This window comes from Pseudomonas sp. 91RF (genome assembly GCF_003576265.1).
Classification (GTDB): Bacteria; Pseudomonadota; Gammaproteobacteria; order Pseudomonadales; family Pseudomonadaceae; genus Aquipseudomonas; species Aquipseudomonas kribbensis.
In genome coordinates, this window is the sequence record NZ_QWFC01000023.1 from 168,584 (window position 1) to 283,926 (window position 115,343).

Annotated in this window: 96 protein-coding genes, 1 tRNA gene and 1 pseudogene (2 of these 98 running past the window's edge); 43 read left to right on the forward strand and 55 right to left on the reverse strand. The window is 60.9% G+C overall.

Going from position 1 to position 115,343, the window contains the following annotated elements; genetic code table 11:
- From DXT77_RS10635 to DXT77_RS10655, 5 genes are all read left to right on the forward strand, one after another.
- Positions 1 to 137, forward strand: the 3' portion of a protein-coding gene (locus DXT77_RS10635; protein ID WP_119427592.1) for an electron transfer flavoprotein subunit alpha/FixB family protein. 1,084 nt of this gene lie to the left of the window's left edge; only the last 137 of its 1,221 coding nucleotides appear in the window; its start codon lies off the left edge, out of view; the stop codon is at positions 135 to 137.
- A 9-nt stretch (positions 138 to 146) separates the two neighbouring features.
- A complete protein-coding gene (locus DXT77_RS10640; RefSeq protein ID WP_119427593.1) occupies positions 147 to 917 on the forward strand; it encodes an electron transfer flavoprotein subunit beta in 771 nt (256 codons plus the stop codon).
- A gap of 984 nt (positions 918 to 1,901) precedes the next feature.
- A complete protein-coding gene (locus DXT77_RS10645) occupies positions 1,902 to 5,354 on the forward strand; it encodes a GMC family oxidoreductase N-terminal domain-containing protein (protein WP_119427594.1) in 3,453 nt (1,150 codons plus the stop codon).
- A 140-nt stretch (positions 5,355 to 5,494) separates the two neighbouring features.
- A complete protein-coding gene (locus DXT77_RS10650) occupies positions 5,495 to 7,363 on the forward strand; it encodes a hypothetical protein (RefSeq protein WP_119427595.1) in 1,869 nt (622 codons plus the stop codon).
- 25 nt (positions 7,364 to 7,388) lie between these two features.
- Positions 7,389 to 8,633 (forward strand): metallophosphoesterase, encoded by a 1,245-nt coding sequence (locus tag DXT77_RS10655; protein ID WP_119427596.1) that lies wholly within the window; start codon positions 7,389 to 7,391, stop codon positions 8,631 to 8,633.
- A gap of 106 nt (positions 8,634 to 8,739) precedes the next feature.
- Here the strand turns inward: DXT77_RS10655 and gbcA are convergent, their stop codons facing one another.
- Positions 8,740 to 10,032, reverse strand: a complete 1,293-nt coding sequence (gene gbcA / locus DXT77_RS10660; RefSeq protein WP_119427597.1) for a glycine-betaine demethylase subunit GbcA — start codon at positions 10,030 to 10,032, stop codon at positions 8,740 to 8,742.
- Between the two features lie 280 nt (positions 10,033 to 10,312).
- On the opposite strand from gbcA, the gene gbcB reads away from it, so the two are divergent.
- Positions 10,313 to 11,413, forward strand: a complete 1,101-nt coding sequence (gene gbcB / locus DXT77_RS10670; protein ID WP_119427598.1) for a glycine-betaine demethylase subunit GbcB — start codon at positions 10,313 to 10,315, stop codon at positions 11,411 to 11,413.
- A gap of 67 nt (positions 11,414 to 11,480) precedes the next feature.
- On the opposite strand, the gene DXT77_RS10675 is transcribed toward gbcB, so the two are convergent.
- Positions 11,481 to 11,867, reverse strand: a complete 387-nt coding sequence (locus DXT77_RS10675; protein ID WP_119427599.1) for a hypothetical protein — start codon at positions 11,865 to 11,867, stop codon at positions 11,481 to 11,483.
- The gene (locus DXT77_RS10680) at positions 11,864 to 12,820 is read right to left on the reverse strand and encodes a hypothetical protein (RefSeq protein WP_256662933.1); all 957 of its coding nucleotides are present in this window, start codon (positions 12,818 to 12,820) and stop codon (positions 11,864 to 11,866) included. The genes DXT77_RS10675 and DXT77_RS10680 overlap by 4 nt, the downstream gene beginning before the upstream one ends.
- Positions 12,821 to 13,050: 230 nt before the next feature.
- Here DXT77_RS10680 and DXT77_RS30085 point away from each other — a divergent pair, with 230 nt between their 5' ends.
- A complete protein-coding gene (locus DXT77_RS30085) occupies positions 13,051 to 13,305 on the forward strand; it encodes a hypothetical protein (RefSeq protein ID WP_256662934.1) in 255 nt (84 codons plus the stop codon).
- 2 nt (positions 13,306 to 13,307) lie between these two features.
- On the opposite strand, the pseudogene DXT77_RS10685 reads toward DXT77_RS30085, so the two are convergent.
- The 3 genes and pseudogenes from DXT77_RS10685 to DXT77_RS10695 all read right to left on the reverse strand — a co-directional run bounded on the left by DXT77_RS10685 (position 13,308) and on the right by DXT77_RS10695 (position 15,961).
- Positions 13,308 to 13,794, reverse strand: a pseudogene (locus DXT77_RS10685) (Hcp family type VI secretion system effector).
- A 90-nt stretch (positions 13,795 to 13,884) separates the two neighbouring features.
- Positions 13,885 to 14,709, reverse strand: coding sequence for an NAD(P)-dependent oxidoreductase (locus DXT77_RS10690; protein WP_119427600.1), 825 nt, complete (start codon positions 14,707 to 14,709; stop codon positions 13,885 to 13,887).
- Between the two features lie 211 nt (positions 14,710 to 14,920).
- Entirely contained in the window at positions 14,921 to 15,961 is a 1,041-nt protein-coding gene (locus tag DXT77_RS10695) for a low specificity L-threonine aldolase (protein ID WP_114885981.1), read from the reverse strand.
- 128 nt (positions 15,962 to 16,089) lie between these two features.
- On the opposite strand from DXT77_RS10695, the gene DXT77_RS10700 reads away from it, so the two are divergent.
- From DXT77_RS10700 to fdhA, 8 genes are all read left to right on the forward strand, one after another.
- Complete coding sequence (locus DXT77_RS10700; RefSeq protein ID WP_119427601.1) at positions 16,090 to 16,800, forward strand: TraX family protein; 711 nt, start codon at positions 16,090 to 16,092, stop codon at positions 16,798 to 16,800.
- 159 nt (positions 16,801 to 16,959) lie between these two features.
- Positions 16,960 to 18,213, forward strand: a complete 1,254-nt coding sequence (glyA, locus tag DXT77_RS10705; RefSeq protein ID WP_114885977.1) for a serine hydroxymethyltransferase — start codon at positions 16,960 to 16,962, stop codon at positions 18,211 to 18,213.
- A 20-nt stretch (positions 18,214 to 18,233) separates the two neighbouring features.
- Entirely contained in the window at positions 18,234 to 19,484 is a 1,251-nt protein-coding gene (locus DXT77_RS10710; protein WP_085688558.1) for a sarcosine oxidase subunit beta, read from the forward strand.
- Positions 19,485 to 19,498: 14 nt separating this feature from the next.
- Positions 19,499 to 19,828 carry a sarcosine oxidase subunit delta gene (locus tag DXT77_RS10715; RefSeq protein WP_085709160.1) on the forward strand — a complete coding sequence of 110 codons (330 nt, stop codon included), beginning with the start codon at positions 19,499 to 19,501 and terminating at the stop codon, positions 19,826 to 19,828.
- Positions 19,825 to 22,842, forward strand: a complete 3,018-nt coding sequence (locus DXT77_RS10720; RefSeq protein WP_119427602.1) for a sarcosine oxidase subunit alpha — start codon at positions 19,825 to 19,827, stop codon at positions 22,840 to 22,842. Before DXT77_RS10715 ends, DXT77_RS10720 begins: the two co-directional genes overlap by 4 nt.
- A gap of 55 nt (positions 22,843 to 22,897) precedes the next feature.
- Entirely contained in the window at positions 22,898 to 23,530 is a 633-nt protein-coding gene (locus tag DXT77_RS10725) for a sarcosine oxidase subunit gamma (protein WP_096817792.1), read from the forward strand.
- Positions 23,531 to 23,580: 50 nt separating this feature from the next.
- Positions 23,581 to 24,438: a formyltetrahydrofolate deformylase gene (purU, locus tag DXT77_RS10730; protein ID WP_007959808.1), complete on the forward strand. Its 858-nt coding sequence runs from the start codon at positions 23,581 to 23,583 to the stop codon at positions 24,436 to 24,438.
- A gap of 202 nt (positions 24,439 to 24,640) precedes the next feature.
- A complete protein-coding gene (gene fdhA, locus DXT77_RS10735) occupies positions 24,641 to 25,840 on the forward strand; it encodes a formaldehyde dehydrogenase, glutathione-independent (RefSeq protein WP_011336270.1) in 1,200 nt (399 codons plus the stop codon).
- 79 nt (positions 25,841 to 25,919) lie between these two features.
- On the opposite strand, the gene DXT77_RS10740 is transcribed toward fdhA, so the two are convergent.
- From DXT77_RS10740 to DXT77_RS10750, 3 genes are all read right to left on the reverse strand, one after another.
- Entirely contained in the window at positions 25,920 to 26,306 is a 387-nt protein-coding gene (locus DXT77_RS10740; protein WP_119427603.1) for a hypothetical protein, read from the reverse strand.
- Positions 26,307 to 26,465: 159 nt separating this feature from the next.
- Entirely contained in the window at positions 26,466 to 27,140 is a 675-nt protein-coding gene (locus DXT77_RS10745; protein ID WP_119427604.1) for an anti-sigma factor domain-containing protein, read from the reverse strand.
- Positions 27,137 to 27,763, reverse strand: coding sequence for an RNA polymerase sigma factor (locus DXT77_RS10750; protein WP_119427670.1), 627 nt, complete (start codon positions 27,761 to 27,763; stop codon positions 27,137 to 27,139). The genes DXT77_RS10745 and DXT77_RS10750 overlap by 4 nt, the downstream gene beginning before the upstream one ends.
- Positions 27,764 to 27,912: 149 nt before the next feature.
- On the opposite strand from DXT77_RS10750, the gene DXT77_RS10755 reads away from it, so the two are divergent.
- Positions 27,913 to 28,464 (forward strand): DUF2780 domain-containing protein, encoded by a 552-nt coding sequence (locus DXT77_RS10755; protein WP_119427605.1) that lies wholly within the window; start codon positions 27,913 to 27,915, stop codon positions 28,462 to 28,464.
- Position 28,465: 1 nt separating this feature from the next.
- On the opposite strand, the gene DXT77_RS10760 is transcribed toward DXT77_RS10755, so the two are convergent.
- The gene (locus tag DXT77_RS10760; protein WP_119427606.1) at positions 28,466 to 29,353 is read right to left on the reverse strand and encodes an acyltransferase; all 888 of its coding nucleotides are present in this window, start codon (positions 29,351 to 29,353) and stop codon (positions 28,466 to 28,468) included.
- Between the two features lie 173 nt (positions 29,354 to 29,526).
- Here DXT77_RS10760 and DXT77_RS10765 point away from each other — a divergent pair, with 173 nt between their 5' ends.
- The 3 genes from DXT77_RS10765 to creC all read left to right on the forward strand — a co-directional run bounded on the left by DXT77_RS10765 (position 29,527) and on the right by creC (position 32,197).
- Positions 29,527 to 30,030, forward strand: coding sequence for an ATP-dependent zinc protease (locus DXT77_RS10765; protein ID WP_119427607.1), 504 nt, complete (start codon positions 29,527 to 29,529; stop codon positions 30,028 to 30,030).
- Positions 30,031 to 30,098: 68 nt separating this feature from the next.
- Positions 30,099 to 30,779, forward strand: coding sequence for a two-component system response regulator CreB (creB, locus tag DXT77_RS10770; protein ID WP_119427608.1), 681 nt, complete (start codon positions 30,099 to 30,101; stop codon positions 30,777 to 30,779).
- Positions 30,779 to 32,197, forward strand: coding sequence for a two-component system sensor histidine kinase CreC (creC, locus tag DXT77_RS10775; protein WP_119427609.1), 1,419 nt, complete (start codon positions 30,779 to 30,781; stop codon positions 32,195 to 32,197). The genes creB and creC overlap by 1 nt, the downstream gene beginning before the upstream one ends.
- Before the next feature lie 24 nt (positions 32,198 to 32,221).
- Here the strand turns inward: creC and DXT77_RS10780 are convergent, their stop codons facing one another.
- Entirely contained in the window at positions 32,222 to 33,232 is a 1,011-nt protein-coding gene (locus DXT77_RS10780; RefSeq protein ID WP_119427610.1) for an acyltransferase, read from the reverse strand.
- 166 nt (positions 33,233 to 33,398) lie between these two features.
- Here DXT77_RS10780 and creD point away from each other — a divergent pair, with 166 nt between their 5' ends.
- Positions 33,399 to 34,769, forward strand: coding sequence for a cell envelope integrity protein CreD (creD, locus tag DXT77_RS10785; RefSeq protein ID WP_119427611.1), 1,371 nt, complete (start codon positions 33,399 to 33,401; stop codon positions 34,767 to 34,769).
- A gap of 87 nt (positions 34,770 to 34,856) precedes the next feature.
- Here creD and DXT77_RS10790 read toward each other — a convergent pair whose 3' ends face one another.
- The 8 genes from DXT77_RS10790 to DXT77_RS10825 all read right to left on the reverse strand — a co-directional run bounded on the left by DXT77_RS10790 (position 34,857) and on the right by DXT77_RS10825 (position 43,769).
- Complete coding sequence (locus DXT77_RS10790) at positions 34,857 to 35,486, reverse strand: glutathione S-transferase (protein ID WP_085709173.1); 630 nt, start codon at positions 35,484 to 35,486, stop codon at positions 34,857 to 34,859.
- A 66-nt stretch (positions 35,487 to 35,552) separates the two neighbouring features.
- Positions 35,553 to 35,732, reverse strand: coding sequence for a hypothetical protein (locus tag DXT77_RS10795; RefSeq protein ID WP_119427612.1), 180 nt, complete (start codon positions 35,730 to 35,732; stop codon positions 35,553 to 35,555).
- Positions 35,729 to 36,859 carry a PepSY domain-containing protein gene (locus DXT77_RS10800; RefSeq protein WP_119427671.1) on the reverse strand — a complete coding sequence of 377 codons (1,131 nt, stop codon included), beginning with the start codon at positions 36,857 to 36,859 and terminating at the stop codon, positions 35,729 to 35,731. The genes DXT77_RS10795 and DXT77_RS10800 overlap by 4 nt, the downstream gene beginning before the upstream one ends.
- Positions 36,860 to 36,933: 74 nt before the next feature.
- Positions 36,934 to 39,360, reverse strand: coding sequence for a TonB-dependent siderophore receptor (locus tag DXT77_RS10805; RefSeq protein WP_119427613.1), 2,427 nt, complete (start codon positions 39,358 to 39,360; stop codon positions 36,934 to 36,936).
- Between the two features lie 166 nt (positions 39,361 to 39,526).
- Positions 39,527 to 40,498 (reverse strand): FecR family protein, encoded by a 972-nt coding sequence (locus tag DXT77_RS10810; protein WP_119427614.1) that lies wholly within the window; start codon positions 40,496 to 40,498, stop codon positions 39,527 to 39,529.
- Positions 40,495 to 41,013 (reverse strand): RNA polymerase sigma factor, encoded by a 519-nt coding sequence (locus tag DXT77_RS10815; RefSeq protein WP_085731669.1) that lies wholly within the window; start codon positions 41,011 to 41,013, stop codon positions 40,495 to 40,497. The genes DXT77_RS10810 and DXT77_RS10815 overlap by 4 nt, the downstream gene beginning before the upstream one ends.
- 111 nt (positions 41,014 to 41,124) lie before the next feature.
- Positions 41,125 to 41,832 carry a PolC-type DNA polymerase III gene (locus DXT77_RS10820; RefSeq protein WP_119427615.1) on the reverse strand — a complete coding sequence of 236 codons (708 nt, stop codon included), beginning with the start codon at positions 41,830 to 41,832 and terminating at the stop codon, positions 41,125 to 41,127.
- On the reverse strand, positions 41,829 to 43,769 hold the full coding sequence (locus DXT77_RS10825) for a putative nucleotidyltransferase substrate binding domain-containing protein (protein WP_119427616.1): 1,941 nt from the start codon (positions 43,767 to 43,769) through the stop codon (positions 41,829 to 41,831). The genes DXT77_RS10820 and DXT77_RS10825 overlap by 4 nt, the downstream gene beginning before the upstream one ends.
- A gap of 253 nt (positions 43,770 to 44,022) precedes the next feature.
- Between DXT77_RS10825 and DXT77_RS10830 the strand changes: the two genes are divergently transcribed.
- Positions 44,023 to 44,487 carry a response regulator gene (locus tag DXT77_RS10830; protein ID WP_119427617.1) on the forward strand — a complete coding sequence of 155 codons (465 nt, stop codon included), beginning with the start codon at positions 44,023 to 44,025 and terminating at the stop codon, positions 44,485 to 44,487.
- Positions 44,488 to 44,551: 64 nt separating this feature from the next.
- Here the strand turns inward: DXT77_RS10830 and DXT77_RS10835 are convergent, their stop codons facing one another.
- Positions 44,552 to 46,729, reverse strand: coding sequence for a malate synthase G (locus DXT77_RS10835; RefSeq protein WP_085709182.1), 2,178 nt, complete (start codon positions 46,727 to 46,729; stop codon positions 44,552 to 44,554).
- Between the two features lie 476 nt (positions 46,730 to 47,205).
- Between DXT77_RS10835 and DXT77_RS10840 the strand changes: the two genes are divergently transcribed.
- Positions 47,206 to 47,724 (forward strand): glycine cleavage system protein R, encoded by a 519-nt coding sequence (locus DXT77_RS10840; protein WP_119427618.1) that lies wholly within the window; start codon positions 47,206 to 47,208, stop codon positions 47,722 to 47,724.
- A gap of 223 nt (positions 47,725 to 47,947) precedes the next feature.
- Here the strand turns inward: DXT77_RS10840 and rarD are convergent, their stop codons facing one another.
- The 5 genes from rarD to DXT77_RS10865 form a co-directional block, all read right to left on the reverse strand.
- Positions 47,948 to 48,835: an EamA family transporter RarD gene (rarD, locus tag DXT77_RS10845; RefSeq protein ID WP_114885944.1), complete on the reverse strand. Its 888-nt coding sequence runs from the start codon at positions 48,833 to 48,835 to the stop codon at positions 47,948 to 47,950.
- A 192-nt stretch (positions 48,836 to 49,027) separates the two neighbouring features.
- A complete protein-coding gene (locus tag DXT77_RS10850; protein WP_119427619.1) occupies positions 49,028 to 50,002 on the reverse strand; it encodes a serine/threonine protein kinase in 975 nt (324 codons plus the stop codon).
- Between the two features lie 116 nt (positions 50,003 to 50,118).
- Positions 50,119 to 52,020: a PhoX family phosphatase gene (locus DXT77_RS10855; protein ID WP_119427620.1), complete on the reverse strand. Its 1,902-nt coding sequence runs from the start codon at positions 52,018 to 52,020 to the stop codon at positions 50,119 to 50,121.
- A 72-nt stretch (positions 52,021 to 52,092) separates the two neighbouring features.
- On the reverse strand, positions 52,093 to 52,857 hold the full coding sequence (locus DXT77_RS10860; protein ID WP_119427621.1) for a TOBE domain-containing protein: 765 nt from the start codon (positions 52,855 to 52,857) through the stop codon (positions 52,093 to 52,095).
- Between the two features lie 58 nt (positions 52,858 to 52,915).
- On the reverse strand, positions 52,916 to 53,656 hold the full coding sequence (locus DXT77_RS10865; protein ID WP_119427622.1) for a ComF family protein: 741 nt from the start codon (positions 53,654 to 53,656) through the stop codon (positions 52,916 to 52,918).
- A 91-nt stretch (positions 53,657 to 53,747) separates the two neighbouring features.
- On the opposite strand from DXT77_RS10865, the gene bioB reads away from it, so the two are divergent.
- The 11 genes from bioB (at position 53,748) to DXT77_RS10920 (ending at position 68,555) form a co-directional block, all read left to right on the forward strand.
- On the forward strand, positions 53,748 to 54,803 hold the full coding sequence (gene bioB, locus DXT77_RS10870) for a biotin synthase BioB (protein ID WP_007959840.1): 1,056 nt from the start codon (positions 53,748 to 53,750) through the stop codon (positions 54,801 to 54,803).
- Positions 54,804 to 54,963: 160 nt separating this feature from the next.
- Complete coding sequence (bioF, locus tag DXT77_RS10875) at positions 54,964 to 56,142, forward strand: 8-amino-7-oxononanoate synthase (RefSeq protein ID WP_119427623.1); 1,179 nt, start codon at positions 54,964 to 54,966, stop codon at positions 56,140 to 56,142.
- Complete coding sequence (locus DXT77_RS10880) at positions 56,135 to 56,866, forward strand: alpha/beta fold hydrolase (RefSeq protein ID WP_119427624.1); 732 nt, start codon at positions 56,135 to 56,137, stop codon at positions 56,864 to 56,866. Before bioF ends, DXT77_RS10880 begins: the two co-directional genes overlap by 8 nt.
- Positions 56,859 to 57,671, forward strand: a complete 813-nt coding sequence (gene bioC / locus DXT77_RS10885; protein WP_119427625.1) for a malonyl-ACP O-methyltransferase BioC — start codon at positions 56,859 to 56,861, stop codon at positions 57,669 to 57,671. Before DXT77_RS10880 ends, bioC begins: the two co-directional genes overlap by 8 nt.
- A complete protein-coding gene (gene bioD, locus DXT77_RS10890; RefSeq protein ID WP_119427626.1) occupies positions 57,668 to 58,348 on the forward strand; it encodes a dethiobiotin synthase in 681 nt (226 codons plus the stop codon). The genes bioC and bioD overlap by 4 nt, the downstream gene beginning before the upstream one ends.
- A gap of 106 nt (positions 58,349 to 58,454) precedes the next feature.
- Positions 58,455 to 58,751 (forward strand): pyrroloquinoline quinone biosynthesis protein PqqE, encoded by a 297-nt coding sequence (locus DXT77_RS10895; protein ID WP_085709192.1) that lies wholly within the window; start codon positions 58,455 to 58,457, stop codon positions 58,749 to 58,751.
- 275 nt (positions 58,752 to 59,026) lie between these two features.
- Positions 59,027 to 60,832, forward strand: coding sequence for a phenylacyl-CoA dehydrogenase (locus DXT77_RS10900; RefSeq protein WP_085709193.1), 1,806 nt, complete (start codon positions 59,027 to 59,029; stop codon positions 60,830 to 60,832).
- 260 nt (positions 60,833 to 61,092) lie between these two features.
- Positions 61,093 to 63,207, forward strand: a complete 2,115-nt coding sequence (locus DXT77_RS10905) for a cytochrome-c peroxidase (protein WP_119427627.1) — start codon at positions 61,093 to 61,095, stop codon at positions 63,205 to 63,207.
- A gap of 208 nt (positions 63,208 to 63,415) precedes the next feature.
- Positions 63,416 to 64,705, forward strand: a complete 1,290-nt coding sequence (locus tag DXT77_RS10910; protein WP_114885924.1) for a GGDEF domain-containing protein — start codon at positions 63,416 to 63,418, stop codon at positions 64,703 to 64,705.
- 90 nt (positions 64,706 to 64,795) lie between these two features.
- Positions 64,796 to 66,592: an acyl-CoA dehydrogenase C-terminal domain-containing protein gene (locus DXT77_RS10915; protein WP_119427628.1), complete on the forward strand. Its 1,797-nt coding sequence runs from the start codon at positions 64,796 to 64,798 to the stop codon at positions 66,590 to 66,592.
- 184 nt (positions 66,593 to 66,776) lie between these two features.
- Positions 66,777 to 68,555 carry an acyl-CoA dehydrogenase C-terminal domain-containing protein gene (locus DXT77_RS10920; protein WP_119427629.1) on the forward strand — a complete coding sequence of 593 codons (1,779 nt, stop codon included), beginning with the start codon at positions 66,777 to 66,779 and terminating at the stop codon, positions 68,553 to 68,555.
- 228 nt (positions 68,556 to 68,783) lie between these two features.
- On the opposite strand, the gene DXT77_RS10925 is transcribed toward DXT77_RS10920, so the two are convergent.
- Positions 68,784 to 69,713 carry a LysR family transcriptional regulator gene (locus DXT77_RS10925; RefSeq protein ID WP_085709198.1) on the reverse strand — a complete coding sequence of 310 codons (930 nt, stop codon included), beginning with the start codon at positions 69,711 to 69,713 and terminating at the stop codon, positions 68,784 to 68,786.
- A gap of 169 nt (positions 69,714 to 69,882) precedes the next feature.
- Between DXT77_RS10925 and DXT77_RS10930 the strand changes: the two genes are divergently transcribed.
- Together DXT77_RS10930 and DXT77_RS10935 are read left to right on the forward strand one after the other, a co-directional pair.
- Positions 69,883 to 71,166, forward strand: coding sequence for an aspartate aminotransferase family protein (locus DXT77_RS10930; protein WP_119427630.1), 1,284 nt, complete (start codon positions 69,883 to 69,885; stop codon positions 71,164 to 71,166).
- A 206-nt stretch (positions 71,167 to 71,372) separates the two neighbouring features.
- On the forward strand, positions 71,373 to 71,531 hold the full coding sequence (locus tag DXT77_RS10935) for a YqaE/Pmp3 family membrane protein (RefSeq protein WP_065259115.1): 159 nt from the start codon (positions 71,373 to 71,375) through the stop codon (positions 71,529 to 71,531).
- A 3-nt stretch (positions 71,532 to 71,534) separates the two neighbouring features.
- On the opposite strand, the gene DXT77_RS10940 is transcribed toward DXT77_RS10935, so the two are convergent.
- The 16 genes from DXT77_RS10940 to rpsU all read right to left on the reverse strand — a co-directional run bounded on the left by DXT77_RS10940 (position 71,535) and on the right by rpsU (position 91,907).
- The gene (locus tag DXT77_RS10940) at positions 71,535 to 73,343 is read right to left on the reverse strand and encodes a S9 family peptidase (protein WP_119427631.1); all 1,809 of its coding nucleotides are present in this window, start codon (positions 73,341 to 73,343) and stop codon (positions 71,535 to 71,537) included.
- A complete protein-coding gene (gene pqqE, locus DXT77_RS10945) occupies positions 73,309 to 74,481 on the reverse strand; it encodes a pyrroloquinoline quinone biosynthesis protein PqqE (RefSeq protein WP_119427632.1) in 1,173 nt (390 codons plus the stop codon). The genes DXT77_RS10940 and pqqE overlap by 35 nt, the downstream gene beginning before the upstream one ends.
- Positions 74,453 to 74,728: a pyrroloquinoline quinone biosynthesis peptide chaperone PqqD gene (pqqD, locus tag DXT77_RS10950; RefSeq protein WP_085609083.1), complete on the reverse strand. Its 276-nt coding sequence runs from the start codon at positions 74,726 to 74,728 to the stop codon at positions 74,453 to 74,455. The genes pqqE and pqqD overlap by 29 nt, the downstream gene beginning before the upstream one ends.
- Positions 74,725 to 75,477 (reverse strand): pyrroloquinoline-quinone synthase PqqC, encoded by a 753-nt coding sequence (gene pqqC, locus DXT77_RS10955; RefSeq protein ID WP_011336228.1) that lies wholly within the window; start codon positions 75,475 to 75,477, stop codon positions 74,725 to 74,727. The genes pqqD and pqqC overlap by 4 nt, the downstream gene beginning before the upstream one ends.
- Positions 75,478 to 75,498: 21 nt before the next feature.
- Entirely contained in the window at positions 75,499 to 76,410 is a 912-nt protein-coding gene (gene pqqB, locus DXT77_RS10960; RefSeq protein ID WP_119427633.1) for a pyrroloquinoline quinone biosynthesis protein PqqB, read from the reverse strand.
- Positions 76,411 to 76,491: 81 nt separating this feature from the next.
- Complete coding sequence (gene pqqA, locus DXT77_RS10965; RefSeq protein ID WP_003444522.1) at positions 76,492 to 76,566, reverse strand: pyrroloquinoline quinone precursor peptide PqqA; 75 nt, start codon at positions 76,564 to 76,566, stop codon at positions 76,492 to 76,494.
- 159 nt (positions 76,567 to 76,725) lie between these two features.
- On the reverse strand, positions 76,726 to 79,152 hold the full coding sequence (gene pqqF / locus DXT77_RS10970) for a pyrroloquinoline quinone biosynthesis protein PqqF (protein WP_119427634.1): 2,427 nt from the start codon (positions 79,150 to 79,152) through the stop codon (positions 76,726 to 76,728).
- A 38-nt stretch (positions 79,153 to 79,190) separates the two neighbouring features.
- Entirely contained in the window at positions 79,191 to 79,985 is a 795-nt protein-coding gene (locus DXT77_RS10975) for a carbon-nitrogen hydrolase family protein (protein ID WP_119427635.1), read from the reverse strand.
- Between the two features lie 12 nt (positions 79,986 to 79,997).
- Positions 79,998 to 81,680 carry an NAD(P)/FAD-dependent oxidoreductase gene (locus DXT77_RS10980; protein WP_085709206.1) on the reverse strand — a complete coding sequence of 561 codons (1,683 nt, stop codon included), beginning with the start codon at positions 81,678 to 81,680 and terminating at the stop codon, positions 79,998 to 80,000.
- A 146-nt stretch (positions 81,681 to 81,826) separates the two neighbouring features.
- Positions 81,827 to 82,288: an Lrp/AsnC family transcriptional regulator gene (locus tag DXT77_RS10985; protein WP_119427636.1), complete on the reverse strand. Its 462-nt coding sequence runs from the start codon at positions 82,286 to 82,288 to the stop codon at positions 81,827 to 81,829.
- A gap of 308 nt (positions 82,289 to 82,596) precedes the next feature.
- Positions 82,597 to 83,157 carry a PBECR2 nuclease fold domain-containing protein gene (locus DXT77_RS10990; RefSeq protein WP_119427637.1) on the reverse strand — a complete coding sequence of 187 codons (561 nt, stop codon included), beginning with the start codon at positions 83,155 to 83,157 and terminating at the stop codon, positions 82,597 to 82,599.
- A 203-nt stretch (positions 83,158 to 83,360) separates the two neighbouring features.
- Positions 83,361 to 83,437, reverse strand: a tRNA-Ile gene (locus tag DXT77_RS10995).
- A gap of 15 nt (positions 83,438 to 83,452) precedes the next feature.
- Positions 83,453 to 87,199, reverse strand: a complete 3,747-nt coding sequence (locus DXT77_RS11000) for a bifunctional diguanylate cyclase/phosphodiesterase (RefSeq protein WP_119427638.1) — start codon at positions 87,197 to 87,199, stop codon at positions 83,453 to 83,455.
- Between the two features lie 126 nt (positions 87,200 to 87,325).
- Positions 87,326 to 89,173: an RNA polymerase sigma factor RpoD gene (gene rpoD / locus DXT77_RS11005; protein WP_085709208.1), complete on the reverse strand. Its 1,848-nt coding sequence runs from the start codon at positions 89,171 to 89,173 to the stop codon at positions 87,326 to 87,328.
- A 67-nt stretch (positions 89,174 to 89,240) separates the two neighbouring features.
- Positions 89,241 to 91,208 (reverse strand): DNA primase, encoded by a 1,968-nt coding sequence (gene dnaG / locus DXT77_RS11010; RefSeq protein WP_119427639.1) that lies wholly within the window; start codon positions 91,206 to 91,208, stop codon positions 89,241 to 89,243.
- A gap of 483 nt (positions 91,209 to 91,691) precedes the next feature.
- Positions 91,692 to 91,907 (reverse strand): 30S ribosomal protein S21, encoded by a 216-nt coding sequence (gene rpsU, locus DXT77_RS11015; RefSeq protein ID WP_002551877.1) that lies wholly within the window; start codon positions 91,905 to 91,907, stop codon positions 91,692 to 91,694.
- Positions 91,908 to 92,106: 199 nt separating this feature from the next.
- Between rpsU and tsaD the strand changes: the two genes are divergently transcribed.
- Positions 92,107 to 93,132: a tRNA (adenosine(37)-N6)-threonylcarbamoyltransferase complex transferase subunit TsaD gene (gene tsaD, locus DXT77_RS11020; RefSeq protein ID WP_039768071.1), complete on the forward strand. Its 1,026-nt coding sequence runs from the start codon at positions 92,107 to 92,109 to the stop codon at positions 93,130 to 93,132.
- A 23-nt stretch (positions 93,133 to 93,155) separates the two neighbouring features.
- Here the strand turns inward: tsaD and plsY are convergent, their stop codons facing one another.
- On the reverse strand, positions 93,156 to 93,725 hold the full coding sequence (gene plsY / locus DXT77_RS11025; protein WP_085709211.1) for a glycerol-3-phosphate 1-O-acyltransferase PlsY: 570 nt from the start codon (positions 93,723 to 93,725) through the stop codon (positions 93,156 to 93,158).
- A gap of 74 nt (positions 93,726 to 93,799) precedes the next feature.
- Between plsY and folB the strand changes: the two genes are divergently transcribed.
- Entirely contained in the window at positions 93,800 to 94,156 is a 357-nt protein-coding gene (gene folB, locus DXT77_RS11030; RefSeq protein ID WP_016772885.1) for a dihydroneopterin aldolase, read from the forward strand.
- Entirely contained in the window at positions 94,147 to 94,668 is a 522-nt protein-coding gene (folK, locus tag DXT77_RS11035; RefSeq protein ID WP_119427640.1) for a 2-amino-4-hydroxy-6-hydroxymethyldihydropteridine diphosphokinase, read from the forward strand. Before folB ends, folK begins: the two co-directional genes overlap by 10 nt.
- A gap of 41 nt (positions 94,669 to 94,709) precedes the next feature.
- Here the strand turns inward: folK and DXT77_RS11040 are convergent, their stop codons facing one another.
- From DXT77_RS11040 to DXT77_RS11090, 11 genes are all read right to left on the reverse strand, one after another.
- On the reverse strand, positions 94,710 to 95,939 hold the full coding sequence (locus DXT77_RS11040; RefSeq protein WP_119427641.1) for a multifunctional CCA addition/repair protein: 1,230 nt from the start codon (positions 95,937 to 95,939) through the stop codon (positions 94,710 to 94,712).
- Positions 95,940 to 96,002: 63 nt separating this feature from the next.
- The gene (locus DXT77_RS11045; RefSeq protein ID WP_114885894.1) at positions 96,003 to 97,565 is read right to left on the reverse strand and encodes a SpoVR family protein; all 1,563 of its coding nucleotides are present in this window, start codon (positions 97,563 to 97,565) and stop codon (positions 96,003 to 96,005) included.
- Positions 97,562 to 98,833, reverse strand: a complete 1,272-nt coding sequence (locus tag DXT77_RS11050; RefSeq protein ID WP_085709216.1) for a YeaH/YhbH family protein — start codon at positions 98,831 to 98,833, stop codon at positions 97,562 to 97,564. Before DXT77_RS11050 ends, DXT77_RS11045 begins: the two co-directional genes overlap by 4 nt.
- Positions 98,834 to 99,037: 204 nt before the next feature.
- A complete protein-coding gene (locus DXT77_RS11055; protein WP_011336211.1) occupies positions 99,038 to 100,960 on the reverse strand; it encodes a PrkA family serine protein kinase in 1,923 nt (640 codons plus the stop codon).
- A gap of 297 nt (positions 100,961 to 101,257) precedes the next feature.
- Entirely contained in the window at positions 101,258 to 101,587 is a 330-nt protein-coding gene (gene glpE, locus DXT77_RS11060; protein WP_007959911.1) for a thiosulfate sulfurtransferase GlpE, read from the reverse strand.
- Positions 101,588 to 101,620: 33 nt separating this feature from the next.
- Positions 101,621 to 102,502: a symmetrical bis(5'-nucleosyl)-tetraphosphatase gene (locus DXT77_RS11065; protein WP_119427642.1), complete on the reverse strand. Its 882-nt coding sequence runs from the start codon at positions 102,500 to 102,502 to the stop codon at positions 101,621 to 101,623.
- On the reverse strand, positions 102,502 to 102,882 hold the full coding sequence (gene apaG / locus DXT77_RS11070; protein ID WP_085709218.1) for a Co2+/Mg2+ efflux protein ApaG: 381 nt from the start codon (positions 102,880 to 102,882) through the stop codon (positions 102,502 to 102,504). The genes DXT77_RS11065 and apaG overlap by 1 nt, the downstream gene beginning before the upstream one ends.
- A 113-nt stretch (positions 102,883 to 102,995) precedes the next feature.
- A complete protein-coding gene (gene rsmA, locus DXT77_RS11075) occupies positions 102,996 to 103,814 on the reverse strand; it encodes a 16S rRNA (adenine(1518)-N(6)/adenine(1519)-N(6))-dimethyltransferase RsmA (protein ID WP_119427643.1) in 819 nt (272 codons plus the stop codon).
- A complete protein-coding gene (pdxA, locus tag DXT77_RS11080; RefSeq protein ID WP_119427644.1) occupies positions 103,811 to 104,800 on the reverse strand; it encodes a 4-hydroxythreonine-4-phosphate dehydrogenase PdxA in 990 nt (329 codons plus the stop codon). Before pdxA ends, rsmA begins: the two co-directional genes overlap by 4 nt.
- Entirely contained in the window at positions 104,797 to 106,113 is a 1,317-nt protein-coding gene (surA, locus tag DXT77_RS11085; protein WP_139831842.1) for a peptidylprolyl isomerase SurA, read from the reverse strand. Before surA ends, pdxA begins: the two co-directional genes overlap by 4 nt.
- On the reverse strand, positions 106,094 to 108,892 hold the full coding sequence (locus tag DXT77_RS11090; RefSeq protein WP_119427645.1) for an LPS-assembly protein LptD: 2,799 nt from the start codon (positions 108,890 to 108,892) through the stop codon (positions 106,094 to 106,096). Before DXT77_RS11090 ends, surA begins: the two co-directional genes overlap by 20 nt.
- A gap of 130 nt (positions 108,893 to 109,022) precedes the next feature.
- Here DXT77_RS11090 and DXT77_RS11095 point away from each other — a divergent pair, with 130 nt between their 5' ends.
- Genes DXT77_RS11095 through DXT77_RS11105 form a run of 3 tightly spaced genes read left to right on the forward strand, consistent with a single transcriptional unit; the run spans position 109,023 to position 111,479 of the window.
- Positions 109,023 to 110,042, forward strand: a complete 1,020-nt coding sequence (locus DXT77_RS11095; RefSeq protein ID WP_119427646.1) for an aminoglycoside phosphotransferase family protein — start codon at positions 109,023 to 109,025, stop codon at positions 110,040 to 110,042.
- Positions 110,039 to 110,710, forward strand: coding sequence for an N-acetylmuramate alpha-1-phosphate uridylyltransferase MurU (murU, locus tag DXT77_RS11100; protein ID WP_119427647.1), 672 nt, complete (start codon positions 110,039 to 110,041; stop codon positions 110,708 to 110,710). The genes DXT77_RS11095 and murU overlap by 4 nt, the downstream gene beginning before the upstream one ends.
- A 1-nt stretch (position 110,711) precedes the next feature.
- Positions 110,712 to 111,479 (forward strand): DnaJ domain-containing protein, encoded by a 768-nt coding sequence (locus DXT77_RS11105; RefSeq protein WP_119427648.1) that lies wholly within the window; start codon positions 110,712 to 110,714, stop codon positions 111,477 to 111,479.
- Positions 111,480 to 111,528: 49 nt separating this feature from the next.
- Here DXT77_RS11105 and DXT77_RS11110 read toward each other — a convergent pair whose 3' ends face one another.
- Entirely contained in the window at positions 111,529 to 112,518 is a 990-nt protein-coding gene (locus DXT77_RS11110) for an alpha/beta hydrolase family protein (protein WP_119427649.1), read from the reverse strand.
- 73 nt (positions 112,519 to 112,591) lie between these two features.
- Between DXT77_RS11110 and DXT77_RS11115 the strand changes: the two genes are divergently transcribed.
- On the forward strand, positions 112,592 to 114,991 hold the full coding sequence (locus DXT77_RS11115) for a PAS domain S-box protein (RefSeq protein ID WP_119427650.1): 2,400 nt from the start codon (positions 112,592 to 112,594) through the stop codon (positions 114,989 to 114,991).
- Positions 114,992 to 115,343, forward strand: the 5' portion of a protein-coding gene (locus DXT77_RS11120) for a response regulator transcription factor (protein WP_119427651.1). It continues 278 nt past the right edge of the window; the window shows 352 of its 630 coding nt (coding positions 1-352); its start codon is at positions 114,992 to 114,994; the stop codon falls past the right edge of the window.

Sequence of the window (115,343 nt, forward strand, 5' to 3'; positions counted from 1 at the left end):
CGATCAACCTCGACCCGGGCTGCGACATGATCAAGCGTGCCGACCTGTCGGTGATCGGCGAAAGCGCGGAAATTCTCCAGGCCTTGATCGCGGCGGTAGAGGCTTACCGCAACGAAGCCAAGCGCGATGCGGCTTAAGGAACGGTTATGAGCACAAAGATCATCAGTCTGGTTTCAATCGGCGCCCACCCGACCTCGGGCCGCCCGCGTCGTGCCGAACAGGATGCACGGGCGGTGGAGCTTGGTCTGCAACTGGCTGGGGATAACCTGCAAGTGCTGCATGCAGGGGACATTGGCGAACCTGCGCTGCGCGCCTATCTGGGCATGGGGCTGGAGCAGATGCATGTGCTGGAACAACCGGCCGGTGCGGATGCGTTGCCGGCGTTGACCGACTATTTGCGTGATGCCGGCGCTCAGGTCGTGTTGACCGGCAGCCAGGCGGAAACCGGTGAAGGGTCGGGGATGCTGCCGTTCCTGCTGGCCGAAGGGCTGGGCTGGCCATTGGTCGTCGGTTTGGCCCAGGTCGAGTCGATCAGTGACGGCTCGGCGCTGGTGCTGCAAGCGTTGCCTCGTGGTCAGCGCCGCCGGCTGAAGGTGCGCCTGCCGTTCCTGGCGACTGTGGATAACGCGGCGCCCAAGCCTCGGCAAAGCGCTTACGGCCCGGCGCGGCGTGGCGTTCTTCAGGCTAAAGACGTGGAAGTGGTGGATGACGAATTGCTCGCGGTGGCGACCCTGCAACCGGCCAAACCCCGGCCGAAACGGTTGAAGGTGATCAAGGCCAAGAGTGGGGCGGACCGGATGAAGGCGGCTACGGCGAAGGCCAGTGGGGGTGGGGGGCAGGTGCTCAAGGGCGTGACGGCGCAGGCTGGTGCTGAAGCTATTCTCAAGCTGCTGATTGAAGAAGGTGTTGTCCGCTGAAAACCTTTGCTGACCCTCTCCCTTCGGAGAGGGCGGTTTACCCACAATCCCTGTTGGCGGATCTGTGGATAACGTGTTCACCCATCCCTGAGCCCCACGCCAATCAAGCCATCCAGCCCTCAGATCAAAAAACGATCAGCCTAACTTGCGGTTTTTTCGGGCTTTTTCCCCAGGATAGCTCCCCGACTTGCCCCCAATCTCTGTTGGCGCTTCTGTGGATAAGATGTTCGCTATCCTCCAAGAGCCATATAAACCGTGGCTTGTAAAGATTTGATCAAAAAACGATCAATTCAGCCTTTTAACCCCACCAACCCGACGCAAACCCCGATTTATCAACGCTTCCAACGCTTTTCCACAGCACCCGCGAAGTTACCCCCGAACTCTGTTGGCGCTTCTGTGGATAAGGTGTTCGCCATCCTCTGAAAGCCACGTAATCCGTTGTCTGTAGTGATTTGATCAAAAAACAGTCAATCGCTAACGGAATCGCTGCTTCTGAATAAGTCACGGTTTTTCTTCACAAAACCCCGATTATTTTCCAAGGTCATCCACAGTTGTCCCCATTTGCTGTGGGTGGCTGTGTGGATAACTTGTTCGCCAAACCCTGCAAGCCCCGCCGGCTATAGTCCAAACGGCAATTGATCACATTTCATACAGTTCTAAGAGCGTGCCTTGACTTCAAACCGGCCGCTGTCTTCACTCCAATGGCACAAGGACCGCCGTCACTTATCCACATCTGGTTCAGGGAGAACGCGTGATGGATACCCAGCCACATCGCTCACCCCTCAATCCTCGCTTGCTGTCAGCCCCGAAGCCGCGCACGCGCACCTTGCGTCGTGCCGCCAATCAGCATGCCCGTCTATAGCGCCTGAATCCTGCCACACCGCTGTACTGCCGCCTGGCCTGCCCGGGGGCCAGGTGCCCGTTCGCCCATCGATTGCAGGCAACCGCAGAGTTGCCCCATCTGCCTGAGAGAGGAACCACCTCATGACACGGATCGCAACGCCCATCAGCGACATCAAGGAACACTACGACGTGATCGTCATCGGCTCCGGGTACGGCGGCGGCATTGCCGCGTCGCGCCTGTCCCGGGCCGGCAAGAAGGTGTGCCTGCTGGAGCGCGGTCGGGAAATCCAGCCCGGCGAATACCCCAACACCATGATCGCTGCGACTGAAGAGTTGCAGGTGCACGATCCGGACGGCCACATCGGCTCGCGCACCGGGTTGTTCGATCTGCACGTCAACGCACAGCAGAACGTGGTGGTCGGCTGTGGCCTCGGTGGCACGTCGCTGATCAATGCCAACGTTTCGCTGGAACCGACAGCCGATGTGTTCAAGGATCCACGCTGGCCGTTGGCGGTGCGCGAGGACCAGGATGGCTTGCTCAAGGCGGGTTACGAAAAAGCCCGGGAGATGCTCAAGCCCAACCCTTATCCGAACAGCGCACCAAACCTGCCCAAGCTCGATGCCAACAAAAAGTCCGCGGACTTCCTCAAGCAAGGCGCGAACTTTTACAAGCCGCCGATCAACGTGACCTTCGACAAGCTGCCGAACAACCTCAACCACGTCGGCGTCGAGCAACTGCCGTGCAACCACTGCGGCGACTGCGTTTCGGGCTGTAACAACAAGGCCAAGAACACCACGCTGATGAACTATCTGCCGGACGCCACCAATCACGGTGCGGAGATTTTCTGCCAGGCACAGGTACGGCATCTGGAGCGTGATGGCAATGGCTGGATCGTGCACTTCCAGTACCTCGACAGTGGCCGCGAGAAGTTCGACGCGCCAACGCTGTTCGTGAAGGCCGACATTGTCGTGGTGTCTGCCGGCACCTTGGGCTCCACGGAAATTCTGCTGCGCTCGCGGGACAAGGGCCTGGCGATGTCCGGGCAGCTCGGCGAGAACATGAGCGGCAACGGCGACATCCTCGGCTTCGGTCATAACTGCGAACAGACCATCAACGGCATCGGTTTCGGCACGCACTCGGCCAAGGAGATGAAACCGGTCGGCCCGTGCATCACGTCGATCATCGACATGCGCAAGGAGGGTGATCGCAGCAGTCGCATGGTCATCGAGGAGGGCTCGATTCCCGGTGCCCTCGGGCGGCCGATGGTGCCGGCGATGGCCGGGTTCGCCGAGATGATCGGGGTGCCCACCGACGACAGCTTCAGCGGCAAAGTGAAATACAAGGAGCGCGAAGCCGAAAGCTTCCTGCGCGGCCCGTACTACGGCGCGCTGCACAATATGCAGACCTATCTGATCATGAGCCACGACAGCGGCCAGGGGCGCATGGTCCTCGACAGCAAGGATCAACTGCGCATCGACTGGCCGGGCGTCGGTGAGCAGGAAAACTTCAAGATCGGAAACGAACGCCTGCACCAGAGCACCAAGGCCTTGGGCGGGATCTGGGTCGAGAACCCGATCTGGACCAAATTGCTCAAACACAGCATCGTCTCGGTGCATCCGCTGGGCGGTTGCGTGATGGGTGAAGACGCCGCGCAAGGCGTGGTCAACCACAAGGGCCAGGTGTTCAGCGGCGCCAGTGGCACCGATGTCTACGCCAACCTGTACGTGACCGACGGTGCGGTGATTCCGACGTCATTGGCGGTCAACCCGCTGCTGACCATCTCCGCCGTCAGCGAGCGCAACATGGGCCTGCTGGCCGCCGACCGGGGCTGGAAAATCGATTACACATTGCCCTCGGCACCGCGCAAACAACCGGTGCCACCGACCCTCGGCGTGCAGTTCACCGAGACCATGAAGGGCTATTTCTCCCGGGCTTTTACCGCTGCGCAGAGTACGGATCTGAAGGTTTACGAGGCGGCGGCCAAACGCGGCGAAGCGGACAATTCGCCGATCGACTTCACCCTGACCATCACCGCCAACGACCTCAACCGGATGATCAAGGAACCGGAGCACGCCGCAACCATCGTCGGCACCGTGATCGCCCCGGTCCTGTCGCCGCAGCCGCTGACTGCCAGCAACGGCGTGTTCAACCTGTTCGAGCAATTCGAGCAGCAGGTCGACACTCGCCACATGAAATACGACATGAAACTGACCGCCGAGGACGGCAACGACTATTTCTTCAGCGCCTTCAAAACCGTGCCGGAAGACAACGGCGTGCTGAACATCTGGCATGACACCAGCACCCTCTACGTCACGCTGTATCGCGGCCCGGACAAGTCCGGCGAAGTGATCGGCTCGGGTGTGATGCACATCAAGCCGGCAGACTTCGCCAAGCAGATGACCACCATGAAAGTGCTCAATGCGCGCAACGAGCGTGAGCGCATTGAAGGGCTGGCACGGTTCGGCAAGTTCTTCGCCGGGATCCTCTGGGAGAGTTACGGCGGGGTGTTTGCCGGCGACAAATACTTCAACCCCGATGCACCGCCGCGCTTGAAACGGCCGCTGGATGCGCCGACACCGGATGTGCATTTCTTCTCCACCGAGGACGGTGTGGAACTGCGCCTGAGCCGCTATCAGGCCGGCAGCAAAGGCCCGGTGATGCTGGTGCACGGGTTGGGTGTGGGCTCGAACATCTTTTCCACCGACACCATCCAGACCAACCTGCTGGAGTTCCTCTGCAAGCATGACTACGACGTGTGGCTGCTGGATTTCCGCGTGAGCATCCTGCTGCCGGCGAGCAAGAAGGAGTGGAACGGCGAGCAGATTGCCCAGTACGACTTCAAGGCTGCCATCGGGCAGATCCAGCAGCAGACCGGCGCGAAGGACGTGCAGTGCGTGGTGCATTGCTACGGCGCGACGACCTTCTTCATGTCGTTGCTCGCCGGTTTGCAGGGCGTGCGTTCGGTGGTCTGCTCGCAGATCGCCGCCGACACGGTGGTCGCGACGGCGACGGGGCTGAAGGCCGGTCTGCACTTGCCGGGGATGCTCGACGCGATCGGCATCAAATCCATGACCGCCTACGCCGACAGCAAGGAAAACTGGTTCAACCGGCTGTACGACAAGGCCCTCAACGGCTACGCGCGGATCGAAGCCCAGGGCTATTGCACCAACCCGGTGTGCCACCGCGTCACCTTCATGTACGCCTCGCTGTACCGCCATGACACCCTCAACGAGACACTGCACGACAACCTGCACGAGTTGTTCGGCGAGTCGAACATCGAGACCTTCGAGCACCTGGCACTGATCGTGCGCAAAGGGCATCTGGTGGACTTCAAGGGCAACGATGTGTACATGCCGCACTTCGACCGGCTGACCATGCCGATCTGTTTCATCAGTGGCGCGGAAAACCAGTGCTACTTGCCGGAGAGTACGCTCAAGACCTATCAGCGGGTTTGCGAGAAGCACGGGCCGGAGCGTTATAGCCGGCATGTTGTGCCGGGTTACGGCCACATCGATTGCATGTTCGGCAAGAACGCGGTGGTCGATGTGTATCCGGTCATCCTTGAACACCTGGAGAAGACGGCTCTCGGTTGACTTGCAACCGGGTCGACTGCAATCGCGAGCAGGCTCGTTCCCACGTTGAAATGCGGTGCGCATTTGTGGGAGCTGGTCTGCCAGCGATGGCGGGGTATCAGGCACTAGACCTCTCCTGTCTGCACAAGGAAATGGATGACATGGACAGCTACATCCGCTGGTTTCAACGTTTCATCTGGCTCGGCATAGCGATGAACATGGTGTTCGCGATCCCGGCGCTGTTTGCGCCGGGGTTGCTGACATCGGTGGTCGGCCTGCCGCCGCAACTCTCCGACCCGTGGCTGGAAAACGCCGGGATGCTGCTGGTGGGCATCAGCGTGTTCTACATGCCGTCGGGCTTCAACGCGCCGCGCTATGTGGTGCATTCCTGGTTGTGTGTGCTGACGCGGCTGATCGCCGTGGCGTTCTGGATCTACCTGATCGACACCAGCAGCCAGGGCTCGGTGTTCGTGCCGATGCTGATGGGCGACCTGAGCTTTTTCCTGATCCTCGGCATCCTGCTGTACCTCGGCACCACCCCTGAAAACCGACCACTGGCCTTGCTCTGTGATGGCTGGCGCGAATGGCGGGCGGCGTGGGCGCGGCATTGGCAGAACCACGGGTTCAAGGTCGGCACGCTGGTGGTGGTCGCGCTGCTGGCGTTCATCGGTTACCAGACCTGGTATCAGATGCTGCGGGTGGTGCCGGAGCAGGAATACGCCTCCGACGAAGATCACTACAAATACGCCGCCATTGGCCTCGGCATCGAAGCGCGGATTCCGTATTACCTGTTCTCCGTGCTGCCGCAGATGTGCCCCGAGAAGATGCCGAAACCCGGCGGCTGGGAGGTTTTCGGTTTCCTGTTCGAGAACGGCAAGGACCTGCCGATCGGCATGGCCAAGCGGCAGATCGGTTACCCGACCGTCGAGCCGAACTGTGCGTTGTGCCACACCGGTTCCTACCGGGCGAATGCCAGCGACGTTGCGGTCAATGTGCCGAGCGCACCGGCCAACACCCTGCAACTGCAGGCTTTCCAGTGGTTCGCCTACGATTGCGCCAGCGACCCGAAATTCACTACCGACGCGGTGATGGCGGCGATCAACAGCAAGTTTCAGCTCGGTTTCTTCGAGCGGCTCTACAACCGTTACCTGATCATCCCGATGGCCAAGACCGCGCTACTCAAACAGAAGCAGGCCTACGCCTGGCAGAAGTTGCGTCCGCTGCAGGGGCCGGGGCGTACCGACACTTTCAACCCGACGAAAATGGTGGTGTTCGGCTTCCCGGATGACTCGACCATCGGCACCGTCGACCTGCCGCAAGTGTGGAACCAGAAACCCCGGGAATCGATGTACCTGCACTGGGACGGCAATAACAACAAGATCCACGAGCGCAACTACGCCGCCGCGATGGCCGTGGGTGCAACGCCGGAATCGGTGCTGCCGCCGAGTTTCAATCGCGTGACCAACTGGCTGCTCGGACACAAGGCACCCGCGTGGCCGTGGGCGCTGGATCAGGCCAAAGTCGCCCAGGGCAAACCGATCTGGGAAGCCAATTGCGCCGGTTGCCACGACTTCGGTCGCGCCGACACCGGGCAGGTCACCACCAACATCGACCAGCTCGGCACCGATCCGCATCGCCTCGACTCGTTCACCACCGGGCTGGTGGCGGCGTTCCACACCTTCAAGAAGCCGCCGTTCGATTTCGGTGCCTACCGCAAGACCCAGAGCTACAGCAACACGCCCACCGACGGCATCTGGCTGCGCGCGCCTTATCTGCACAACGGCTCGGTGCCGACGCTTTGGGACTTGCTGCAACCGCTGGAAAAACGTCCGCAGGTGTTCATCACCGGCTCCGATGTCTACGACCCGGTCAACGTCGGCTTCGTGACCAGCGGCGCCCAAGCGAAAGCCTCGGCGGACTTCAAGTACGACACGCGCCTGGAGGGCAATCACAACAGCGGTCACCTGTATGGCACGACACTGTCGGACGACGACAAACGTGCACTGATCGAATTCATGAAAACCCTGTGAACCCCTACGGATAGAGGATTACGCCATGTCAGCGGTCGGTCATCTGAAGCATGAATACGACAAGGTCAAAGTACGCTTGCACGGTTTGCTTACGCGCATCGAAATGGCCTGGATGAAGCTCATCAGTGAACTGGAGCCCGAGGAGTTCCAGGCCATCATCAAGCTGCTCCAGCGCGGTCACGATCAGGCGCAGTACGTGCTCAAGCACGGAGAGTTGCCGGATGACGAGCCGGCCGTGCCGTGGGAGTTGTCCCACGGCCTGTCGATCCTGCGCATCGGCAATGCAACGCCGTTGCCGCAGTCCCCTGATCAACTGCAAACCAAAGTGCTCAAGGACGGCACGCTGCTCGGCTGCCGCAAGTGGGAACTGCTGGATCTGCTGTGGAGCGAGGCGCTGCTCAAATGGATCGAAAACCTGCGTCACCACGCGACCTTCGGCACCGACCCGGCACTGGTGACCATGGAGCGCGAAGTGACGTTGGCGATTGCCGGCGACTGGGGCACCGGGCCGTTCAACAGTCATGCACCGGCGGTGTCGGTGGCCAACCAGATGCAACTGGCCAATGCCGACTTCACCATTCACCTGGGGGATGTCTACTACGCGGGCACCCATTCCCAGGAGGACACCGACATGTCCGGCTGGCCGATGGGCACCCACGGCTCGTTCACCCTCAATTCCAACCACGAGATGTACAGCGGTGCGCACGGTTACTTCAAGGAACTGGCCGCGCGTTTTCCGGGGCAGCAGGGCACCAGCTACTTTGCCCTGATCAACGACGACTGGCTGATTGTCGGGCTGGACACGGCCTATGCCTCGGACGTGATGAACCTGTACATGGACGGCACGCTGAACGAACCGCAAATCGCCTGGATGAAGGGCTTGCCCAAACGCAAGAAACTGATGGTGCTCAGTCATCATCAGGGCTTCGATATCACCGGGCACAACAAGACTGCGCTGTATCAACCGGTGTGCGATGCGCTGGGACGTGAGCCGGATTACTGGTATTGGGGGCATCTGCACAACGGCATCGTCTATGCGACCCAGGGCGGTCTGCATGCACGCTGCGCCGGGCACGGAGCGATTCCCTATGGCACCACCAGCGAGCTGAACGGGCATTCACGGATACTGTTTTCCGAAACGCAGGATGCGAAGGATCCGGACTATCCGCTGCGGGTGTTGAACGGGTACGCGAAAATCAGGTTGGTGGGGGAGGAGATTTTCGAAGAGTTTATTGGCGAGGATGGCAGTGTGAGGTGGTCATCCAAGTGATGCGATGACAGCGATGACGCCATCGCCAGCAGGCTGGCTCCCACACTGGATCTCTGGTGAACAGATATCTCCTGTGGGAGCCAGCCTGCTGGCGATGCTTTTGCTTTTATCCTTGGACCGGCACCCCTTTGAGGTACGGCGCAGGCTCGGCCCCGAGGTTGCTCAGCATGCGCTCGCTATACCAGTCGACGAAGTTGACCACGCCGAACTCATAAGTCTTGGAGTACGGCCCCGGCTGATACGCGGTGGAGTTGATCCCGCGCTGGTTTTCTTCGGCCAGGCGACGGTCCTGATCGTTGGTCGCGTCCCACACTTTGCGCATGCGCTCGACGTCGTAATCCACGCCTTCCACGGCATCCTTGTGCACGATCCACTTGGTGGTGACCATGGTTTCCTGGGCGCTGATCGGCCACACGGTGAACACGATGATGTGGTCGCCCATGCAGTGGTTCCACGAGTGCGGCAGGTGCAGGATGCGCATCGAGCCCAGGTCCGGGTTCTTGATCCGGCCCATCAGTTTGGCGCAGCCCTGTTTGCCGTCCATGGTCATCGACACGGTGCCCTTGAGCAGCGGCATGCGCACGATGCGGTTGCGCAGGCCGAAACTGGCATGGGCGTAAGGGATCTTTTCGGCTTCCCACGCGGCAGCAGAGGCGGCGACATGATCCTTGAACGCCTGGTCGGCGCGCGGGTCGGTGACGTCGTCCCACTCCAGCAGGGTTTTCAGCAATTCCGGGTGCGAACCGTTGCAGTGGTAGCACTCGCGGTTGTTTTCCAGCACCAGTTTCCAGTTGGCCTTTTCCATCAAGGTGGTTTGCACCGCCACCTTGGTGTTTTCCATGTCATACGGTTCCATGTAGTGGTTCAGGGTCGACAGGAAGTCATCGATGGCCGGCGGGTTCTCCGCCAGGCTGATGAAGATGTAGCCGCCGGCGGTCTTCACGTTCACCGGCTTGAGGCCGTACTGCTTCATGTCGAAGTCGGCGCCCATTTCGGTGCCGGCGAACAGCAGGCGACCGTCCAGCTCATACGTCCACTGGTGGTAGTGGCAGACCAGCTTGGCGACCTTGCCCTTGTCGCTGGTGCACAGGCGTGAGCCTCGGTGGCGGCAGACGTTGTGGAACGCATGCACCACGCCTTCGGCGCCACGGATGACGATGATCGGGTTCTTGCCGATCTGCAGGGTGATGTAGTTGCCCTTGGCCGGGATCTCGCAGGTCATGCCGGCGATCAGCCACTCTTTCTGGAAGATCTCCTGCATGTCGATATCGAACAGGCGCTCGTCACTGTAGAACGGTTGCGGCAGCGAATAGGTGCGCTCGCGTTCCTGCAGCATTTGTGCGGTGGCCTTGCGTGCGGGTTCCAGCGTGTCGCCCAGGCTGAGTTTTGCGGTGTCCATCGATGAATTCCTCAAGGCCATCTGCGTGGCCGCGAAAGTGGCTGATCAGGGTTGCAGCGCAAGGTGTAAAGAATCTGTTTGTGTTGGGGCGAGTGTGGGGCCGGCGCTGCCCGGAACCTTATCCATGGGCGACATGGTGCAATCTGTTCCCGACGCGCAACCCCCGGTGGTTGGGGGCTGGTCGCGATAAGTATGTGAATGTCGCGGATAGGTAAACGGGCCGTTCGCGCTATACGCAGAATCGCCACATGAAGGCCGACAGTCGGCCGTGGAGAACAGCATGTCGAACAGCTTCCTGAATCCGGTCACCACCCAGACCTGGGCCAATGGCCGACACATCGTCCGTTGCGTCAAAGTCATCCAGGAAACCTGGGACGTGCGCACCTTCTGTTTCATGGCCGACCAGCCGATCCTGTTCTTCTTCAAGCCCGGGCAGTTCGTGACCCTGGAGCTGGAAATCGAAGGCCAGCCGATCATGCGTTCGTACACCATTTCCAGCTCGCCGTCGGTGCCGTACAGCTTTTCGGTGACCATCAAGCGCGTGCCTGGGGGCAAGGTGTCCAACTGGCTGCACGACACGCTGCACGAAGGTCAGGAGCTGGCGGTACACGGCCCGGTCGGGCTGTTCAATGCTATCGACTTCCCGAGCCCGAAAGTGCTGTACCTCAGCGGCGGCGTCGGCATTACGCCATGCATGTCCATGGCGCGCTGGTTCTACGACACCAACGGTAACGTCGACATGACATTCATCCACAGCGCCCGCTCGCCCAAAGACATCATTTACCACCGCGAGCTGGAACACATGGCGTCGCGGATCGACAACTTCAGTCTGCACCTGATCTGCGAAAAACACGGGCTGGGCGAGCCGTGGGCCGGTTATCGCGGCTACCTGAATCACAAGATGCTGGAACTGATGGTGCCGGACTTCCTCGAGCGCGAAGTCTTCTGCTGCGGCCCGACGCCGTACATGACGGCGGTCAAGCGCCTGCTGGAAAACGCCGGCTACGACATGAAGCGCTATCACGAGGAGTCCTTCGGCGCCACGCCGCCGGAAGCCCGCGCCGACGCAGTGGAACAGGCCGAACAGGCCGCCGAAGCACCGGAAATCCCGGCGGCGGATCTGCACCTGGTGGAGTTCACCTCATCGGACAAGAGCATCCGCGTGGCACCGGGCGAGACCGTGCATGCGGCGGCGGCCAAGGTCGGCCTGATGATCCCGAAAGCCTGTGGCATGGGGATCTGCGGGACGTGCAAGGTGCTCAAGCTCGGCGGCGAGGTGGAGATGGACCACAACGGCGGGATCACCGAGGACGACGAGGCGGAGGGGTACATTCTTTCTTGCTGCAGCGTGCCGAAGGGGGATGTTCGTATCGAATATTGAATTCAGTTTGCAGGCTTGGGGGCGATCTCTCGTAGGGGAGATCGTATGAAGTCATTAGTTGCTGTTTTTAAATAACTTCTAATGCGGCGAGAAGTCCAAAGAACAAAAAAGTTAAGCCGGTAATTCTCTGATATTTATATAGTGTAAGTAGCGTGCGTTTGAAGTCTGGCGGAAAATTTTTAATATCTTTTGCGCTCAGTTTTCCTTGATAAAGGTAGATTTCTGGACGTTTCAGGAAGCTGAAAATTTCCCCCATCATGTAGATCCGCCCCCGCACGCCTCCATGCCATAGCATCATAAGGCCTCCGGCGATCGAACTGTTTTGAAGGCTGTTCATTATTAGTTCTATTTTTGTTTTTGCGATATATAGAACGATGCAGTTAATTATTATGAGTGCGGCGAAGTTTATGATGTTTAGAATGATAAAAGCATCTCTTGCAGTTTCATAACTCATCGGGTTTTCTCGTAAATCAATTCACCGGCGATTTCGCCGCCTTTTTCGCCCATATAGCCGACCGTAAAGGATCCGGCTCCCGCAACCACGATCCCGCACAGTGCCCCACCGATTCCTGCACTGGTTACCCCGAGTGCTACGCAAATGGTGGAGGCCGTGCTTGCACCTACAACAGAACCGACAGCTCCACCCAGAAAACTTCCGGTTTCGGTGAATTTAATCTTTTCGCACGCCTCGGCGTTCTCGTTCGTACAGACATCCTGAACCTTCATTACCGAGGCTCCGCCACCCACGGCCGTACCAATCCATCCGCCATATTTTACGTATTGCGAGGCTTTCACCACGCCTTGAATGTGAGTGGCGTATCCGGGTGCCTGGCCGATGCCGCCAGCCTTCCTCCAGCGGTGCACCAGGTGCGGATGCTCGATCCCTAGAGCGATCTTGAGGTTTGGGTGATCAGGGAGGCCAATGACTTTCTTCGTCAGTCCGGTGAGTTGTCCGTCCAGCCGTTGAAGTAATTCGGCGCGCCGCTTTTTGAATGCCTTTGAGTTCAGGCTGCCATTGGTCTCGATAGTGCTGATATGTAATGCCTCAATGTCTTTCAAAGCGGCTTTTATGCCATCCAGATGATTAGCTGCCATGGCAGTCCCAACCCCAATAACTTTCGAGCCATCTGAAAGCGTCCTTCTGATGACCTCATAGTGCTGCGCAAAAAAGTCCGCCTCTTCCAGCGTCAACGGCGCCAGCGCCATGCTGACGATGTGCGCGGTTTCCATCAGCAGTGATTCTTCATAGGTGCATTGCTGATTGTCCGGATCGCTCAGGACAATCAACGATCCTGCTTTCACCACGTCTTCCAGCGGATTGAGGCTTTTGAATTTGGCGATGACATTCGGGTTGGGCGACGGAAACAGTTGCGCCTGCAGTTTCTCGGCGGACAGACTTTTCGGCACGATGTAGAACCCTGGCTCCTCCGGTGCCGGCAATTCCTGGGGCCAGTGTTCGCGGGGGAAAATCGCAAGTCGTTGACCGGATGCGCAGAAGAGAGCGGCGCTGAGTTCAGGTGCGTCACTCTCAGATTCTGCTGGCGAACGGCCCGCAGTAAACGTTGTGGATCGGGATTCGCTGCAGCCTGTGGAAGCATCGACAAGCGTGGTGTCCTGGCCGCGCCGGTGAGCGTGCCGTGTCTGTTTTGCTGCAGGGCCCGGGACTGGTTCAACAGGTTTCGTTGTTCCTGCGCAAGCGCATTGATCCCTTGCTGCGGCGTCAGGCGTCCGTCCGCTACCTCCTCGGTAATTCGCTTGGCGAAGTACGCGACTTGTTGATGGAATTGCACACGTGCAATGCCATATGCCAGATGACGGTTTCCGATGGTCAGTGCCTGTCCAAGCAGGTTGCCGGCGGCGTCCTGTACTTCGCACAGATCATGCTGCCGTGAACTCAACCCGCTTCGCCCCACGAGGTATAGCCAGTGGTGCCTGCAATGTGGTGTACCCAACTGATGCCGCGGTAACGAATGGCCAGTTGTTCTTGAGGCTGGGCATCGTTTTGCAGAATGACATGGGGCACATCCTGCGACAGTTCAGCGAGGACCGCCCCGTCGAGGGTGATCGAATAGTATTTTTTCCTGCTGCCCCTGGGGTGATGTGCGGTAGAGACTGATCGTGCAGTCCAGTTCTTCGCTGTTCGAATGCGCCTGAGCCAGCAATGGGGAAGATTTGTCGACCGCTTTGGTGATGATGACCGGCCGGTGGACGGGTTTGCCGAGATTGGCGTCGCGGCGAATTTCATGGCTCAGAGCGAACACCATGATTTCATCGGTATGGGCCGTCTGGTATTTGTTGCCGACCGATTCCGGCGTCGAGCATCCGGCTGAAATAAGGCCCTGGATCTTGCCGGTGATGGTCATGTAGGCAGGGTTCGCCATAGTCTGCACTCCTCGAAAATGGAGTCGGCAGTCTATGGCGAGGTTTGTTTGAGTTATGTAGGACCTGGCGTAGGTCGTTTCTGAAAATGTTCAGTCGATAAACAGGTCAGGCATCAGTTTCGCGTTGCTGTCCGGTTCAAACCGATAGTGTTCGAATTCACTCACACCGTTCTCCCGCAAAATCTCCTCATCGATCAACAACCGCCCGGTAATCCGCCGCCCGCTGCTGCCCAGAATCACATGTGCCGCATCCGCCATGATCTGCGGCGTGCGCGCATGCTTGAACGACTCCCGGTTGCCCAACTGAAATTCGATGGCGGCAGTGGCGATCATGGTTTGCGGCCACAGCGAATTCACACTGATCCCGTAATTGGCGAACTCCTCGCTCATCCCGACGGTCAGCATGCTCATGCCGTACTTGGTCACGGTGTAGGGGCTGTATTGCGCGAACCATTTGCTGGCCATATTCAGCGGCGGCGACAGGTTGAGAATGTGCCCGGCGGACTTCTTCAGATAGGGCAGGGCTGCCTGGCTGCAGAGCAACACCGCGCGGGTGTTGATCTGGTGCATCAGGTCGAAACGCTTGAGTTCGATGTGCTGCACACCGGTCAACTTGATCGCCCCGGCATTGTTCACCAGCGCATCGATCCCGCCGAAGTGTTCGTTGGCCTGCGCCAGTGCCTGGCGCACGGCCTCTTCCTCGCGCACATCGAGCTGCAGGGCCAAAGCCTTGCCGCCAGCCGCTTCGACTTCCGCCGCGACGCTGTGAATGGTGCCGGGCAACTTGGCGTGGGGTTCGGCGCTCTTGGCCGCGATCACGATATTAGCCCCGTCCCGCGCAGCCCGCAGCGCAATCTCGCGCCCGATGCCACGGCTGGCGCCAGTGATGAACAAGGTTTTGCCTTTTAGCGACATGCGCAAGCTCCTGCTTATTGTTATGTGAGCGATGGCTCGACAGACAATGTAGACCAAGTCTTCAGGTGCAAACGATGAGGGGCGATCGGGTGAGCTTTTGTGGGAGCGAGCCTGCTCGCGATGGCGGAGTGTCAGCTTGCATCCATGTTGGATGTGCTGGCCTCATCGCGAGCAGGCTCGCTCCCACAGGGGAGCTGTGCAAGCCGGGACTTTAGTGGGACATGACTTCGCGGATGTCGCGGGCCAGCTCGCGTACGCGCTCTTCTTCGGTGTCCCACGAGCACATGAAGCGCGCACCACCCTTGCCGATGAAGGTGTAGAAGCGCCAGCCGCGAGCGGTCAGCGCGGCGATGGCCGGTTCCGAGAGTTGCAGGAACACGCCGTTGGCCTGCACCGGGAACATCAGTTCCACGCCCGGGATGTCGCTGACCAGTTCTGCCAAAAGTTGCGCGCAGTGGTTGGCGTGGCGGGCGTATTTGAGCCAGGCGTCGTTTTCCAGGATGCCGACCCACGGGGCCGACAGGAAGCGCATCTTCGAGGCCAGTTGCCCCGCCTGTTTGCAGCGGTAGTCGAAGTCTTCGGCCAGTTTATGGTTGAAGAACAGGATCGCTTCACCCACCGCCATGCCGTTTTTCGTGCCGCCGAAGCACAGCACGTCGACGCCGGCCTTCCAGGTCAGGTCCGCCGGCGAGCAGCCGAGGAACGCGCAGGCGTTGGAGAACCGCGCGCCGTCCATGTGCAGGTTCAGGCCCAGTTCCTTGCAGGTGTCGCTGATGGCGCGGACTTCTTCCGGGGTGTAGACGCTGCCGACTTCGGTGGCCTGGGTCAGGGTCACCACGCGTGGTTTCGGGTAGTGGATATCCTGGCGCTTGAGCGCGACTTCGCGGATCGAGGCCGGGGTGATCTTGCCGTTTTCAGTACCGGCGATCAGCAGTTTCGAACCGTTGGAGAAGAACTCCGGTGCGCCGCATTCGTCGGTTTCGACGTGGGCGGTTTCCGAGCAGATCACGCTGTGGTAACTCTGGCACAGCGACGACAGGGCCAGGGAGTTGGCGGCGGTGCCGTTGAAGGCGAAGAACACTTCGCAGTCGGTCTCGAACAGCTTGCGGAAATAATCGGAGGCGCGTGCTGTCCACTCATCGTCGCCGTAGGCGCGCTGGTGGCCGTGGTTGGCCTGTTCCATGGCAGCCCAGGCTTCGGGGCAGATACCGGAGTAGTTGTCGCTGGCGAATTGTTGGCTCTTGTCGGTCATGGCCGGCTTCCGTGATCGAGGCGCTTGTGGCGCTTCGTGGGGTCAATGATGGTGCGCACTGTACCGAAGATCATCCGGGGAGCACACGGGATGTCGCTGTCAGAACTTTACAAGGATGCGAGCCGATTATGCACCTGAGCCGGCGCGACGGCGCACTCGATCTGCTCAAGTGGCTGGCGCTGCTGAGCATGCTGCTCGATCACCTGCGATATGTCGGGATCAGCGCCGATTGGCTGTATGTACCGGGGCGGCTGGCGTTCCCGTGGTTCTGTCTGGCGATGGCGGCGAACCTGGCGCGGGACGGCGCGCGCAAGACCGAATGGCGTTATCTTGGCTGGTTGCTGTTGTTCAGTCTGTTCAGCGAGATTCCCTACCGTTTGTACGTTCCCGATCCCGACACCTTGAACGTGATGCCCACGCTGGCGCCGGGATTGCTGGTGGCGCGGGGCTGGCAGGATCAGGCATTGGTTTCGCGATTGCTGGCTGCCGGCGCCTTGCTGGTGGCCGCGTTGTTCCCGGAGCGACTGATGTTCGGTCTGTTCGGCGTCCTGCTGCCGCTGGCGATGTTGCTGGTGTTTCGCAAACCCTGGTATTTCAGCCTGCTGCCGGGGCTGGTGTGTCTGGCGGCGAATCAGTGGCAGGTGCTCTTCGAATCCGCGCAGTTCGGCAACCGCGTGGCGGTCCTCGGCATTGCGACCTGCCTGATCGCGCCACTGTCCGGAATGTTCCTGTTGCGACACGCCACTTACCTCCATGCGTCACCCCTGCGGCGCTGGGCGTATGCGCTCTATCCCGCGCATTTCCTCGTTCTTCTGGCCTTGCGCCAGCTGCTTGTTTGAGTCCGTCGCTGTCGCCATGTCGTAAACGCACCTTTGCGTGGCGTCCGTAGGCATTTGACCTCCCTGCGCCGGCCATACCATCGGCATCAAAGGGCACTGCCATCATTGCCAGTGCCTTACCGAGACGAATGGCGCACAGATGCCGCTGGGAGAGACGCGATGTTCAGCAAGCAAGACCGGATCCAGGGTTACGACGATGCACTGCTGGCGGCGATGAATGCCGAGGAGCAACGTCAGGAAGATCACATCGAGCTGATCGCGTCGGAGAACTACACCAGCAAGCGCGTCATGGAAGCGCAAGGCAGCGGCCTGACCAACAAGTACGCCGAAGGTTATCCGGGCAAGCGCTACTACGGTGGCTGCGAGCACGTCGACAAGGTTGAAGCGCTGGCCATCGAACGCGCCAAGCAACTGTTCGGCGCCGATTACGCCAACGTCCAGCCGCACTCCGGTTCTTCGGCCAACAGCGCGGTGTACCTGGCACTGATCCAGGCCGGAGACACCATTCTCGGCATGAGCCTGGCCCACGGCGGTCACCTGACCCACGGCGCCAAGGTGTCGTCCTCGGGCAAGCTGTACAACGCCGTGCAGTACGGCATCGACACCAAGACCGGCCTGATCGATTACGACGAAGTCGAGCGTCTGGCCGTCGAGCACAAACCGAAAATGATCGTCGCCGGTTTCTCGGCCTACTCGAAGACCCTCGACTTCCCGCGCTTCCGTCAGATCGCCGACAAGGTTGGCGCGCTGCTGTTCGTCGACATGGCCCACGTTGCCGGTCTGGTAGCTGCCGGTCTGTACCCGAACCCGCTGCCGTACGCCGATGTGGTCACCACCACGACTCACAAGACCCTGCGCGGTCCCCGTGGCGGCCTGATCCTGGCCAAGGCCAACGAAGAGATCGAGAAGAAGCTCAACGCGGCGGTATTCCCCGGCGCCCAGGGCGGCCCGCTGATGCACGTCATCGCCGGTAAAGCCGTGTGCTTCAAGGAAGCGCTGGAGCCTGGCTTCAAGGCCTATCAGCAACAAGTGATCGACAACGCCCAGGCGATGGCGAGCGTCTTTATCAAACGTGGCTACGATGTAGTGTCCGGCGGCACCGACAACCACTTGTTCCTGGTCAGCCTGATCCGTCAGGGCCTCACCGGTAAAGACGCGGACGCCGCCCTCGGTCGCGCCCACATCACCGTCAACAAGAACGCCGTACCGAACGACCCGCAGTCGCCGTTCGTCACCTCCGGCCTGCGCATCGGCACCCCGGCGGTGACCACCCGCGGCTTCAAGGTGGCGCAGTGCGTGACGCTGGCCGGCTGGATCTGCGACATCCTCGACAACCTCGGCGATGCCGATGTCGAGGCCAACGTCGCCCAGCAGGTTGCGGCCCTGTGCGCAGACTTCCCGGTTTATCGCTGAGCGTTCTGGAGTAAATGACTATGCAACGCTATTCGGGCTTCGGCCTCTTCAAGCACTCCCTCAGCCACCACGAAAACTGGCAGCGCATGTGGCGCACGCCGACCCCGAAAAAGGTCTACGACGTGGTCATCGTCGGCGGCGGCGGGCACGGTCTGGCGACTGCCTACTACCTGGCCAAGGAACACGGCATCACCAACGTGGCCGTGGTCGAGAAGGGCTGGCTGGGCGGCGGCAACACGGCGCGCAACACCACCATCGTTCGCTCCAACTACCTGTGGGACGAGTCGGCGCACCTGTACGAACACGCGATGAAACTGTGGGAAGGCCTGTCTCAGGACCTGAACTACAACGTGATGTTCTCCCAGCGCGGCGTCTACAACCTGTGCCACACCTTGCAGGACATCCGTGATTCCGAGCGTCGGGTCAGCGCCAACCGCCTCAACGGCGTTGACGGCGAACTGCTCAACGCCAAGCAAGTCGCGGACGAGATCCCGTACCTCGACTGCTCGAAAAACACCCGCTACCCGGTGATGGGCGCAACCGTCCAGCGTCGCGGCGGCGTGGCCCGTCACGATGCCGTGGCGTGGGGCTTTGCCCGTGCCGCCGACGCCCTCGGTGTTGACCTGATCCAGCAGACCGAAGTGATCGGTTTCCGCAAGGAAAACGGCGTGTGCATCGGCGTTGAAACCAACAAGGGTTTCATCGGAGCCAAGCGCGTCGGTGTGGTCACCGCCGGTAACTCCGGACACATGGCCAAACTCGCCGGTTTCCGTCTGCCGATCGAATCCCACCCGCTGCAGGCGCTGGTATCCGAGCCGATCAAGCCGATCATCGACAGCGTGATCATGTCCAACGCCGTGCACGGTTACATCAGCCAGTCCGACAAGGGCGACCTGGTGATCGGCGCCGGTATCGACGGCTACAACGGCTACGGCCAGCGCGGTTCGTACCCGGTGATCGAGCACACCATTCAGGCCATCGTCGAGATGTTCCCGGTGCTGTCGCGGGTACGCATGAACCGTCAGTGGGGCGGCATCGTCGACACTACGCCGGACGCCTGCCCGATCATTTCGAAAACACCGGTACCGAACATGTTCTTCAACTGCGGTTGGGGCACCGGCGGCTTCAAGGCCACGCCGGGCTCGGGCAATGTGTTTGCCGCGAGTCTGGCCAAGGGTGAAATGCACCCGCTGGCCGCACCTTTCTCCATCGACCGTTTCCACAGCGGTGCGTTGATCGACGAACACGGCGCTGCGGCTGTCGCCCACTAACAGGAGAAATTCCCATGTTGCATATCTTCTGTCCTCACTGCGGCGAACTGCGCTCCGAAGAGGAATTTCATGCATCCGGCCAGGCGCACATTCCGCGTCCGCTGGATCCGAACAGCTGCACCGACGAGGAGTGGGGCGACTACATGTTCTTCCGCGACAACCCGCGTGGTCTGCACCACGAGTTGTGGGATCACGTCGCCGGTTGCCGCCAGTACTTCAACGTCACCCGCGACACCGTGACCTACGAGATTCTCGAAACCTACAAGATCGGCACCAAGCCGCAATTCACCGACAAGGCTGACCCTGCGAAAACAGCCACGCCGGCGCTGGGAGAGAAGGTATGAGCCAGACCAATCGCCTGTCCAACGGTGGACGGATCGACCGCAACAAAGTGCTGAGCTTCACCTTCAACGGTCAGAGCTACAAAGGCTTCGAGGGCGATTCGCTGGCCTCGGCGCTGATCGCCAACGGCGTCGACATCATCGGCCGCAGCTTCAAGTACTCGCGCCCTCGCGGCATCTTCGCCGCCGGTGCCGAAGAGCCGAACGCGGTGCTGCAGATCGGTGCCACCGAAGCCACCCAGATTCCTAACGTGCGCGCCACGCAACAGGCGCTGTATCAGGGCCTGGTCGCCACCAGCACCAACGGCTGGCCGAGCGTCAACAACGACATGATGGGGATTCTCGGCAAGGTCGGCGGCAAGCTGATGCCGCCGGGCTTCTACTACAAAACCTTCATGTACCCGCAATCGTTCTGGATGACTTACGAGAAGTACATTCGTAAGGCTGCAGGTCTGGGTCGCTCGCCGACCGAAGTCGATCCGGACACCTACGACTACATGAACCAGCACTGCGACGTGCTGATCGTCGGCGCCGGCCCTGCCGGTCTGGCCGCTGCCCTGGCCGCTGCGCGCAGCGGTGCCCGGGTGATCATCGCCGATGAACAGGAAGAGTTCGGCGGTAGCCTGCTCGACTCCCGCGAGAGCCTCGACGGCAAGCCTGCCGTGGAGTGGGTCGCCAGTGTGGTGGCCGAACTGAAAAATACCCCGGACGTGCTGCTGTTGCCGCGCGCCACGGTCAACGGTTACCACGACCACAACTTCCTGACCATTCACGAACGCCTCACCGATCACCTCGGCGACCGCGCGCCGATCGGCCAGGTGCGTCAGCGCATCCACCGTGTCCGCGCCAAGCGTGTGGTACTGGCGACCGGCGCTCACGAGCGTCCGCTGGTCTACGGCAACAACGATGTGCCGGGCAACATGCTGGCCGGTGCGGTGTCGACTTACGTGCGCCGTTACGGCGTGGCGCCGGGCAAGAAGCTGGTGCTGACCACCAACAACGATCACGCCTATCGCGTAGCGCTGGACTGGCTCGACGCCAGCCTGCAAGTGGTGGCCATCGCTGATGCCCGCAGCAATCCGCGTGGCGCATTGGTTGAAGAAGCGCGCGCCAAAGGCATTCGTATCCTCACCGGCAGCGCCGTGATCGAGGCCCGTGGCAGCAAGCGTGTGACCGCTGCCCGCGTGGCCGCCATCGATGTGAAAGGCCATGCCGTGACCAGTCCCGGCGAATGGCTGGACTGCGACGTGATCGCCAGCTCCGGCGGTTACAGCCCGGTGGTGCACCTGGCTTCGCACCTGGGCGGCAAGCCGATCTGGCGCGAAGACATCCTCGGTTTCGTACCGGGCGAAGCACCGCAGAAACGCGTGTGCGTCGGTGGCATCAACGGCGTCTACGGTCTCGGCGATTCCTTGGCCGACGGTTTTGAAGGCGGCGTGCGCGCCGCAGCCGAAGCCGGTTTCCAGACCGTCGAAGGCGTGTTGCCGAAAGCCCTGAGCCGCCACGAAGAACCGACGCTGGCGCTGTTCCAGGTGCCGCACGAGAAGGGCACTTCCCGGGCGCCGAAACAATTCGTCGACCTGCAGAACGACGTCACCGCCGCCGCCATCGAACTGGCGACCCGCGAAGGTTTCGAGTCGGTCGAGCACGTCAAACGCTACACCGCACTGGGCTTCGGCACCGATCAGGGCAAGCTCGGCAACGTCAACGGTCTGGCCATCGCCGCCCGTTCGCTGAACGTGACCATCCCGCAGATGGGCACCACGATGTTCCGTCCGAACTACACGCCGGTGACGTTTGGCGCAGTAGCCGGCCGTCACTGTGGGCACATCTTCGAACCTGTGCGTTACACCGCACTGCATCAATGGCACCTGAAAAACGGCGCCGAGTTCGAAGACGTCGGCCAGTGGAAACGTCCGTGGTACTTCCCGAAAAACGGCGAAGACATGCACGCCGCGGTCAAACGCGAGTGCAAGGCTGTGCGCGACAGCGTCGGTCTGCTGGACGCTTCGACCCTGGGCAAGATCGACATCCAGGGCCCGGACGCCCGTGAGTTCCTCAACCGCGTGTACACCAACGCCTGGACCAAGCTCGACGTGGGCAAGGCCCGTTACGGCCTGATGTGCAAGGAAGACGGCATGGTCTTCGACGACGGTGTGACGGCGTGTCTGGCCGACAACCATTTCGTCATGACCACCACCACCGGCGGCGCGGCTCGCGTACTGCAGTGGCTGGAGCTGTACCACCAGACCGAATGGCCAGAGATGAAGGTGTACTTCACCTCCGTCACCGACCACTGGGCGACCATGACCCTGTCCGGCCCGAACAGCCGCAAGCTGCTCAGCGCCGTGACCGACATCGATCTGGCCAACGAAGCGTTCCCGTTCATGACCTGGAAAGAAGGTCTGGTCGGCGGTGTGCCGGCGCGGGTGTTCCGTATCTCGTTCACCGGCGAGCTGTCGTACGAAGTCAACGTCCAGGCCGACTACGCGATGGGTGTGCTGGAAAAAATCGTCGAGGCCGGCAAGCAGTACAACCTGACCCCGTACGGCACTGAAACCATGCACGTCCTGCGGGCCGAGAAGGGCTTCATCATCGTCGGCCAGGACACCGACGGCTCGATGACCCCGGACGACCTGAACATGGGCTGGTGCGTCGGTCGCACCAAAACGTTCTCGTGGATCGGCCAGCGCGGCATGAACCGTGAAGACTGCGTGCGTGACCAGCGTAAACAGCTGGTGGGCCTGAAGCCGATCGATCCGAACGTCTGGCTGCCGGAAGGCGCGCAACTGGTGTTCAACACCAAGCAGACGATCCCGATGACCATGGTCGGCCACGTGACCTCCAGCTACGCGCACAACTCCCTCGGCTATTCGTTTGCCATGGGCGTGGTGAAGGGCGGTCTGAAGCGTCTGGGCGAGCGGGTGTTTGCACCGCTGGCGGATGGCAGCGTGATCGAGGCGGAAATCGTTTCTTCGGTGTTCTTCGATCCGAAAGGCGATCGCCAGAACATCTAATTGAGCGCTCCCGCGCCTGGCGCGGGAGCGGCACAGAATTCAGGAAGGGTGCTTTATGACCGCAGCCAATGTTTACCAACAACGCCCGACCACCGGGGCCAAGGCCGAGTCGTCGCTGCATCACGCCGACCTCGCCAGCCTGGTCGGCAAGGGCCGCAAAAGCGCCGGTGTCACCGTGCGCGAGAAGAAACTTCTTGGCCATCTGACCATTCGTGGCGACGGCCACGATGCCGCGTTCGCCGCCGGTGTGCACAAGGCCCTGGGCATCGAGTTGCCGGGCGCTCTGAGCGTGATCGTCAAAGGTGAAACCAGCCTGCAATGGATGGGCCCGGACGAGTGGCTGCTGATCGTGCCGAGCGGCGAAGAGTTCGCTGCCGAGCAGAAATTGCGCGAGGCGCTGGGCGATCTGCACATCGCGATCGTCAATGTTAGCGGCGGCCAGCAGGTGCTCGAACTGAGCGGCCCGAACGTGCGTCAGGTGCTGATGAAATCCACCAGCTACGACGTGCATCCGAACAACTTCCCGGTCGGCAAGGCTGTGGGCACGGTGTTCGCCAAGTCGCAGCTGATGATTCGCCACACCGCCGAAGACACCTGGGAACTGCTGATCCGTCGCAGCTTCTCGGATTACTGGTGGTTGTGGTTGCAGGATGCGTCCGCCGAATACGGCCTTAGCGTTCAGGCGTAATGATCGTTCCCACGCTGTGCGTGGGGAACGAGTAGAGGAGTAAAACAACAATGAGCCGCGCCCCGGATACATGGATTCTGACCGCCGACTGCCCCAGCGTTCTCGGCACCGTGGACGCGGTGACGCGTTTTCTGTTCGAGCAGGGCTGCTACGTCACCGAGCACCACTCGTTCGACGACCGGCTCTCGGGCCGTTTTTTCATTCGTGTGGAATTCCGTCAGCCCGACGGTTTTGACGAACAATCCTTCCGCGCCGGCCTCGCCGAACGCGGTCAGGCGTTCGGCATGATCTTCGAGCTGACCGCGCCGAACTACCGGCCGAAAGTGGTGATCATGGTCTCCAAGGCCGATCACTGCCTCAACGACTTACTCTACCGCCAGCGCATCGGCCAGTTGTCGATGGACGTGGCGGCGGTGGTGTCCAACCACCCGGACCTCAAGCCGCTGGCCGACTGGCACCAGATTCCCTACTACCATTTCCCCCTCGACCCCAACGACAAACCGGCCCAGGAGCGGCAGGTGTGGCAGGTGATCGAGGAGGCCGGCGCCGAACTGGTGATCCTCGCCCGCTACATGCAGGTGTTGTCGCCGGAGTTGTGCCGCAAGCTCGATGGCAAGGCGATCAACATTCATCACTCGCTGCTGCCGGGCTTCAAGGGCGCCAAGCCGTATCACCAGGCCTACAACAAGGGCGTAAAACTGGTGGGCGCGACCGCGCACTACATCAACAACGACCTCGACGAGGGGCCGATCATCGCCCAGGGCGTCGAGGCGGTGGATCACAGTCATTACCCCGAAGACCTGATTGCCAAGGGCCGCGACATTGAAGGCCTGACCCTGGCCCGGGCCGTGGGGTATCACATTGAGCGGCGGGTGTTCCTGAACGCCAACCGCACCGTCGTTCTCTAGATCGCTATCGCTAGCAGGCTAGCTCCCACTGGGTTTTGTGCTGATCACAGATCTCAGTGACACCAGAAATCAACTGTGGGAGCCAGCCTGCTGGCGATGAGGCCATAACAGGCAACACAAGAATCAGCATCTGTACCCGAGCACTTAACGCGCTGCCTGCCTGGGCGGCGCGGTTCCATAAAAACAACAGCGAGGTGAAAGCATGTCTGGCAATCGTGGTGTGGTGTATCTCGGCGCTGGCAAGGTCGAAGTACAGAAAATCGACTATCCGAAAATGCAGGATCCGCGCGGCAGGAAGATCGAGCACGGTGTCATCCTGCGTGTGGTTTCAACCAACATTTGCGGCTCCGACCAGCACATGGTGCGCGGCCGTACCACGGCCCAGGTCGGTCTGGTGCTGGGGCACGAGATCACCGGTGAAGTGATCGAGAAGGGCAGTGACGTCGAAAGCCTGAAAATCGGCGACCTGGTGTCCGTTCCGTTCAACGTGGCTTGCGGGCGCTGCCGTTCCTGCAAGGAGCAACACACCGGCGTCTGCCTGACCGTCAACCCGGCTCGCGCCGGCGGTGCCTACGGTTACGTCGACATGGGCGACTGGACCGGCGGCCAGGCCGAATACGTGCTGGTGCCGTACGCCGACTTCAACCTGCTGAAACTGCCGGACCGCGACAAGGCCATGGAGAAAATCCGTGACCTGACCTGTCTTTCCGACATCCTGCCGACCGGTTACCACGGCGCCGTTACTGCTGGCGTCGGTCCGGGCAGCACCGTTTACATCGCGGGCGCCGGCCCGGTCGGTCTGGCGGCTGCCGCTTCGGCCCGTCTGCTCGGCGCGGCGGTGGTGATCGTCGGCGACGTCAACACCATCCGCCTGGCCCACGCCAAGGCTCAGGGTTTTGAAATCGTCGACCTGTCGAAAGATACCCCGCTGCACGAACAGATCGCCGCGCTGCTGGGCGAACCTGAAGTGGATTGCGCGGTGGACTGCGTGGGCTTCGAAGCTCGCGGCCATGGTCACGACGGCGTCAAATCCGAAGCCCCGGCCACCGTGCTGAACTCGCTGATGGGCGTGGTGCGCGTCGCCGGCAAGATCGGTATCCCGGGCCTGTACGTGACTGAAGATCCGGGCGCTGTCGATGCCGCCGCGAAAATGGGCAGCCTGAGCATTCGCTTCGGCCTAGGCTGGGCGAAATCCCACAGCTTCCACACCGGCCAGACTCCGGTGATGAAGTACAACCGCCAGCTGATGCAGGCGATCATGTGGGACCGCATCAACATCGCCGAAGTGGTGGGCGTGCAGGTCATCAGCCTCGACCAGGCGCCGGAAGGTTACGGCGAGTTCGATGCGGGCGTGCCGAAGAAGTTTGTGATTGATCCGCACAAGTTGTTCAGTGCGGCGTAAGTTGTGACCACGAAAAAGGGCGGCCGGTCAGGTCGCCCTTTTTCGTGAAATTGTCTTGTGCTGTCATCGAAACGTTCGACTAGTTGAAAGCGCACTTTTGAACGTCACCGTCCTTCGTTGCGCAATCATCGTTTTTCCAGTCCGGTCCGGTCAGATTGATCGGCGATCCTTTTTTCAAGACCAGTGAGGCGCCAATTTCCGATCCTTTGCTTTCGTATTGGCAGATGACTCTGGCCGCATTGGTAGTCGTTTCTTTTGCTCGTGCGGCTGTGAAGGGGAGTGCCTGGACATCGCTTTCACTGGCGCTGCCGGGATCAACATCAACTTCAACCGTGCCATAGGGGCTCGTTGCTTCGAATTTACCGTCACTCAGTTTTTTGAATGACGTGGCCTCCAGGCAATTTGCATAGACAGTGCTGCTGAGTGTCAGGGCGATGACTGAACCGGCAATCAGATATTTGAGCATGGGACGTACTCCGCTACAGGGTTGGAGGACACATGTTCAGATACTGTCGTTTTTGAAAGTACTGTCAGATCTGACAGTCAATAAGCCTGTTTTGGAATAAAGGATGCGTTGGCAATTACTCTTGAGGCAGAGAGCGTCCTTGTCCGCTCCCGATCTCATTCATAGCGCCGCCAACGCCCCTTGATAAAGAACCGGCCCCGTCGGCTGTCCGGTCGGCGACCCACCCTTCGGTTCAAGACTGACCGCCAGCGCAATCGGTTTGCCGATCAGCGCCTTCTGTGCCTCACTCAGTTCAACCTTGCCTTTGCCGCCCGCCGGGATCACACCGAGCGAAATCGGCTTGCCATCGGCCGGAATCGCCCACAATTCCAGACTGCGCTGAGGATCGACGGCCGCCAATGTCAGCGGCTCGACTTGCAGGTAATCATCATGGGCCTCGACCTTCAGCGCCGGTTGCGCGTCGGCGCTCAGCAGCGTGGCGCGGTAGCGGGCGTCGTCGTGGGTGTACAGCGAGCCGAGGAACACCAGCACCATGATGGAGGCCAGTGCTGCTGTCACCCGCAGCCAGTTCCAGAACGGACGTTTCTCGGGCACATGCAGTTCTTGCGGTTCGATACGTGCAGTAACGCCGTGCCACACGCGCTCCGGCACCGGAACCTCCGGCAGTGTTTCGGTGAGGCTGGCGAGGCTTTCCTGCCAGTGCGCCAGTTCGGCACGCAGGGCCGCGTCTTCCAGCAGCAATTGCTCGAAACGCCGACGGGCCGGCGCAGCCATCAGGCCGATAGCGTAATCGGCGGCGAGGGCGCGGCGCAGGGCAGGGGTCTGGTAGTTCATGATTCAAGGCACCGGCGCAGGCGTTCCATGCCACGGCGAATCCATGACTTGACCGAACCCAGCGGCGCCGCCAGATGCTCGGCCAGTTCCGAGCAGGACAAGCCCTGAAAGTAGGCCACGGTGATCGACCGGCGCTGCATGCCTTCGAGGGTTTCCAGGCAGCGGTTCAGGGCTGTGGCTTCGCGGGCGCTGTTCAACAGGTCATGGGCCGAGGGGTTTTCATCCACCAGGGCTTCCTGCTCGAAATCAGTCAAAGGCCGGTCGCGGTGCTTGCGCAACTGGTCGATGGCCAGATGGCGGGTGATGTTGATCATCCAGGTCATCGGTGCCGACAGGTGCGATTCGTAGCGCGAGGCGTTGTTCCAGATCCGCACGAAGCTTTCCTGCAACACTTCTTCGGCCAGATCCGGGCGCCCCATGAAGCGCAGGGCCACGCCGTGCAGGCGCGGGCCCACGCTGCGGTACAGCGTTTCGAAGGCACGGCGGTCGCCCAGTGAACACTGGGCCAGCAATTGCCGGAGCTGATCGGTGTCGGCGAGGGTGATGACGAGTCTCCAGACAGGGCGGGCGCTGGTTTCAGGTAGTTCACAGGCTAGTTCAGCGACAGCGCTCGTGCCATTCATCATGAGGTATCCGGCGTTTCACGTTTCATATACGCGGCCGGGTTCAGAATGGATGCGCTACGCTCGGAACATGTCGGTGGATACTCGGTCAAACCGGCAGTTTTACTCTTCGTCGACGAAGGGTTTTCACGCCACAAGAGGATGTCTGAATGAAGATTTCACGCGGTTTTGCCCTGGCATCGCTCCTGACCCTGGCGGCCGGACCGGTGTTTGCCGGTTTCAGCCTGAACGACGTTGCCGGTGCGGTATCGGGCATGCAGGGCGGTGACAAGGCTGCGGCAGCGGCGCCAACCTCGGAAACCGCCGGGCTGTTGAGTGCACTGAGCGCGCTGAATGTCACGCCGCAGCAAGCGGTCGGCGGTACCAGTGCCATGCTGGGGCTGGCGAAGAACAAACTCAGCAACACGGACTATTCGCAGTTGGCAAAGGACGTGCCGGGGATCGACAAACTCTCCGGTGGTGGCGGCAATCTGGCGGCGTTGAGCGGTCTGCTCGGCTCCTCGGGTAAATCCGCCGGGCTGGAAAATGCCTTGGGTAACGTCAAGGACACCAATGATCTGAACAATGCCTTCGGTGCGTTGGGCATGGACAGCGGCATGGTCGGCCAGTTTGCCCCGATCCTGCTGCAATATCTCGGTCAGCAGGGTGTCGGCGGCTCGTTGCTGCAAAGTCTGGGCAGCATCTGGGGCAGCGGCAGCTGATTCAGCCGCGCTCGCCGCGCAGTTCGGCGATGCGCTGGTCTTTCTCGGTCCAGAGCTGGTTGACCCAGCTCTGGACCTTCTCGCGAAACACCGGATCGTTTTCGTAGTCGCCCTGCCACAGCGCCGGGTCGAGTTCACGAGTCCGGATATCGATGATCACCCGCGGTACGTTGCCGCTGATCAGGTCCCAGAACCCCGGAATCTTCGGTTGTGGATAAACCACGGTCACATCGAGAATCGCATCAAGCTGTTCACCCATCGCCGCCAGTACAAACGCCACGCCGCCGGCCTTGGGCTTGAGCAAATGGCTGAACGGTGATTGTTGCTGCGTGCTCTTGGCCGTGGTGTAGCGGGTGCCTTCCAGATAATTCACCACCGTCACCGGCTGGCGCTTGAACAGCTCGCAGGCGGCTTTGGTGATTTCCAGATCCTTGCCCGCCAGTTCCGGGTGTTTCGCCAGGAACGCCTTGGTGTAGCGTTTCATGAACGGGTAATCCAGTGCCCACCAGGCCAGGCCGAGGAACGGTACCCAGATCAGTTCTTTCTTGAGGAAGAACTTGAAGAACGGCGTGCGCCGGTTGAGGGTCTGGATCAGCGCCGGGATATCGACCCAGGACTGATGGTTGCTGATCACCAGATACGACGTGTCGCCACGCAGATCATCGCCGCCACGGATGTCCCATTGTGTCGGGATGCACAGGCGGAAGATCAGTTTGTCGATCTCCGCCCAGGTCTCGGCGATCCACATCACCGCCCACGAGGCGTAATCGCGAAAGCGTCCCGGCAGGATCAGCTTGAGCAGGGCGAACACCATCAGCGGGCCGAACAGCACCAGGGTGTTGAGCAACAGCAGCAGGGTGACGAGACAGCCGGTGAGCAGGCGGCGCATAAGCAACTCTTGAAAGCGGATGGGCGCGCCATGATAAGTGGCTTCGGGCGACAGGCCAAATCATGGGTTACGAATGTTTCACCTTTGGCGCGTTAGCCTTGCGGGAACGATCAAGCGAACAGCGGTCTAAAATCTCGCGTCAGACGCCCCCATTTCCCAAGGAAGCCCATTACGTGAAATCCCTCCTTGCATTGCTTTCCCTCGTTGCCCTGCCGGTGCTGGCCGCCGAGCCGACCCTGTACGGGCGCTACGAATACATCGCGCTGCCGGAAATCGGCGGGCAGGTGCTCAAGGCGAAAATGGACACCGGTGCGCTGACCGCCTCGCTGTCGGCCAAGGACATCGAGACCTTCACCCGCGACGGTGAAGACTGGGTGCGTTTCCGCCTCGCCACCAAGGACGCCAGCAACAAGGTGTTCGAACACAAGATCGCGCGCATCAGCAAGATCAAGAGCCGCTCGGATGAAGAAGACGAGGGTGAAAGCACCGAAGTGGCCAAGCGTCCGGTGGTCGATCTGGAGCTGTGCCTGGGCAACGTCAAGCGTACCGTCGAGGTCAACCTGACCGACCGCAGCCACTTCAACTACCCGTTGCTGATCGGTGCCAAGGCCTTGCGTGAGTTCGGTGCAGCGGTAAACCCGGCGCGGCGTTTCACTGCCGACAAGCCGGACTGCTAAGTGGTCTCATTGACGTAACGTCAGGCTTGGGGCACCGTTCGCGCACTCATTCCACAGGCTCGGACGCCATGCCTCATATCCTGATTGTCGAAGACGAAGCGGCGATTGCCGACACGCTGATTTTTGCCTTGCAGGGCGAGGGCTTCACCACGACCTGGCTGAGCCTCGGCGCGCAAGCGCTGGAGCATCAGCGCCAGACACCGGCCGACCTGATCATCCTCGACATCGGCCTGCCGGATATCAGCGGCTTCGAAACCTGCAAGCAACTGCGCCGGTTCAGCGAAGTGCCGGTGCTGTTCCTCAGTGCCCGGGATGCCGAGATCGACCGGGTGGTGGGCCTGGAAATCGGCGCCGACGATTACGTGGTCAAGCCGTTCAGCCCAAGGGAAGTGGCGGCGCGGGTCCGGGCGATTCTCAAGCGCGTGGCGCCGCGTCCGCCGGCCGAAGCCTGGTCGGGGGTATTTCGCATCGATCCCGAGCGTGTGCAGATCAGCTATCGCGGCCAGGCATTGAGCTTGACCCGTCACGAATTCCGTTTGCTGCAATGCCTGCTTGAACAACCCGAGCGGGTGTTCAGCCGCGAGCAACTGCTCGATGCGCTGGGTGTGGCAGCCGATGCCGGCTACGAGCGCAGCATCGACAGCCACATCAAGAGTGTGCGCGCCAAGCTGCGCCTGATTCGCGCCGAGGCCGAACCGATCCAGACCCATCGCGGCCTCGGTTACAGCTACAGCCCGGGGCACAGCTGATGTCACTGGGGTTGCGGATTTTCCTGGTGTATGTGCTGTTTATCGGCTTTACCGGTTATTTCGTGCTCAACACCGTGATGGAAGAAATCCGCCCCGGCGTGCGGCAGTCCACCGAGGAAACCCTGGTCGACACGGCCAACCTGATGGCGGAAATCCTCAAGGACGATTTCAAGACCGGCACCCTCAGCCAGAATCGTTGGCCGAAACTGCTCCGGGCCTACGGCGAACGCCAGCCGAAAGCGACGATCTGGGGCCTGCCGAAAAACCAGGTCAACCACCGAATCTACGTCACCGATGCCAAGGGCATCGTGGTGCTGGATTCCAGTGGTCTGGCGGTCGGTCAGGACTACTCGCGCTGGAACGACGTCTACCTGACCCTGCGCGGCGAATACGGCGCGCGCTCCAGCCGCAGTGACCCGAATGACCCGAATTCCTCGGTGATGCACGTCGGCGCGCCGATCCGCGATGATGGCCAGATCATCGGCGTGGTCACCGTGGCCAAACCCAACAGCTCGCTGCAACCCTATGTTGACCGCACCGAGCGCCGCTTGCTGGCTTATGGCGCCGGGCTGATCATACTGGGTCTGCTGTTCGGTGCGCTGTTGTCATGGTGGCTGAGCCGGGCACTGCACCGGTTGACCCGTTATGCCGAGGCCGTGAGCGAAGGGCGCCGGGTGGAAGTGCCGCATTATCGCGGTGGCGAACTGGAACAACTGGCGAGCGCCGTGGAACAGATGCGCACCCAGCTTGAAGGCAAGGCCTACGTCGAACGTTACGTCCACACCTTGACCCATGAACTGAAGAGCCCGCTGGCGGCGATTCGCGGTGCTGCCGAGTTGCTGCAGAGCGAAATGCCATTGGCGCAACGCCAGCGTTTCGTCGGCAACATCGACAGCGAAAGTGCGCGTATGCAGCAGTTGATCGAACGGTTGCTCGATCTGGCCCAGGTGGAGCAGCGTCAGGCGCTTGAAGAGCGCGTCACCGTGCCGCTTGCAGCGCTGGTCGATGAAGTGTTGCAGGCACAGGCCGCACGTATTGAAGGTAAACAGCTGCGGATCGAGTGCACCATCGCGGCCGACCTGTCGCTGACCGGCGAGCCGTTCCTGCTGCGTCAGGCCCTGGGCAATCTGCTGGAGAACGCCCTGGATTTCACGCCGCAACGGGGGCTGCTGCGATTTGAAGCGGAGCGGATTGGCGAACAGGTCGAGTTCCGATTGTTCAACGAAGCCGAGCCGATTCCCGATTACGCGCTGGTGCGTCTGACCGAGCGGTTTTACTCATTGCCGCGCCCGGACAGTGGTCGTAAAAGCACCGGGCTTGGGCTCAATTTCGTCGAAGAAGTGGTCAAGTTGCACGGTGGTTCTCTGCGCATCGACAACCTGGAAGGTGGCGTACAGGTGCAATTGCACCTGCCGTGAGCACACGAGTGACCTGCCTTCTGCTCAGGACGGCGTCATCACCTGATTGATTCGGGCCTTGCTTCGACGGTGCACCCACTGCAGCGCTGGTCGTTCAATCCAGATCCATGAGGCAGCGGCCAACACGATCACGATCAGCGTCGACACGATCATGGACGGCACGAACGCCAGTGACGTCTTGTTGATCACCAACTGCTGTACCGGAAACGCATACAGATAGATGCCGTAAGACAGATCGAACCGGCCCCGGATAGTGTGATCGACGTACAGCAGACCCAGGCTCAATGTGGCCAGGCAAATGCACAGCGTGACGACCACCCCGGACAGCGACGTTCCCGCCGCCAGCGGAATCAGGCCCAGACAGGTCGCCAGGGTGATGACCAATCGGTGCCTGGCACCCAGATGCTGCCTGTAGAAAGCCACCAGCGACCCGGCAAAGAAAGCGATACCGGCACAGCCATACAACGCCAGTTTCTGCGTCAGTGCCGTGACCGGTGCATTACCCAGCACATAGGTCGCAATACAAAACGTCACGAGCAACGCAGCGGCCGTCGCGGCCCGGCGGAACAGGCCCAGCGCGACCGCTACCAGCAGATAAAAGGCGAATTCGATTTTCAGCGTCCACAGGCTGCCGTTGAAAGATTCGCTGAAGATAAAGGCTTCAGTGATTTCTTCGATGTTCGCCCGGCCGAACAGTGAAATGCGCAGGAAGTCGATCAGGGCGGCGGAGTCCGTCACATAACCCTCGGCGAACACCGCGCCGGCCACAAAAGTCATCATGAAGGCGCAGACGATCAGTGCCGGGAAAATCCGTGCGATGCGCTTGCTCAGGTAGTCGGTGAAGCTGTTGGCATTGAGGAAGCTGAGGGTGATCAGCAGGCCGGAAATCGAGAAGAAGGCGATGACCGCGATCCCGCCCAGCGAGTTGTAGCCGGCAATTCCCGGACCTTCCGAACCCGTGAGGGCGAAGTGATGGCTGACCAGCACCAATAGCGCGGCAACGTGCCTGATCAAATCGAATGAGTTGTTTCGCAATCCAATAGTCCTTTATTCCTGCCTTGTCCGCTGGTGGCGGGCAAGTTTGCTCGTTGCTCCTGGAAGACAGCTTTTTACAGGTATTTCCACGTAAAGCCCACACAACCTCCATAACAAAACCACACAGCACTTCCAGACTCGCCTCATTCAAACAAGGGGCGTGGCCATGAACAAAAACCTGACATTCAAACTGGGGGCGATTGCCCTGCTGATCCTGCTGTTACTGGTGCCACTGCTGATGATCGACGGCATCATCGACGATCGCCAGCAACGACGCGACGGTGTACTCGAAGACATCGCCCGCAGTTCAAGCTACAGCCAGCAGATCAGCGGGCCGGTGATGGTGGTGCCGTATCGCAAAGTGATACGCACCTGGAAGACCCGGGAAAAAAACGGCGAGCAATATCTGGAGCTCAGCGAAGAACGGGGTCGCCTGTACTTCCTGCCGGAGCGCTTCGAACTCGACGGCCAGGTGCAGACCGAGCTGCGTGCCCGGGGCATTTACGAGGCGCGGCTGTTCCATGCGGAAAACCGCATCAGCGGGCATTTCTCGCTGCCGGCGCAGTTGGGAATTACCGAGGACTTCACCGATTACCACTTCGATGCACCGTTTCTGGCGATCGGTATCAGCGACATTCGCGGGATCGAAAATGCCCTGAAACTGGAACTCGGTTCGCAACGCCTGGACTTCGTGCCCGGCACGCAAGTGGGCTGGCTTGGCGAAGGTGTTCGGGCGACGCTGCCGGCACTCGATACAACTCAGGCCACGGAACTGGCCTTCGGTTTCGATCTGCGTTTGCAGGGCACCGGCTCGTTGCAGGTGCTGCCGGTGGGCAAGACCAGCCGCGTGAATCTTTCCGCCAACTGGCCGCACCCAAGCTTCATCGGCAACTTCCTGCCGGCCAAACGAGAAGTCACCGATCAGGGCTTCACCGCCGATTGGCAGACCTCGTTTTTCTCCACCAACCTGCAAGAGGCCATGAACCGCTGCGCTTCGGGTAACGATTGCGAGGCGTTCAATGGGCGCAGTTTCGGGGTGAGTTTCATCGATCCGGTAGATCAGTACCTGAAGAGTGACCGGGCGATCAAATATGCGCTGTTGTTCATTGTCCTGACGTTCGCCGGTTTCTTCCTGTTCGAAGTGTTGAAAAGCCTGGCGGTGCACCCGGTGCAATACGCGTTGGTGGGGGTGGCGCTGGCGTTCTTCTACCTGTTGTTGCTGTCGCTGTCGGAACACATCGGGTTTGCCCTGGCGTATCTGCTGTCGGCCAGTGGTTGTGTGCTGTTGATCGGTTTTTATGTCTGCCATGTGTTGCGCAGTGTGCGTCACGGCCTGAGTTTTTCCGCGGGGCTGGCGGCGTTGTATGGCCTGCTCTTTGGCTTGCTGAGCGCCGAGGATTACGCGCTGCTGATGGGCTCGCTGTTGCTGTTCGGCCTGCTGGGTGTGTTCATGGTGCTGACCCGTAACCTGGACTGGTATGGCGTCGGGCAGAAACCGGCCAAGCCGCTGGAATTTGATCTCGGAGCGGTGCAATGAGCCGGTTCGTGGGGTTGCGTGAGGAACAGCGGGAGGCGGAGGTGTTGATGACGCTGATCTTTGCGTCACTGCCTCCCGCTCCGAGCTTCAAACCTTTGGCATGGTCGCAATCATCGACGGACGCTGGCTCACTTCAAAGAACCAGTTGGCCAGTTGCGGGTTGGCTTCACGCCAGCCCAGATCCGGGAAGCGCAGATCCAGATAACCCAAGGCGCAGGCCACGCTGATCGCGGCGACGTCGAAATGGCTGGTCAGTTCGGCGATGGCGTCGTGTTCCAGCAGCGCCAGGGTGCGGCGGATCTTGTCGCGCTGGGCCTCGAGCCACTCGTCCCAGTGCTTCTCCGGGGCGCGCAGCACTTGTTCGTAACGCACCATTACCGAGGCGTCCATGATCCCGTCGGCCATCGAGGCCAGGGTCAGGCGCCGCCAGCGGGCCGAGCCGTCGCGAGGGATCAGCGGGTTGCCGACGTGCTGGTGGTCGAGGTAATCGAGGATCACCCGGCTGTCATGGATGACGTTGCCGTCGGCCAGGCGCAGGGCCGGGATCTTGCCCAGCGGGTTGTCTTCGTTCAGCGCAGCGTTCGGACTGACCGGTGTCAGGACGCAGTCCTGCAGGGCGACGCGATCCTGCTGGCCGGTCTCGTGCAGCAGCACCATGACTTTGCGCACGAACGGGGACAGGGTGTTGTGGAACAGGGTCATGCTGGGAGCGGACATCGGCAGGGTCTCGGTCAAGGGCAATGAACGGGCAGCATAGCGCGTTGCCCGTCAGGCTCAAGCCAATCAGCGCTGTTGCAACAGACCGCGCAAGGCGAGGGCGGCCGGCACACCCAGACCGATCCAGCTCAAGCCATCCCAGATCCCGTCGCCCAGCAGTGCGGCAAACAGCCCCGCCGCACTGAGCAACGCGATCACCAGCGGTGTGCTGAAGACTTTCCAGAAGTTCGACTGACGCGGTTTCATGTCGAAGCCTCCGTTGTTTCCAGTACCGGCTTCGCCGCTTTACGTCGCACCACCCACAAGTACACGCCGCTGCCGAGGACGATGATGGTCAGCACGTCCAGCGTGGCCCAGAGGATTTTCATCGGCATGCCGCCGTAGTCGCCAAAGTGCAGCGGCTGCGACATGCCCATGGCGTCCATGTACCACGGCCGTTCAGCGACTGCCGTGACCTGCAGGGTGCTGGCGTCGATCAGCACTGGCGTCAGCAAGTGCGAAGTCAGGTGGGTGCCGCCCTTCATGAACACCGAGTAATGGTGCTCGCTGGAAAACCGCGTGCCGGGAAAGGCGATGAAGTCCGGTTTCATCCCCGGTGCGACTTCGCCGGCGATATCCAGCAGGCGGGTGGCCGGGGCGAGATGAGTCAGTGGCGGCGCATCGCGGTAGGGCGCGATCATGGCGTTGAGCGAATCGTTTCGCCAGGCCGCGATGATCAGATCGGCACAGGCGCTGATCACTCCGGTGACACCCACCACCAGCGCCCAGGTCAGGGTCACCACGCCGATCAGGTTGTGCAGGTCGAGCCAGCGCAGGCGGGTGGATTTGTCCCGGCGCACGGTGCCGAAGTCCAGGCGACGCATGAACGGCAGGTACAACACCGTTCCGGACACGATGGCGACCACGAACAACACGCCCATGAACGCCAGCAGCAACTTGCCCGGCAGACCGGCAAACATGTCGACGTGCAGGCGCAGGATGAACAGCATCAGGCCGCCATTGGCCGACGGTGTTTCCAGGGCTTCGCCGGTGCGCGCGTCGAGCATGAAGGTGTGCGAGGAGTTCGGCTCGGTGCCGGCGGTCTTCGCCATGATCGTCAGCACGGTGTTCGGCTCGTCGTCTTCGAAGCCGAAGTACTGCACGACTTCACCGGGGCGATGGGCCTCGGCGGCTTGCACCAGTTGCGCCAGATTCAGGTGCGGCGTGTCGGCCGGCATCTCGCGCACTACCGGAGCGTCACCGAGCAGATGCTCGATTTCGTGATGAAAGATCAGCGGCAGACCGGTCAGGGCCAGCAGCAGCAAAAACACGGTGCAGATCAGGCTGGTCCAGGTGTGAACGAACGACCAGCGACGGATTGTTTTACTTTTCATTTCATGACCTTCAAAAACACCAAAGCCGTCCACGAGGGACGGCCTGGTTGCAGGGCCTGTTTCAGCTCAAGCCATTACCACTTGTAGGTGGCGCTGGCGACGACGCTGCGCTGGTCGCCGTAGTAGCAGTAGAAGCTGTCGCAGGTGGAAATGTAGTCCTTGTCGAACAGGTTGGTGGCGTTGAGGGCCAGCGATGCACCCTTCAAGCTGTTGTCCAGGCGACCGAGGTCGTAATGCACGCTGGCATCGAACACGGTGTAGGCGTCAGCCTTGCCCAGCCAGGTGTTGGCCTTGTCGCCGTAGGTGTTACCGGTGTAGCGCACACCGCCGCCGATACCGAAGCCGTCCAGCACGCCGCTGTGCCAGGTGTAGTCGGTCCACAGCGAGGCTTGCTGGTTCGGCATCAGTTGCAGGCGGTTGCCCTTGTCGACGCCGTTCTGCACTTCGGACTTGGCCAGGGTGTAGGCGGCGATGACTTTCAGGTTGTCGGTGACGTCGGAGGTGGCCTCCAGCTCCAGGCCTTTGACTTTCACTTCACCGGTCTGGCTGGTGATCGATACGCCGTTGACGAAGGAGCTTACCGAGACGTTCTTCTGGGTCAGGTCATACACGGCGGCGGACAGCAGGGTCTTGCTGCCGGGCGGCTGGTATTTGATGCCCAATTCCCACTGCTTGCCTTCGGTCGGCTTGAGCGATTCCGTGGAGGAGGCGTCCGCACCACTGGTGGGCTGGAAGGATTCGGCGTAGGAAATGTACGGCACGAAACCCGAGTCAAACACGTAGCTCAGTGCCGCGTTGCCGCTGAAGGCCTTGTCACGGTCGGTGTTGGTCGCGTCGGCCTTGTTGATGAACTTCGTACCGGTGTGCACCCAGTCTTCACGACCGCCGAGGGTCAGGCGCCATTGGTCGAGGGCCATCTGATCCTGCACGTACAGGCCGGTCTGGTTGGTCTTCTGCTCATAGTCGTAGAAGGCGGTGGAGCGCGCCGGACGCACGATCGGCTGACCGTAGATCGGGTTGAGCACGTTGGTGGTCAGGCCGTCACCGAAGATCGAGGTGTAGTTGTTGTTGCTGCGCTGGTGATCCAGACCCAGCAGCAGGGTGTGGCGGATGTCACCGGTGGCAAAGTCGGCCTGGAAGTTGTTGTCCACGGCGAACTGGCTGATGTCCTCATTGACACTGGTGCTGGTGCGGCCGACGTTGCCGGCGTTGTCCACCTGAGTGTACGGGTACGAGCCCGGGGTCAGGCTCTGGAACGATAGCTCCGACTTGGTGTAGCGCAGATTCTGCTTGAACTGCCACACATCGTTCAGGCGATGTTCGAAGGCGTAACCGAGCGCGTAGTAGGTGCGGTCGTAGTATTCCCAGTCCGGATCGCCGAGGTTCTTGTGATGGGAAACCTTGCCGAACGGCATGTCGATCTTGGTGCCCTGCACCGGCAGGAACTGGCTGGTGATGCCGGTATCGTCGCGGGTGAACTGGGTCAGCAGGGTGAATCTGGTGTCGTCGTCGATGTTCCAGGTCAGGCTCGGCGCGATGTTGTAGCGCTTGTTGTCGACGTGATCGACCTGCGTGCCGCTGTCACGAACCACGCCGCTGAGACCGTAGAGGAACTGTCCGGCGTCGTCGATCTTGCCGGTGCTGGAGAAGTTGATCTGACGGTGGTTGTCGCTGCCGTACTGCAACTGGATTTCGCTGCTCTGCACATCGCTCGGGCGACGGCTGACCATGTCCAGCAAGCCGCCCGGCGGGGTCTGGCCGTAAACCGACGAGGCCGGCCCGCGCAGCAGGGCGAGGCGGTCGAGGTTCCAGGTTTCCTGTTTCGGGTTGGCGTACACGCCTTTTGGCAGCGGCAGGCCATCGAGGAACTGGGTCGGTTCGAAGCCACGCACGCGCAGCCAGTCGGCGCGGGTGTCGCTGCCGTAGCTGCTGGCGGTGATACCCGGCATGTAGCGCACGGCGTCATCGAGGCTGTGCACGCTGCGGTCGTCCATCTGCTGGCGGGTGGCGACGGAGATAGAGCGCGGCGCTTCGACCAGTGCGGTGTCGGTCTTGGTGCCAGCGGCGGTGCGGGTGGCGGTGTAGCCTTCGACCGGGCCCCAGGCGCTTTCAGTGTTTTCCACACCGATCACCGAAGTTTCCGGCAGGGCCATCACACCTTCAGGCACGGCGACCAGGGTGTAAGTGCCGGTGCTGCTCTGCTCCAGTTGCAGGCCGGTGCCACGCAGGGCAGCGCTCAGTGCACCTGCCGCGTCATATTGGCCGTTGACCGGCGCCGAGGTTTTGCCGGCTGCCAGCGACGGATTCAGCGACAGCGTGAGGCCGCCCTGGCTGGCAATCTGGTTCAGGGTGGTGGACAGCGGCGCGGCCGGCAGGTTGTAGGCGCGTACGCTCGACGCCTGTTCAGCGGCGATCAACTGGCTGCTGGCCAGCGGGGTGCAGAGGGCAATGGCGACCGCCAGCAAACTGGGGCGCAACAAGGTGTCTAGCGAACGGGACATACGGCGGCTCCTGAATGGAAATATTTCTCAATTGCCTGTGTGCCGGACGAGATTCGAAAAGTGATAGGGCTGGATGAAAATAATTTCGATTAACGGACGGCATGGCGGCTGAAGTCAGCTGAAAGTCCGTTTTCATTAGGGGAAGGCGAGCAGGCAACGCGCTGTGTCAGGGCTTCGGATCAGCCTTGGCCACAGTGACCCACCACGGCGTGTGCTGCTCGATCTGCACCGGCAGGGTCGGGAGCAGGGCGCTCAATGCTTTGTCGGTATCGTGCAGCGGGAAGCTGCCGGTAATGCGCAGGTCAGCGACTTCCGGCGCAATGCCCAGATGACCGCGACGATAGCGGCCAAGCTCATGCACCAGGTCTTCCAGACGGGCGTTGTCCACCACCAGCATGCCGCGGGTCCAGGCATCGGCGCCGGGGTTGAGCGCCACCACCGCATCCAGACCGTTATTGCGGATCAGCACTTGCTGGCCTTCACGCAGGATCTGTTCCTGCGGATCGGATTGCGGGTGTGCCGCGACCGCCGATTGCAATACGCTCAGGCGCGTGCCCTGTTCTTCGCGCTTGACCAGAAACCGTGTACCCAGCGCACGCATGCGGCCTTCGCGGGTTTCGACGATGAACGGTCGTGCATCGCCATGACCGGTCTCGATGAGGATTTCGCCTTCCTGCAACACCACCAGGCGCTGTTTTTCATCGAACCGCACATCCATGGCGCTGTGGGTGTTGAGATTGACCACGGTGCCGTCTGCCAGCCGCACGGTGCGTTGTTCACCGGTAGCGGTGCGCTGGTCGGCGAGCCAGTAATCCAGCGGCAGATAGTGTTCTGCGGCAAACAGCGAAAGGCCGATCACCGCGACAACACTGGCCAGACCACTGCCAAGCTTGCGCACACGCCGGCGAATGCCTTCGCGCGATTGCAGCAGCGCGGCGCGGGCCGGACCGCTGGCCACGCTGAAACGCTGGTCGAGCATGCCCAGCTGGCGCCAGGCCCGGGCGTGTTCTTCGTTGGCGGCGTGCCATTTGGCGAACTCTTCGCGCTCCAGTGGCGTGCTCGAATCGAGGGTCAATTGCCAGGCAATTGCCGCGTCCAGCACATGGGCCGGCACCGGTCTGGAACTGGCGGGGTTCATGTCGGCTCACCGTACAGGGCGATGTAGCACTGGCGGATACCCTGGGCCAGATACTGGCGCACGCGCGGCACTGACACGCCGAGCTTGTCGGCGATCTCGGCATGGGTCAGGCCATCGAGACGGTTATAGAGGAAAGCGGCGCGGGCCTTGGTCGACAACTGGCCGAGCAGGCGGTCGATGGCCTTGAGGTCTTCGAGTATCAGTTGCTGCTCTTCAACCGATGGCTGCTCGCCTTCGGGGATCAGCATCAGTTCGGCGAGATAGGCCTGCTCCAGTGCGGCACGACGGAAGTAGTCGAACAGCAGGCCTTTGGCGATCGCCACCAGAAAGGCCCGGGGCTCGCGGGGCGTCAGCAGTTCCTCGCGACCGAGCAGGCGCACGAAGGTGTCCTGGCTCAGGTCTTCGGCGCGCTGCGGACAAGCCACGTTGCGCCGCAGCCAGGCCAGCAGCCAGCCGCGATGGTCGCGATACAACGCACCGACGAGCTCACTGTGAGGGCTTTGGGCTGACGACACGAAGGCACCGACTGGGAAATGTTAACCAACGAGAATTGTTCGCGATTGTGGCAGAGGTGGGAATGGTTAGCAATTGGCCACCGGTCGGGTTGTCGGGCGACAACCCGGGGGTCAGAACGAGTGCGTCTGCTGACGGCGCTTCCACTGGCTCAGGCGTTGCTGCAGATTCAATGGGCTGTGAATCTGTTGTTGTCGTGCCCGGCTGAACAGAATCAACGCCAGCTCCGCCGTGGCCAGTGCGTCGGCGCTGGCGTGATGACGCTCGAACACTTCGAGCTTGAACCAGTTGATCCACTCATCCAGACCCGCCTCGCGAATGTGCGCCTGCGGGCAAACCAGCGGTGCAATGTCGGCGACATCGAGAAACACCTGCTGCAACTTGTGGCCCAGATGTTCCTTCACCGCCCGGCCCAACATGTGTTGATCGAACGGCGCGTGGAATGCCAGCACCGGACTGTCGCCAATAAACTCCAGCAGTTCGAGCAATGCTTCGGCTGGCTCGCTACCGGCGGCAATCGCATTCGGCCCCAAGCCATGGATCAACACGCTGGGGCCGAGTTTGAGTTCACGACATTGCAGCGTGCGCTCGAACTGCTGGCTGAAATCGATGGCGCCGTCCTCGATCACCACCGCGCCAATCGACAGCACCCGATCCTTGTTCAGGTTGAGCCCGGTGGTTTCCAGATCCAGCACGACCCAGCGCTGTTCACGCAGGCTGCACTCGCTCAGTTCGAGGACCGCGGGCAGTTGCGCCAGGCGTTGTCGCAAATCGTCCGGCAGAACGGGGCTGGCCGGACGCAGCCAGGAGAACAGGCTCATAGCTGATACCGCAGGGTCAGGCTGCTTTGCAGGCGTTGGGCCTGGCGCAGGGATTCACGCAGGATGCGCCGGTCCAGATGATTGAGGCTGTCCGGATCGACCCGGTTGGAGTACGGCAGGTTTTCCCGGGTCTGCAGTTGATGCTGCTGCATGCGCGTCTGCTGGATGAAGTGGTAGGCCTCTTCGTACGCGGCGCCATCCAGCCGCTCGATGACTTCTTTATCCACAAGCTGGCGGAAGCGTTCGAGGGTGTTGTTGGCGTCGATCCCATTGGCCAGTGCCAGCAGGCGTGCGCCATCGACAAACGGCGTCAGGCCCTGGATCTTCAGATCCAGCGTGGCTTTCTCGCCGTTCTTTTTCGTCAGCACAAATTCACGGAAACGTCCCACTGGCGGACGGTTGCGCAGGGCGTTCTCGGCCATCATGCGCTGGAACAACCGATTGTCGCCGACCTGATCAAGAATCCCCCGGCGCAATTGCTCACAGCCCTGCTCGTCGCCCCAGACCACCCGCAGATCGAAATAGATGCTGGAGCCCAGCAGGTTCTCCGGCGTTGCCTCGCGGATGAACGCGGCAAAGCGCCGGGCCCATTCTGCACGGGACAAACACAGCTGCGGATTGCCGGCCATGACGTTGCCCTTGCACAGGGTGAAGCCGCATTGCGCCAGGCTGTTATTGATCTGCTGGGCGATGGGCAGCAACTTGCCGCGAATCTCCGCCGCATGGGCCGCATCCCGGGCCTCGAACAGAATGCCGTTGTCCTGATCGGTGTGCAGGGTCTGCTCGCGTCGGCCTTCGCTGCCGAAACACAGCCAACTGAACGGCACACCGGGGTCGCCTTTCTCGGCGAGGGTCAGCTCGATCACCCGGCACACGGTGTGATCGTTGAGCAGGGTGATGATGTGAGTGATCTGTGTCGAAGAGGCACCGTGAGCGAGCATGCGCTCCACCAGCTGGCCGATCTCGCCGCGCAGGGTCACCAGTTGTTCAACCCGCTGGGCGCTGCGGATGGTCCGCGCCAGGTGCACCAGATCGACCCGCTGCAGCGAAAACAGATCGCGCTCTGAAACCACGCCACACAATCGCTGATCCTTGACCAGGCAGACGTGGGCGATATGCCGTTCGGTCATGGCGATTGCCGCGTCGAAGGCGCTGTGATCCGGCGACAGATAGAACGGCGAGGGCGTCATGTGGCGTTCAATGGGTTCGTTGAAATCGCCGACACCCTCCGCCACCACATGCCGAAGGTCACGCAGGGTGAAAATCCCCAGCGGTGCCTTGTGTTCATCCACCGCGACGATGCTGCCGACCTGTTGTTCGTGCATCAGCTTCACCGCTTCGCGCAGTGGGGTGGAGGGGCTGCAGGTGACTGGATGGCGCATGGCCAATTCGCCGAGGCGGGTGTTCAGCGAATACTGGGTGCCGAGGGTTTCCACGGCTTTCTGCTGGACCTGCTGGTTGACCTGGTCGAGCAGGCTGCTCACCCCGCGCAGGGCGAAATCGCGGAAAGTATTGGAGAGGGCGAACAGCTTGATGAACGCCGGTTTGTTTAGTTGCAGGCAGAAGGTTTCTTCGCCGGCGAGGTGTTCGGTGCGGGTCGCCCGCTCGCCGAGCAGCGCGGCGAGGGGAAAACACTCGCCGGTGGTGATTTCAAACGTGGTTTCGGTGCCGCCCTTGGCCGTATGCGGACGCTCGCCGACCACCCGGCCCTGCTTGACGATATAGAAGTGTTCGACCGGCCCGTCGGCGGGCTTGATGATGCTTTCGCCCTGACCGTAAAAACGCAGTTGGCATTGTTCCACCAGATAGGCGAGGTGGGCGTGTTCCATCTGATTGAAAGGGGGGAAGCGCTGAAGGAATTGCAATGTGCCCTGAATGTTCTGCAACACCGCGGTTTTCCCTGCCTGGGTGAAGGCGTCCGCTTTACTCATAACCATTACCGCAGTCTTTTTCGAATTGTTGTTATCGGATCGTTGCAGCCATGGTCGGCTCCCCGGCGCGGAGTGCCCATTGGACGTAAGTCTAGGTTTTCACGACCGTCGGGCGGTTTCGGACATACCCTACAGAAATACTCGGAATTTCCTCGGTTCGCCTATTGGAAAAATTTCCGACGAAGTGCACATTGAAGCTCTGCCCTGCGATGTCTGACCACTGTGCCAGAGGATCGATTTCGAGAATGTAGAGAACGCCATGTCCGACCACGATATTTTGAGCGACGCCGAACAGGAGGCGCTGCGGGAGCTGATGTTCGAGCCCGAATTGCCTCCTCAGCGGGTTTTGATCGTCGATGACGACAAGGACGCTCGAGAACTGTTGGCGGATATTCTCGGTTTGGACGGCATTGACTGCGTAACGGCCGCCAGCGGCGAAGAAGCGCTGAGGATGTTGATGCCCGATACGGATAACCGGCGACGGATCGGGCTGGTGATCACTGACCTGCGCATGGGAAATGTGGGAGGGCTGGAACTGATCCGGCGGGTGCGGGAATCTGAACGCGCCGCACTGCCGATCATCATTGTCTCCGGCGATGCATCGGTGAAGGATGCCATCGCGGCAATGCACCTCAGCGTGGTGGATTTTCTGCTCAAGCCGATTGATACGGCGAAGTTGCTGGGGCTGGTCAAACATGAATTGGGGATCGAGCCTTGGGTATAGCGGCCCAAACAAAAAAGCCCTGATCGAAAGATCAGGGCTTTTTCATGTCCGGCATCAGCGCAGGTTACAGGCCGTTGGCAGCCTTGAACTCGCGACGACGACGGTGCAGGACCGGCTCGGTGTAGCCGTTCGGCTGTTTGGTGCCTTCGATCACCAGTTCGACCGCCGCCTGGAAGGCGATGTTGCTGTCGAAGTTCGGGGCCAGCGGACGGTACAACGGGTCGTTGGCGTTCTGACGGTCCACCACCGGCGCCATGCGCTTGAGGCTTTCCATCACTTGCGCTTCGGTCACGATGCCGTGGCGCAGCCAGTTGGCGATGTGCTGGCTGGAGATACGCAGCGTTGCACGGTCTTCCATCAGGCCGACGTCGTTGATGTCCGGCACTTTCGAGCAACCCACGCCCTGGTCGATCCAGCGCACCACGTAACCGAGAATGCCCTGGGCGTTGTTGTCCAGTTCGTTCTTGATCTGCTCCGGCGTCCAGTTCGGGTTGACCGCCAGCGGGATGGTCAGGATGTCATCGACCGAAGCACGCGCACGTTTGGCCAGCTCGGCCTGACGGGCGAACACATCGACCTTGTGGTAGTGCAGCGCGTGCAGCGCAGCAGCGGTCGGCGATGGAACCCAGGCAGTGTTGGCACCGGCCAGCGGGTGAGCGATTTTCTGTTCGAGCATCGCTGCCATCAGGTCGGGCATCGCCCACATGCCTTTACCGATTTGCGCACGACCTTGCAGGCCGGTGCTCAGACCGATATCGACGTTCCAGTTCTCGTAGGCGCCGATCCACTTCTCGGCCTTCATGTCGGCCTTGCGCACCATCGGGCCGGCTTCCATGGAGGTGTGGATTTCGTCGCCGGTGCGGTCGAGGAAGCCGGTGTTGATGAACACCACGCGCTCGCTGGCCGCCTGGATGCAGGCCTTGAGGTTGACCGTGGTACGGCGTTCCTCGTCCATGATCCCGACTTTCAGAGTGTTGCGCTTGAGGCCCAGCACGTCTTCGATGCGACCGAACAGCTCGTTGGTGAACGCCGCTTCTTCCGGGCCGTGCATCTTCGGTTTAACGATGTAGACGGAACCGGTACGGGTGTTCTTGCGCGAGGTGTTGCCGCTCAGGTTGTGCATCGCCGCCAGGCAAGTGACCAGACCGTCGAGGATGCCTTCCGGCACTTCGTTGCCATGCTTGTCGAGGATCGCGTCGATGGTCATCAGGTGACCGACGTTTCGCACGAACAGCAGCGAGCGGCCGTGCAGGGTCAGTTCGCTGCCATCAACCTTGGTGTAGGTGCGATCCGGGTTCATGGTGCGGGTGAAGGTCTGGCCACCCTTGGAAACGGATTCCGCCAGGTCGCCTTTCATCAGGCCCAGCCAGTTGCGGTAGATCACCACCTTGTCGTCGGCATCGACGGCGGCCACGGAGTCTTCACAGTCCATGATGGTGGTCAGCGCGGCTTCCATCAGGATGTCTTTGACGCCGGCGGCGTCGGTCTGGCCGACCGGGGTGCTGGCGTCGATCTGGATTTCGAAATGCAGGCCATTGTTCTTCAACAGAATCGCGATTGGCGCATTGGCGTCGCCCTGGAAGCCGATCAGCTGTGCATCGTTGCGCAGGCCGCTGTTGCTGCCGCCCTTGAGGGTGACGACCAGTTTGCCGTCAGCAATCTTGTAACCGGTGGAATCGACGTGGGAGCCGGCGGCCAGAGGCGCCGCTTCGTCGAGGAAGGCACGGGCGAAGGCGATGACTTTGTCGCCGCGTACTTTGTTGTAGCCTTTGCCTTTTTCCGCGCCGCCGGCTTCGCTGATGGCGTCGGTGCCATACAGGGCGTCGTACAGCGAACCCCAGCGGGCGTTCGAGGCGTTGAGGGCGAAGCGGGCGTTCATCACCGGAACCACGAGTTGCGGGCCGGCGGTACGGGCGATTTCGTCATCGACGTTTTGCGTCGTTGCCTGGAAATCAGCCGCTTCTGGCAGCAGATAACCGATCTCTTGCAGGAAGGCTTTGTAGGCCACGGCGTCGTGGGGCTGACCGGCACGGGTCTGGTGCCAGCCATCGATACGGGCCTGGAAGTCATCGCGTTTGGCGAGTAGGGCTTTGTTCTTCGGCGCCAGGTCGTGAATGACCTTGTCGGCACCTTCCCAGAATTTGTCGGCGGTGAGGCCGGTACCGGGAATGGCTTCGTTGTTCACGAAGTCGAACAGGACTTTGGCGACCTGCAGGCCACCGACTTGAACGTGTTCAGTCATTGCTTGCCTCACTCTGCTCAGCTATTTCGCTTTTCAGCTCTTCAATTTAACAATGAAGCCTCTGGCCATTTAAACCACAAACCCCTCGACCAGTACATGCCATCGCTGGCGGCTGGGCTGGGACCAATCAACGGCTTGGGGGCCTTGCTGACGGGGCTTTCAGGGTTGCGAACGTGCCTTGGGCAGACATCGATCCAACGTTATGTAGTGCGCGCTGCGGCATACTACATGATGACTTGCGGTTGTGAAAATCAGACTAATTACGTCGTTCTGCGACCCCATGACGCATTGCGGTCACGGCGCGGAACGGGATGTTCTCAAAAAACCAATGGATTGTTCCAGCTAAATATCAAAAGTTGTACACATAAATGCTATGTGTCTGCTATGGCCCCTCGTTTGCCGTCATCACGGCAGTGCCGGCCGGCTTGCCTATACTTGCTTTTCTATAACAAAAGTCATGACAAGAGGGCTGCGCCATGGATCACCTCGTACTCACCGTCTTCGCGCCGGACAAGCCCGGGCAGGTCGAGCGCATCGCCCAATGCATCGCCGAACACGGCGGCAACTGGCTGGAAAGCCGCATGTCACGGATGGCCGGGCAGTTCGCCGGGATCCTGCGGGTCGGCGTGCCGGCGGAGGCTTACGACGAATTAGTCGATGCCCTACAAGCACTGTCATCGCAGGGCATTCGCGTGCTGGTGGCCGAAAGCAGTATTGAACAGGCCTGCACCTGGAAACCGATTGCCATGGAACTGGTGGGCAATGATCGTCCGGGAATCGTGCGCGATATCACCCGATTGCTGAGCGAACAGGGCGTCAACCTCGAACGGCTGGTGACCGAGGTGCGCCCGGCACCGATGAGCAGCGAGCCACTGTTTCACGCCGAGGCGATTCTGGCGGTACCGCTGACTCTTTCACTGGACGTGCTGCAATCGCGCCTGGAAACCTTGGCCGACGACTTGATGGTGGAGTTGGTGCTGCGCACCGACTTGTGAGGACGGATCGGGTTATCCAGTTTAAACGTGCACCTGCCTGTGGATAACCTGTAGAGTCCGCCTTCCAGGCCACGTCCGCCGTGGCTTTGCATGGGTTGATCAAAAAACCGCCAGCATTCAGTGACTTGCGCACAAACGGCGGGGATCACGCTGTGGATAACCTTGGGAAGGAACGATACAGGCCACGAGAACCGTGGCCTGTGGAGGTTTGTGCGTTTTTTGATCAGCTGCGCCGACGCAGACTTATCCACGCATCGACGCTGTACACCGCCAGACCGGCCCAGATAAACATGAAAGCGATCAGCGTGCTGGACGACAAATGCTCGCCGAACAGCAGCACGGCTTGCAGCAGCACCAGGGTCGGCGCCAGGTATTGCAGGAAACCGAGTGTGGTGTAAGGCAGGTGTCGTGCAGCCGCGTTGAAGCACACCAGCGGCACCAGCGTCACCGGACCGGCCGCCACCAGCCACCAGGCTTCGGAGGTGGTCCAGAAGGCGGCCTGTGCACTGGTGGCGGTCGGATTGAACAGCAGCCATGCAAGGGCGATCGGCACCAGCATCCAGGTTTCCACCACCAGCCCCGGCAATGCCTTGACCGGCGCCTGCTTGCGGATCAGCCCGTAGAAGCCGAAGGTCAGTGCCAGCACCAGCGACACCCACGGCAGACTGCCCACCTGCCACACCTGCTGCGCAACGCCGACTGCCGCCAGACCAACCGCCAGCCACTGCATGCGGCGCAGGCGTTCGCCGAGGATCAGCATGCCCAGCAGCACGTTCACCAGCGGGTTGATGTAGTAACCGAGGCTCGCTTCCAGCATCCGCCCGTTGTTCACCGACCAGACGTAGGTCAGCCAGTTGGCCGCGATCAAGGTGCCGCTCAGCGCAAGAATCGCCAGGCGTTTCGGGTTGTCGCGCAGTTCCTGCCACCAGCCCGGATGCTTCCAGACCAGCAACAACAGCCCGCCGAACAGCGCCGACCACAGCACCCGGTGGATGATGATTTCCACCGCCGGGACTTCGGCGATGGCTTTGAAGTAGAGCGGGAACAGTCCCCAGATGATGTAGGCACTCAGGCCCAGAATGTACCCGCGACGCGGGTTGGCGGCTTGCATGCAGAGTCCTTGCTTAGGCAGCTAACAAAGCAGCGATTGTAAGGAGATTCATCGATCAATGAGTCGCAAAATTGCGAACAGAAAGACAAATGTGGGAGCGAGCCTGCTCGCGATGGCAATGGTCCATTCAGCATCAATGCTGAATGTCGGTCCGCTATCGCGAGCAGGCTCGCTCCCACAGACGTTTTGAAGTCAGAAGAGTTTCAAGGGTTCTTCATTGAGAGCCGACAGTTGCTCACGCAACGCCAGCACCTGATCGCCCCAATACCGTTCGCTGCCGAACCACGGAAAACTGCGAGGGAACGCCGGATCGTCCCAGCGTCGCGCGAGCCAGGCGCTGTAGTGCATCAGGCGCAGCGCGCGCAGCGGTTCGATCAGGGCCAGCTCCCGCGGGTCGAAATCGTGGAATTCGTTGTAGCCGTCCATCAACTCCGACAGTTGTCCCAGACAATCCTGACGATCGCCGGCGAGCATCATCCAGATGTCCTGCACCGCCGGGCCCATGCGGCAGTCGTCGAGGTCGACGATGTGGAACATCTCGTCGCGGCACATCATGTTGCCGGGGTGGCAGTCGCCGTGCATGCGGATGTTCTGGTGCGGCGTGGCGGCGTAGGCGTCTTCCACACGTTTGAGCAGGTCGCGGGCGACGGACTCGTAGGCCGGCAGCAGGCTTTTCGGAATGAAGTTGCCTTCCAGCAGAGTGTTCAGCGAGGCATGGCCGAAGTTCTGCACGGCCAGCGCTTCGCGGTGTTCGAATGGTTTGGTTTCGCCAACCGCGTGCATGCGCCCGAGCAACTGGCCGAGGCGATACAACTGATCGAGATTGCCCGGCTCCGGCGCCCGGCCACCGCGACGGGGAAACAGGGTGAAACGGAAACCGGCGTGTTCGTGCAGGGTCTGGCCGTTGTGGACCAGTGGCGCCACCACCGGGATCTCGACGTCGGCCAGTTCGAAGGTGAACTGGTGTTCTTCGAGAATCGCTTCGTTGGTCCAGCGCTGCGGGCGATAGAACTTGGCGATCAGCGGTTCGGAGTCTTCGATGCCGACCTGATAGACGCGGTTTTCGTAACTGTTGAGCGCCAGGATGCGCGCGTCACTCAGAAAACCGATGCTTTCGACGGCATCGAGCACGAGGTCTGGGGTGAGGGTTTCAAACGGGTGGGCCATGCTGACTCCTGCGCGCGGCAGGCTGCCGCGTCCGGCCCAGCATGGTAGCGCAGACGGGCTGTCTTGAGTGGGATCGTTCCCGTGCAGGGCACGGGAACGATCAGCGCGTTGCGGCATCAGGCGCCGACGATCCCGCCATCCTCACGGGTAATCGCCATCACCGAAGAGCGCGGCTTGCCGTTTGGCAAATGCTCGGGGAAGGTCGAACCGCCGTTCTCGCCCGGATGCTGGATCCCGACAAACAGGGTTTTCTGGTCTGGCGAGAAGCTGATCCCGGTGACTTCGCAACCGATCGGCCCGACCATGAACCGGCGAATCTCGCCCGTCTTGGGATCGGCGCAGAGCATCTGGTTGTTGCCCATCCCGGCAAAGTCCCCGGCGTTGCTCGAATCACCGTCGGTGAGAATCCACAGTCGGCCAGCCTTGTCGAAACCGAGGCCGTCCGGGCTGTTGAACATGTTCTGCGGGGTGATGTTGGACGAGCCGCCCTTAGGCGTCCCGGCGTGTACGCTCGGGTTGCCGGCCACCACGAACAGATCCCAGCCGAAAGTCTTCGAACCGTGATCGTCGCGGTCGGTACGCCAGCGCAGAATCTGCCCGTAGACGTTCTTCTCGCGCGGATTCGGCCCGCCCACCGGTTGCCCGTCTTCTCCGCGCTTGGCGTTGTTGGTCAGGGTGCAATAGACCTGGCCGTCTTTCGGGCTGACCACGATCCATTCCGGGCGGTCCATGCGCGTGGCGCCGACGACGCTGGCCGCCAGACGCGCGTGGATCAGCACTTCAGCCTGATCGGCAAAACCGCTGCTGGCGTCGATGCCGTTCTTGCCGTGGGTCAGTTCGATCCACTGGCCCTGGCCTTTCGGGTGATCGGGGTTGCCGTCGCCGGCGTCGAACTTCGCCACGTACAGGGTGCCGTGATCGAGGATGTCGCGGTTGGCTTTGGCGTTGCGGTGATTGATGCGGTCGCGGCTGACGAACTTGTAGATGAACTCGCCGCGTTCGTCGTCGCCCATGTACACCACGGCGCGACCGTCGTCGGTCTCGGCCAGGGCGGCGTTTTCATGTTTGAAGCGACCGAGGGCGGTGCGTTTGACCGGCGTCGATTGCGGGTCGAACGGGTCGATTTCCACCACCCAGCCGTGACGGTTCAGTTCGTTCGGGTTCTTCGCCATGTCGAAGCGCGGATCGAACGGATGCCAGTTGATCTCGCGGCTGGCGGCTGTCACGCCGTAGCGCTTCTGCGCCGGGTCGAATTGCTGCTGGGCGTTGCTGCTGCCGAAGCAGTCGGTGAAGTTTTCTTCGCAGGTCAGGTAAGTGCCCCACGGCGTCTTGCCGTTAGCGCAGTTCTGGAAGGTGCCGAGAACTTTCTTGCCGTGCTTGTCGGCGCTGGTTTTCATCAGCTCATGGCCGGCCGCCGGGCCGCTGATACGCAGCGGCGAGTTGCCGTGGATGCGGCGGTTGTAGCGCGAGCCCTGGACGAACTGCCACTGGCCGTTCTTGCGTGCCATTTCGATCACCGACACACCTTCGCAGGCCAGTGCCTTGCGCACGTCTTCCGCCGACTGCGGCAGGCCGCCGTGGGGGTAGAGGTAGCGGTAGTTGGTGTATTCGTTGTTGATCGCCATCAGCGCCCGATTTTTGTCGTCCGGGAAGGCGAACAGGCTCATGCCGTCGTTGTTGTCGCCGAACTGCACTTCCTGTGCAGCCGCGGTGCCGTTGCCGCTCGGGTCGAAGGCCGGACCGTTCTTGTGCAGGGGCTGACCCCAGCTGATCAGCACCGACGACTTGTAGCCCTTGGGCAGGCTGATGACGTCGGTGGTGGCAGCCGGAATGCTGTCGAAGCCGAGCAGGCGGCTGTTGCCGGCGCTGACACCGGTGGCCAGGGCGCTGCGGCTCAACAGGCTGCCACCGAGGAACATCGCCGCGCCGCACAGTGCGCCGGCACCGATGAAACCGCGACGGCTCATGCCGACCATTTTTTCCAGGTCAGTGGATTGGTTTTCTTCTAATAGGCTCACATCAGGCTCCCTGCTTGGTTTTGGCAGCCACCTTAATGAGAGGCGATGAAGCTTTTGTTGCAGGGATCCGAACTAGAGCGGTGTGCCGATCAGCACATTGGACGGTGAGAACTGCACTTGTACCGGCTGGTCGACGGTCAGTTTATGGGTGCGCAGGTGCAGCGGCTCAGCCAGGGCGCAGAGTGTCTGGCCATTGGGCAGGGCGATGCGCACTTCGCTGGGGCCGTCTTCGGCGTCGAGAATCGCTTCGAGGGTACCTTCGAGAAGATTGTGACCAGATGTTGCAGCTTGCCCGTTGCCCAGCAATTCAAGCCAGCCAGCCTTGATCAATGCCACCACTTCGGTGCCCGATTGCAGCTCCAGATGCACGGTGCTGTCGTGGGTGATCTGCGCGTCGATGCACAGGCCTTCGGCCAGTTCGAGACGGATCAGGTCATTGCGGCCCTGGTGCTCGATGCCGACAACTTTGCCGTGCAGTTGATTGCGGGCGCTGGTCCTGAGCATCAAGCGGCCCAGCAGATCCAGATCGCTGGCGTCTTCGGCGGCTTCCAGCACCTGCGCCTGCAAGGCTTGCAGCTTTTGATAAAGACGCAGCACCCGTTCGCCTTCGCTGGACAGTTTCGCGCCACCGCCGCCCTTGCCGCCGACAGCCCGTTCGACCAACGGTTTCTGCGCCAGATTATTCAGCTCATCGATGGCATCCCACGCCGCCTTGTAACTCAGGCCCGCGCTTTTCGCGGCGCGGGTGATCGAGCCCTGTTCGGCGATGTGTTGCAGCAGGGCGATGCGCTGCGGGCGGCGGACGATGTGCTGGGACAACAGGGAAGGCAAGGACATGTCGGGTGCTTTGTGCTGGGTTGATGGAGGAGGAAGTTGGCCGCTTGGCGCGTGTGAGTCAAGCCGCGTCGCCAGGTTTCGGCGTTCGGGCCAGGCAGTAGACGTCGACCCGCGTGGCGCCTGCGTCCACCAGCAACCCGGCCAACGCCTGGGCAGTGGCACCGGTGGTCAGCACATCATCCACCAAGGCCAGATGCCGGCCTTGTATATCGGCGTCCGGCACCAGGTTGAAGGCATTGCGCAGATTGCGTTTGCGCGCCTTGGCGTCGAGTGCCTGTTGGGCACTGGTGTCCTGGATACGGCGCAGGGCATTTTCTTCGCAGGGCAGATCCAGTTGCTTGCCGAGCCACCGCGCCAGCATGGCGGCCTGATTGAATCCGCGCTGACGCAGGCGCTTGTTCGCCAATGGCACCGGCAGCAGGGCGTCCGGGCGGGGCAGGTCTTCCTCGAAGCGATGTTGCAGGAATTGCCCGAGAACCTCGCCCAACAGGCGGCCAAACGGCCATTTTGCGTTGTGCTTGAACCGGGTGATCAGGCGGTCCACCGGGAAGCCGTAGGACCAGGGTGCTACCACCTGCTCGAAGGCAGGCGGATCTTTCAGGCAGCCGCCGCATGTCAGGCCCGCTGCGGGCAGCGGCAATGCGCAGGTCATGCATTGATCGCCAAGCCAGGGCAGGTCGGTTTCGCAGGCTACGCAGAGCGGCGTTTCAGTTTCCGCCGGCTCATCGCAAATCAAACAGGTTTGGTTGTTATTTAACCAGATGTAAACCGGTCTATCTTGATGTGGTTGACAGTGCATGACTCTTCCTTAAATATGCCGAACATCCGTGTCGTGCCTGTGGGTATTCCCTTTCCCCAGGCGCAAGCCAAGCATAACCAAGGAATCGCCCATGAGCGCCAGCACCACTGCCACCCTGCGTCACGACTGGACTTTGGCCGAAGTCAAAGCACTCTTCGTTCAGCCATTCAACGACTTGCTGTTCCAGGCGCAGACGGTGCACCGTGCGCATTTCGACGCCAACCGCGTCCAGGTTTCCACCCTGCTGTCGATCAAGACCGGCGCCTGCCCGGAAGATTGCAAATATTGTCCGCAGTCCGGTCACTACAACACCGGCCTGGAAAAAGAAAAGCTGATGGAAGTGCAGAAAGTCCTCGAAGAGGCTGCCCGCGCCAAAGCCATCGGCTCGACCCGTTTCTGCATGGGCGCGGCGTGGAAACATCCGTCGGCCAAGGACATGCCCTACGTGTTGAAGATGGTCGAAGGCGTGAAGGCCATGGGCCTGGAAACCTGCATGACCCTCGGTCGGCTCGATCAGGATCAGACCGAAGCGCTGGCCAAGGCCGGCCTCGACTACTACAACCACAACCTCGACACCTCGCCGGAGTTCTACGGCAGCATCATCACCACCCGCACCTACAGCGAGCGTCTGCAGACCCTGGCCTACGTGCGCGATGCCGGCATGAAAATCTGTTCCGGCGGCATTCTCGGTATGGGCGAGTCCCTCGATGACCGCGCCAACCTGCTGATCCAGCTGGCCAACCTGCCGGAGCATCCGGAATCCGTGCCGATCAACATGCTGGTGAAAGTGGCCGGCACGCCGCTGGAGAACGCTGACGACGTCGATCCGTTCGACTTCATCCGCATGCTCGCCGTGGCGCGGATCCTCATGCCGCAATCCCACGTGCGCCTGTCCGCCGGCCGCGAAGCAATGAACGAGCAGATGCAGGCCCTGGCGTTCTTCGCCGGCGCCAATTCGATTTTCTACGGCGACAAACTGCTGACCACCGCCAACCCGCAGGCCGACAAGGACATGCAGCTGTTTGCACGTCTGGGCATTCAACCGGAAGCCCGTGAAGAGCACGCCGACGAAGTGCATCAGGCTGCCATCGAGCAGGCGCTGGTGGAGCAGAAGAGCAGCGAGCAGTTCTACAACGCGGCGGTGTAAAAACCTGCGCGGATTCCTCTGAAGGAATGCAAACCCCTGTGGGAGCGAGCTTGCTCGCGATAGCGGTGCTTTAGTCGACATTGATGTCGGATGTGAAGGCCTCTTCGCGAGCAGGCTCGCTCCCACAAGGGATCTGTGTCACTTGAATGTCGAGGCTTGCATGTCTTTCGATCTCGCCGCACGTCTTGCTGCCCGTCGTGCCGAAAATCTCTATCGCCAGCGACCGCTGCTTGAAAGCCCTCAGGGGCCGCAAGTGGTGGTCGACGGTCAGCCGTTGCTGGCGTTCTGCAACAACGATTACCTGGGCCTGGCCAATCATCCGCAAGTGATCGAAGCCTGGCGCGCCGGTGCCTCCAAGTGGGGCGTTGGCGGCGGAGCTTCGCATCTGGTGATCGGCCACAGTGGCCCGCATCATGAGTTGGAGGAAGCCCTGGCCGACCTTACCGGACGGCCCCGCGCGCTGTTGTTCACCACCGGCTACATGGCCAACCTCGGCACGGTCACGGCGCTGGTCGGGCAGGGCGACACGGTGCTGGAAGACCGGCTCAATCATGCGTCGTTGCTGGATGCCGGACTGTTGTCCGGCGCGCGCTTCAATCGTTATCTGCACAACGACGCCGACAGCCTGGCCAAGCGTCTGGAGAAAGCCACCGGCAATACGCTGGTGGTCACCGACGGCGTGTTCAGCATGGACGGTGATCTCGCCGATCTGCCGGCGCTGGCCCGGGAAGCCAAGGCCAAAGGCGCTTGGTTGATGGTCGATGACGCACACGGTTTCGGTCCGCTGGGCGCGAACGGTGGCGGGATCGTCGAGCATTTCGGTCTGAGCCAGGAGGATGTGCCTGTGCTGGTTGGCACTCTTGGCAAAGCGTTCGGCACGGCGGGCGCGTTTGTCGCCGGCAGTGAAGAGTTGATCGAAAGCCTGATTCAGTTCGCCCGACCGTACATCTACACCACCAGCCAGCCGCCGGCGCTGGCCTGCGCGACGCTGAAAAGTCTGGAGTTGCTGCGCAGCGAGCACTGGCGCCGCGAGCATTTGCAGACGTTGATCCGCCAGTTCCGCCATGGCGCCGAACAGATCGGACTGGAACTGATGGACAGCTTTACGCCTATCCAGCCGATCATGATTGGCGATGCCGGTCGCGCCGTGCGTTTGTCGCAGATGCTGCGCGAGCGCGGGCTGATGGTCACCGCGATCCGGCCACCGACCGTGCCTGCCGGCAGTGCGCGGCTGCGGGTCACACTGACCGCCGCTCACACTGAGGCGCAGGTGCAACTATTGTTAGAAGGACTGGCCGATTGCTTTGCGCAACTCAAGTCGGAGCCAGGCCATGCGTGATCGACTGATTCTGCTCCCCGGCTGGGGCCTGGGGGTTTCCCCGCTGGAGCCTCTGGCGGCGGCGCTGCGCGGACTCGACGAACACCTGACGGTGGAAATCGAACCGTTGCCGGAGCTGGAGTCCAGCGATCCTGCAGACTGGCTCGATGAACTCGATGAGTGCATTCCCCAGGATGTCTGGCTCGGTGGCTGGTCGCTGGGCGGGATGCTGGCTTCTGAGCTGGCGGCGCGGCGTGGCGAACATTGCTGCGGCTTGCTGACGCTGGCGAGCAATCCTTCTTTTGTTGCCCATGAACAATGGCCGAGCGCGATGCCGGCGGAAACCTTCGATGCATTTCTGGCCGGTTGCAGTGCTGACCCGCGTCAGACCCTCAAGCGTTTTTCGTTGTTGTGCGCTCAGGGTGCGCAAGACTCTCGTGGCTTGTCGCGACTGTTGCTGGGCGGTGCGCCGAATACTTCACCGGTCGCCTTGATGGCTGGTCTGGAGTTGTTGGCGCAGATCGATACGCGCAATGCCTTGCAGGTGTTTCGAGGTCCGCAATTGCATCTGTTTGCCGGGCTGGACGGGCTGGTGCCGGCGGAAGCTGCGGGCGAGTTGTTCGCGCTGCTGGCGGATGTCGAAGTCGGGCTGATCGAGCAGGCCAGCCATGCGTTTCTTCTGGAAGACCCCCACGGTGTGGCCGGTGCGATCCAGGCGTTTTTAAGTGAGTGTGGTGATGACTGATTTGTCTCTTGCTGCGCTGCCCGGCGGCTTGCCTGACAAGCGCCAGGTCGCAGCTTCCTTTTCCCGTGCAGCGGCCAGCTACGACAGCGTCGCCGAGTTGCAGCGTGATGTCGGTACGCAGTTGCTCAATCGCTTGCCCATGGATTTTCTGCCGCCGCGCTGGCTGGATCTGGGTTGCGGCACCGGTTATTTCACTCGGGCGCTGGCCGAACGTTTTGCGGGTAACGAAGGGCTGGCGCTGGATATCGCCGAAGGCATGCTCAATCACGCCCGGCCGTTGGGCGGGGCCACATACTTTATTGCCGGCGATGCCGAACGCTTGCCGTTGCAGGATTCGACCTGCGATCTGATCTTCTCCAGCCTCGCCGTGCAGTGGTGTGCGGACTTCGAATCGGTGCTCGGCGAAGCCTTTCGGGTGCTCAAACCGGGGGGGATTTTCGCGTTTGCTAGTCTTTGTGTAGGGACGCTGTACGAACTGCGCGACAGTTGGCGCCAGGTCGATGGCCTGGTGCACGTCAACCGCTTCCGCGAGTTCGCCCGCTACGAACAATTGTGCGCAGCCAGTGGTTTGCGCACGGTCAGTCTGGAGAATCAGCCGCATGTGCTGCATTACCCGGATGTGCGCAGTCTGACCCATGAGCTCAAGGCGTTGGGCGCGCATAACCTGAATCCCGGTCGGCCGGGTGGATTGACCGGGCGCGCACGGATTCTGGGGCTGGTCGAGGCGTACGAGCAGTTCCGTCAGCAACAAGGCTTGCCGGCGACTTATCAGGTGGTCTACGCCGTGTTGGAGAAACCCTTATGAGCGCAGCCTATTTCATCACCGGAACCGACACTGACGTCGGCAAGACGACTGTCGCCGCCGGGTTGCTGCATGCCGCCAGATCGGCAGGGTTGAGCACGGCGGCGGGTAAACCGGTGGCGTCCGGTTGTGTCGTGACGCCCAAAGGCCTGCGCAACTCCGATGCCCTGGCATTGCAGGCCGAGTGCTCTTTGCCGCTGACTTATCAGCAGGTCAATCCGGTAGCGTTCGAACCGGCGATCGCGCCGCATCTGGCGGCACGAGAGGCCGGTGTGGCGCTGACCGTGCAATCACTGCTGGCACCGATGCGCGAGATTCTGGCCATGAACGCCGACTTCACGTTGATTGAAGGCGCGGGCGGTTGGCGGGTGCCGTTGGCGGATCAGGACAATCTTTCGGACCTGGCCATTGCGTTGCAGCTGCCAGTGATTCTGGTGGTGGGCGTTCGTCTGGGGTGTATCAGTCATGCATTGCTGACTGCTGAAGCGATTGCCCGTGACGGGCTGCAACTGGCCGGTTGGGTGGCGAACATCATTGATCCGAAGACATCACGACTTGAGGAAAACCTGGCGACGCTGGCCGAGCGGATTCCGGCGCCGTGCCTGGGGCGGGTGCCGAAACTCAAGGCGGTCAGTGCCGAGACGGTCGCGGATCACTTGCAACTGGATCTGCTCGACTGATTTTGGCTATGACAAGGCACTGTGCCATTAGTGTTTTTGACGGGTGTTTTTCTGACGCCTCTGGTTCAATGGCTGCCATTGATCCTTCCCAAGGATGAGAGCTCCCATGGAAATCTCCGGAAACACAGCTTTTTATGCCGGTCTGAGCACGATTCAGACCGGGCAGAACCGCGTCGATCAGGCCGCCAGCCAGATCGCCAACAACACCATTGAGCGTTCGGTCACCAGCCAGTCTTCCGAGGCCCAGATCGATCGTCTGCGCGGGATCGATCGCAGCCAGCAAATGGATCCGGGTAGCGCCATGGCCGAGATGGCCCAGGGCAAGTTTCAAGTGGAACTGGGCACGAAAGTCGCCAAGGCTTCCGATGAAATGCTCGGTACGATCATCGATACGTTCGCCTGATTTTCTGATCTGCGCTTTGCCAGACGCCGCGACTGTTCGCGGCGTTTTTCGTTGTAAGTCCTTCTCCCTCAACTAATCTTTTTTCATTGCACATGGCTCGTCCGGGCGCATGTCGCGGTGCTGTGTCCGGCGTTCGGAAAATGTGATGACGAATGGCAAAAGAACGACGCTTGACAAGATTTCGGCGTAAACGTATGTTTCAAACAACTGTTTGACCGTCACAACAAATCAATGCGGTCGTTCATTCCCGGTTACATCAGCAGAGGTTTATCGCTATGCCTGACTACAAGGCCCCCTTGCGTGATATTCGCTTCGTTCGTGACGAACTGCTCGGCTACGAAGCGCACTATCAGAGCCTTCCAGCGTGCGCAGAGGCAACGCCGGACATGGTTGACGCCATTCTTGAAGAGGGCGCCAAGTTTTGTGAGCAGGTGCTGGCACCGCTGAACCGCGTGGGCGACATCGAAGGTTGCACCTGGAGCGAGTCCGGCGTGAAAACCCCGACTGGCTTCAAAGAGGCCTACAAGCAATTCGTCGAAGGCGGCTGGCCAAGCCTGGCCCATGACGTGGAGCACGGCGGTCAAGGCCTGCCTGAGTCGCTGGGCCTGGCCGTGAGCGAAATGGTCGGCGAAGCCAACTGGTCGTGGGGCATGTACCCAGGCCTGTCGCACGGCGCGATGAACACTATTTCCGAGCACGGCACCCCGGAGCAGCAGGAAGCCTATCTGACCAAACTGGTTTCCGGCGAATGGACCGGCACCATGTGCCTGACCGAGCCGCACTGCGGCACCGACCTGGGCATGCTGCGCACCAAGGCCGAACCTCAGGCCGACGGTTCCTACAAAGTCTCCGGCACCAAGATCTTCATCTCGGCCGGTGAACACGACATGGCCGACAACATCGTCCACATCGTACTGGCCCGCCTGCCGGATGCACCGGCCGGCACCAAAGGCATTTCCCTGTTCATCGTTCCGAAGTTCCTGCCGAACGCCGACGGCACCGTTGGCGCCCGCAACGCTGTGAGCTGCGGCTCGCTGGAACACAAGATGGGCATCCACGGCAACGCCACTTGCGTGATGAACTTCGACGGCGCGACCGGTTTCCTGATCGGCCCGGCGAACAAAGGCCTGAACTGCATGTTCACCTTCATGAACACCGCACGTCTGGGTACCGCGCTGCAAGGTCTGGCCCACGCCGAAATCGGCTTCCAGGGCGGCCTGAAATACGCTCGCGACCGTCTGCAAATGCGCTCCCTGACTGGCCCGAAAGCGCCGGACAAAGCCGCTGACCCGATCATCGTGCACCCAGATGTACGCCGCATGCTGTTGACCATGAAGGCATTCGCCGAAGGCAACCGTGCAATGGTGTACTTCACCGCGAAACAGGTCGACATCGTCAAATACGGCGTGGACGAAGAAGAGAAGAAGAAAGCCGACGCTCTGCTGGCCTTCATGACTCCGATCGCCAAAGCGTTCATGACCGAAGTCGGTTTCGAATCCGCCAACCACGGCGTGCAGATCTACGGCGGCCACGGTTTCATCGCCGAGTGGGGCATGGAGCAGAACGTTCGCGACAGCCGCATCTCGATGCTGTACGAAGGCACCACCGGCATCCAGGCACTCGACCTGCTGGGCCGTAAAGTGCTGATGACCCAAGGCGAGGCTCTGAAAGGCTTCACCAAGATCGTCCACAAGTTCTGCCAGAACAACGAAGGCAACGAAGCCGTCAAGGAATTCGTCGCCCCGTTGGCTGCACTGAACAAAGAGTGGGGCGAGCTGACCATGAAGGTTGGTATGGCCGCCATGAAAGATCGCGAAGAAGTCGGCGCGGCCTCCGTGGACTACCTGATGTACTCCGGTTACGCCTGCCTGGCCTACTTCTGGGCCGACATGGCGCGTCTGGCTGCTGAAAAACTGGCTGCCGGCACCACAGATGAGGCGTTCTACACCGCCAAGCTGCAAACCGCACGCTTCTACTTCCAGCGCATCCTGCCGCGTACCCGTACGCACGTGGCAACCATGCTGTCGGGTGCCAACAACCTGATGGACATGAAGGAAGAGAACTTCTCGCTGGGCTACTAAGCCTTAACGCGGTCGTTCCAGAAACCGCTGCGCCTTCGGGGGCAGCGGTTTTTTTGTGCCCGGATTTCCCCAATCCCGGGGCTGATTCCCCAGCATCGACGACGGCTTTGCTCAGCCGATCCCCTGCGCTTATTGATTCAAGATGTTTCCAGAAGAGTGGCCAATTAATTGCACTGCCCGAATTACCGGTGCTGACCAGAACTGCCTGCTCAAAGAAGCATGACGCCCGGCACTTAACAACAACAGTCAGGGTGAAGCCTATGAACATCAGTCGACTCGCTCGTTTGACCTTCTGGTTACCCGTCGCGCTGTCAGTCCACAGCGCCTGGGCCGCCGACCCCGCCGAAGTCGATCCTCCCGTGCCGGAGGTTCCGTCGTTGCAATCTTTGCGCGGGATGGTGCCTCCCGATCCGTCCGGAACCGAAGGCGGGCGCAAGGTCGACTTGATGACCGACTACGTGCTCAACCGTTCTGCCGCGATCCTGTTGGGCAAGGCGTTGTTCTGGGACATGGAGATCGGCAGCGACGGCGCAACGGCGTGCGCATCCTGCCACTACCATGCCGGCGTCGATCATCGCATCACCAACCAGCTCAACCCCGGCCAGGCCAACACCAACGCCAACGTCGCGTCGATTTTCAACAAGCCGTTTGTGGCCTCCGACATTCCCGGTGACGTGGCGACCTACTCAACGTTGTCCGGCGGAAAGGGCGGCCCGAACTACACGCTGAAAAAAACCGACTTTCCGACTCATGTGCTGAGCAATCCGCTGGAGCGCAACTCGCCGATCGTTTTCTCGACTGACGATGTGGTTGGCTCGCAAGGTGTGTTCGATGCCAACTTCGTCAAACCCAATCAGCCGCGGTTCGACAAATGCACCCAGCAGCCGGACGGCCTGTTTCAGGTCGGCGGCATCAATGTTCGCCGCAGCACCGGGCGCAACGCGCCGTCGGTAATCAACGCCGCATTCAACGTGCGCAACTTCTGGGACGGCCGGGCCAACAACGTATTCAACGGGTTTTCGCCGTTCGGCAATCGCGATCCGGATGCGGGAATCTACGTGACCAGCGAACGCAGCACGGTCGCCACCAAAGTCAGGCTGGCACTCAACGATGCCTCTGCCGCCTCGCAAGCCGTCGGCCCGCCCGGCAGCCCGGTGGAAATGTCCTGCGGCGGCCGAACCTTTGCTGACATCGGTCGCCGGATGCTCGACACCCTGATGCTCAAGCAGCAGCGGATCTCGTCCAGCGATTCGGTGCTCGGCCCAGTGTCCGGTGCGCGGCGTCCGACTTATCGCGAACTGATCAAGAATGCCTTCCAGCCCCGGCTGTGGAACGCCACGCAAAACGTGTTGGTGGGCGGGGCGCCGTACACCCAGATGGAAGCCAACTTCCCGCTGTTCTTCGGCCTGGCGATCCAGATGTATGAAGCCACGCTGATCTCCGATCAGGCACCGATCGATGCTTATCTGCAGGGCGATCACACCGCGATGAACGCGCAGCAGGTCGAAGGCATGAATCTGTTCCTCGGCAAGGGCAAATGCGTCAATTGCCACGGCGGCGCTGAGCTGACCAATGCCGCTAGCCGCTTGCTGTTGCACCCGCGTGAGCGCATCGAGCGGATGGTGATGGCCGACAATCTGACCACGCTCTATGACAACGGCTTCTACAACACCGGTGTCCGGCCGACTTCGGAAGATCTGGCTCTCGGTGGCGCGGATGCCTGGGGTAATCCATGGTCGTTCACTCGCCAGTACAACACGGTGTTGCAGGGCGGAAAGTCCGTCGATCCGCTGGATGTCGACGTGTGCACCTTCGAAGCGCCGCTGAGTGCGGCGATTCCGTGCGATGCCACGCTCAAGCCGAATGTCGGGTTCCGCGATTCGGTGGATGGCGCGTTCAAGACACCGACCCTGCGCAATATCGCCCTGACCGGCCCGTACTTCCACAATGGCAGTCGCGCCACGCTCAAGCAGGTCATGGAGTTCTACAACCGTGGCGGCGACCGGCGCGGCGAGGATGCCAACAACACCAGCGGCTTCGAGCACCCGGCGGTGAATCAGCACAACACCTCCAACCTCGATCCGGACATGACGGCGCTGAACCTGACGCCTGATGAAATCGATGCGCTGGTGAAATTCATGGAGGTCGGCCTGACCGATCCGCGCGTCGCCTGGGAACGGGCGCCATTCGATCATCCGTCGCTGGTGATCCCGCAGGGCCACATCGGTGATGAAAATGCCGTGACCCAGCGCCCGGCCAGTCCGAAAGTCACGACCCGTCAGGCAACTGACGCACTGCTCAATCTCAAGCCTTATGGCGCTGAAGGCCGGCCGGCGGCGGAGGGTCCGTTGCAGCCGTTCTACAACGATCTTTGAGTGGAAATGATCGTCATGGCCATCACGCATGGTGGCCATGACGAAAGTTTCATGTCCGCCAAGGAAAAAACCTTGATTGGAGGCTCAGAAACCGGGGGATCCGGCCGTTAAAAAGACAACCTGTGATCTGGATCACATTGTGTGTGCTTAACTGGCCACATTGCAGGCACAATGCCATCTCTTTGCCAAGACGGTCGGAGCTTTACCCTTGCCGCGTTCTTCCGCTGTACGTTTCAGTCATTTCATACCTTCACTGCTGTTGTTGCTTGCGGGGTTGGCGGCTGCGTACGTCAAAGACCTCAACGTGTTCTTCACCTCGCTGTTCAACGTGTTGCCAACCCTGGTGCTGTTGCTCGGCGGGTCGTATTGCGCGGTTTACCGACGCCAGCGCGAACTGTTTCTGATGGTCACGGTGTACATCGCCTACTTCCTGCTCGACACCCAGACCGACTATTACCGCGACAACGGCAAGGTGCGCGAAGACGCGGCCGTGGTGTTCCATCTGGTTTGCCTGCTGTTGCCGTTATTGTTCGGTCTGTTTGCGGCGTGGCAGGAGCGCACGCATCTGTTTCAGGACATGGTGGCGCGCTTTGCCGTGCTGCTGGCGTTTGGCAGCGTGGCGCTGGGGCTTGAGCAAAGTTATCCGCAGGCGTTGCTGATGTGGCTCTCGGAGATCCGCTGGCCGGCCCTGCACGGCGCCTGGATGAGCCTGATCCAGATGTCCTATCCGGTGTTCCTCTCGGCGTTCCTGTTGCTGGCCTGGCAGTACTGGCGCAACCCGCGTCCGCTGCACGCGGCGCAACTGGTGGGATTGCTCGGGGTGTTCTGGATGCTGCCGAAAACTTTCATCCTGCCGTTCACCCTGAACATCATGTGCAGCCAGGTGATGCTGATGATTGCGGCGGCGGTGGCGCACGAGGCTTATCAAATGGCCTTCCGTGACGAGCTCACCGGTCTGCCGGGCCGTCGCGCACTCAACGAGCGGATGCAGCGTCTGGGTCGCAACTACGTGCTGGCGATGAGCGACGTCGATCACTTCAAGAAATTCAACGACACCCATGGTCATGATGTGGGTGACCAGGTCCTGCGACTGGTGGCCAGCAAACTGTCGAAAATTAGCGGAGGCGGCAGGGCCTATCGCTATGGCGGCGAGGAATTCGCCCTGGTGTTTGCAGGCAAGACCCTTGAAGAGTGCATGCCGCACCTGGAAGTCATCCGCGAGTCGATTGCGTCCTACAACATCCAGTTGCGCAATCAGGAAAACCGCCCACAGGACGATCAACAGGGGCGTCAGCGGCGGGGCGGCTCCGGTGCGTCCAGCGTATCGGTAACGGTCAGTATCGGTGTTGCGGAACGGGTCGAGCAGCGCACCCCGGAAGACGTGCTCAAGTCCGCCGACCAGGCGCTCTACGCCGCCAAGGGCGCGGGTCGCAACTGCGTGATGGCGTTCGGTCAGAATCGTCGTGGTGCGGTGCGCATGGACAGCGCCGCAGGTTGAGTGATGACGGCGCATTCAGCGTCTGGACAGTGATTGTGGAGCAGGGTGGCCGGCAGTAGGTTGAAACGATCTGCTGACGGAGAAGCCACCATGCCCGAGTACAAAGCTCCCCTGCGCGACATGCGCTTTCTGATCGACCACGTCTTCGACTTCCACACCCAGTACGCGGCCCTCGGCGCCCACGACGCCAGCCCGGACATGGTCAACGCGATCCTCGAGGAGGGCGCGAAGTTCTGTGAGAACGTTCTGGCACCGCTCAATCGCAGCGGCGACGAAGAAGGCTGCCATTTCGACAACGGCGTGGTGACAACGCCTACAGGCTTCAAGGAAGCTTTCGCACAATACGTGGAAGGCGGCTGGCATGGTCTGGCGGCGGATCCGGCCTACGGCGGCCAAGGCCTGCCGAGTTCGCTGGGGCTGGTGATCAGCGAGATGGTCGCCTCCAGCAATACCTCCTGGGGCATGTACCCGGGCCTGACCCACGGCGCGATGTCGGCGATCCACGCCCACGGCACCGAGGAGCAGAAAAACACCTATCTGCGCAAACTCACCGCCGGGCAGTGGACCGGCACCATGTGCCTGACCGAAGCCCATTGTGGCACCGACCTGGGCATCATCAAGACCCGCGCCGTGCCTCGGGCCGACGGTAGTTATGCGGTCACCGGCAGCAAGATTTTCATCTCCGCCGGCGAGCACGACCTGAGCGACAACATCATTCATCTGGTGCTGGCCAAACTGCCGGACGCCCCGGCGGGCACCAAAGGCATTTCGCTGTTTATCGTGCCGAAATTCCTCCCGGATGCAGCCGGCGAGGCGGGGGAACGCAATGGTGTTTCCTGCGGTTCGATCGAACACAAGATGGGCATCAAGGCCTCGGCCACCTGTGTGCTGAACTTCGATGACGCCAAAGGCTTCCTGATCGGCGAACCGAACAAAGGCCTCAACTGCATGTTCACTATGATGAACCACGCGCGCCTCGGCACCGGGATGCAGGGCCTGTGTCTGGGCGAGGCAAGTTTCCAGGGCGCAATCAAATACGCCAACGACCGCTTGCAGATGCGCGCCCTGACCGGCGCCAAAGCTCCGGATAAACCGGCCGACCCGATCATCGTCCATCCGGACGTACGACGCATGCTGCTGACCATGAAAGCCTTCAACGAGGGCAACCGTGCGCTGACCTATTTCACTGCGCAGATGCTCGACGTCGCGCACCTGAGTCCGGATGCCGAGGCGCGTCAGGAGGCCGAAGATCTGCTGGCGTTCCTTACCCCGATCTGCAAGGCGTTCATGACCGACACCGGGCTGGAGGTGACCAACCACGGCATGCAGGTGTTCGGTGGCCACGGTTTCATCCGTGAGTGGGGCATGGAGCAACTGGTTCGCGACTGCCGGATTGCACCGATCTACGAGGGCACCAACGGCATTCAGGCACTGGATCTGCTCGGGCGCAAAGTCCTTGGCAGCCAGGGCAAACTGCTGCGTAACTTCACCAAAATCGTCCATAAGTTCTGCGCCGCCAACGCCGGGCATGCGCAGCTGGGAGGATTTGTCGCGCAGCTCGATGGCCTCAATCAGCAGTGGGGCGAGCTGACCATGCAGGTCGGCATGGCGGCGATGAAGAATCCGGATGAAGTCGGCGCCGCCTCGGTGGATTACCTGATGTACAGCGGTTACATCGTCCTCGGCTATTTGTGGCTGCGCATGGCGCTGGTCGCCCAGGCACAGCTGGAATCGGGCGAGGGTGATGGCGATTTTTGCCACGGCAAACTGGCGACGTGCGAGTTCTACTTCAAACGGTTGTTACCACGTACTGCGGCGCACCGCGCGGCGATCGAGGCGGGCAGCGATTGCCTGATGAAACTGCCGGCGCAGTTGTTCTCGCTGTAACACGCCACTGTTAAACAAAAGAGCCCGCTGATTGCGGGCTTCTTTTTGGGTACAAGGCGGTGACTAAAAATAACAAAACAGTCATGGCCTGACCCTATGTGTCGCAAAAGTTGTTGGGTTACACTCCAGCTCAACGAAATCACCCTTCCACGAATTACCTGTTTAGATCTTTGCGAGGTTTGCCATGGCTGACTACAAAGCGCCGCTGCGCGATATGCGCTTCGTCCTCAATGAAGTGTTCGAAGTCGCCAAACTCTGGGCCGAACTGCCGGCCCTGGCCGAGACCGTCGACGCGGAAACCGTTGAGGCCATTCTCGAAGAGGCCGGCAAGGTCACCAGCAAAAGCATTGCGCCCCTGAGCCGTGCGGCCGACGAAGAAGGCTGCCACTGGGCCGACGGTGCCGTCACCACGCCGGCCGGTTTCCCACAGGCCTATCAGACTTATGCAGAAGGCGGCTGGGTTGGTGTTGGCGGTGATCCGGAATACGGCGGCATGGGCATGCCCAAAGCCGTCTCGGCTCAGGTCGAAGAGATGGTCAACTCCGCCAGCCTGTCCTTCGGTCTGTACCCGATGCTGACGGCCGGCGCCTGCCTGTCGATCAACGCCCACGCCAGCGAAGAGCTGAAAGCCGCGTACCTGCCGAACATGTACGCCGGCGTCTGGGCCGGTTCCATGTGCCTGACCGAACCGCATGCCGGTACCGACCTGGGAATCATTCGCACCAAGGCCGAGCCTCAGGCCGACGGATCGTACAAGGTCAGCGGCACCAAGATCTTCATCACCGGCGGTGAGCACGACCTGACCGAAAACATCATCCACCTGGTGCTGGCCAAACTGCCGGACGCACCGGCGGGGCCGAAAGGCATTTCGCTGTTTCTGGTGCCGAAGTTCATGGTCAATGCCGATGGCAGCCTGGGCGCGCGCAATCCGGCGAACTGCGGTTCGATCGAACACAAGATGGGCATCCAGGCCTCCGCTACCTGCGTGATGAACTTCGACGAAGCCGTGGGTTACCTGGTCGGCGAGCCGAACAAGGGCCTGGCCGCGATGTTCACCATGATGAACTACGAGCGTCTGGGTGTCGGTATCCAGGGCCTGGCCACCGGCGAGCGCTCGTACCAGAACGCTCTTGAGTACGCCCGTGATCGCCTGCAAAGCCGTTCGCCGACCGGTGCGCAGAACAAGGACAAGGTCGCCGACCCGATCATCGTCCACCCGGACGTGCGTCGCATGCTGCTGACCATGAAAGCCTCGAACGAAGGCGGTCGTGCGTTTTCCACCTACGTGGCAATGCAGCTCGATACCGCCAAGTTCAGCGTAGACGCCGCCACCCGCAAACGTGCGGAAGATCTGGTGGCCTTGCTGACGCCGGTTGCCAAGGCGTTCCTGACCGATCTGGGTCTGGAAACCACCGTCCACGGCCAGCAGATCTTCGGCGGCCACGGCTACATCCGCGAGTGGGGCCAGGAGCAACTGGTGCGTGATGTGCGCATCACCCAGATCTACGAAGGCACCAACGGCATCCAGGCGCTGGACCTGGTAGGCCGCAAGATCGTCGGTAGCGGTGGCGCGTTCTACAAACTGTTCGCTGACGAGATCCGCCATTTCACCGCGACGGCGAGTGCCGATCTCGGTGAGTTCACCAAGCCGCTGAATGACGCCGTCGACAACCTTGACGAACTGACCTCGTGGCTGCTGGACCGGGCGAAAACCAACCCTAACGAAATCGGTGCAGCGTCGGTCGAGTATCTGCAAGCCTTTGGTTACACCGCTTACGCCTACATGTGGGCGTTGATGGCCAAGGCATCGCTGGGCAAAGAAGCGCAGGATGATTTCTACGCGAGCAAGCTCGGCACCGCGCGGTTCTATTTCGCCCGTCTGCTGCCGCGGATTCACTCGCTGAGCGCGTCGGTGAAGGCTGGCAGCGAGTCGCTGTTCCTGCTGGATGCTGCGCAGTTCTGAGGATGTAACGTCATGTAAGCGATCTCTTACATGACGTGCTGCTGTTCTCCCATAGGCGTAGATTGGATCCAGAGCTAATCTACTTTCCATGGACGTCGCGCAGGAAGCGCAAAGCAACAACACGGACACGTAAGGATTCTGCCAGGGTGGCGGAGTGAAATGGATGTCAGGGAAACAGTCTGCAAAGCCCCGCTTCGGCGGGGTTTTCTTATGCCCGCAGAAAAGTTTTCAGCTCAACGAATCCAGACCTGGCGCAGCTTTGAGCGGTTTTTCCTCGCGCTGCATCACTTCCTCCAGCAACGTTCGCAGCAAGGCCAATGACGCCTGCTGACGCTGCACGTCGCGACACACCAGGCCCACCTTCAGCGGCACCCTTGGTTCGCTGATCGGTTTCCACAGCAAGTCCTGATCGTCGTACTCCTTCTGTGAGCGCCCCGGCAGCACCGTCGCCAGCCGTGTGTGCGGCAGGCTGTCGAGAATCCCCACCATATTGTTCAGTTCTGCCTGTACTTGCGGGCGTCGCCCGAGGCTGGCCAGTTGCGCCTGCCAGATCTGGCGGATCTGGAACTCCTCGCCCAGCAACAACATCGGCAATTCTGCGGCCTGGCTCATCGAGACTTTCTTGAATTCGCGCAACGGATGATCTGCCGGGATGACCAGCGTCAGTTCATCTTCGTACAGCATCACGCCGTGCAGCCCCGGCTGGCGGGGCGGCAGATAGCTGATGCCGATATCCAGCGAACCATTGAGCAGGCGCCGCTCGATCTCCAGCCCCGTCAATTCATAAATCTGTACTACCAGATGCGGCTGGGCCTTGCGCACCCGCTCAAGCATTTGTGGTACCAGGCTGGTGTGCACGGTTTGCAGCACACCGATCGCCAGCGTACGCAGCGCCTGGCCCTTGAAGTTGCCCAGCGCCTCGCGCGCACGTTGCATGCCGTCGAGCAATGGCAGCGCGTGGTTGTACAGCGTGTGGGCGGCCAGGGTCGGCAGCAGACGTTTGCTGCTGCGTTCGAACAGGGTGACGTCGAGGTTCTGTTCCAGATGGCGGATCTGCTGGGACAGCGCGGGCTGAGAGATCGACAGGCGCTCGGCGGCACGCCCGACATGGCCTTCTTCGTAGACCGCGACGAAATAACGCAGTTGTTTGAAATCCATAAGTGATACTTATCGAAAATGCTGGGAAATCGAAATGGCTCGGTGCCTTGAAGACGCCTAGTCTAACCGCATTCACAAGGCTTACAGGGCCGGAAAGCGCAATGACCAGCGTTTGCTTCGAAAGTGTTTACATAGGCAGTTCAAAAAACCTCAATCGAGGTTTTTTTCAATGAATCTGTTCAGCTTGCGGCGCCAGACGCCGAGCCTCGATGACCTGGCTTTTGAAACCCATGAGCCGGATGCCGCTGATGACCTGAATGCCGAGCGCCTGATGCCCAGCGTCGAGCGCCCGCAGCAGGTTTTCGTTCGCGGCCAGGGTTCCTGGTTGTGGGACAGCAATGACCGCGCCTACCTGGACTTTTCCCAGGCCGGCGGCGCCAACAGCCTGGGCCACAGCCCTTCGGCGCTGGTAAAAGCCATCGCCAGCCAGGCACAGGCCCTGATCAATCCCGGATTCAATCTGCACAACCGCGGCATGCTCAGCCTCGCCGAGCGTTTGTGTGCCAGCACTTCCAGCGATCAGGCGTATCTGCTCAACAGTGGCAGCGAAGCCTGTGAAGCCGCGATCAAACTGGCGCGCAAATGGGGCCAGCTGCATCGCGGCGGCGCCTCGCGGATCATTGTCGCCAGACAAGGTTGTCACGGACGTAGTCTGGCGACGATTTCGGCGTCGGACAGTTGCAACCTGCACAATCGCTTCGCACCACTGCTGCCGGGCTTCGATCTGGTGCCGTTCAACGACCTGCCGGCGCTGCATGCCGCAGTCGATGCGCAGACCGTGGCGATCATGCTCGAACCGATCCAGAGCGATGCCGGTGTCATTCCAGCGACCGAGCATTACCTCAAGGGTGTCGAGCGCCTGTGCCGTGAACTGGGGATTCTGCTGATCCTCGACGAAGTGCAGACCGGCATCGGCCGCTGTGGCACCTTGCTCGCCGAACAATCCTATGGCGTGCGCGCCGATATCGTCGTACTCGGCAAGGGCCTTGGCGGTGGCGTTCCACTGGCTGCATTGCTGGCGCGAGGCAAGGCCTGCTGTTTCGACTTCGGTGAGTTGGGCGGTACCCATCACGGCAACGCCCTGATGAGCGCCGCCGGCCTGGTGGTACTCGACAGCGTGCAGGACCGCTCCTTCCTCGATCAGATCCGGGAAAACGGCCAGCATCTGCGCGAAGGGCTGGCCCGTCTGGCGTATCGCTATGAACATGGCGAGTTACGCGGGCAAGGGCTGTTCTGGGGACTGACTCTGTCGGAAGACTCCGCCGAGGCCGTGGTCAAAGCCGCGCTCCATGAAGGCTTGCTGCTCAACGCCCCACAAGCCAACTGCCTGCGCTTCACCCCGGCGCTCACTGTCAGCAAGGCCAATATCGACGAAATGCTCCTGCGCCTGGCCCGCGCCTTCTCCCGGGTACGCACGGCGCAACTGCAATGCCGCAAAGGGATTGCCGTCTGAGCTGAAGTTTCCCACCCGAATTCAAGAACCGTCTCGCGGTATAACGCACGCCCCACGCCTGATTCTTTTGGCGTGGGGCGTTTTTTTGTAGCCGGGTAATGGCATTCAAATGGCGAGATCGCGGGTTGCACTGAACCCTGACAAACGGCACAGGTCGATTAGCTTGTATGGCTCAGTCGAGCCAGCCCCCAATCAGGAGCTGCCCCATGGACTTCATCCGCATCATCATCGCCATTATCTTGCCGCCGCTGGGTGTGTTTCTGCAGGTCGGGTTCGGCGGCGCGTTCTGGCTGAATATCCTGCTGACGCTGTGCGGTTACATCCCGGGGATCGTGCACGCGGTGTACATCATCGCCAAGCGTTGAGTTTCAGACCGCCAGGCCCATCACTCGCCGATAGAAACGCCACTCCTGCTCCAGCGCATGGGCCTGATTGACGGCTCGGCGGAAGCCGTGGCGTTCGTCGGCGTAGTAATGCGCTTCGACCTCGATACCGTTGTGCTCCAGGGCGGCGACCATGTCGCGGGTCTGTTGCGGCACGACCACTGCGTCCAGTTCACCCTGAAAGAAAATCACCGGCACGCGAATGTTGCCGGCGTGCAGCACCGGTGTGCGGGCGGCGTAGCGTTCGGCGTCTTGCTCGGGATCGCCGATCAGCCAGTCCAGGTAATCGCCTTCGAACTTGTGTGTCGCGCGGCCAAGCGCTACCGGGTCGCTGACGCCGTACAGGCTGGCGCCGGCGCGAAATACTTGATGGAATGCCAATGCGCACAGCGTCGTATAACCGCCGGCACTGCCGCCGCGGATAAACGCGCGCTCGCCGTCGATCATGCCGCGATCATTCAGGTAAGCGACGACCGCACAGGCATCCTCGACATCCACCGCGCCCCAACTCAGATGCAACGCCTGCCGATAATCCCGGCCATAGCCGCTGCTGCCGCGGTAGTTGAGGTCGGCGACGGCGAAGCCGCGTTGCGTCCAGTACTGGATGCGCGGATCCAGCATCGGGTAGCAGGCCGACGTCGGGCCGCCGTGGATGAACACCACCAGCGGCGGTTTGGCATCGCCATTGGTGGCGGGATAAAAGAAACCGTGCGCTTCACCTGAACCGCTGGGATAGCGCAGGGTTTGCGGACGGCTGATGCGTTCGGGGGGCAACGGTGCGACGCCGCCGGCCAGCACCTTCACTTCACGGGATTCGCGATCTATGGCAACTACCGCTGAAGGGCTGATCGGTGAAGCGGCGATGCAGTAAATGAATTGATCATCGACCGCCAGATGACGGAAGCGACTGTAGTCGCCGGTGAAGTCTTCACCGTTGAGTGCCAGACGACCGAAACCGCCTTCGCTCCAACTCGCCAAAAAGCTTTCGTCGACGGGCAGCCAGGTGCAGCCGCCGAGTTGCCACGGCGCTGGTGCATGATCGGCCTCGGCACAAGGTAACGGTTGCAGGCCGTCTGCAGACTCGATCCACGGCTGCCAATATCCGCCACGATCAGTCAGACAGCCCAGTCGGCCACTGGCATCGAAGCGCGGTTGCTGGATCGACTCTTCCAGCGTTTCACCGGCCACGCAACGTGGGGCAGAAAATCCACTACCTGCGCGCTCGACGATCATCAAACGGGTGGACGTCCACGGCTGATGCGGGCGGCTCCACTCGATCCACGCCAGGCGCTGACCGTCCGGGCTGATGATCGGCGATGCGTAAAAGTCCGCGCCTTCAACCAGCATATGGCAGGCGCCATTCGCCAGATCGATGGCCACCAGCCGATGGCGATCACTCTTTTCTTCAACCGCCAGTACCTGACCGTTGGCGAAATGCAGATCACCATATCGGCACTCGCCGGATGTCAGCGCTTCAGGCTCGCCATCCAGCGTCTGGCGATACAGCTGCTGATCCGCCTCGTTGACGAAAACCACGCCATCAGGCGTCAGACAAAACGCTCCACCGCCATATTCGTACACCCGGCTGCGCACGCTGAATCCCGCAGGTGTCAGACATTTCGCCACGCCATCGCGCCAGTGCCAGATCCGGCACGCGGCGTCTGCCGGCCGGTATTCGTTCCAGAACAAACCATGGGCGCCGAGCTGCAATTCGGCGAAATCCACACCGGCTGCAACGGCGGCAGTGGCGCTGAAAGGCTCAGCCTTTGGCGATGAGGCGCGAGTTTCGTTCATTGCGAAAGGCCAGTTGTTCGATGGTCTGGGTGGCGTGCTCGGCTTCTTCGCGGGCCTTGAGGATCACGCCGTGATGTTCGGACTTGCTGCACACCGGGTCGGCATTGCTGGCATCGCCAGTGAGCATGAACGCCTGGCAGCGGCAGCCACCGAAGTCCTGTTCTTTCTCGTCGCAGGAGCGGCACGGCTCGGGCATCCAGTCATAACCGCGAAAACGGTTGAAGCCGAACGAGTCGTACCAGATGTGCTGCATGCTGTGGTCGCGCACATTGGGAAATTGTACCGGCAGCTGTCGGGCGCCATGACAGGGCAGGGCGGTGCCGTCCGGCGTGACCGTCAGAAACAGGCTGCCCCAGCCGTTCATGCAGGCTTTCGGGCGCTCTTCGTAGTAGTCCGGGGTGACGAAAATCAGTTTGCATGGATGCCCTTCGGCTTCCAGCTTGGCGCGGTATTCGTTGGTGATGCGTTCGGCGCGAACCAGTTGCTCTTTGGTCGGCAACAGGCCGACACGATTGAGCTGCGCCCAGCCGTAGAACTGGCAGGTGGCAAGCTCGACGAAGTCCGCCTCCAGTGCAATGCACAGCTCGATGATGCGGTCGATCTTGTCGATGTTGTGCCGATGGGTGACGAAGTTCAGCACCATCGGATAGCCCTGGGCTTTCACGGCGCGGGCCATTTCCAGTTTCTGCGCGAAGGCTTTTTTCGAGCCGGCGAGCAGGTTGTTCACTTGCTCGTCGCTGGCCTGGAAACTGATCTGGATGTGATCGAGCCCGGCCTTCTTGAAGTCGCTGATCTTCTGTTCGGTCAGGCCAATGCCGGAGGTGATCAGGTTGGTGTAGAAACCCAGCTGCCGCGCTTCACGGATCAGCTCGGCGAGGTCCTGGCGCACCAGCGGTTCGCCCCCGGAGAAGCCCAGTTGCGCCGCACCCATCTCCCGCGCTTCGCGGAATACCTTGATCCACTGCTCGGTGCTCAGTTCTTTGCCCTGCTCGGCAAAATCCAGCGGATTTGAGCAGTACGGGCATTGCAGCGGGCAGCGGTAAGTCAGCTCGGCGAGCAGCCACAGCGGCAGGCCGACTTCCGGTCTGGCCGGGACTTGCACCGATGACTCAGGCAAGTTCGATCCAGTGCTGCGCACGGGCAACCTCCATGAATTGCTCGATGTCGTCACCGAGCTCGGGCACGCCGGGGAACTGTCTGTCGAGTTCGGCGATGATCGTCGCGACATCCCGCTCACCGTCTATCAGACCGCCGATCAGCGCGGCACTTTCATTGAGTTTGATCATGCCTTCCGGGTACAGCAGCACGTGGCCTTTCTGCGCCGGTTCGTACTGGAAGCGGTAGCCGGGACGCCAGGTCGGGGTCTTGCTGCGGTCGAAACTCATAAGGCGATTCCTTTATGCCAGACCCGTTGATCGGTGACGCTGTGATACGGCGGGCGGTTCAGTTCGTAGGCCATGCTCATGGCATCGAGCATGCTCCAAAGGATGTCCAGTTTGAACTGGAGAATTTCCAGCATGCGCTCCTGGCCTTCGCGGGTCTTGTAGTGCTCCAGCGTAATTGCCAGACCATGCTCGACATCGCGCCGGGCCTGACCGAGACGGGTGCGGAAGTACTCGTAGCCGGCCGGGTCGATCCACGGGTAATGCTGCGGCCAGCTGTCGAGGCGCGATTGGTGGATCTGCGGCGCGAACAGTTCGGTCAACGAGCTGCTGGCGGCTTCCTGCCAACTGGCGCGGCGGGCGAAGTTGACGTAAGCATCGACGGCGAAACGCACGCCGGGCAACACCAGTTCCTGGGAGCGCAATTGATCCGGATCGAGACCGACGGCCTGGCCGAGACGCAGCCAGGCTTCGATGCCGCCGTCTTCGCCGGGGGCGCCGTCGTGGTCGAGCAGGCGTTGAATCCACTCGCGGCGGATTTCGCGATCCGGGCAGTTGGCGAGGATGGCCGCGTCTTTCAGGGGAATGTTCACCTGATAGTAGAAACGGTTGGCGACCCAGCCCTGGATCTGCTCGCGAGTAGCCCGGCCTTCATACATCGCCACGTGATACGGGTGATGGATGTGGTAGTAGGCGCCCTTGGCGCGCAGGGCCGCTTCGAATTCGGCGGGGGACAGCGGGGTGTCGGTCATTGCGGTTCTCCGGGCCATTCGTTACAGGACGATGCTCATGCCGTCATACGCCACTTCAACATTGCGTCGCGCCAGTTCTGCTCGCTCCGGGGAGTCTTCGTCGAGAATCGGGTTGGTGTTGTTGATGTGGATAAGTACCTTGCGCTGCTCGGGAAGCTGCTCCAGCACTTCGAGCATGCCGCCGGGGCCGTTCTGCGCCAGGTGACCCATTTCGCGACCGGTGCGGGTGCCGACGCCACGACGCTGCATTTCATCGTCGTCCCACATCGTTCCGTCCACCAGCACGCAGTCGCTGCCGGCCATGATTTCCAGCAACGGCGCATCGACTTTGCCCAGGCCCGGCGCGTAGAACAGTTTGCCGCCGGTGCTGAGGTCTTCGACGATCAAGCCGATGTTGTCGCCCGGATGCGGGTCGAAGCGGTGCGGCGAATAGGGCGGTGCGGCGCTGCGCAATGGCAGCGGGGTAAAGCGCAGGTTCGGGCACGCGGCGACGGTGAAGCTCTGGTCGAGCTCGATGCGGTTCCAGTCCAGCCCGCCGTTCCAGTGCTTGAGCATGGTGAACAGCGGGAAACCGGTGCTCAGGTCTTCGTGGACCATGTCCGTGCACCAGACCTGATGCGGGCAGCCTTCGCGCAGGCTGAGCAGGCCGGTGGTGTGGTCGATCTGGCTGTCCATCAGGATGATCGCGCTTATGCCGGTGTCACGCAGGGCACGGCCCGGTTGCATCGGGGCGAAGCTCTGGAGCTGCGCGCGGATATCCGGCGAGGCATTGCACAGCACCCAGTTCACACCATCATCGGAAATCGCGATGGACGATTGGGTGCGGGCCTGGGCATTCAGGCTGCCATCGCGAAAACCGGCGCAATTGACGCAGTTGCAATTCCACTGCGGAAAACCGCCACCGGCGGCCGAACCCAGAATCTGGACGAACATGAACGCTCCATCATTTCAACGCTGAAAATAAAACGCCCCGGCGAGCCGAGGCGTTGCACTGCAATTCTGACTAGGCAGAACTCAGCGGCTGGCGAAGTACATGGTGACTTCGAAGCCGATACGCAGGTCGGTGTAAGCAGGTTTGGTCCAGGCCATCGGGTGACTCCTTCTTCAGGTGGGTGAGATAGCGCTATCCATAGGTATAGTCCACGGCAGCGCTGAGATGTTCCAAATAGTTAGGTGGCTATGTTACTCAAAATTTCAGGGGGTTGGCCCGTGAATCTTTGAGAAAGCTCCTTGCAGCCCCGGTAATGATCATTTTGCCGCTTGCCATGGCGCGCCTGGCGCAGGGTCGCCGGACAGACCGTGCCAGCCGCCTTCGGCGCGGATCAGGCGTTGTATAGCGGCCAGTAATGCCGGGCGATCCAGTTGAGCGATGGCGCGGCGCAATTGCAGCAGATAATCCGACGAGTGGCCGGAAAGACGGGCTTGCCACAGGAGTTCGGCAGCGTCTTTGCCGGACAGGACGCTTTCATCGAACTGATCGGCAAGCGTCTGGCGTTGCTGGGCGAGGCTGGCGTCATCGAGTTGTTCGATAAGGGCTGGCAAGCCGTCGAGGAACTGTTGAATGTGCACGAGCAATTGAGCGGCGCTGGTCGTTGGCGATTGCACACCGAACAACAATCCGCTCCGGCCATGGATCTGGCGCAACCCGCTGAACACGGCATAACCCAGTTGCAGCTCGACTCGCAGGCGTTGGTAGAAAGGCGTCTGGCACAGGTGCGCGAGCAGACGCCACGCGGCTTCGTCAGCGATTTCATGACTGGCAGTCGGGCAGAACACCAGTAAGGCGTGTTCGCTGGAAGCACTTTCGATCTGGCGCCACAGGTAACCGGTGTTGATTGCCCACGGTGCGGAAATTTGATTGTCCGGTGCGCCGGGGATGCGACTCAGGGCCAGGCCCATGGCGGATTGGGTCTGTGGATTGAGGCCCAACGCCAGACCGTCCCAACGGGAAGTTGTCCACAGGTGCGTGGCGTCATCGGATTCGCCTACCACTGGCAGGCAGTGTTCGGGCAATGCCTTGAGCAGTTGGCGAATCGGTATCAACGGTGGTTGCGGCTCTTCCTTTACGGCGTTGGCGCCCACTTGTGTCAGAGATTTCAGCGCATGCTCCAGCACAGCGGGCAGCGTTTCCTGCAGACCGGTCACTTTCAGCAACCACTGATTACCCATGGTGCTGAACGACAACTCGACTCCGGCCTGATGTGCGTCGCCCGACACTTCCCCCAGACTGCGTTGCAGTTTCGCCTGCAGCTCGGCCGTGGCCACTGCTTCCGTTTGCCAGCGTACATACACCGCGCCTACGTCGCTGTTATCCGGCAGTGCCTGACTGAACTGCATCGGCGAGCGTTCACGGCGGCTGCGCGAGCGATCCTGAGCAAACGTGCGCAGACCCCGGTGAGCGCTGGTCTGGCCACGGATCAGGCCGGCGTTGGCCAGCGGTTCGGCTGTGCGCAGGAAGGGGTTGGCAGTTGGCAGATGCCAATGGGGGCTGAAGTTATCCACAGTGCCGATTTTCCCGAGAATCGCTTTGAGCGCTGCGACGGCCGATTCGGACAGGCCACTTTCGAATTGTTCACTGTCGAGTCGCGCCAATTGCAGTGCACCGCTGACTTGCTGCTGACGCTGAAGCAGTTCCGCGTATTCCGCACGCAATGCCGGCCAGTCCTGCTGCGCTGCGAAGAAGCTCAGCCAATCCAGAGAATGCGCTCTGATTACATCGAGTGACCCGGATGCCGCAGTGAGTTGAAGATGCAGCAAAGCTTGCCCGGCAAACTGATAGAGCAGACTCGCCTGCAACCCTTCCGCCAGACCCTGCTGCTGTAAATGCGCGAGCAACCCACCAGGTTTGGCGCTGTTCAGCCAGTGACAGAGAAAAGCCAGCGCTTGCGCCGACGACTCCGGCAGGTCCTCCAGCGCAAACAGCAGATTGCCGTGCCGCTCGCCGACCTGTTGATAACTTGTCTGTGGATTGTCCATCAAGCGAACGGATGCTGCCTGCTCAGTTTTATCCCCAGCCATCAGTGCGGCGGCAAACTGTTCGGCCAGCGCCCGCAGCTCTTCAATGTTCTGCGGTCCGACCAGGCTCAGTGTCATTTGTCCGGTTCGGTAAAACTGTTGATGGAAATCTTTCAGTGCTTGCTGAAAATCCGCTTGTTCTACCGGCAGGCTGTCGCGGTTCCCGGCATGGAAGCCGCGCAACGGATGCGCTGCTGACAGCTCTTCGAACAGCGCTTCTTTCTGCTGAGCCGCAGCATCCTTCGACCACGCGACAAACTCCGCCTGCAGCACTTCCCGTTCCCGCAACTGATCGTCCGGATTCATACGCGGCCGGGCGAGCATGTCTGACAGACGCTCCAGCCCGCCGCTGAAGGACGCTGGCGGCAACTCAAAGAAGAAATCGGTGGTTCGCTCGCGGGTGCTGGCATTCACCTGACCGCCGTGACCTTGCACGTAGGCCATCAGCCCTTGCTGTGCAGGAAAACGTTCAGTGCCGAGAAACAACAAGTGCTCAAGAAAATGCGCCAGTCCCGGCCACGCCAACGGCACATCATGACTACCGGCAGCCACCCGCAACGCGGCGGCGCTGCGCTTCAGGCCGGGCACGTGACGCAGGGTCACACGCAAGCCGTTGGCCAGGGTTTCGGAGTGGGGGCGGGGGTGAGTCGGCGCAGGCATGGGCACTTCCAGAACAGTGAAGTGCCAATGCTAGCGGATTAGCGCTTGTTGAGCGCGTCGTAAAGTTCGGGGCGGCGGTCGTTGAAGTAGCGGTTGGCGCTGCGGGAGTCGACCATCAACTGGCGATTGAGCTCACCGACGATCAAGGCTTCATCCAGTCCGGCCTGGGCGATGCGGCTGCCATCCGGCGCGGCAATGCTGCTTTGCCCGCAGTAATGGATGTCGCCTTCATGGCCGCAGTAGTTGGCGTAAGCCACGTAGCATTGGTTTTCAAAGGCGCGGGAGCGCACGGAAACATCGGCAATGAAATCGAAAGGAATCATGTTCGCTGTCGGCACCAGAATCAGCTCGGCACCTTCAAGGGCCAGGCGTCGCGCGTTTTCCGGGAACTCCAGGTCGTAGCAGATCAGGAAACCGAGCTTCCAGCCGTTGAGCTCGACGATGGGAAACTCGCCATCGCCAGGGCTGAACATTGAACGATCCAGATCGCCGAACAGATGCGTCTTGCGGTAATTGCACAGGCGCTCGCCGTTCGGATCGATCAACTGCACGGCGTTGTAGATCTGCCCTTCGGCGGTACGCTCTGGGTAACCGTAGAGAATCGCCAGGCCGGCAGCCTTGGCGATTCGTCCGACTTGCTGCGCCCACTCACCGTTGTAGACCTCGGCCAATGTCGCGACCGCTTCCTTGCCGATGTTGTAGCCGGTCAGGAACATCTCCGGCACCACCAGCAGATCGGCACCTTTGGCCTCCATCGCCAGTTGATGCAGGCGCTGGAGGTTGGCGGCCGGTTCCAGTGGCAGCGGTGGGCATTGGTAAAGGGCTACACGCATCGGGGATTCCTCTTACTCGGGCAGGGCGATCGGGCCGATGTCGTTGAACACATCACCCGGGCCGGGGTTCTCTTTATGTGTGGACCCGCCGAAGTGCTTCATGATTCCCCACACCGCGTTGAGCGACGTCTGTACCGCGCCCTCGACCCAGGCCGGCGTCCACGACACGTCGTCGCCGGCGATGAAAATCCCGCGCTGTTCCGGCGGCATGTCGTCCTGCATGAAGTGCGCGTACATGCGCTGGTTGTAGCGATAGTGGCCGGGCAGGGCGCCTTTGAACGCGCCGAGGAAATGCGGGTCGGCTTCCCACGACACGGTGATCGGATCGCCGATGATCCGTGCGGCGATATCGACTTTCGGGTAGATCTTCTTCAATGCGTCCAGCGCCAGTTTCACGCGTTTTTCCACCGGATGCGGGAGCATTTTCAGCGCATCGCTCATCCACGAGTACGACAGGCAGATCACGCCGGGCTTGTCGTCGCCGTTGTCGAACAGATAGGTGCCACGGGTCAGGCGATCGGTGAGGGTCATGCTCATCAGGTCGCGGCCGGTTTCCGGGTCCTTGTCCTTCCAGAATGGGCGGTCGACCATTACGAAGGTCTTCGACGATTGCATGTAGCGCGTGCGGTCCAGCGCCATCCACATTTTTTGCGAGAACAGGGTTTCGTCGCATTCGATCTGGGTGGTCAGCAGCCAGCTCTGGCAGGTGGTCAGTACGGCGGCGTATTCGCGGGTGTCGCCGTTGTTGTCGGTAACCGCGAAACGTCCGTCAGGCGCGTGGGCGATTTTCTTCACCCCGGAACGTGGCGCTCCATGGTGCAACGACTTGAGGCTGGTGCCTTGCGGCCAGTGTACGCAGCGCTCCGGCGCGTGGCGCCAGATGCCTTGTGGCACTTGTTCCACACCGCCGACCACCAGGTGCTGATGATCGTCGCAGTTGGTCATCACTACGCGGAAGATTTCCAGCATCGAGTTGGGGAAGTCCGAGTCCCAGCCGCCGGTGCCGAAACCGACCTGACCGAACACTTCGCGGTGATGGAACGACAGCTTGGCGAAGGCTTTTGACGTGGCAACGAAGTCGTAGAACGTGCGGTCGTCCCACAGTGGCACCAGGGTGTTCCACAGTTCCTTGAGGCGTGGCACATCGCGGTCGCGGATGGCTTGCTGGATGTCGGCGAACTGTGAGCCGGCCTCCAGAGCATCGGCCCAGGCGTCAGCCACTTCCTGGAACAGTGCAGGAAGATCCTTCAGGCTCTGTGCGTAATGGGTTTTGCCTTCCAGGTCGATCACGGTGCTGCCGGAGGCTGGCGTCAGCGGGTTGGGGAAGGGCTTGGTCTCAAGACCGAGTTTGTCGACGTAGTGATAGAACGCGGTGGAGGACACCGGGAAGCGCATGCCGCCGAGTTCGGCGACGATGCCGTCAGTGCCGTTGAATGCCTGGGAGCGCAGACGGCCGCCGAGCTTGGAGGCCTCATAAACGACGGGTTTCAGGCCAAGCTTCATCAGCTCGTAAGCGGCCACCAGACCTGCGATGCCAGCACCGACGATCGCCACTTCGGCGCCGTGGTTGTGCTCGGGAATGCTGCCCAGACCGGCGGGGTGCTCGATCCAGTCGTCGAAGGCGAACGGAAAGTCCGGGCCGAAAATGGTGATCGGTTTTTTACCGTCTGCAGGATGGCGATTGTTCTTGTTCATGGCTGACCTTGCTGGCGACCCGACGCCGGATGCGCGTCTGAGTATAGGAAAAGATGCCAGCCATTCTAGGGAGCGTAGAACACGTTAATAAGACGCAAATTGTCGTCGATTTGAGTGTTGGTGCTGCAATATGACGATAAAATTGGTCAGACTGGATGCCCGCGATCAATCTTGCTGCTGAGGATGATCGAGGTCGTGGTCTTCTCGACGCCGTCTACGCTGCCGATCTGATCCAGCAATTGATCGAGCTGTTCCGGCGAATCGGCTCGCAGCCACGCCACATAATCGAATTCGCCACTCACCGCGCACAATTGCTGCACCTGGGCCATCGCACTCAACCGGCGCAACACCTCTTTGCCGGAGCGCGGCTGCACCTTGATCCCGACGTACGCCTGCAACCCGCCGTCCACCACGCGCTGACCCAGACGCACGCCATAGCCGGTGATGACTTTGGCCTTTTCCAGCCGCGCCAGTCGTGAAGTCACGGTCGTGCGGGCGATCCCCAATTGCCGGGCCAGCATCGCCACGCTTTCGCGGGCGTTGATTTGCAGTGCAGCGATCAGCTGGCGGTCGATTTCATCGAGCACGGGTGGGCGGATGTCGGGCAAGGGCAGGCTCCAGCGGTACGGATCAATGGGGCTGCATGTTACAGGCTCGTCGCGCGAGGCGCTTGTGAGTGCTGATTGAGCGGCTGAGGCCAGGCAGTCGCCGGGCCGCGGGATTTTACTGAAACAAAAGAACAGACAAATGATTTGACTTGCCTGCCGCCTTTATAAAAAATGGCCTCAAGAGCGCGAAATCTGCTGCCTTGCAGGGCTTCAGCAGACGTAGGTACCTCAGCGATGCTGCAACATCGGTGTAAGGTGAGACCTCTTCATCCCATTTCCTGAGGATGCAAATATCAGGATTCAAATACTCAAGGGGAGCCAACAGGCTCCCCTTTTTGTTTGTCCTGAAGAACGTACCTCTTGTAGAGAAGTTCGCCCTGGCGGTGCTTGTTCATTGCTCTTGCCGGGGCATGCATGAAGTTCCACAGGACGTGTCCGTGCCTGACATCCACCACGACGAGCATGTCATTCTTTGCCTCGTAGGCGTTAATGAAGGCCAGGCGGTATCCACCGTTGTCGTACAGGACTCTCCAAATCTCAAAAGGTCCCGTCAGCGTATCAATGGCATGTCGAACATAGCGCTCTCGTGAGTCAGCGCGTTTTTCGACGATGTGGGCGAGCTTGTCCCTCATGACCGCAACGTTTCCGATCGGGGTGAGGATAGTGACTGCCAGTAATGCCTCATCGATAAATCCGAAGTGAGCCAAGAGGATTCTGAGTGCTCCTTGCGCATCGTCTGCCCTTTTCACTTCCTCAATTGCGGCTGAGCGAAGCTCTCTGGTCAGTGTCCGCAGGTCGGGCAAAGCTAAGTCGATCCATGTTTGTTGGCCACCTGCTTCTTTGACCAGTGGCGCAGCACTCACGAGCATGAAAGTAATCCTTGGCGGGCAGCGGCGCCCGGAGATTACTCGCTCGGAGAAAAAGCCAACAAGGCTGAAAACTGAGTAAAAACACAGCTTGGGAAATAACCTACAGACCTTGCAGTAGTCTTCCGAACATTGCGCTTGTGAAGAACGTAAACGCCAAACGACAGGCGAAAAAAAGCCGCGCGAGTGCGCGGCTTTTTCATGTTTGGTGGGCCCACACGGACTTGAACCGTGGACCAAAGGATTATGAGTCCTCTGCTCTAACCAACTGAGCTATAGGCCCTCAGTAGGCCGCGGATTATAGCGACGGTTTCTCGGCTGTGCTATCCGAAAAATCTGATACGGCTATGCGAAGAAACGTCGCGGCGAATTCCTCGGGTGGCAGCGGCAGGCTGACGATGTAGCCCTGGATCTGCTCGCAGCCTTCGGCGGTGAGGAATTGTTGTTGGGCCTGGGTTTCCACGCCTTCGGCGATCACAGTGAATTGCATGCTGCGGCCCAGGGCGATGATGGCGCGGACAATCGCCGCGTCGTGGGGGTCGTCGGGCAGGCCACGGACGAAAGACTGGTCGATCTTGAGGATGTCCAGCGGCAGGCGTTTGAGGTAGCTCAGCGAGGAATAACCGGTGCCGAAGTCGTCGATGGCCAGTTGCACGCCAAGGTGTTTGAGCTGGTGCAACACGGCCAGCGCCTCTTCGGCCTGGCTCATGATGAAGTTTTCGGTAATTTCCAGTTGCAGTAAATCCGGCCTCAGGCGGTTGTCCTTGAGCAGTTGTTCGATGCGTCCCAGCAGGTTTGGCTGACGCAATTGTGCGCCGGCTAGGTTGACCGAGAGCGGGCCCAGGGATTCGTAGATCTGGCTCCACTCGAACATCTGCCGGCAGGCGGTTTCCAGCACCCAGTCGCCGATTTGCAGAATCATGCCGTTCTCTTCCGCCAGCGGTATGAAATGCTCTGGAGGTACCTCGCCGAAGGTCGGATGGCGCCAGCGGATCAGGGCTTCGGCCCCGACCAGGCTGTGATCGTCGAGGCTGATTTTCGGCTGGTAGTAGAGGTACAGCTCTTCGCGCTCGATGGCCCGGCGCAGTTCGTGCTCCAGCGCCACCCGTTCGCTGGCCTGGGCGGTGAGGTCGCGGGTGTAGCTTTCGACACGGTTGCGGCCCTTGGCCTTGGAGCGGTACATCGCCGCGTCGGCGTTCTTGATCAGAGTAGCGACGTCGCAGCCGTCACGGGGATAGAGGCTGGTGCCGATGCTGGCGCTGATGAAAAACTCGTGCTCGCCGGCCTGGAACGGCGCGCCGAAGCAATTCAGCAGTTTGGTGGCGATGTTGTCGGCATCACCGGCCTGTTGCAGCCCCGGCAGCAGGATGATGAATTCGTCTCCGCCCAGCCTTGCAACGGTGTCGATATCGCGCAGTTGCTCTTTGAGGCGCACGGCGATGCCCTTGAGCAGCAAATCGCCAACTGGGTGGCCGAGGCTGTCGTTGATGTGTTTGAAGCGATCGAGGTCGAGGAACAGCACCGCGCCCAGTCCGCCGTTCTCTTGCTGGCCGTTCAATGCCGTCAGCAGGCGGCTTTCGAACAGCGTGCGGTTTGGCAGACCGGTCAGTGGATCATGGTGAGCCTGGTAATCGAGTTTGGCCTGGGCGTGCTTGAGGCTGGAGATATCGGCAAACACCGCGACGAAGTGAGTGATGAACCGGTCGCGGTTGCGCACGGCACTGATGGTCAGCCAGCTCGGATACAGCTCGCCATTCTTGCGCCGGTTGGAAATCTCGCCCTGCCAGTGGCCTTCGTCAGTCAATTGATGCCACATCGCCGCATAGAACGCGCTGTCGTGCAGCCCGGAAGCCAGCAGGCGCGGGGTATGACCGAGCGCTTCGCTTTCGCTGTAACCGGTGATTTCGGTAAAGGCGCGGTTTACGGCACTGATGTGCTGTTGCGTATCGGTGATCAAGACGCCTTCGGCAGTGCTTTCGAACACTGTGGCGGCCTGTTGCAGTTTTTCCTGCATCAGGTGGCGTTCAGTGATGTCCCGAGCGATGGTCAGCATGCAGTCGTCTTCGCCGATTGGCAACGGACGGCTGGACACTTCGCAGAGGCGGATTTGCCCGTCGCTGCGGCGGATGTGGCAGGTGAAGTCACGAACGAAACCGTCACGGTGCAGCAGGTCGAGCATCTGTTTGCGTTCGTTGAGGTTGACCCAGATCCCCAGATCCAGTGCCGAACGGTCCACCGACATGGCGCTGTTGAAACCGGTGATGCGGCTGAAACCTTCGTTGACCTCCAGCAGCAGGCCATCGCTCTGACGCGACAGCAACAGGCCGTCCGGCGAGGCGTGGAAGGCCTTGGCGAACTTCTCTTCGGAGGTTTGCAGTTGCTGTTGGGTTTCCTTGAGCTGGGTAATGTCGCGCACTACCACGACCAGCGCCGGTGTGGTGTCGAGTTCGAACGGTTCGGCGGAAATCAGCCCGGTGAATACTTGCCCGTTGCTGCGACGAAAGGGCATCTCCAGGTTGCGAATGCTGCCGGCCTGCAAGCGTTGCAGCAGACCGGGGCCGACACCGGGAATGCCCCAGATATTGAGTTCGGTGGCAGTCTGGCCAATGACGTCTTCGGCTTTCAGCCCGATCTGTTCCTCAAAGGCTTCGTTGACCTCCAGCAGACAGCCGTCTGACAGCCGCGCAATCACCAGAATATCCGGGCATTGCTGGAACACCGAGGCGAACTTCTGCTCCGACAGGCGCAGGGCTTCTTCGGTACGCTTGGTTTCGCTGATGTCGATCATCAGGCCGCGCATCACCGGTTCGTGGCCGTGCTCGATCAGGCTGACGATGTCGCGCACCCACAGGCAACGGCCATCAGCGGTGATCACCCGGTAATCGAGGCTGTGATCGCGCCCAGCGAGGACTTCGTGATCGCAGAAACTCTGTGCGCGGGTCAGGTCGGCGGGGTGGATGATGTTGCGCCAGAAGCCCGGGATCAGCCAGTGCGACAGGGGGTAGCCGAGCAGATCCTCGGCGTGGGGCGATACGTAGCTGTAGGTGAAATCGCTGATCCGCGCTTCCCACGCAATGGCCGACAGGCTCTCCACCAGCCCGCGATAGTGGTATTCGCTGCTGCGCAGTTCCTGTTCGAGGTCGATGCGCCGGGCGATTTCCGAGCTCAAGCGGCGGTTGATGCGGATCACCACTGCCAGGATGATCACCAGCAATAGCAGGCCGGGTAATCCGTAAACCAGCAGATCCGACCAGAATGTCCGATGATCGAGGACGTTGCCCACCCAGTGTTCCTGGATGCTGCTGATCTGCTCCGGGGACATGTCGGCCAGGACCTTGTCCAGAATGCCCACCAGCATTTTGCTGTCGCGGGGAACCCCCATTGCCAGTTGATAGCGATAAGGGGTTTCGCCGCTGACATACAGCCCGTCGAGCTTGAGCTGGCGAAGGCTCCAGACACTGGAGGCGAGATCGCCGACCACCGCGTCCACTTCGTCGGTGGCCAAGGCCTGCAACGCCGAACTGACATTGGGCATGGCAACCAGATTCAGATCGGGATGATGGGTGCGCAACAGTTCATGGGGTGCATAGTTTTCGACGACCGCAATCTTCAACCCGTACAAATCCTCGATCTTGCGCGGTTGCGGGCCGCCGACATGGGCGAGGATGACGATCGGAAAATCCAGGTAAGGGCGGGTGAAGGCCAGGTAATTCTGGCGTTCCGGGGTGGACATGATGCCCGGCAGCAGATCGATCGTGCCGTTTTTGGCCTGTTCGAGCACGGCTGTCCAGCTCGAGGGTTCGATGGGCGTAAGTTTGATGGCCAGACGCTGGCGGATCACGTCGATATAGTCCGCCGCCAGGCCCTGATAGCGGTTCTGATCATCGCGAAACTCGAAGGGGGGCCACGATGCATCGACACCCAGGCGCAAGTCCGGGTGAGCCGCCAGCCAGCTACGTTCTTCGTCGGTCAGAGTCAGCGCGTCAGCCGTTGCGGTCCAGATCATCAGTGACAGCAAAAAAAGCACGGACGCCAGTCTGGGCATAACGGTCTCGTTATGGCTCGGGGGAATGTTTCGAGTGTAGACGGGCTGTGCGCGGGGGAGGGCGGTGCGAGGTATTTAATCTGCCCGATAAAACAAAACCCCCGGCCTGGGCCGGGGGTTCTGGTGTCACTCGTCGAGGAACGAACGCAGATGTTCGCTTCGCGTCGGGTGGCGCAGCTTGCGCAGCGCCTTGGCTTCGATCTGACGGATCCGCTCGCGGGTCACGTCAAACTGTTTGCCGACTTCTTCGAGCGTATGGTCGGTGTTCATGTCGATACCGAAACGCATCCGCAGTACCTTGGCTTCACGGGCAGTAAGACCGGACAGCACTTCGCGGGTCGCTTCTTTCAGGCTCTCGACAGTGGCGACATCGATTGGCGACTGCATGGTCGAGTCTTCGATGAAATCACCCAGATGAGAGTCTTCGTCATCACCGATCGGGGTTTCCATGGAGATCGGCTCCTTGGCGATCTTCAATACCTTGCGGATCTTGTCCTCAGGCATCTCCATGCGCTCACCCAGCTCTTCCGGGGTCGGTTCGCGACCCATTTCCTGCAGCATCTGCCGGGAAATGCGGTTGAGCTTGTTGATCGTCTCGATCATGTGCACCGGAATACGGATGGTGCGGGCCTGGTCGGCGATCGAGCGAGTGATCGCCTGACGGATCCACCAGGTGGCATAGGTCGAGAACTTGTAACCACGACGGTATTCGAACTTGTCCACCGCCTTCATCAGGCCGATGTTGCCTTCCTGGATCAGGTCGAGGAATTGCAGGCCACGGTTGGTGTACTTCTTGGCGATAGAGATCACCAGACGCAGGTTCGCTTCAACCATCTCTTTCTTCGCGCGGCGGGCTTTCGCCTCACCGATCGACATGCGACGGTTGATGTCCTTGATCTCGGCGATGGTCAGACCGGTCTCGGTTTCCAGTGCGGTCAGCTTCTGCTGGCAACGAATGATGTCCGGTTGCACGCGGCCGATGGCTTCGGCGTACTTGCTCTTGCCTTTGGCCAGGGCGTCGGACCAGCTTTCGTCGACTTCGTTGCCCGGGAACTGGCGCAGGAAATCGGCACGCGGCATACGTGCATCACGTACGCACAGCTGCATGATCGCGCGCTCTTGCTGACGCAGACGATCCAGGGCACTGCGAACACGCTCGACCAGGGCTTCGAATTGCTTCGGCACCAGTTTGATCGGCATGAACAGATCGGCCAGGGCCAGCAACTCGGCAACCGCTGCCTTGTTGTGACGACCGTGCTTTTTCAGGGCCTTGCGGGTGATTTCCATCTGGTCGGCCACGGCGCCGAAGCGCTGGGCAGCAATGACCGGATCCGGACCGCTTTCGGCTTCTTCTTCGTCATCGGAAGCTTCGGCGTCATCGTCCTCGGAATCGTCGTCCGCTTTCGCGGCTTTCGCGTCGATCGGCGGTGGCACTTCGGCAGCCGGCGGCGTAATGCCGTCATCCGGGTCGATGTAACCGCTCAGAACGTCGGACAGGCGACCGCCTTCGGTGGTGACCCGAGTGTACTCGGAGAGAATATGGTCAACCGTGCCGGGGAAGTGCGCGATTGCGCTCATCACCTCACGGATGCCCTCTTCGATACGCTTGGCGATTTCGATTTCGCCTTCACGAGTCAGAAGCTCGACCGTACCCATTTCACGCATGTACATGCGCACTGGGTCAGTGGTGCGACCGATATCGGTCTCGACCGCTGCCAACGCGGCGGCTGCTTCTTCCGCAGCGGCCTCGTCGGTATCGGCGTCGGCCAACATAAGGGCGTCCGCATCCGGAGCACTCTCGTGTACGGGGATCCCCATGTCGTTAATCATGCGGATGATGTCTTCCACCTGCTCCGGATCTGAAATATCCTCGGGCAGGTGGTCGTTGACCTCGGCGTAAGTCAGATACTTCTGCTCACGACCCAGTTTGATCAACTCAATAATACGAGACTGCTGTTGCGCTTTTCCGGACATAACACCCTATCCACTGAAGGTCTTGGCGGGCAAAAAACAAGCCGAGGATTATACCTGAGCTATGACCTCACGCGCCAGTTGAGGTCGGGTTTGATGCAGGAACATCCCGTTTGAGCAATTCGAGCAGCAAAGATTTTTCTTCGGTGCTCAGATCGCTTTGACGTGATTTCCTGAGAAGTTGTTCCAGCTTTCGCTCGCGCTGGCGGGCTGACAAGCTGGTTATGGTGTCGAAAAACTGTTGTTCAAGGTTTTCTCCGTTGATCAACCACTCCTTTTCTGCCAGGCGGGTCAGCAATCGACCTTGTTCGGTGCCATGCCATCGCGAGATCAACTGAAAAGAGTTTAGCTGAGGATTCTTTTGCACGGCTTCCAGTGAGGCCACCAGCAACTGAGTGTTGGTATTGTCTTCGTCCGCAAAGTGGCTGGCCGTCTCGACCTTCAGCGCCAGTTGCGGGTGATGGATCACCGTTCGCAGGGCGGCCATGATCGGTGGCTCGACAGGCGCCGGCACTCTCGGGGCGCGCGGTTGATCACGATCGCCGCCACGCTTGCCGTTCTTGTCCCAGGGTTTTTTGTCCCATTTCTTGCCGCCGGCACCGGGTTTCTTCGGCGTCCATTCCTGCTGCGGCACATACATGTCCTGTGCCTGCGGCTGATGGTAGTCGCTGAAGTCCGGCATTGCGTCGTAATCGAAGCCCGGATCGTAGGCGGGCGGCGCTTCCTGCGGTGCGCTCTGGGCCAGCTGACTGACGGTCTCGCTGCTCAGGCCGGTGATTTCGGTCAGGCGTTGACGCATCAGGATTCGCAGGTTGGCCCCTGGCACTTTGTCGATCAGCGGTGCGGCAAGCGTCGCCATGTGCGCCTTGCCTTCGAGCGAGCGAGGGTCGGCCTCTTCGGTCAGTTGCTGGAAGAAATAGTCTGCCAGTGGCTGTGCGTGCTGATTGATCCGTGCACGGAAGGCGTCGGTGCCTTCGGCGCGGATCAAGGTGTCCGGGTCTTCGCCTTCGGGCAGGAACAGGAAGCGTGCGCGGCGACCGTCCTGCAGGCTGCTCAGTGTCGCTTCCAGTGCACGCCACGCGGCGTTGCGGCCGGCCTGGTCGCCGTCGAAGCAGAACAATACGTTCGGCACGACGCGAAAAAGGCGCTTCAGATGCTCTTCGCTGGTGGCTGTGCCCAGGGTCGCGACGGCGTTTCGCAGGCCTTGCTGGGCCAGGGCGATCACGTCCATGTAGCCCTCGACGACGATGATTTCATCGAGGTTACGGTTGTTCTTGCGGGCTTCATAGAGGCCGTAGAGTTCCTGGCCTTTATGGAATACCGGGGTTTCCGGTGAGTTCAGGTATTTCGGCTTGTCGTCGCCGAGGACTCGACCGCCGAAGGCGATGATGCGCCCGCGGGTGTCGCGGATCGGAAACATCACGCGATCGCGGAAGCGGTCATAGCGCTTGCCGGTTTCAGCGTTCTCGATCAGCAGGCCGGCGTCGATCATGGCTTTCTGCTGCAGGGTGTCGCTGCTCAGGTGCTTGAACAGATTGTCCCAGCCTGGCGGGGCGAAGCCGAGGCCGAAGTCCCGGGCAATTTCACCCGTCAGTCCACGGCCCTTGAGGTAATCCACGGCAGCCTTGCGTGCCGGGTGGCTCTTGAGCGCCTGGCGGTAAAAGTCCGCAGCGGCAGTCAGCAGTGGATAAAGCGGCGAATCGGTCGGCTGTCGCGGTTTGTGCGAGCGGCCACCTTCTTCGCGCGGCACTTCCATGCCGGCGGCTTTGGCCAGATCCTCGACGGCCTGGGGGAAGTCCAGGTTATCGTGATCCATGAGAAAACCGAGCGCGTTACCGCCGGCGCCGCAACCGAAGCAGTAATAGAACTGCTTGTCGGGGCTCACGCTGAACGACGGGGTTTTCTCTTTATGGAACGGGCAGCAGGCGGTGTAGTTCTTGCCGGCCTTCTTCAGTTGCACGCGCGAGCTGACCACATCGACGATGTCGGTGCGGTTCAGCAGGTCGTCAATGAAGCTCTGGGGAATCAGCCCGGCCATGGCGTTCTCGTCGTCTGCGCTGTAATGAGTCCGATGCGATGGGCGGCCGGACGCGGGTCATGCTTGAAAGCGCACAAAGAGTGCGGCTCGACCGGTGTCGTCTGCGTAATCGCTGTCGGGAAGTGTATCTGCCGAAAATCCACTGACGTTAGTACCTATCAGTCTTCGACTTTATGAAAGTGTTGCGCTGAATCCGCTGACGGCCGGTTGAAGGCCTCGGATAGCTCATGAAGCGGGCACGCAAGCAGGTGCCTTGGGCTGATCGTCGTAAGAGGAATCAGTGGGTGTGCTCGTCAGTAGCCTTGAAAGGCTCGTCAGAAAAGACGTGCACCGCTGGCAAAAGAGCCAGGTCTGACGCGGTGAAGCGGGTTTGTCTCGGTCGCGTGTGCGGCTTCGACGGTGAAGCATCAAGCGTTTTACGCAAATGCCATTAGCCCGGCTGAGGGCCGGGCTTGGCAGAAGCTTGCTACGATCGTCTGTGTATTAGTACAGACGAACGGCGCGGCGCTGTTCGCGCTGAACTTTCTTGGCGTGACGCTTAACAGCGGCTGCTGCCTTGCGCTTACGCTCGGAAGTTGGCTTCTCGTAAAATTCGCGGCTACGAACTTCAGCCAGTACACCGGCTTTTTCGCAGGAGCGCTTGAAACGACGCAGAGCTACGTCGAAGGGTTCGTTCTCTTTAACTTTGACGGCTGGCATCCAGAGCTACCTTCATTCATTACCGGGGTCAACATCCTCGCGGCAAAAGAGCACTTGAAGACGTCGGTTTTTAAGGGTTGCGGATGTTAACCCCTCAACGCTCGGAATGCAAAGCCTCTGATCGAAAACCGCTGGTCGGAGCATCCAGTGGCGACTATTATGCGCGCCTTCGAATTCAGCCTAAACAAGGCGCAAACCCATGCTAGTACTGGGATTAGAAACTTCCTGCGACGAAACCGGCGTCGCTTTATACGACAGCGAGCGCGGCCTGCTGGCCGACGCACTGTTCAGCCAGATCGACCTGCACCGCGTCTACGGCGGTGTGGTGCCGGAGCTTGCCTCCCGCGATCACGTCAAGCGCATGCTGCCCTTGATCCGTCAGGTGCTGGCCGAGGCCGACTGCGTACCGACCGAGATCGACGCCATCGCCTACACCGCCGGTCCTGGCCTGGTCGGCGCTTTGCTGGTGGGCGCTTCGTGCGCCCAGGCGCTGGCCTTTGCCTGGGGCATTCCGGCCCTCGGTGTGCATCACATGGAAGGTCACTTGCTGGCGCCGATGCTGGAGCCAAAACCGCCGGAGTTTCCGTTCGTCGCTTTGTTGGTCTCCGGTGGTCATACGCAGCTGGTTCAGGTTGATGGCATCGGCCAATACAGCCTGCTCGGCGAAACCCTCGATGACGCGGCAGGCGAAGCTTTCGACAAGACCGCGAAGATGATGGGCCTCAATTATCCGGGCGGGCCGGAAATCGCCAAGCTGGCAGAGAAGGGTGTCGCAGGACGTTTCACCTTCCCGCGTCCGATGTGCGATCGTCCGGGCCTGGATTTCAGCTTCAGCGGCTTGAAGACTTTCGCCCTCAACACCTGGCAGCAGTGCGTCAGCGCCGGGGACGACAGCGAGCAAGCCCGTTGCGACATCGCGCTGGCGTTCCAGCAGGCCGTGGTGGAGACTTTGACCATCAAGTGCAAGCGTGCGTTGAAGCAGGCTGGTATGAAGCGTCTGGTGATCGCCGGTGGTGTCAGCGCCAACAAGGCATTGCGGGTTTCGCTGGAGAAAATGCTCGGCGACATGAAGGGCGATGTGTTCTACGCCCGTCCCGAGTTCTGCACCGACAACGGCGCGATGATTGCGTTTGCCGGTTGTCAGCGTCTGCAGGCCGGTCAGCAGGAAAGCCTGGCGATCAGCGTGCAGGCACGCTGGCCGATGGAGCAGTTGTCGGCGTTGTGATGAGCGACGCTTACGTACGGTATTTAAAAATGCCGTTCGCGCCCGGCAAACAGGTCGCGTAGATTGCCCCGGTGGCGCCAGACGATCAGCAGCGTGAGCGTGCTCATCGGCAACAGCGCTTCCGGTTCCTGCCAGGCCAGCAATGGCAGGGTCAGGGGCGTGGCAATCAATGCTGCCAGCGAGCTGGTGCGGGTCAGGTAGAACGTCAGCAGCCAGGCGCACACGGCCAGCAGCGCGGCGGGTGGATACAGACCCAGCAGCATGCCGGCCGCCGTGGCGACGCCTTTGCCGCCGCGGAAACGGAAGTACAGCGGGAACAGGTGACCGATCACGGCGCAGACGCCGATCCACGCCTGATCCTGCAGCGACAGGCCTGCCGCCGAGGCGATCAGCACCGGCAGCAGGCCTTTGCACAGATCACCCAGCAGGGTCAGGATCGCGAGTTTGCGACCGGCCAGGCGCAGCATGTTGGTGGCACCGGCATTACCCGAGCCACTCATTCGCGGATCCGGATTCCCGGTCAGGCGGCTGAGCAAAATGGCGAAGGACAGCGAGCCGAGCAGGTAGGCGAGGATCGCCAGTAACCAAAACATGCTAACTATTCCGGGCGAGGACGCCCTGATTCTAACGGCGCATTGCGCCCTTGTCGTGCAGCGGAGAAAAGTGCTTGGACAGAGTGTTTATCGAGGGCCTGGAAGTCGACACCGTGATCGGTGCCTACGACTGGGAGCGCGGCATCCGACAGTGCCTGCGTCTTGATCTGAGCTTCGCCTGGGACAATCGCCCGGCCGCCGCCGGTGACGACCTGACCCTGGCACTCGATTACGCCAGTGTTTCCACGCGGATCCAGGCCTTTGCCGAGCAGGCACAGTTCCAGCTGGTCGAGACCTTCGCCGAGCGTCTGGTCGAAGTGCTGATGGCCGAATTCAAGATCACCTGGGTGCGCCTGAAGCTGACCAAGCCCGGCGCGGTTCCGGCCGCCAAGGGTGGTGTCGGTGTGGAGATCGAGCGCGGATGTCGCTGACTCAGGTCTACCTCGGGCTCGGTAGCAATATCGAGCGCGAAACTCATTTGCGAGCCGGTCTGGATGCCTTGGCCGGTTTTCTGGTGAATATCCGCTGCTCGGCGGTTTTCGAAAGCCAGCCGGTGGGGATCAAGAGCGGGCCTTTCTACAACTTCGTGGTGTCGGCCTACACCGATCTGCCGCTGATGGAGCTGGATCGACGGCTGAAATTCATCGAGGCGGATAACGGTCGTTATGCCCCGGATCGCAAGGGGCTGCCGCTGGATATCGACGTCTTGCTGTACGGCGAGCTGGCAGGCAATTTCGACGGGCTGATCCTGCCCCGGGCCGAGATTCTGAAAAATGCCTTCGTGTTGTGGCCGTTGTCGTTGATTGCGCCGGATCGGGTGCATCCAGGTGTGGGAAAAAGCTTTGCCACGCTGTGGTCCGAGGCGCAGATCGATCAGGTGTTGGCACCAGTCGGATTTGAATGGCGCGGGATTCAGCTCACGCCTTCAGATCTATTGAAGTGACTGACGCCATCGCGACCGGTTCGCGATGGCGTCAGGTATTCTCAGGACGGCGCTGATTCCTTGTAAGCCTTCAACGCCTTGAGCCGTTCGCGCTTGAGTGCTTCGCCCAGTTCCGGGCCCTTGAATCCTTTCTCCAGCAGCGGCTGTACCGCGACGCCCCTAGCAGCGCTGGCTGCACCGCGCAGGTAATCGGCCTGTGGATAACTGCGCTGCTCAAGTCCTTTGCGGCCTCGGGCATCCATCTCGCACGCGACGATAAATTCTTCGAAGCGCTGCGGTCGGCGATAAACATCAAAGCTCTGCAGCAATTCCTGCAAGGTCGAAGCCTTCAGCTCCAGGGCGCGATGGCCGTGGGTGTGATACTGGCCGACCAGCAGGGCCAGTTCCTGACAGTCCTTCGGTGCCTTGAAGCGTTCGTTGACCGCTTTGATCAGCTTCAGGCCCTTGTGCTCGTGGGCGATATGCCGCGGCCATTCCTCTTCCGGGGTCAGGCCCTTGCCGAGATCATGCAGCAGGCAGGCCCAACGTACCGTCAGTGGCTGTTTGTGCAGGGCGGCTTGCTCAAGCACGCTCAGTGTGTGGATGCCACTGTCGATTTCCGGGTGATGGACTTCCGGTTGCGGTACGCCGAAGAGGGCGTCGACCTCCGGCATCAGCACTTTCAGTGCGCCACAGTCACGCAGTACCTGAATGAACACCTGCGGTTGATTTTCCATCAGTGCGCGGGAAATCTCTTTCCAGCTGCGTTCAGCGGTCAGGGCCTCCAGTTCCCCGGATTCGCTGAGCTGGCGCATCAACTCAAGGGTCTCGGGGGCAACCTTGAAACCGAGTTCTGCGTAACGAGCCGCGAAGCGGGCAACACGCAAGACTCGCAAGGGATCTTCGGCGAACGCAGGGGAAACGTGGCGCAGGATCCGGTCTTCGAGATCGCGCTGGCCGTGATAGGGGTCGGTCAGGTTTTGCTGATCGTCCTCGGCCATGGCGTTGATCGTGAGGTCGCGACGGATCAGGTCTTCTTCAAGCGTGACCTCGGGGCTGGCGTGAAAGGTGAACCCGCCGTAACCGCGACCGCTTTTGCGTTCGGTGCGGGCGAGAGCGTATTCCTCGCCGCTTTTCGGGTGAAGAAAGACAGGGAAGTCCGCACCGACCGGGCGAAACCCTTTGGCGAGCATTTCTTCTGCGGTGGCGCCGACCACCACCCAATCGATATCGGTGACCGGTTTGCCCAGCAGGCGATCACGTACCGCACCGCCGACCTTGTAAATCTGCATAAAAAACCTCCGTTGGCCCGACAGGATAACCCTTGCGCCGGACTTTCGGAGGTCAGAACGGGATCAAAGATGAATGACGGCCAGATCGAGCCGACCGTAATCCCCCTCGCCGTGTTCGCTGCGGGGCGGCACATGGTGGGTTTTCATTATCTGGTCGCCCTGCAGGGTTTCCAGATGAATGTCGAAACCCCACAACCTGTGCAGGTGCTTGAGTACCTCGTCGGTGGAGTCGCCCAGCGGTTTGCGGTCGTGCTGCTGGTGACGCAGGGTCAGAGAACGGTCACCGCGCCGGTCAATGCTGTATATCTGCACGTTCGGTTCACGGTTGCCCAGGTTGTACTGCGCGGCCAGGGTCTCGCGGATGATCCGGTAGCCGCCCTCGTCATGGATGGCAGGCACCAATAGATCATCTTTCTGGTCGTCATCGAGGATGCTGAACAGTTTCAGGTCGCGGATCACCTTCGGCGACAGGTACTGCAGGATGAAACTCTCATCCTTGAAGCTGCTCATGGCGAACTTGATGGTCGACAACCAGTCGCTGCCAGCGATTTCCGGGAACCAGCGACGGTCTTCTTCCGTCGGCTCTTCGCACATGCGCCGGATGTCGCGGTACATGGCAAAGCCCAGTGCGTAAGGGTTGATGCCGTTGTAGTAGGGGCTGTCGAAGCCCGGCTGGAACACCACGCTGGTGTGAGACGTCAGGAATTCCATCATGAAGCCGTCGGTGACCAGACCCTCGTCGTACAGGTCGTTCATCAGCGTGTAGTGCCAGAAAGTCGCCCAGCCCTCGTTCATCACCTGGGTCTGGCGCTGTGGATAGAAATACTGGGCGATCTTGCGCACGATGCGCACGATTTCCCGTTGCCAGGGCTCCAGCAGCGGCGCGTGTTTCTCGATGAAGTACAGGATGTTTTCCTGAGGCTCGGCCGGGAACCGCGCATTGTCCTTGTCGCTGAACTTGTCCGCGCCTTTGGGAATGGTGCGCCACAGGTCGTTGATCTGCTTCTGCAGGTGTTCTTCGCGATCCTTCTGCCGGCGCCGCTCTTCCTCGGCGGAAATCGGATACGGGCGTTTGTAGCGGTCGACGCCGTAGTTCATCAACGCATGGCAGGAGTCGAGCAGGTCCTCGACCGCGTCGATGCCGTGGCGCTCCTCGCACTGCATGATGTACTGCTTGGCGAACACCAGGTAGTCGATGATCGAGCTGGCATCGGTCCAGGTGCGGAACAGGTAGTTGCCCTTGAAGAAGCTGTTGTGGCCGTAGCAGGCATGGGCCACCACCAGTGCCTGCATGCAGATGGTGTTTTCTTCCATCAGGTAGGCGATGCACGGATCGGAGTTGATCACGATCTCGTAGGCCAGTCCCATCTGCCCGCGGCTGTAGGATTTCTCGGTGCTGAGGAAGTGTTTGCCGTAGGACCAGTGGTGATAGCCCAGCGGCATGCCGACCGAAGCGTAGGCGTCCATCATCTGTTCGGCGGTGATCACTTCGATCTGGTTGGGATAAGTGTCCAGGGCGTACCCGGCCGCGATCCGGGCAATTTCGCGGTCGTAGGTCTGGATCAGCTCGAATGTCCATTCGGAGCCGGTGGAAATGGGTTGGCGCTTCTGCTCTTTGGCGGTCATGTCACTAACCTGCGCTGGAAGAGTTCACGGAAGACCGGATAGATATCTCCGGCCGAGACCAGCTGCTGCTGGGCAAAAGTGTCGGAAAAGGCTTCGGCGATGCGTTCGTACTCGTACCACAGGGCCTGATGTTCGCGCGGGGTGATCTCTACGTAAGTGTAGTACTGCACGAACGGCATGATCTGGTTGATAAGGATGTCGCGGCAGATCGGCGAGTCATCGTTCCAGTTGTCGCCATCGGAGGCCTGGGCGGCGTAGATGTTCCATTCGTTGCTCGGGTAGCGCTCGGCCATGATCTCCTGCATCAGTTTCAGGGCGCTGGAAACGATGGTGCCGCCGGTTTCCCGCGAGTAGAAAAACTCTTCCTCGTCAACTTCCCGGGCGCTGGTGTGGTGGCGGATGAACACGACGTCGATCTTGTCGTAGTTCCGCTTCAGGAACAGGTACAGCAGGATGAAAAAGCGTTTGGCGATGTCCTTGGTCGCCTGGGTCATTGAGCCGGAAACGTCCATCAGGCAGAACATCACGGCCTTGGAGCTGGGGTTCGGCTGCTTGATCAGCAGGTTGTACTTGAGGTCGAAGGTGTCGAGGAAGGGCACGCGATGAATGCGCGCACTGAGTTTCTCGATTTCCGCTTCCAGGTTCTGAATATCGCCGAAATTGTCAGGTTCTTCGCGTTTCAGGCGTGCCAGTTCTTCCTTGGCCTCGCGCAGCTTGGCGCGGCTGCTGCCGGACAGCGCGATCCGCCGGGCATGGGCCGAGCGCAGGGTGCGGATGATGTTGATCCGGGACGGGTTGCCCTCGTTGCTGATCCCGGCACGAACCGTCTTGAAGGTATCGGTACCGGTCAGATTGCGTTTGACCAGGTTCGGAAGTTCGAGATCCTCGAACATGAACTCGAGGAATTCCTCCTGGGTGATCTGGAAGACGAATTCGTCCATGCCTTCGCCGGAGTTACCGGCCTTGCCCGGCCCACGGCCTCCGCCACCTCCCGGCGGGCGGGCGATGTGTTCGCCGGCGGTGAATTCCTTGTTGCCGGGATGAACCACGGTCTGCTTGCCGCCACGACCATGATGAAGCACCGGTTCGTCGATGTCGCGACCGGGAATGCTGATCTGTTCGCCGTGCTCCATGTCGGTGATGGAGCGCCGGCTGACCGCCTCTTCGACAGCCTTCTTGATGTGGTCACGGTAACGCCGCAGGAAGCGCTGACGGTTCACCGTGCTCTTGTTCTTGCCATTGAGACGTCGGTCGATCACATAGCTCATGACTGCTCCTTAGAAGCTGTCCTGCAAAGGGCGAGCGGTCATGCAGCGTTTAACCGAATGCCTGGGGACGCAAACGCTCCCCCAAGCGCTTTGGGTGCTGCCTGAACCTCGCTACCGCCTTTCGAACACCTTCCAGAGGCCTGTGTAGCAGAAAATGCGCACACAGGCCTCGGGCTGACGACAACCGGTCTGACCGGTCGCGGTTTACTGTGATTTTCTGACCCGCAGATACCACTCGGAGAGCAGTCGTACCTGTTTGTCGGTGTAGCCGCGTTCGACCATTCGTGTAACGAAGTCGTTGTGTTTCTGTTGATCCTCTTTGCTGGCCTTGGCATTGAAGCTGATGACCGGCAGCAGGTCCTCGGTGTTCGAGAACATTTTCTTCTCGATGACCACCCGCAGTTTTTCGTAGCTGAGCCAGGTCGGGTTCTTGCCGTTGTTGTTGGCCCGGGCGCGCAACACGAAGTTGACGATTTCGTTGCGGAAATCCTTCGGATTGCTGATGCCGGCCGGTTTCTCGATCTTTTCCAGTTCCTCGTTGAGGGCGACGCGGTTGAGGATCTCGCCGGTTTCCGGATCTCGGTATTCCTGATCCTGAATCCAGAAGTCCGCATACAGCACGTAGCGGTCGAAGATGTTCTGGCCGTACTCGCTGTAAGACTCGAGGTAGGCGGTCTGGATCTCCTTGCCGATGAATTCGATATAACGCGGCGCCAGGTACTCCTTCAGGTAGCGCAGATAGCGCTCGCGGGTCTCGGCCTGGAACTGTTCCTGTTCGATCTGCTGTTCCAGCACGTAGAGCAGGTGCACCGGGTTGGCGGCGATTTCGTGCGGGTCGAAGTTGAAGACCTTGGACAGGATCTTGAACGCGAACCGGGTCGACAGACCGTTCATGCCCTCGTCGACACCTGCCGCGTCGCGGTATTCCTGGATCGACTTGGCCTTCGGATCGGTGTCCTTGAGGTTTTCGCCGTCATACACCCGCATCTTGGAGTAGATGTTGGAGTTTTCCGGCTCCTTCAGGCGTGACAGAACGGTGAACTGCGCAAGCATCTTCAGGGTGTCCGGCGCGCAATGGGCCTTGGCCAGGGAGCTGTTGAACAGCAGCTTGTCGTAGATCTTCACTTCATCGCTGACCCGCAAGCAGTACGGCACCTTGACGATGTAGATCCGGTCGATGAAGGCTTCGTTGTTCTTGTTGTTGCGGAAGGTGTGCCACTCCGACTCGTTGGAGTGGGCCAGCAAGATGCCGGTGAACGGAATCGCGCCCAGGCCTTCGGTACTGTTGTAGTTGCCTTCCTGGGTGGCGGTCAGCAGAGGGTGGAGCACCTTGATCGGTGCCTTGAACATTTCGACAAATTCCATCAGGCCCTGGTTGGCCCGGCACAGCGCACCGGAATAGCTGTAGGCATCGGCGTCGTTCTGCGGGAATTCTTCCAGCTTGCGGATATCGACCTTGCCCACCAGCGCGGAGATGTCCTGGTTGTTCTCGTCGCCCGGTTCGGTCTTGGCCACGGCGATCTGGTTGAGGATCGAGGGGTACAGCTTGACCACGCGGAACTGGCTGATGTCGCCACCGAATTCGGCCAGGCGCTTGGTGGCCCATGGCGACATGATGGTGTTCAGGTAGCGCCGGGGAATGCCGAAGTCCTCTTCGAGGATCGCGCCATCTTCGGTGGCGTTGAACAGACCCAGTGGGGATTCGAATACCGGTGAGCCCTTGATGGCATAGAAGGGCACTTTTTCCATGAGCTGTTTCAGCTTCTCGGCCAGGGACGATTTACCGCCACCGACGGGGCCGAGCAGGTAGAGGATCTGTTTCTTCTCCTCGAGTCCCTGGGCGGCATGGCGGAAATACGACACGATCTGGTCGATGCATTCTTCCATCCCGTGGAAGTCTTCAAAGGCCGGATAGCGGCGGATCACCTTGTTGGAAAAGATTCGCGACAGCCTCGAATTGGTCGAAGTGTCGAGCAGCTCCGGTTCGCCGATAGCCATCAACAGACGCTCGGCGGCGGAAACGTAGGCGCTGCGATCCTTTTTGCACAGTTCCAGGTATTCCTGCAGCGAGAATTCTTCCTGGCGTGTGGACTCGAAGCGTTGTTGGAAGTGGCTAAAGATACTCATGACGTCACCTCGCTCGATACGTGGAGCCGACGCCGGATCACTCAGTCGATGCTGGCAAGCAGCCGCGATGGCAGCTGTTGTTTACCCCCCAGAACCCTTCCGCGATCGACAACCGCGAAAGTCACTCCCGATGACCCGTGCGCCGGTGTACCGGCTCTCCCCTGTTTTGGATGGCCTGGGCTTAAGGATAGTTGGGAATTCGGGAGGTAAAGGCGAGATACGTAATTAGTTGTGGCAGACCGTTCGTCTGCCACCGCGCGAGCCCACGGGAGCCGGGGCTTGCACGTTACAAAAAAATTATTCGGAGGTGCCTTGCGCGGTTTCCGAAGGAAAAGTCGTACGCCACAGCTCGAAGCCGCCGTCCATGCTGTAGACGTCGGAAAAGCCCTGGCTGACAAGATACGCCGCGGCACCCTGGCTCGAATTGCCGTGGTAGCAGACCACGACGGTCGGGGCATCGAGGTCGGCGCCCTGGATGAAGGCATGCAGGGAATGATTGTCCAGATGCTTCGAGCCGCTGATGTGCAGCGCCGCGAATGTGGCTGGGTCACGGACGTCGACGACCACGGCACCTTGCTCGCGCAGGGCCTGGGCCTGTTCCGGGGGGATTCGTTTGAATTCGCTCATGGCGGGTTCCTGTGGCTCGGCTGAAAACGCAGTCTAACGCGGGGCGCTGACTGGCGAGGATTCGGTGATCAATGGTGCGACCGGAGGCAGGGCGCCGCCGTGTTCGTCGCATTTGCACGACAGCCGTTCAAAGCTGTCGACGTTCATCAGGGTCAGGCTGCCGCCCCACACGCATCCGGTGTCGAGGGCAGAGATGCCTGGCTCGTGAACATCGCCCTCAAGCGCCGCCCAGTGGCCGAAAATGATCCGCAGGCCACGGGTCTTGCGTTCCTTGTGCTGGAACCACGGTTTGTAGCCCGGTGGCGCCGTCTCCAGACCTTCCTTGCTCTTGAGGTCGAGCTTGCCTTCGGCGGTGCAGAAGCGCATGCGCGTGAAGTAGTTGGTGATGACCCGCAGGCGGGCCACGCCTTTGAGTTCGCTGTCCCACTTCGCCGGCTCATTGCCGTACATGCCGTCGAGGAAGGCCGGGAGCAGGTTGTCGTCGCGCAGGGCGGTCTCGACTTCTTCGGCGTACTTCAGGGCCTTGCGCAGCGACCATTGCGGCGGGATGCCCGCGTGGGTCATGGCGACTTCACGTTGCTCGTCGTAGTGCATGAGTTTCTGCTGACGCAGCCACTCCATCAGTTCGGCGCAGTCCGGTGCTTCGAGAATCTCGCGCAGGGTGTCTGACTTCTTCATCCGCTCGATGTTTTTAGCTGCCGCCAGCAGGTGCAGGTCGTGATTGCCGAGGACGCAGACCAGCGACTCACGTATGCCGTAGAGGAAACGCAGGGTTTCCAGCGATTGCGGGCCACGGTTGACCAGATCGCCCACCAGCCACAGCCGATCCACTGCCGGGTCGAACGCAACTTGCCTGAGCAGGCACTTGAGCGGTTCGAGGCAGCCCTGAAGGTCGCCGACGGCATACGTCGCCATCAGTGCAGGGCTCCGGGAACGGCGAGGCGGAAGGGTTTGATGATCGCATCGAAATGCTTGCCGTCACTGGCGACCATTTCATAGCTGCCCTGCATGGTGCCGACCTTGGTGGTCATGACCGTGCCGCTGCTGTAGGTGTGGCTTTGTCCCGCGTCGATCAAGGGCTGCTGGCCGACCACGCCGGCGCCGCGCACTTCTTCGACATGCCCGTCGCCATCGGTGATCACCCAATGCCGGGACATCAGTCGGGCCGGTTGCTCGCCATTGTTCTGCACAGTGATGGTGTAGGCGAAGGCGAAGCGGTCGTGCTCGGGTTGCGATTGGTCTGCCAGGTAGTGAGTAACGACACTGACATCGACCTGATAACGAGGATCAGACATGCAAAAGGCCTTAAGGACAAAGCGGGGTGCGGGGGGGAGCCGATGGGTTGAGTCTAGGCAAGTATCGGGCAGGAGACCAGAGCGGCGTCCTGCCCGAGTGCGATGCTTGCCTGTCAGTCGGCTGCAGGTGTTTTCGCAGGCTGTTCGGCAAGCTTGTCGGCCAGACGCACGAATGCGGCCAGATCGAGCTGCTCGGGACGCAGGCTGCCATCGACGCCGGCGGCCTCGATTTCAGCGTTGCTCAGCAATTGCTTGAGGGTATTGCGCAGGGTCTTGCGACGCTGATTGAAGGCTTCGCGCACGACGCGCTCCAGCAAGCGATGATCCTTGGCCGGGTGCGGCAGTACCGCGTGCGGCACCAGGCGCACGATGGCCGAGTCGACCTTCGGCGGCGGGTTGAAAGCCCCCGGCCCGACGTTGAACAGATGTTCGACCCGGCAGTGGTACTGAACCATGATCGACAGACGGCCCCAGTCGCCGCCACCCGGGCCGGCGGCCAGACGCTCCACGACTTCCTTCTGCAACATGAAGTGCATGTCGCGAATGATCGCGGCATTGTTCAGCAGGTGGAAAATCAGCGGCGTGGAGATGTTGTACGGCAGGTTGCCGACCACGCGCAGGCTGTTCGGCGCAGCATTCAGGGTGTTGAAATCGAACTTCAGTGCATCGCCCTGATGCAGGTTGAAGTTGCTCTTGCCGGCGAACTGCTGGTTGAGGATCGGGATCAGGTCCTTGTCCAGTTCCACCACGTCCAGCTGTGCGCCAGAGTTGAGGATGCCGGCGGTCAGCGCGCCCTGGCCCGGGCCGATTTCCAGCATCCGGTCGCCGGACTTGGCACTGATGGAGCGCAGGATGCGGTCGATGACGCCGGCATCGTGCAGGAAGTTCTGGCCAAAGCGTTTGCGCGCCTTGTGTTGGTATTGCTCGGTCATAAACGGGTCTCGGCCATCTGGTAGGCGGTTTCCAGGGCGACCTGGAGGCTGCCGGTGTCGATCTTGCCGCTGCCGGCCAGATCCAGGGCGGTGCCATGGTCGACGGAGGTGCGGATGATCGGCAGGCCCAGGGTCACGTTGACCGCTGCGCCGAAGCCTTTGTACTTGAGCACGGGCAGGCCCTGGTCGTGGTACATCGCCAGCACTGCGTCGCAGTGCTCCAGATATTTGGGGGTAAACAGAGTGTCGGCAGGCAGCGGGCCACGAAGGTCCATGCCCTCGCCGCGCAGGCGCTCTAATGTTGGTTCGATGATGTCGATTTCTTCATGGCCCAGGTGTCCGCCTTCACCGGCGTGCGGGTTGAGCCCGCAGACCAGGATGCGCGGTTGGGCAATGCCGAATTTGTCTTGCAGGTCGGCGTGCAGAATCCGCGTGACCCGCTCCAGCCGCTCCGGCGTGATCGCGTCGGCGATATCGCGCAGGGGCAGGTGAGTGGTGACCAGCGCCACGCGCAAACCGCGGGTGGCGAGCATCATCACCACCTGGGCGGTGTGGGTCAGGTCGGCGAGGAATTCGGTGTGGCCGGAAAAGGCGATGCCGGATTCGTTGATCACGCCCTTGTGCACCGGGGCGGTGATCATCCCGGCGAAGTCGCCGTTCAGGCAGCCATTGCCGGCGCGGGTCAGGGTTTCAAGAACGAAGGCGGCGTTGGCCTTGTCCAGTTGACCGGCGACCACGGGGGCGCTGAGCGGGGTGTCCCAGACATAAAGGCTGTTGGCCGGCGCTGGAGCGTCCGGCCAGTGACCCGGCGAAACGGGCAGCAGACTGACGGCCAGCCCCAACTGCGCGGCCCGCTCTTGGAGCAGGTCGCGGCTGGTGATGGCAATCAGGGGATGTGGCTGGGCTTGCGAGGCGAGCAGCAGGCACAGGTCGGGACCGATGCCGGCTGGTTCGCCGGGTGTCAGCGCGAAACGCTTGGGTTTCACTGCGCTGCCTGGTCTGCACCAGGGAGTTTGATCTCTACGTACGCTTCGTCACGGATCTGACGCAGCCAGGTTTGCAGCTCTTCGTCGTATTTGCGGTTACGCAGTACGGTCATTGCTTGCTGCTCGCGGGCCTGTTCGGTGCTGTCGGTGGCGCGACGGCCAAGGACTTCCAGAACGTGCCAGCCGTACTGGGTCTGGAACGGCTTGGACAGCTGACCCTGCGGGGACTTGGCCATCACGGCGCGGAATTCCGGTACCAGTGCGTTCGGGTCGATCCAGTTCAGGTCGCCGCCGTTGAGGGCGGAACCCGGGTCTTCCGAATATTTCTTCGCCAGTTCGGCGAAATCTTCGCCAGCTTCGATACGGTTATACAGCGATTGAACCAGCTCTTTGGTCTTGGCTTCGTCGCGAACCGGACTTGGCTTGACCAGGATGTGGCGCACATGCACTTCGTCACGCATCTGGCTTTCGCCGCCGCGTTTTTCCAGCAGCTTCAGGATGATGAAACCACCTGGAGTGCGTGCCGGTTGAGTGATGTCGCCCGGCGACATGGCGCTCAGTTCGCGATCGAACGGCGGTGGCAGTTGAGCGGCTTTACGCCAGCCCATGTCGCCGCCTTCCAGGGCGTTGTCGCTGCCGGATCTGGCAACAGCCAGTTGACCGAAGTCAGCGCCTTGCTTGAGTTGCTGGTAAACCTCCATCGCCTGGCGTGCGGCGCTCTGAATCGCTTCAGAGTTGGCGCTTTCCGGGGTCGGAATCAGGATGTTGGCCAGGTGCAGCTCTTCCGACAGTTGCATCTTGCCCAGGTCGGAGGCGAGGAAGTTCTTCACTTCCTGTTCCGATACCTGAATGCGTTCTGCAACACGGCGCTGACGTACGCGGCTGATGATCATTTCCTTGCGGATCTGGTCACGGGCGCCTTCGTAGCTCAGGCCGTCGCGAGCCAGGGCTGCGCGGAACTGGTCGACAGTCATGTTGTTGCGCTGGGCAATGGTGCCGACAGCCTGGTTCAGTTCTTCATCGGTGATGCGGATGCCGGAGCGTTCGCCGATCTGCAGCTGCAGGTTTTCGACGATCAGGCGTTCAAGCACCTGCTGATCCAGCACGCCCGGAGGCGGCAAGCCGCCACCGCGCTTGGCGATGGTTTGCTGAACTTCGTGGACGCGTTGATCCAGCTGGCTCTGCATGACCACGTCGTTGTCGACGATGGCCACAACCTTGTCGATGGACTGTACTGCGGCGTTCGCCGCAGTACCCAGGAACAGCGCGCCCAGCATCAGCGGGCGCAGACAATCAGAAAGCTTGGTCTTCACGTTGACGATAACCTTGGATGCCTTTGTCGAGGAAAGTCTCTGTCTTGGCGCCGGTGAGGCCGCCGAGTCCTTTCAGGACAATTTGAAGGAAGAGCCCGTGGTCGCCTTTTTCGTTTTCCGGGGCGTTCTGACTGAATTCGTCATAGCTGACCCAGTAACGGTTGATCAGGCGCAGTTTCCAGCAGCAGTTGTCGTATTCGAAACCACCGAAGGCTTCCAGCGTGCGGTTGCGGTTGTAGTCGTACTGCCAGCGGCTGATGGCGCTCCATTGTGGAACGATCGGCCAGATGACCGAGAAGTCATGCTGCTGGATCTTGTAGTAGTCCTTCACGTAACCAGGCTGGCCCGGGGTGCCGTAGTCACCACCGCCCACCGACCATTTGCCGGTGTTCTGGTCGTAACGAACCTGGTCGTTGCGATAGCGATAACCGACGTTGACCACCTTGTTCGGGTTGTCTTCAGGCTGGTAGTGGAACATCGCACTGCCGGAGCGTGGGCTGCGGCTGTCAGGGTCCCAGTTGTAATCGGCAGTGGTGCGCCAGTCGCGGTTCCAGCGGTATTCGTATTCCAGCGCATAGGGCGAAACATTGGAATGCGCGTCATCGCGGGTTTTCGGATCGATGCCTGGCAGTTGGACTTCGCGATCCTTGAAGTACAGAGCCTGGCCGACGCTGATACGTTGACGCTCGAATCCGTTGTCTTCGATCCAGCGGCTGGTCACGCCCAGCGACAGTTTGTTCTCGTCGCCGACACGGTCGGAGCCGGAGAAGCGGTTATCGCGGAACAGCGAGGCGTAGTTGAAGGTGTATTCGCTGGTGTCGAAAACCGGAATATCAGACTGGTCTTTCTCGGGCACATAAAGATAGAACAGGCGTGGTTCCAGGGTCTGACGGTAGTTCTTGCCAAAGTAGGACGTGTCGCGGTCGAAGTACAGCCCGCCGTCGATGCTCGCGATCGGAACGCCACGGTTCTGGTTGCTGCTGAACTTGCCGTTGAGGTTCTGGTCTTCTGGCGTCATTGCCGCAATTTGCGATTTACCGGTACCGTCCAGATCCAGCTGGTACTGGGTGTACTGGTACTTGAGCGATGGCTTGAGGAAGCCATAGGTCCAGTTCATCGGCAGGCTGACGCCTGGTTTCAGGTTGAGCCGGTCGCCGTTTGCACGGGCCAGACCAGTGATGTTGTTGTCCAGACGACGTTCGACAGTACCGTCTTCGTTCGTGAAGTTGCCATTCTGCAGATCACGATCAAACCGTACGATCTCGGTTTCGTAATCGAAGTCCAGGCCTTCCGGGTGATACGGCAGCTGACCATTGAAGGTGATCTGCGGCAGACGGTCGTACGGCGTGAGGTTCGAAACGGTCGCCAGTTGATACGCCTGAGCGTTCAGGCGTGCCGTGTAGCTGTCGCCACGATAGGTGACGGAACCCTGCTGATTCACGTAGTCCTGGCTCTTCACACCAATCTGGTCGGTGGTCAGGTCCTGGAAGTAATACGGATCGCTGATTTTGGTGTAGTCGACCTGGGTGAGCACGCGGGAGTCGAGACCTCCCTTGTGCTGCCAGTTGTACATGTAACGGTTTTTCTCGTAGTCGCTCTGCTTGCTGCGATCGGTGTCTTCGTCGTTGAGGTACGCGGCACCGAACTGACCTTCGCTGGACTTGGTCAGGTAGCGGAATTCGCCTTCCATCAACAGACCGCGCTTGCTCATGTAGCGCGGGTACAACGTGGCATCGTAGTTCGGTGCCAGGTTGAAGTAGTACGGTGTGACCAGCATGAAGCCGGTGTCGCTGCCGGTGCCGATGGTCGGCGGCAGGAAGCCCGACTGACGGCGGTCGTCGATCGGGAAGTAGATGTACGGGGTGTACAGGATCGGAATGTCCTTGACCCGCAGTGTCACGTTGGTCGCGGTACCGAAGCCGGTGGCAGGGTTCAGGGTGATGTTGTTGCCCTTGAGCTGCCAGGCGTTGCTGTTCGGTTCGCACGTGGTGTACGTGCCGTCCTTCAGGCGGATGATCGCGTTTTCGGCGCGCTTGGCGTACAGCGCGTTACCGCGGATGCGCGATTTGTGCATCACGTATTCGGCGTTGTCGACCTTGGCTTCACCGGTGTCGAGCTGCACATCGGCGTGGTCGCCGACGATCAGCGCGCCATTGTCGCGGATGCGCACGTCGCCCTTGAGTTCGGCGCGGCTCTCGGCCTGGTAGAGGCTCGCTTCCTGGGACTCGACCTGCATGCTGCCCTGACGCAGGACCACGTCACCGGCCAGCGTGCCGACCTGATCTTCGGTGTTGTAGCGCGACGCTTTCGCGCCGATGAAGGTCGGGGCGTCACTTTTATTCGTCTTGTCATTCATGCCAGGACGAATCGGTTCGATATAGGAACCAGAGCAGTAAGGACCTGTCTCGGCCAGTTGGGCGGCGGTGAGCTTCTCGCGCGGAACCCAGTCGAGGTGACTGTAGTCTTCGCTACGGGATTTCAGGCCGCGTCCCTTGGACTCGGTGACCAGCACGGGTTTGGGACCGGAGTCCGAAACGCTGCCGTTCTCGGCCGGGGCTTCGCCGGTGGCGCTGACAGCGCTGCCGTCATGCACCGGACGCGGTGGCAATGCAGCCGTCGGCGTCTTCGGCGAACAGGCCCAGCCGCCCGTAGCCGAGACCGCGCAGTCATACTGCTCGGCGGCGACAACGAATGAACTGGCCAGAGGTTGCATAGCCAGCAGACTGCCGGTTACCAACAACGGAAATTTTTTACGAAACGCGGGGGATTTCAATGCCATCTTATTAGTCCGGGCTTCCTGCGTGCCATCTGCCCGCGGTGTGGGCCGCACGCCTCTCGATGGTCTGAAAAAGATGCTGGATAATAAAGCATGACCCGCTTGACGGCTAGCGCCGTCGGAGACCCTTGCAATGCCTGACCAAGATGTACGCTTGCAACACCTGAAAGTTTGGCTCGATGAACAGTTGGCGACCCTTTTTGCCGAGCAGGGCTGGGGTGCCGTACCCCCGGCCACGTTGACCGCGGCCAGCAGCGACGCGAGTTTCCGCCGTTATTTCCGCTGGGAAGGCGCCGGTCGCAGTTTCGTCGTGATGGACGCACCGCCCCCCCAGGAAAACTGCAAACCGTTCGTGGATATCGCCTTTTTGCTGGCGAAATCCGGTATCAACGTGCCGAAAATTTATGCAGAAGACCTCGATCGCGGATTTCTTTTGCTCAATGACCTGGGTAACAAGACCTATCTCGACGTGATCAATGGCGAAAATGCCGACGCATTGTTCAGCGATGCCTTGCGGTCGCTGTTGGCTTTTCAGCAGTTGCCGATGGTGGCACCGCTACCGAGCTATGACGTCGCGCTGCTGCGCCGTGAGCTGGAACTGTTCCCCGAGTGGTACGTGAAGCGCGAGCTGGGCATCGAATTCGACGCGACTCAGCAACAACAATGGCAGCAGGTCAGCGATCTGCTGATCGACAGCGCGCTGGCCCAGCCCAAAGTGCTGGTGCACCGCGACTACATGCCGCGCAACCTGATGCTCAGTGAACCGAACCCCGGCGTGCTGGATTTCCAGGACGCGGTGTACGGCCCGGTGACCTACGACGTGACCTGCCTGTTCAAGGATGCCTTCCTCAGCTGGCCTGAAGAGCGTGTGCGCGGCTGGCTCGAAAGCTACTGGCAACAGGCGACGGCACTCAACATTCCGGTACAGCCGGATTTCGAAGACTTCCTGCGCGCCAGCGACCTGATGGGTGTGCAGCGTCACTTGAAGGTCATCGGAATCTTCGCCCGCATCTGTCACCGCGATGGCAAACCTCGATACCTGGCCGACGTGCCGCGTTTCTTCGCTTATATAGAAGCGGTGATCGCACGCCGTCCGGAGTTGGCGCAACTGCAGGCGCTGCTGGTCAGCCTGCGTGCCGGAGTGACGGCATGAAGGCAATGATTCTGGCGGCCGGCAAAGGCGAGCGCATGCGCCCGCTGACCCTGACCACCCCCAAACCGCTGGTGCGTGCCGCTGGCGTGCCATTGATCGAGTATCACCTGCGCGCCCTCGCGGCGGCGGGTTTCAGCGAGATCGTGATCAACCATGCCTGGCTCGGCCAGCAGATCGAAGATTACCTGGGTGACGGCTCGCAATTCGGCTTGAGCATCCGTTATTCGCCCGAAGGCGAGCCACTGGAAACCGGTGGCGGCATTTTCCGCGCCTTGCCGCTGCTCGGCGACGAAGCGTTCCTGGTGGTCAACGGCGATATCTGGACCGATTACGACTTCAGCGTGCTGCACCAACCGATCAGCGGACTGGCGCATCTGGTGCTGGCGGACAACCCGGCCCATCACCCGACTGGCGACTTCCGTCTGGTCGGTGATCAGGTACAGGACGGGCAACCGGATGCGCCGACCCTGACCTACAGCGGCATCGCCGTGCTGCATCCGCAACTGTTCGACGGCTGCACGGACGGCGCCTTCAAACTGGCACCGTTGCTGCGCAAAGCCATGGCGGACGGGCAGGTGAGCGGTGAGCGACTGAAAGGTCAGTGGGTCGATGTCGGTACGCACGAGCGTCTGGCCGAAGCCGAAACCTTGATAGAAGCGAGTCGCTGATATGTTGTGGCCAGGGACTCTGATTGGAGCCGGAGCGGGTTTTGCTATCGCCAGCATTCCGGGGGCCATGCTTGGGGCTTTGTTGGGGCAGGCGCTGGATCGGCGTCTTCATCTGCAGAGCTGGGGACATTTGCGGGAAAAACTCGGCGGCCAGCCGATGCTGCGCAACGACGAGTTGTTGTTCGTCCTGCTCGGGCGTCTGGCCAAGAGCGGCGGGCGGGTCACCGACGGGCATATCCAGCAGGCGCGTCAGGAGATGCGCGCGCTGGACATGAGCGAGCCGGCGCAGCGCCGGGCCATTGCCGCGTTCAATCGCGGCAAGTCCGGCGGTGACCGTTTGCGCGGTTATCTGCGGCGTCTGAGTGCTCAACCCCATGCTGCCGAAGGCGTGTTGCGCGCCTGCTGGCGGATGGTCTGGGCCGACGGTCGGGCCGGCAGCAGCGAGCGCGAACTGCTGGCGCAGTGGGGCAAGTGGCTGGGCTGGACGACTCACCAGATTCAGGCGCTGGCGGCGGATTACGAACCGCACAAGCGCCCGATCGTCAGCGCTGCGGTGAGCTATCAGGATGCGATGCGCCTGCTCGGCGTGTCAGCGACCAGCGAACCGGCACAGATCAAACGCGCCTATCGTCGCCTGCTCAGCCGCCATCATCCGGACAAGGTGGCCGGTAGTGGTGCGACGGCGGCCCAGGTGCTCGAGGCGACTGAAAAGACCCGTGAATTGCACAATGCCTACACATTGATTCGCGAGCGGCGGGATTTCCGCTAGATGAAAAAAAGATCGCAGCCCTGGCTGCGATCTTTTTTTGTGTGGTCGGTCAGTCCGGGTTTTGCGGATTCAACCAACCGCGCACCCGGCGGAACAGTTGCTCCTGCTCGGCCTTGTTGTCGGGCAGCGCCTTGAGCGCGACCTGGCTGAACGATGACGTCTTCAAGCGCTTGCTGGCCTGCAAACGCTCCAGTGCGGCGTTGCGATCCAAAGGCTTGTCCATATAGAAGATATCGGCCGTCGGCAGCTTCAGCAGTGGCGTCAGTTCTGCAAGTTCAGGCTTGGCTTTGGGCGGCACTTGCGCGGCGACCATCAGCAGTTTCTCCACTTGCGCGGTCTGCTTTTCGTTGAGGAAACGTGCGGCCCAATAGGCGCCTGTGCCGTGACCCAGCACCACGATGCTGTGCGCGCCTTGCTGTTCGGCGTAGGCAATTGCCGCATCGATGCGGGCGAAGATTCGCTCGGCGTCGGCCTTGGCCTGTTCTTCGGTGGTTTCGGCAACGACCTTGTCAGCCACGTCCGCTTCACCGCCGGCGGCTTGCTCGATCGGTTGGGCGGTGGTCGAATCCTTGCTGCCTGCATCGGCGGTTTTCGGCGCTGCGGGTGCTTCGACCACGCGTGGTGCGATGGCATCGCTTTGCAGGTCGGGCAGGGTGATACTCAGGCTGTTCCACTCGACGTCCGGCAATTTACGCCGCAGCGGGCCGATCGCCTGGGGCCAGTCAGCGGTTTCGCCGGCACCGGGGATGAGGATCACCACGCCTTTGGGGTCGGCGGTGTTGGCCGGTTTCCACAGAGCGAGGAAGGTGTCGCTGCCGGCCTGCAACTGTTGTTGTTCCTGGGCCGGGACTTTGCGTTCGAGTGCCGAGGCTTCTTCCTGACTACGCTCAAGCAGTGGCTGGCGTTCGACCGGTTTTTCTTCGGCGGTTTTTTCCGCGGCAGGGGCGGGTGCCGGATCGGCGGCTTCGACGGAAAAGGCACAAGGCAGGATCAGCGACAGGCACAATGCTGGCATTGCCAGGCGAGAGACAGGGGGCATCGGTTATTCCAGGCCAGAAAGTATCCCGGCAGCCTAATGGGTTGGTCAGAATTTGTCAGTGTATGGGATGTCAATGATGCGTTTTTGCTGCCTGTGGGTTATCGGCTGTCTGGCGTTTCCCTTGATGGGCTGGGCCGCGCCTGCCCCGCCGAGTCATGCTGCGCAGCTGTCGGCGAGCCAGCATCAGTGGCTGGCCGGGCACAATGAATTGCGTGTCGGCCTGATTCTGCAGGCGCCGTACGCGCAATACGACCGGCGTCTGCAGCGGCTGTCCGGGGCCAATGTCGAGTTGATGAAGTGGATGGCCAAGGCCCTCGACATCGAACTCAGCTGGCGCAACTTCCCCGATCTGGAACAACTGGAAGCCGCCGCACGGGAAGGCGAGATCGATATCGCCCCGGGCCTGACCCAGACACCCGGCTCACTGCGCCTCTGGCAATTCTCCGATCCCTATATGCGCGTGCCGCAACTGGTGGTCAGCGATCAGAAAGCCAGCAGTTCAGTTGAGCTGGAGAAACTCGACAGCCAGGCCCGGGTGGCCGTGCGCATGCCCAGCGTCACCGCCGATTACCTGCGCGGCAACTATCCCCATCTGAATCTGCAAGGCGTGCCGCTGGAGCGTCAGGCATTGCAGTTGCTGTTGAGTCAGCAGGCGTCTTACGCGGTGGTGGACGAAGCGCAATTGGGGCGGCTGTCGACAGAGCCGGAGTTCGCCGGGCTGGTGGTGGTCGGCGACATCGGTCTGCCGCAACTGTTGCGAGTCGCCACCCGTCGCGACTGGCCGGAACTGGCCGGGATCGTCGAAAGCGCCTTGCGGGCAATCCCGGCGAAAGATCTGGAGCGCCTGCACACGCAATGGCTGCAACCCAAATACCCGAGGCTCTCGGAATCGCCGGGGTTCTGGCAGAACCTGAGCCTGTTGTTCGCCGTGTTGCTGCTCAGTTGTGCGGCGATTGTTTTTTGGCAGCGGCGTCAGCAACGCAGTCTCGAACAACGCCTGCTCGCCGCCCGGGAAGACATCGCCCTGCGCGCGGCCAGCGAAGAAGCCCTGCGCCTGACCCAGTTTTCCATCGACCAGAGCACCGTTGGCATCCTCTGGGTCAATTGGGACAGTCATGTGCGTTACGCCAACCGCGCGGCGGAACACATGCTCGGTTATCCACAGGGCGCACTGATCGAGCGACCGCTGATCGACTTCGAACCCGGCCTGCACATGGACCGCTGGCTCAATTTGTGGAAGCGCGCCCGGGCCAGCGAAGAAGGGCCCCTCAGTTTCGAGACGAGCTGCGTGCGGGCCGATGGCAGTGTGTTGCCGGCGGATGTGTCGCTGAGTTTTTTGCGCTTTCGCGACAGCGAGTATCTGGTGGTCTACCTCACCGACGTGACCGAACGCCGACGCGCCCTGGCGGCGTTGCAGGAAAGCGAGGCGCGCCTGCAAGGCATCGCGGCCAACGTGCCGGGGCTGGTGTTCCGCCTGGAGCGGGCGCCGGTGACCGGGCAGATCGACTTTGCCTACATCAGCGAGGGCAGCGAAAGTCTGGTGGGCTACGCACCGGCTGCCATCGCCCATCGCGACATGGGTTTGCGCAGCCTGGTGCATCCGGACGACAAGGCCGGTTATCACCAGACTCAGGACCATGCGCTGGACACCGACAGCGACTGGTCGTGGCAGGGGCGGATCCTGACGCGCCAGGGCGAACAGCGCTGGGCCGAGATCAAGGCCATCACCCGGCAACTGGAGGACGGCGCCTACGTCTGGGACGGCATCGTCTGGGACATCACCGAAAGCAAACGCATCGAACTGGAACTGGCGGCATCGCGGGAACAACTGCGCGAGCTGTCGGCGCACCTCGAAAGCGTACGGGAGGAGGAAAAGGCGCGCATTGCCCGTGAAGTTCACGATGAACTGGGGCAGATGTTGACGGTGCTGAAACTGGAGACATCGATGTGCGAACTGGCCTACGCGCAACTCGACCCGGGTCTGAACGAACGCCTGAACAGCATGAAACGCTTGATCGCCCAGTTGTTCCAGTTGGTGCGCGACGTAGCGACGGCATTGCGCCCGCCGATTCTCGATGCCGGGATTGCCTCGGCGATCGAATGGCAGGCCCGGCGTTTCGAGGCGCGCACGCAGATTCCGTGTCTGGTGCAGGTGCCGGACAATCTGCCGCCGCTGAGCGACGCCAAGGCCATCGGCCTGTTCCGCATCCTCCAGGAGGCGCTGACCAACGTCATGCGCCACGCCCAGGCGCATACTGTGGAACTGACGCTGGCGCAGGAAGGCACCGATTTGTGTCTGACAGTCAGTGATGATGGCGTAGGATTTGTCGCCGCTGCGGGCAGGCCGACATCCTTTGGACTGGTGGGCATGCGCGAGCGGGTGTTGATCATGGGTGGGCGGTTGTCACTCGACAGCGCGCCGGGCGAGGGCACCACACTGAGCGTGCGGGTGCCACTGGATGAGGAGAAGTAAGTGATCCGTGTACTGGTAGCCGAAGACCACACCATCGTTCGCGAAGGCATCAAGCAATTGATCGGCCTGGCCAAGGATCTGCAAGTGGTGGGGGAGGCGGGCAATGGCGAGCAGTTGCTCGAAACCCTGCGCAATGTGCCGTGCGAGGTGGTGCTGCTGGATATTTCCATGCCCGGGGTCAACGGGCTGGAAGCGATTCCACGCATCCGCGCACTGAACAATGCGCCGGCGATTCTGGTGCTGTCGATGCACGACGAAGCGCAGATGGCTGCCCGGGCGCTGAAGGTCGGCGCTGCCGGGTATGCGACCAAGGACAGCGATCCGGCGCTGCTGCTGACAGCAATCCGCAAGG

What these genes read in the sequence shown, in the direction of transcription:
- DXT77_RS10640 (WP_119427593.1), top strand. Translation starts at nt 147, where the DNA reads ATGAGCACAAAGATCATCAGTCTGGTTTCAATCGGCGCCCACCCGACC.
- DXT77_RS10645 (WP_119427594.1), top strand. Translation starts at nt 1,902, where the DNA reads ATGACACGGATCGCAACGCCCATCAGCGACATCAAGGAACACTACGAC.
- DXT77_RS10650 (WP_119427595.1), top strand. Translation starts at nt 5,495, where the DNA reads ATGGACAGCTACATCCGCTGGTTTCAACGTTTCATCTGGCTCGGCATA.
- DXT77_RS10655 (WP_119427596.1), top strand. Translation starts at nt 7,389, where the DNA reads ATGTCAGCGGTCGGTCATCTGAAGCATGAATACGACAAGGTCAAAGTA.
- gbcA (WP_119427597.1), bottom strand. Translation starts at nt 10,032, where the DNA reads ATGGACACCGCAAAACTCAGCCTGGGCGACACGCTGGAACCCGCACGC.
- gbcB (WP_119427598.1), top strand. Translation starts at nt 10,313, where the DNA reads ATGTCGAACAGCTTCCTGAATCCGGTCACCACCCAGACCTGGGCCAAT.
- DXT77_RS10675 (WP_119427599.1), bottom strand. Translation starts at nt 11,867, where the DNA reads ATGAGTTATGAAACTGCAAGAGATGCTTTTATCATTCTAAACATCATA.
- DXT77_RS10690 (WP_119427600.1), bottom strand. Translation starts at nt 14,709, where the DNA reads ATGTCGCTAAAAGGCAAAACCTTGTTCATCACTGGCGCCAGCCGTGGC.
- DXT77_RS10695 (WP_114885981.1), bottom strand. Translation starts at nt 15,961, where the DNA reads ATGACCGACAAGAGCCAACAATTCGCCAGCGACAACTACTCCGGTATC.
- DXT77_RS10700 (WP_119427601.1), top strand. Translation starts at nt 16,090, where the DNA reads ATGCACCTGAGCCGGCGCGACGGCGCACTCGATCTGCTCAAGTGGCTG.
- glyA (WP_114885977.1), top strand. Translation starts at nt 16,960, where the DNA reads ATGTTCAGCAAGCAAGACCGGATCCAGGGTTACGACGATGCACTGCTG.
- DXT77_RS10710 (WP_085688558.1), top strand. Translation starts at nt 18,234, where the DNA reads ATGCAACGCTATTCGGGCTTCGGCCTCTTCAAGCACTCCCTCAGCCAC.
- DXT77_RS10715 (WP_085709160.1), top strand. Translation starts at nt 19,499, where the DNA reads ATGTTGCATATCTTCTGTCCTCACTGCGGCGAACTGCGCTCCGAAGAG.
- DXT77_RS10720 (WP_119427602.1), top strand. Translation starts at nt 19,825, where the DNA reads ATGAGCCAGACCAATCGCCTGTCCAACGGTGGACGGATCGACCGCAAC.
- DXT77_RS10725 (WP_096817792.1), top strand. Translation starts at nt 22,898, where the DNA reads ATGACCGCAGCCAATGTTTACCAACAACGCCCGACCACCGGGGCCAAG.
- purU (WP_007959808.1), top strand. Translation starts at nt 23,581, where the DNA reads ATGAGCCGCGCCCCGGATACATGGATTCTGACCGCCGACTGCCCCAGC.
- fdhA (WP_011336270.1), top strand. Translation starts at nt 24,641, where the DNA reads ATGTCTGGCAATCGTGGTGTGGTGTATCTCGGCGCTGGCAAGGTCGAA.
- DXT77_RS10740 (WP_119427603.1), bottom strand. Translation starts at nt 26,306, where the DNA reads ATGCTCAAATATCTGATTGCCGGTTCAGTCATCGCCCTGACACTCAGC.
- DXT77_RS10745 (WP_119427604.1), bottom strand. Translation starts at nt 27,140, where the DNA reads ATGAACTACCAGACCCCTGCCCTGCGCCGCGCCCTCGCCGCCGATTAC.
- DXT77_RS10750 (WP_119427670.1), bottom strand. Translation starts at nt 27,763, where the DNA reads ATGAATGGCACGAGCGCTGTCGCTGAACTAGCCTGTGAACTACCTGAA.
- DXT77_RS10755 (WP_119427605.1), top strand. Translation starts at nt 27,913, where the DNA reads ATGAAGATTTCACGCGGTTTTGCCCTGGCATCGCTCCTGACCCTGGCG.
- DXT77_RS10760 (WP_119427606.1), bottom strand. Translation starts at nt 29,353, where the DNA reads ATGCGCCGCCTGCTCACCGGCTGTCTCGTCACCCTGCTGCTGTTGCTC.
- creB (WP_119427608.1), top strand. Translation starts at nt 30,099, where the DNA reads ATGCCTCATATCCTGATTGTCGAAGACGAAGCGGCGATTGCCGACACG.
- creC (WP_119427609.1), top strand. Translation starts at nt 30,779, where the DNA reads ATGTCACTGGGGTTGCGGATTTTCCTGGTGTATGTGCTGTTTATCGGC.
- creD (WP_119427611.1), top strand. Translation starts at nt 33,399, where the DNA reads ATGAACAAAAACCTGACATTCAAACTGGGGGCGATTGCCCTGCTGATC.
- DXT77_RS10790 (WP_085709173.1), bottom strand. Translation starts at nt 35,486, where the DNA reads ATGTCCGCTCCCAGCATGACCCTGTTCCACAACACCCTGTCCCCGTTC.
- DXT77_RS10795 (WP_119427612.1), bottom strand. Translation starts at nt 35,732, where the DNA reads ATGAAACCGCGTCAGTCGAACTTCTGGAAAGTCTTCAGCACACCGCTG.
- DXT77_RS10800 (WP_119427671.1), bottom strand. Translation starts at nt 36,859, where the DNA reads ATGAAAAGTAAAACAATCCGTCGCTGGTCGTTCGTTCACACCTGGACC.
- DXT77_RS10805 (WP_119427613.1), bottom strand. Translation starts at nt 39,360, where the DNA reads ATGTCCCGTTCGCTAGACACCTTGTTGCGCCCCAGTTTGCTGGCGGTC.
- DXT77_RS10810 (WP_119427614.1), bottom strand. Translation starts at nt 40,498, where the DNA reads ATGAACCCCGCCAGTTCCAGACCGGTGCCGGCCCATGTGCTGGACGCG.
- DXT77_RS10820 (WP_119427615.1), bottom strand. Translation starts at nt 41,832, where the DNA reads ATGAGCCTGTTCTCCTGGCTGCGTCCGGCCAGCCCCGTTCTGCCGGAC.
- DXT77_RS10825 (WP_119427616.1), bottom strand. Translation starts at nt 43,769, where the DNA reads ATGGTTATGAGTAAAGCGGACGCCTTCACCCAGGCAGGGAAAACCGCG.
- DXT77_RS10830 (WP_119427617.1), top strand. Translation starts at nt 44,023, where the DNA reads ATGTCCGACCACGATATTTTGAGCGACGCCGAACAGGAGGCGCTGCGG.
- DXT77_RS10835 (WP_085709182.1), bottom strand. Translation starts at nt 46,729, where the DNA reads ATGACTGAACACGTTCAAGTCGGTGGCCTGCAGGTCGCCAAAGTCCTG.
- DXT77_RS10840 (WP_119427618.1), top strand. Translation starts at nt 47,206, where the DNA reads ATGGATCACCTCGTACTCACCGTCTTCGCGCCGGACAAGCCCGGGCAG.
- rarD (WP_114885944.1), bottom strand. Translation starts at nt 48,835, where the DNA reads ATGCAAGCCGCCAACCCGCGTCGCGGGTACATTCTGGGCCTGAGTGCC.
- DXT77_RS10850 (WP_119427619.1), bottom strand. Translation starts at nt 50,002, where the DNA reads ATGGCCCACCCGTTTGAAACCCTCACCCCAGACCTCGTGCTCGATGCC.
- DXT77_RS10860 (WP_119427621.1), bottom strand. Translation starts at nt 52,857, where the DNA reads ATGTCCTTGCCTTCCCTGTTGTCCCAGCACATCGTCCGCCGCCCGCAG.
- DXT77_RS10865 (WP_119427622.1), bottom strand. Translation starts at nt 53,656, where the DNA reads ATGCACTGTCAACCACATCAAGATAGACCGGTTTACATCTGGTTAAAT.
- bioB (WP_007959840.1), top strand. Translation starts at nt 53,748, where the DNA reads ATGAGCGCCAGCACCACTGCCACCCTGCGTCACGACTGGACTTTGGCC.
- bioF (WP_119427623.1), top strand. Translation starts at nt 54,964, where the DNA reads ATGTCTTTCGATCTCGCCGCACGTCTTGCTGCCCGTCGTGCCGAAAAT.
- DXT77_RS10880 (WP_119427624.1), top strand. Translation starts at nt 56,135, where the DNA reads ATGCGTGATCGACTGATTCTGCTCCCCGGCTGGGGCCTGGGGGTTTCC.
- bioC (WP_119427625.1), top strand. Translation starts at nt 56,859, where the DNA reads ATGACTGATTTGTCTCTTGCTGCGCTGCCCGGCGGCTTGCCTGACAAG.
- bioD (WP_119427626.1), top strand. Translation starts at nt 57,668, where the DNA reads ATGAGCGCAGCCTATTTCATCACCGGAACCGACACTGACGTCGGCAAG.
- DXT77_RS10895 (WP_085709192.1), top strand. Translation starts at nt 58,455, where the DNA reads ATGGAAATCTCCGGAAACACAGCTTTTTATGCCGGTCTGAGCACGATT.
- DXT77_RS10900 (WP_085709193.1), top strand. Translation starts at nt 59,027, where the DNA reads ATGCCTGACTACAAGGCCCCCTTGCGTGATATTCGCTTCGTTCGTGAC.
- DXT77_RS10905 (WP_119427627.1), top strand. Translation starts at nt 61,093, where the DNA reads ATGAACATCAGTCGACTCGCTCGTTTGACCTTCTGGTTACCCGTCGCG.
- DXT77_RS10915 (WP_119427628.1), top strand. Translation starts at nt 64,796, where the DNA reads ATGCCCGAGTACAAAGCTCCCCTGCGCGACATGCGCTTTCTGATCGAC.
- DXT77_RS10920 (WP_119427629.1), top strand. Translation starts at nt 66,777, where the DNA reads ATGGCTGACTACAAAGCGCCGCTGCGCGATATGCGCTTCGTCCTCAAT.
- DXT77_RS10925 (WP_085709198.1), bottom strand. Translation starts at nt 69,713, where the DNA reads ATGGATTTCAAACAACTGCGTTATTTCGTCGCGGTCTACGAAGAAGGC.
- DXT77_RS10930 (WP_119427630.1), top strand. Translation starts at nt 69,883, where the DNA reads ATGAATCTGTTCAGCTTGCGGCGCCAGACGCCGAGCCTCGATGACCTG.
- DXT77_RS10935 (WP_065259115.1), top strand. Translation starts at nt 71,373, where the DNA reads ATGGACTTCATCCGCATCATCATCGCCATTATCTTGCCGCCGCTGGGT.
- DXT77_RS10940 (WP_119427631.1), bottom strand. Translation starts at nt 73,343, where the DNA reads ATGAACGAAACTCGCGCCTCATCGCCAAAGGCTGAGCCTTTCAGCGCC.
- pqqD (WP_085609083.1), bottom strand. Translation starts at nt 74,728, where the DNA reads ATGAGTTTCGACCGCAGCAAGACCCCGACCTGGCGTCCCGGCTACCGC.
- pqqC (WP_011336228.1), bottom strand. Translation starts at nt 75,477, where the DNA reads ATGACCGACACCCCGCTGTCCCCCGCCGAATTCGAAGCGGCCCTGCGC.
- pqqB (WP_119427633.1), bottom strand. Translation starts at nt 76,410, where the DNA reads ATGTTCGTCCAGATTCTGGGTTCGGCCGCCGGTGGCGGTTTTCCGCAG.
- pqqF (WP_119427634.1), bottom strand. Translation starts at nt 79,152, where the DNA reads ATGCCTGCGCCGACTCACCCCCGCCCCCACTCCGAAACCCTGGCCAAC.
- DXT77_RS10975 (WP_119427635.1), bottom strand. Translation starts at nt 79,985, where the DNA reads ATGCGTGTAGCCCTTTACCAATGCCCACCGCTGCCACTGGAACCGGCC.
- DXT77_RS10980 (WP_085709206.1), bottom strand. Translation starts at nt 81,680, where the DNA reads ATGAACAAGAACAATCGCCATCCTGCAGACGGTAAAAAACCGATCACC.
- DXT77_RS10990 (WP_119427637.1), bottom strand. Translation starts at nt 83,157, where the DNA reads ATGCTCGTGAGTGCTGCGCCACTGGTCAAAGAAGCAGGTGGCCAACAA.
- DXT77_RS11000 (WP_119427638.1), bottom strand. Translation starts at nt 87,199, where the DNA reads ATGCCCAGACTGGCGTCCGTGCTTTTTTTGCTGTCACTGATGATCTGG.
- rpoD (WP_085709208.1), bottom strand. Translation starts at nt 89,173, where the DNA reads ATGTCCGGAAAAGCGCAACAGCAGTCTCGTATTATTGAGTTGATCAAA.
- dnaG (WP_119427639.1), bottom strand. Translation starts at nt 91,208, where the DNA reads ATGGCCGGGCTGATTCCCCAGAGCTTCATTGACGACCTGCTGAACCGC.
- rpsU (WP_002551877.1), bottom strand. Translation starts at nt 91,907, where the DNA reads ATGCCAGCCGTCAAAGTTAAAGAGAACGAACCCTTCGACGTAGCTCTG.
- tsaD (WP_039768071.1), top strand. Translation starts at nt 92,107, where the DNA reads ATGCTAGTACTGGGATTAGAAACTTCCTGCGACGAAACCGGCGTCGCT.
- plsY (WP_085709211.1), bottom strand. Translation starts at nt 93,725, where the DNA reads ATGTTTTGGTTACTGGCGATCCTCGCCTACCTGCTCGGCTCGCTGTCC.
- folK (WP_119427640.1), top strand. Translation starts at nt 94,147, where the DNA reads ATGTCGCTGACTCAGGTCTACCTCGGGCTCGGTAGCAATATCGAGCGC.
- DXT77_RS11040 (WP_119427641.1), bottom strand. Translation starts at nt 95,939, where the DNA reads ATGCAGATTTACAAGGTCGGCGGTGCGGTACGTGATCGCCTGCTGGGC.
- DXT77_RS11045 (WP_114885894.1), bottom strand. Translation starts at nt 97,565, where the DNA reads ATGACCGCCAAAGAGCAGAAGCGCCAACCCATTTCCACCGGCTCCGAA.
- DXT77_RS11050 (WP_085709216.1), bottom strand. Translation starts at nt 98,833, where the DNA reads ATGAGCTATGTGATCGACCGACGTCTCAATGGCAAGAACAAGAGCACG.
- DXT77_RS11055 (WP_011336211.1), bottom strand. Translation starts at nt 100,960, where the DNA reads ATGAGTATCTTTAGCCACTTCCAACAACGCTTCGAGTCCACACGCCAG.
- glpE (WP_007959911.1), bottom strand. Translation starts at nt 101,587, where the DNA reads ATGAGCGAATTCAAACGAATCCCCCCGGAACAGGCCCAGGCCCTGCGC.
- DXT77_RS11065 (WP_119427642.1), bottom strand. Translation starts at nt 102,502, where the DNA reads ATGGCGACGTATGCCGTCGGCGACCTTCAGGGCTGCCTCGAACCGCTC.
- apaG (WP_085709218.1), bottom strand. Translation starts at nt 102,882, where the DNA reads ATGTCTGATCCTCGTTATCAGGTCGATGTCAGTGTCGTTACTCACTAC.
- rsmA (WP_119427643.1), bottom strand. Translation starts at nt 103,814, where the DNA reads ATGACCGAGCAATACCAACACAAGGCGCGCAAACGCTTTGGCCAGAAC.
- DXT77_RS11090 (WP_119427645.1), bottom strand. Translation starts at nt 108,892, where the DNA reads ATGGCATTGAAATCCCCCGCGTTTCGTAAAAAATTTCCGTTGTTGGTA.
- DXT77_RS11095 (WP_119427646.1), top strand. Translation starts at nt 109,023, where the DNA reads ATGCCTGACCAAGATGTACGCTTGCAACACCTGAAAGTTTGGCTCGAT.
- murU (WP_119427647.1), top strand. Translation starts at nt 110,039, where the DNA reads ATGAAGGCAATGATTCTGGCGGCCGGCAAAGGCGAGCGCATGCGCCCG.
- DXT77_RS11105 (WP_119427648.1), top strand. Translation starts at nt 110,712, where the DNA reads ATGTTGTGGCCAGGGACTCTGATTGGAGCCGGAGCGGGTTTTGCTATC.
- DXT77_RS11110 (WP_119427649.1), bottom strand. Translation starts at nt 112,518, where the DNA reads ATGCCCCCTGTCTCTCGCCTGGCAATGCCAGCATTGTGCCTGTCGCTG.
- DXT77_RS11115 (WP_119427650.1), top strand. Translation starts at nt 112,592, where the DNA reads ATGATGCGTTTTTGCTGCCTGTGGGTTATCGGCTGTCTGGCGTTTCCC.